98 protein-coding genes, 10 tRNA genes and 2 pseudogenes (1 of these 110 only partly in view) are annotated in these 115,343 nt (G+C 43.6%); 59 read left to right on the top strand and 51 right to left on the bottom strand.

All coding sequences use genetic code 11. From position 1 onward, the window contains the following. The first annotated feature begins 202 nt into the window (after positions 1 to 202). From epmB to FTV29_RS05545, 3 genes are read left to right on the top strand one after another with little or no spacing between them, the layout of a single operon-like run. Positions 203 to 1,225: an EF-P beta-lysylation protein EpmB gene (gene epmB, locus FTV29_RS05555; protein WP_180075215.1), complete on the top strand. Its 1,023-nt coding sequence runs from the start codon at positions 203 to 205 to the stop codon at positions 1,223 to 1,225. Positions 1,226 to 1,234: 9 nt separating this feature from the next. Beyond that, positions 1,235 to 2,980: a GTPase gene (locus tag FTV29_RS05550; protein WP_180000251.1), complete on the top strand. Its 1,746-nt coding sequence runs from the start codon at positions 1,235 to 1,237 to the stop codon at positions 2,978 to 2,980. After that, positions 2,962 to 5,127, top strand: coding sequence for an EAL domain-containing protein (locus FTV29_RS05545; protein ID WP_180075214.1), 2,166 nt, complete (start codon positions 2,962 to 2,964; stop codon positions 5,125 to 5,127). The genes FTV29_RS05550 and FTV29_RS05545 overlap by 19 nt, the downstream gene beginning before the upstream one ends. Before the next feature lie 84 nt (positions 5,128 to 5,211). Here the strand turns inward: FTV29_RS05545 and rpmE are convergent, their stop codons facing one another. From rpmE to FTV29_RS05525, 4 genes are all read right to left on the bottom strand, one after another. Next, positions 5,212 to 5,436 carry a 50S ribosomal protein L31 gene (gene rpmE, locus FTV29_RS05540; protein ID WP_005096496.1) on the bottom strand — a complete coding sequence of 75 codons (225 nt, stop codon included), beginning with the start codon at positions 5,434 to 5,436 and terminating at the stop codon, positions 5,212 to 5,214. A gap of 195 nt (positions 5,437 to 5,631) precedes the next feature. Continuing rightward, the gene (locus FTV29_RS05535) at positions 5,632 to 6,612 is read right to left on the bottom strand and encodes a bile acid:sodium symporter family protein (protein WP_005171651.1); all 981 of its coding nucleotides are present in this window, start codon (positions 6,610 to 6,612) and stop codon (positions 5,632 to 5,634) included. A gap of 145 nt (positions 6,613 to 6,757) precedes the next feature. Further along, positions 6,758 to 7,159: a lactoylglutathione lyase gene (gene gloA, locus FTV29_RS05530; protein ID WP_005096493.1), complete on the bottom strand. Its 402-nt coding sequence runs from the start codon at positions 7,157 to 7,159 to the stop codon at positions 6,758 to 6,760. Position 7,160: 1 nt separating this feature from the next. Beyond that, positions 7,161 to 9,329 (bottom strand): MFS transporter, encoded by a 2,169-nt coding sequence (locus FTV29_RS05525; RefSeq protein WP_180075213.1) that lies wholly within the window; start codon positions 9,327 to 9,329, stop codon positions 7,161 to 7,163. 197 nt (positions 9,330 to 9,526) lie between these two features. On the opposite strand from FTV29_RS05525, the gene FTV29_RS05520 reads away from it, so the two are divergent. Then, entirely contained in the window at positions 9,527 to 12,154 is a 2,628-nt protein-coding gene (locus tag FTV29_RS05520; protein ID WP_005096488.1) for a Lon protease family protein, read from the top strand. Between the two features lie 94 nt (positions 12,155 to 12,248). Here the strand turns inward: FTV29_RS05520 and grxD are convergent, their stop codons facing one another. Beyond that, positions 12,249 to 12,590 carry a Grx4 family monothiol glutaredoxin gene (gene grxD, locus FTV29_RS05515; protein WP_004279738.1) on the bottom strand — a complete coding sequence of 114 codons (342 nt, stop codon included), beginning with the start codon at positions 12,588 to 12,590 and terminating at the stop codon, positions 12,249 to 12,251. Positions 12,591 to 12,750: 160 nt separating this feature from the next. Here grxD and FTV29_RS05510 point away from each other — a divergent pair, with 160 nt between their 5' ends. Further along, on the top strand, positions 12,751 to 13,962 hold the full coding sequence (locus FTV29_RS05510; protein WP_005171669.1) for an aspartate aminotransferase family protein: 1,212 nt from the start codon (positions 12,751 to 12,753) through the stop codon (positions 13,960 to 13,962). Between the two features lie 57 nt (positions 13,963 to 14,019). Here FTV29_RS05510 and FTV29_RS05505 read toward each other — a convergent pair whose 3' ends face one another. The 3 genes from FTV29_RS05505 to surE form a co-directional block, all read right to left on the bottom strand. Next, complete coding sequence (locus tag FTV29_RS05505) at positions 14,020 to 14,949, bottom strand: LysR family transcriptional regulator (protein ID WP_005096486.1); 930 nt, start codon at positions 14,947 to 14,949, stop codon at positions 14,020 to 14,022. 91 nt (positions 14,950 to 15,040) lie between these two features. Continuing rightward, complete coding sequence (locus FTV29_RS05500) at positions 15,041 to 15,871, bottom strand: peptidoglycan DD-metalloendopeptidase family protein (protein WP_005096485.1); 831 nt, start codon at positions 15,869 to 15,871, stop codon at positions 15,041 to 15,043. A 95-nt stretch (positions 15,872 to 15,966) separates the two neighbouring features. Further along, complete coding sequence (gene surE / locus FTV29_RS05495) at positions 15,967 to 16,755, bottom strand: 5'/3'-nucleotidase SurE (protein ID WP_100329817.1); 789 nt, start codon at positions 16,753 to 16,755, stop codon at positions 15,967 to 15,969. Positions 16,756 to 16,866: 111 nt separating this feature from the next. On the opposite strand from surE, the gene FTV29_RS05490 reads away from it, so the two are divergent. The 9 genes from FTV29_RS05490 to FTV29_RS05450 all read left to right on the top strand — a co-directional run bounded on the left by FTV29_RS05490 (position 16,867) and on the right by FTV29_RS05450 (position 25,201). Further along, on the top strand, positions 16,867 to 17,238 hold the full coding sequence (locus FTV29_RS05490) for an MCR_0457 family protein (protein WP_005096482.1): 372 nt from the start codon (positions 16,867 to 16,869) through the stop codon (positions 17,236 to 17,238). A gap of 162 nt (positions 17,239 to 17,400) precedes the next feature. Further along, positions 17,401 to 17,781, top strand: coding sequence for an MCR_0457 family protein (locus FTV29_RS05485; protein ID WP_180075212.1), 381 nt, complete (start codon positions 17,401 to 17,403; stop codon positions 17,779 to 17,781). 128 nt (positions 17,782 to 17,909) lie between these two features. Continuing rightward, entirely contained in the window at positions 17,910 to 19,058 is a 1,149-nt protein-coding gene (dacC, locus tag FTV29_RS05480; RefSeq protein ID WP_005096478.1) for a D-alanyl-D-alanine carboxypeptidase PBP5/6, read from the top strand. 111 nt (positions 19,059 to 19,169) lie between these two features. Beyond that, a complete protein-coding gene (locus FTV29_RS05475) occupies positions 19,170 to 19,700 on the top strand; it encodes a gamma carbonic anhydrase family protein (RefSeq protein WP_180072117.1) in 531 nt (176 codons plus the stop codon). A 967-nt stretch (positions 19,701 to 20,667) separates the two neighbouring features. Continuing rightward, on the top strand, positions 20,668 to 21,153 hold the full coding sequence (locus tag FTV29_RS05470; RefSeq protein WP_074382996.1) for an NUDIX hydrolase: 486 nt from the start codon (positions 20,668 to 20,670) through the stop codon (positions 21,151 to 21,153). A gap of 4 nt (positions 21,154 to 21,157) precedes the next feature. Next, positions 21,158 to 22,297, top strand: coding sequence for a tRNA 2-thiouridine(34) synthase MnmA (gene mnmA, locus FTV29_RS05465; RefSeq protein ID WP_005096469.1), 1,140 nt, complete (start codon positions 21,158 to 21,160; stop codon positions 22,295 to 22,297). 7 nt (positions 22,298 to 22,304) lie between these two features. Further along, the gene (hflD, locus tag FTV29_RS05460; RefSeq protein ID WP_005096468.1) at positions 22,305 to 23,036 is read left to right on the top strand and encodes a high frequency lysogenization protein HflD; all 732 of its coding nucleotides are present in this window, start codon (positions 22,305 to 22,307) and stop codon (positions 23,034 to 23,036) included. 54 nt (positions 23,037 to 23,090) lie between these two features. Beyond that, the gene (gene purB, locus FTV29_RS05455; protein ID WP_004730090.1) at positions 23,091 to 24,479 is read left to right on the top strand and encodes an adenylosuccinate lyase; all 1,389 of its coding nucleotides are present in this window, start codon (positions 23,091 to 23,093) and stop codon (positions 24,477 to 24,479) included. An 89-nt stretch (positions 24,480 to 24,568) separates the two neighbouring features. Beyond that, positions 24,569 to 25,201: a DUF2238 domain-containing protein gene (locus tag FTV29_RS05450; RefSeq protein ID WP_180075211.1), complete on the top strand. Its 633-nt coding sequence runs from the start codon at positions 24,569 to 24,571 to the stop codon at positions 25,199 to 25,201. A 70-nt stretch (positions 25,202 to 25,271) separates the two neighbouring features. Here FTV29_RS05450 and FTV29_RS05445 read toward each other — a convergent pair whose 3' ends face one another. The 10 genes from FTV29_RS05445 to FTV29_RS05400 all read right to left on the bottom strand — a co-directional run bounded on the left by FTV29_RS05445 (position 25,272) and on the right by FTV29_RS05400 (position 36,055). Continuing rightward, entirely contained in the window at positions 25,272 to 25,508 is a 237-nt protein-coding gene (locus tag FTV29_RS05445; protein ID WP_005096465.1) for a hypothetical protein, read from the bottom strand. Between the two features lie 27 nt (positions 25,509 to 25,535). After that, positions 25,536 to 25,997: a hypothetical protein gene (locus tag FTV29_RS05440; protein WP_180075210.1), complete on the bottom strand. Its 462-nt coding sequence runs from the start codon at positions 25,995 to 25,997 to the stop codon at positions 25,536 to 25,538. Positions 25,998 to 26,106: 109 nt separating this feature from the next. Then, positions 26,107 to 27,069: a protease SohB gene (gene sohB / locus FTV29_RS05435; RefSeq protein WP_100328738.1), complete on the bottom strand. Its 963-nt coding sequence runs from the start codon at positions 27,067 to 27,069 to the stop codon at positions 26,107 to 26,109. Positions 27,070 to 27,140: 71 nt separating this feature from the next. Further along, positions 27,141 to 27,794 (bottom strand): hypothetical protein, encoded by a 654-nt coding sequence (locus FTV29_RS05430; RefSeq protein WP_257224478.1) that lies wholly within the window; start codon positions 27,792 to 27,794, stop codon positions 27,141 to 27,143. An 86-nt stretch (positions 27,795 to 27,880) separates the two neighbouring features. Then, positions 27,881 to 28,795, bottom strand: coding sequence for a phosphate ABC transporter ATP-binding protein PstB (gene pstB, locus FTV29_RS05425; protein ID WP_005171697.1), 915 nt, complete (start codon positions 28,793 to 28,795; stop codon positions 27,881 to 27,883). Positions 28,796 to 28,808: 13 nt separating this feature from the next. Continuing rightward, positions 28,809 to 30,200: a phosphate ABC transporter permease PstA gene (gene pstA / locus FTV29_RS05420; RefSeq protein ID WP_005096458.1), complete on the bottom strand. Its 1,392-nt coding sequence runs from the start codon at positions 30,198 to 30,200 to the stop codon at positions 28,809 to 28,811. Beyond that, positions 30,200 to 31,579 (bottom strand): phosphate ABC transporter permease subunit PstC, encoded by a 1,380-nt coding sequence (gene pstC, locus FTV29_RS05415; RefSeq protein WP_074383000.1) that lies wholly within the window; start codon positions 31,577 to 31,579, stop codon positions 30,200 to 30,202. The genes pstA and pstC overlap by 1 nt, the downstream gene beginning before the upstream one ends. A 104-nt stretch (positions 31,580 to 31,683) precedes the next feature. After that, positions 31,684 to 32,715 (bottom strand): substrate-binding domain-containing protein, encoded by a 1,032-nt coding sequence (locus FTV29_RS05410; RefSeq protein ID WP_005171700.1) that lies wholly within the window; start codon positions 32,713 to 32,715, stop codon positions 31,684 to 31,686. A 430-nt stretch (positions 32,716 to 33,145) separates the two neighbouring features. Next, on the bottom strand, positions 33,146 to 34,678 hold the full coding sequence (locus FTV29_RS05405) for an aspartate aminotransferase family protein (protein ID WP_180075209.1): 1,533 nt from the start codon (positions 34,676 to 34,678) through the stop codon (positions 33,146 to 33,148). Positions 34,679 to 34,681: 3 nt separating this feature from the next. Continuing rightward, positions 34,682 to 36,055 (bottom strand): diaminobutyrate--2-oxoglutarate transaminase, encoded by a 1,374-nt coding sequence (locus tag FTV29_RS05400; RefSeq protein WP_005096454.1) that lies wholly within the window; start codon positions 36,053 to 36,055, stop codon positions 34,682 to 34,684. 476 nt (positions 36,056 to 36,531) lie between these two features. Here FTV29_RS05400 and FTV29_RS05395 point away from each other — a divergent pair, with 476 nt between their 5' ends. Both FTV29_RS05395 and FTV29_RS05390 read left to right on the top strand, forming a co-directional pair. Further along, the gene (locus FTV29_RS05395) at positions 36,532 to 37,236 is read left to right on the top strand and encodes an SIMPL domain-containing protein (protein ID WP_005096452.1); all 705 of its coding nucleotides are present in this window, start codon (positions 36,532 to 36,534) and stop codon (positions 37,234 to 37,236) included. Positions 37,237 to 37,400: 164 nt separating this feature from the next. Beyond that, entirely contained in the window at positions 37,401 to 37,997 is a 597-nt protein-coding gene (locus FTV29_RS05390) for a phosphatase PAP2 family protein (RefSeq protein ID WP_005096450.1), read from the top strand. 74 nt (positions 37,998 to 38,071) lie between these two features. On the opposite strand, the gene proB is transcribed toward FTV29_RS05390, so the two are convergent. Both proB and cgtA read right to left on the bottom strand, forming a co-directional pair. Continuing rightward, entirely contained in the window at positions 38,072 to 39,205 is a 1,134-nt protein-coding gene (proB, locus tag FTV29_RS05385; RefSeq protein ID WP_074383013.1) for a glutamate 5-kinase, read from the bottom strand. 27 nt (positions 39,206 to 39,232) lie between these two features. Beyond that, on the bottom strand, positions 39,233 to 40,450 hold the full coding sequence (gene cgtA / locus FTV29_RS05380) for an Obg family GTPase CgtA (RefSeq protein WP_180000441.1): 1,218 nt from the start codon (positions 40,448 to 40,450) through the stop codon (positions 39,233 to 39,235). Positions 40,451 to 40,715: 265 nt separating this feature from the next. Between cgtA and FTV29_RS05375 the strand changes: the two genes are divergently transcribed. Beyond that, positions 40,716 to 41,909, top strand: a complete 1,194-nt coding sequence (locus tag FTV29_RS05375) for an MFS transporter (protein ID WP_180075208.1) — start codon at positions 40,716 to 40,718, stop codon at positions 41,907 to 41,909. A 25-nt stretch (positions 41,910 to 41,934) separates the two neighbouring features. Here the strand turns inward: FTV29_RS05375 and FTV29_RS15110 are convergent, their stop codons facing one another. From FTV29_RS15110 to uvrB, 6 genes are all read right to left on the bottom strand, one after another. After that, positions 41,935 to 42,528, bottom strand: a complete 594-nt coding sequence (locus FTV29_RS15110) for a hypothetical protein (RefSeq protein WP_005096445.1) — start codon at positions 42,526 to 42,528, stop codon at positions 41,935 to 41,937. Between the two features lie 29 nt (positions 42,529 to 42,557). Next, positions 42,558 to 42,932: a helix-turn-helix domain-containing protein gene (locus tag FTV29_RS05365; RefSeq protein ID WP_005171768.1), complete on the bottom strand. Its 375-nt coding sequence runs from the start codon at positions 42,930 to 42,932 to the stop codon at positions 42,558 to 42,560. 187 nt (positions 42,933 to 43,119) lie between these two features. Next, positions 43,120 to 44,577, bottom strand: coding sequence for a glyceraldehyde-3-phosphate dehydrogenase (locus FTV29_RS05360; RefSeq protein ID WP_005096443.1), 1,458 nt, complete (start codon positions 44,575 to 44,577; stop codon positions 43,120 to 43,122). Between the two features lie 251 nt (positions 44,578 to 44,828). Beyond that, complete coding sequence (gene rarD / locus FTV29_RS05355) at positions 44,829 to 45,761, bottom strand: EamA family transporter RarD (protein WP_074383018.1); 933 nt, start codon at positions 45,759 to 45,761, stop codon at positions 44,829 to 44,831. Between the two features lie 163 nt (positions 45,762 to 45,924). Beyond that, entirely contained in the window at positions 45,925 to 46,512 is a 588-nt protein-coding gene (locus tag FTV29_RS05350) for a lipocalin family protein (RefSeq protein WP_100355227.1), read from the bottom strand. A 145-nt stretch (positions 46,513 to 46,657) separates the two neighbouring features. Continuing rightward, complete coding sequence (gene uvrB / locus FTV29_RS05345; RefSeq protein ID WP_005096439.1) at positions 46,658 to 48,679, bottom strand: excinuclease ABC subunit UvrB; 2,022 nt, start codon at positions 48,677 to 48,679, stop codon at positions 46,658 to 46,660. A gap of 233 nt (positions 48,680 to 48,912) precedes the next feature. Here uvrB and FTV29_RS05340 point away from each other — a divergent pair, with 233 nt between their 5' ends. Beyond that, entirely contained in the window at positions 48,913 to 49,701 is a 789-nt protein-coding gene (locus FTV29_RS05340; RefSeq protein WP_005171774.1) for a hypothetical protein, read from the top strand. A gap of 302 nt (positions 49,702 to 50,003) precedes the next feature. Here FTV29_RS05340 and FTV29_RS05335 read toward each other — a convergent pair whose 3' ends face one another. Next, the gene (locus FTV29_RS05335) at positions 50,004 to 50,183 is read right to left on the bottom strand and encodes a hypothetical protein (protein WP_004646507.1); all 180 of its coding nucleotides are present in this window, start codon (positions 50,181 to 50,183) and stop codon (positions 50,004 to 50,006) included. 447 nt (positions 50,184 to 50,630) lie between these two features. Here FTV29_RS05335 and FTV29_RS05330 point away from each other — a divergent pair, with 447 nt between their 5' ends. The 5 genes and pseudogenes from FTV29_RS05330 (at position 50,631) to FTV29_RS05320 (ending at position 54,067) form a co-directional block, all read left to right on the top strand. Next, positions 50,631 to 51,683 (top strand): OmpW family protein, encoded by a 1,053-nt coding sequence (locus FTV29_RS05330; protein ID WP_159138013.1) that lies wholly within the window; start codon positions 50,631 to 50,633, stop codon positions 51,681 to 51,683. A gap of 154 nt (positions 51,684 to 51,837) precedes the next feature. Further along, positions 51,838 to 53,052 (top strand): MFS transporter, encoded by a 1,215-nt coding sequence (locus FTV29_RS05325; RefSeq protein WP_100357208.1) that lies wholly within the window; start codon positions 51,838 to 51,840, stop codon positions 53,050 to 53,052. Next, positions 53,045 to 53,179 (top strand): hypothetical protein, encoded by a 135-nt coding sequence (locus FTV29_RS15105; RefSeq protein ID WP_005096435.1) that lies wholly within the window; start codon positions 53,045 to 53,047, stop codon positions 53,177 to 53,179. The genes FTV29_RS05325 and FTV29_RS15105 overlap by 8 nt, the downstream gene beginning before the upstream one ends. 162 nt (positions 53,180 to 53,341) lie before the next feature. Beyond that, a pseudogene (locus tag FTV29_RS15280) lies at positions 53,342 to 53,437 on the top strand (TauD/TfdA family dioxygenase); the annotation flags it as partial. A gap of 300 nt (positions 53,438 to 53,737) precedes the next feature. Next, positions 53,738 to 54,067 (top strand): four-helix bundle copper-binding protein, encoded by a 330-nt coding sequence (locus FTV29_RS05320; protein WP_100534368.1) that lies wholly within the window; start codon positions 53,738 to 53,740, stop codon positions 54,065 to 54,067. 138 nt (positions 54,068 to 54,205) lie between these two features. Here FTV29_RS05320 and sthA read toward each other — a convergent pair whose 3' ends face one another. After that, positions 54,206 to 55,621 carry a Si-specific NAD(P)(+) transhydrogenase gene (gene sthA / locus FTV29_RS05315; protein WP_005096431.1) on the bottom strand — a complete coding sequence of 472 codons (1,416 nt, stop codon included), beginning with the start codon at positions 55,619 to 55,621 and terminating at the stop codon, positions 54,206 to 54,208. 213 nt (positions 55,622 to 55,834) lie between these two features. On the opposite strand from sthA, the gene lipA reads away from it, so the two are divergent. From lipA to FTV29_RS05300, 3 genes are all read left to right on the top strand, one after another. Then, positions 55,835 to 56,848: a lipoyl synthase gene (gene lipA / locus FTV29_RS05310; RefSeq protein WP_005096430.1), complete on the top strand. Its 1,014-nt coding sequence runs from the start codon at positions 55,835 to 55,837 to the stop codon at positions 56,846 to 56,848. Positions 56,849 to 57,556: 708 nt separating this feature from the next. After that, positions 57,557 to 60,061: an acyl-CoA dehydrogenase gene (locus tag FTV29_RS05305; protein WP_159138014.1), complete on the top strand. Its 2,505-nt coding sequence runs from the start codon at positions 57,557 to 57,559 to the stop codon at positions 60,059 to 60,061. A gap of 168 nt (positions 60,062 to 60,229) precedes the next feature. Then, positions 60,230 to 60,619 carry a carboxymuconolactone decarboxylase family protein gene (locus tag FTV29_RS05300; protein ID WP_100357211.1) on the top strand — a complete coding sequence of 130 codons (390 nt, stop codon included), beginning with the start codon at positions 60,230 to 60,232 and terminating at the stop codon, positions 60,617 to 60,619. A gap of 340 nt (positions 60,620 to 60,959) precedes the next feature. On the opposite strand, the gene FTV29_RS05295 is transcribed toward FTV29_RS05300, so the two are convergent. Both FTV29_RS05295 and FTV29_RS05290 read right to left on the bottom strand, forming a co-directional pair. Next, complete coding sequence (locus tag FTV29_RS05295) at positions 60,960 to 61,217, bottom strand: hypothetical protein (protein WP_005096427.1); 258 nt, start codon at positions 61,215 to 61,217, stop codon at positions 60,960 to 60,962. 137 nt (positions 61,218 to 61,354) lie between these two features. Next, complete coding sequence (locus tag FTV29_RS05290; RefSeq protein WP_005096426.1) at positions 61,355 to 62,536, bottom strand: trypsin-like peptidase domain-containing protein; 1,182 nt, start codon at positions 62,534 to 62,536, stop codon at positions 61,355 to 61,357. Positions 62,537 to 62,706: 170 nt separating this feature from the next. On the opposite strand from FTV29_RS05290, the gene FTV29_RS05285 reads away from it, so the two are divergent. From FTV29_RS05285 to FTV29_RS05255, 7 genes are all read left to right on the top strand, one after another. Then, positions 62,707 to 63,465, top strand: a complete 759-nt coding sequence (locus FTV29_RS05285; protein WP_159138015.1) for a Nif3-like dinuclear metal center hexameric protein — start codon at positions 62,707 to 62,709, stop codon at positions 63,463 to 63,465. A gap of 153 nt (positions 63,466 to 63,618) precedes the next feature. Continuing rightward, complete coding sequence (locus tag FTV29_RS05280; protein WP_159138016.1) at positions 63,619 to 64,245, top strand: superoxide dismutase; 627 nt, start codon at positions 63,619 to 63,621, stop codon at positions 64,243 to 64,245. Positions 64,246 to 64,392: 147 nt separating this feature from the next. Next, positions 64,393 to 64,468 (top strand) — tRNA-Asn (locus FTV29_RS05275). A 5-nt stretch (positions 64,469 to 64,473) separates the two neighbouring features. Then, a tRNA-Asn gene (locus FTV29_RS05270) sits at positions 64,474 to 64,549 on the top strand. A 292-nt stretch (positions 64,550 to 64,841) separates the two neighbouring features. Continuing rightward, positions 64,842 to 64,917 (top strand) — tRNA-Asn (locus FTV29_RS05265). Positions 64,918 to 64,923: 6 nt separating this feature from the next. Continuing rightward, a tRNA-Asn gene (locus FTV29_RS05260) sits at positions 64,924 to 64,999 on the top strand. Positions 65,000 to 65,061: 62 nt separating this feature from the next. Further along, entirely contained in the window at positions 65,062 to 65,505 is a 444-nt protein-coding gene (locus FTV29_RS05255; protein WP_034608591.1) for a DUF2726 domain-containing protein, read from the top strand. A gap of 1 nt (position 65,506) precedes the next feature. Here FTV29_RS05255 and FTV29_RS05250 read toward each other — a convergent pair whose 3' ends face one another. From FTV29_RS05250 to glnA, 6 genes are all read right to left on the bottom strand, one after another. Next, a complete protein-coding gene (locus FTV29_RS05250; RefSeq protein ID WP_005171794.1) occupies positions 65,507 to 65,764 on the bottom strand; it encodes a hypothetical protein in 258 nt (85 codons plus the stop codon). A gap of 132 nt (positions 65,765 to 65,896) precedes the next feature. Continuing rightward, entirely contained in the window at positions 65,897 to 67,102 is a 1,206-nt protein-coding gene (locus tag FTV29_RS05245; protein WP_005171797.1) for a S9 family peptidase, read from the bottom strand. Positions 67,103 to 67,213: 111 nt separating this feature from the next. Continuing rightward, positions 67,214 to 68,092, bottom strand: coding sequence for a 4-hydroxybenzoate octaprenyltransferase (gene ubiA / locus FTV29_RS05240; RefSeq protein ID WP_159138017.1), 879 nt, complete (start codon positions 68,090 to 68,092; stop codon positions 67,214 to 67,216). Between the two features lie 6 nt (positions 68,093 to 68,098). Beyond that, entirely contained in the window at positions 68,099 to 68,566 is a 468-nt protein-coding gene (locus FTV29_RS05235) for a chorismate lyase (protein WP_034609065.1), read from the bottom strand. A gap of 35 nt (positions 68,567 to 68,601) precedes the next feature. Continuing rightward, the gene (locus tag FTV29_RS05230; protein ID WP_100328765.1) at positions 68,602 to 68,880 is read right to left on the bottom strand and encodes a hypothetical protein; all 279 of its coding nucleotides are present in this window, start codon (positions 68,878 to 68,880) and stop codon (positions 68,602 to 68,604) included. A gap of 95 nt (positions 68,881 to 68,975) precedes the next feature. Further along, complete coding sequence (gene glnA, locus FTV29_RS05225; protein ID WP_171063330.1) at positions 68,976 to 70,391, bottom strand: type I glutamate--ammonia ligase; 1,416 nt, start codon at positions 70,389 to 70,391, stop codon at positions 68,976 to 68,978. Between the two features lie 811 nt (positions 70,392 to 71,202). Between glnA and FTV29_RS05220 the strand changes: the two genes are divergently transcribed. From FTV29_RS05220 to FTV29_RS05190, 7 genes are all read left to right on the top strand, one after another. Continuing rightward, positions 71,203 to 71,787, top strand: coding sequence for an aminodeoxychorismate/anthranilate synthase component II (locus tag FTV29_RS05220; RefSeq protein ID WP_100355236.1), 585 nt, complete (start codon positions 71,203 to 71,205; stop codon positions 71,785 to 71,787). A 9-nt stretch (positions 71,788 to 71,796) separates the two neighbouring features. Next, positions 71,797 to 72,843 (top strand): anthranilate phosphoribosyltransferase, encoded by a 1,047-nt coding sequence (trpD, locus tag FTV29_RS05215; RefSeq protein WP_005096410.1) that lies wholly within the window; start codon positions 71,797 to 71,799, stop codon positions 72,841 to 72,843. Positions 72,844 to 72,863: 20 nt separating this feature from the next. Further along, positions 72,864 to 73,670, top strand: a complete 807-nt coding sequence (gene trpC / locus FTV29_RS05210) for an indole-3-glycerol phosphate synthase TrpC (protein WP_159138018.1) — start codon at positions 72,864 to 72,866, stop codon at positions 73,668 to 73,670. Between the two features lie 195 nt (positions 73,671 to 73,865). Beyond that, positions 73,866 to 74,549: a Smr/MutS family protein gene (locus tag FTV29_RS05205; protein ID WP_005096408.1), complete on the top strand. Its 684-nt coding sequence runs from the start codon at positions 73,866 to 73,868 to the stop codon at positions 74,547 to 74,549. A 93-nt stretch (positions 74,550 to 74,642) separates the two neighbouring features. Further along, on the top strand, positions 74,643 to 75,191 hold the full coding sequence (folE, locus tag FTV29_RS05200; protein WP_005096407.1) for a GTP cyclohydrolase I FolE: 549 nt from the start codon (positions 74,643 to 74,645) through the stop codon (positions 75,189 to 75,191). 283 nt (positions 75,192 to 75,474) lie between these two features. Then, positions 75,475 to 75,912: a hypothetical protein gene (locus tag FTV29_RS05195; protein ID WP_159138019.1), complete on the top strand. Its 438-nt coding sequence runs from the start codon at positions 75,475 to 75,477 to the stop codon at positions 75,910 to 75,912. Between the two features lie 129 nt (positions 75,913 to 76,041). Next, entirely contained in the window at positions 76,042 to 76,602 is a 561-nt protein-coding gene (locus tag FTV29_RS05190; protein ID WP_100357216.1) for a DUF4385 domain-containing protein, read from the top strand. A 19-nt stretch (positions 76,603 to 76,621) separates the two neighbouring features. On the opposite strand, the gene FTV29_RS05185 is transcribed toward FTV29_RS05190, so the two are convergent. From FTV29_RS05185 to hemE, 5 genes are all read right to left on the bottom strand, one after another. Next, a complete protein-coding gene (locus FTV29_RS05185) occupies positions 76,622 to 78,010 on the bottom strand; it encodes a diguanylate cyclase (RefSeq protein WP_034609070.1) in 1,389 nt (462 codons plus the stop codon). A gap of 163 nt (positions 78,011 to 78,173) precedes the next feature. After that, entirely contained in the window at positions 78,174 to 80,060 is a 1,887-nt protein-coding gene (locus FTV29_RS05180) for a DUF4105 domain-containing protein (RefSeq protein ID WP_180075207.1), read from the bottom strand. Between the two features lie 78 nt (positions 80,061 to 80,138). Then, on the bottom strand, positions 80,139 to 80,609 hold the full coding sequence (locus FTV29_RS05175; RefSeq protein ID WP_005096400.1) for a DUF3015 family protein: 471 nt from the start codon (positions 80,607 to 80,609) through the stop codon (positions 80,139 to 80,141). Between the two features lie 146 nt (positions 80,610 to 80,755). Then, positions 80,756 to 81,556 carry a DUF817 family protein gene (locus FTV29_RS05170; protein WP_005096399.1) on the bottom strand — a complete coding sequence of 267 codons (801 nt, stop codon included), beginning with the start codon at positions 81,554 to 81,556 and terminating at the stop codon, positions 80,756 to 80,758. 10 nt (positions 81,557 to 81,566) lie between these two features. Then, the gene (gene hemE / locus FTV29_RS05165; protein ID WP_005096398.1) at positions 81,567 to 82,637 is read right to left on the bottom strand and encodes a uroporphyrinogen decarboxylase; all 1,071 of its coding nucleotides are present in this window, start codon (positions 82,635 to 82,637) and stop codon (positions 81,567 to 81,569) included. A gap of 206 nt (positions 82,638 to 82,843) precedes the next feature. On the opposite strand from hemE, the gene FTV29_RS05160 reads away from it, so the two are divergent. The 3 genes from FTV29_RS05160 (at position 82,844) to FTV29_RS05150 (ending at position 86,213) form a co-directional block, all read left to right on the top strand. Continuing rightward, entirely contained in the window at positions 82,844 to 84,064 is a 1,221-nt protein-coding gene (locus FTV29_RS05160; protein ID WP_005171817.1) for a L,D-transpeptidase family protein, read from the top strand. A gap of 177 nt (positions 84,065 to 84,241) precedes the next feature. Beyond that, entirely contained in the window at positions 84,242 to 84,940 is a 699-nt protein-coding gene (locus FTV29_RS05155) for a pirin-like bicupin family protein (protein WP_159138023.1), read from the top strand. A gap of 301 nt (positions 84,941 to 85,241) precedes the next feature. Further along, positions 85,242 to 86,213 (top strand): class I SAM-dependent methyltransferase, encoded by a 972-nt coding sequence (locus tag FTV29_RS05150; protein ID WP_005096395.1) that lies wholly within the window; start codon positions 85,242 to 85,244, stop codon positions 86,211 to 86,213. A 130-nt stretch (positions 86,214 to 86,343) separates the two neighbouring features. Here FTV29_RS05150 and FTV29_RS05145 read toward each other — a convergent pair. The 3 genes from FTV29_RS05145 to FTV29_RS05135 form a co-directional block, all read right to left on the bottom strand. Then, a tRNA-Ser gene (locus FTV29_RS05145) sits at positions 86,344 to 86,433 on the bottom strand. An 87-nt stretch (positions 86,434 to 86,520) separates the two neighbouring features. After that, positions 86,521 to 88,557, bottom strand: a complete 2,037-nt coding sequence (locus FTV29_RS05140) for an NADPH-dependent 2,4-dienoyl-CoA reductase (protein WP_180075206.1) — start codon at positions 88,555 to 88,557, stop codon at positions 86,521 to 86,523. Positions 88,558 to 88,697: 140 nt separating this feature from the next. Further along, complete coding sequence (locus tag FTV29_RS05135) at positions 88,698 to 89,051, bottom strand: hypothetical protein (protein WP_100534377.1); 354 nt, start codon at positions 89,049 to 89,051, stop codon at positions 88,698 to 88,700. 248 nt (positions 89,052 to 89,299) lie between these two features. Between FTV29_RS05135 and argG the strand changes: the two genes are divergently transcribed. After that, on the top strand, positions 89,300 to 90,640 hold the full coding sequence (gene argG / locus FTV29_RS05130) for an argininosuccinate synthase (RefSeq protein WP_100328771.1): 1,341 nt from the start codon (positions 89,300 to 89,302) through the stop codon (positions 90,638 to 90,640). Positions 90,641 to 90,705: 65 nt separating this feature from the next. Here the strand turns inward: argG and FTV29_RS05125 are convergent, their stop codons facing one another. Then, a complete protein-coding gene (locus FTV29_RS05125) occupies positions 90,706 to 91,986 on the bottom strand; it encodes a diguanylate cyclase (protein ID WP_100328772.1) in 1,281 nt (426 codons plus the stop codon). A 151-nt stretch (positions 91,987 to 92,137) separates the two neighbouring features. On the opposite strand from FTV29_RS05125, the gene pyrC reads away from it, so the two are divergent. The 12 genes and pseudogenes from pyrC to FTV29_RS05065 all read left to right on the top strand — a co-directional run bounded on the left by pyrC (position 92,138) and on the right by FTV29_RS05065 (position 101,761). Continuing rightward, positions 92,138 to 93,172, top strand: coding sequence for a dihydroorotase (pyrC, locus tag FTV29_RS05120; RefSeq protein WP_034608601.1), 1,035 nt, complete (start codon positions 92,138 to 92,140; stop codon positions 93,170 to 93,172). After that, a complete protein-coding gene (rnt, locus tag FTV29_RS05115) occupies positions 93,157 to 93,816 on the top strand; it encodes a ribonuclease T (RefSeq protein WP_034608604.1) in 660 nt (219 codons plus the stop codon). The genes pyrC and rnt overlap by 16 nt, the downstream gene beginning before the upstream one ends. 20 nt (positions 93,817 to 93,836) lie before the next feature. Further along, positions 93,837 to 93,912: transfer RNA gene (locus FTV29_RS05110), tRNA-Glu, on the top strand. Positions 93,913 to 94,075: 163 nt separating this feature from the next. Further along, complete coding sequence (locus FTV29_RS05105) at positions 94,076 to 96,604, top strand: TonB-dependent siderophore receptor (RefSeq protein WP_159138025.1); 2,529 nt, start codon at positions 94,076 to 94,078, stop codon at positions 96,602 to 96,604. A gap of 80 nt (positions 96,605 to 96,684) precedes the next feature. Beyond that, entirely contained in the window at positions 96,685 to 96,834 is a 150-nt protein-coding gene (locus FTV29_RS05100; RefSeq protein ID WP_167381251.1) for a hypothetical protein, read from the top strand. A 209-nt stretch (positions 96,835 to 97,043) separates the two neighbouring features. Beyond that, a tRNA-Glu gene (locus FTV29_RS05095) sits at positions 97,044 to 97,119 on the top strand. Positions 97,120 to 97,231: 112 nt separating this feature from the next. Then, on the top strand, positions 97,232 to 98,644 hold the full coding sequence (locus tag FTV29_RS05090) for an amino acid permease (RefSeq protein WP_005096383.1): 1,413 nt from the start codon (positions 97,232 to 97,234) through the stop codon (positions 98,642 to 98,644). An 81-nt stretch (positions 98,645 to 98,725) separates the two neighbouring features. Further along, positions 98,726 to 99,617: pseudogene (locus FTV29_RS05085) on the top strand (alpha/beta hydrolase). A 131-nt stretch (positions 99,618 to 99,748) separates the two neighbouring features. Beyond that, positions 99,749 to 99,824 (top strand) — tRNA-Glu (locus FTV29_RS05080). Between the two features lie 24 nt (positions 99,825 to 99,848). Next, a tRNA-Glu gene (locus FTV29_RS05075) sits at positions 99,849 to 99,924 on the top strand. A gap of 46 nt (positions 99,925 to 99,970) precedes the next feature. Next, positions 99,971 to 100,046: transfer RNA gene (locus FTV29_RS05070), tRNA-Glu, on the top strand. A gap of 293 nt (positions 100,047 to 100,339) precedes the next feature. Further along, positions 100,340 to 101,761 carry an iron-containing redox enzyme family protein gene (locus FTV29_RS05065; protein WP_179999424.1) on the top strand — a complete coding sequence of 474 codons (1,422 nt, stop codon included), beginning with the start codon at positions 100,340 to 100,342 and terminating at the stop codon, positions 101,759 to 101,761. A gap of 63 nt (positions 101,762 to 101,824) precedes the next feature. On the opposite strand, the gene FTV29_RS05060 is transcribed toward FTV29_RS05065, so the two are convergent. From FTV29_RS05060 to FTV29_RS05040, 5 genes are all read right to left on the bottom strand, one after another. Continuing rightward, complete coding sequence (locus FTV29_RS05060; protein WP_005171838.1) at positions 101,825 to 103,069, bottom strand: NADH:flavin oxidoreductase/NADH oxidase family protein; 1,245 nt, start codon at positions 103,067 to 103,069, stop codon at positions 101,825 to 101,827. A 129-nt stretch (positions 103,070 to 103,198) separates the two neighbouring features. After that, positions 103,199 to 104,209: an ABC transporter permease gene (locus tag FTV29_RS05055; protein ID WP_074383046.1), complete on the bottom strand. Its 1,011-nt coding sequence runs from the start codon at positions 104,207 to 104,209 to the stop codon at positions 103,199 to 103,201. Then, entirely contained in the window at positions 104,209 to 105,255 is a 1,047-nt protein-coding gene (locus FTV29_RS05050; protein WP_100328779.1) for an ABC transporter permease subunit, read from the bottom strand. The genes FTV29_RS05055 and FTV29_RS05050 overlap by 1 nt, the downstream gene beginning before the upstream one ends. A 24-nt stretch (positions 105,256 to 105,279) precedes the next feature. Continuing rightward, the gene (locus FTV29_RS05045) at positions 105,280 to 107,082 is read right to left on the bottom strand and encodes an extracellular solute-binding protein (protein WP_159138028.1); all 1,803 of its coding nucleotides are present in this window, start codon (positions 107,080 to 107,082) and stop codon (positions 105,280 to 105,282) included. 40 nt (positions 107,083 to 107,122) lie between these two features. Continuing rightward, positions 107,123 to 110,356, bottom strand: a complete 3,234-nt coding sequence (locus tag FTV29_RS05040; protein WP_159138029.1) for a LysM peptidoglycan-binding domain-containing protein — start codon at positions 110,354 to 110,356, stop codon at positions 107,123 to 107,125. Between the two features lie 208 nt (positions 110,357 to 110,564). On the opposite strand from FTV29_RS05040, the gene dnaQ reads away from it, so the two are divergent. From dnaQ to nudC, 3 genes are all read left to right on the top strand, one after another. Continuing rightward, entirely contained in the window at positions 110,565 to 111,941 is a 1,377-nt protein-coding gene (gene dnaQ / locus FTV29_RS05035; protein WP_159138030.1) for a DNA polymerase III subunit epsilon, read from the top strand. Positions 111,942 to 112,067: 126 nt separating this feature from the next. After that, on the top strand, positions 112,068 to 113,711 hold the full coding sequence (locus FTV29_RS05030) for a hypothetical protein (RefSeq protein ID WP_005096371.1): 1,644 nt from the start codon (positions 112,068 to 112,070) through the stop codon (positions 113,709 to 113,711). Next, positions 113,711 to 114,487: an NAD(+) diphosphatase gene (gene nudC / locus FTV29_RS05025; protein WP_159138031.1), complete on the top strand. Its 777-nt coding sequence runs from the start codon at positions 113,711 to 113,713 to the stop codon at positions 114,485 to 114,487. Before FTV29_RS05030 ends, nudC begins: the two co-directional genes overlap by 1 nt. A 103-nt stretch (positions 114,488 to 114,590) precedes the next feature. Here nudC and FTV29_RS05020 read toward each other — a convergent pair whose 3' ends face one another. Continuing rightward, a protein-coding gene (locus FTV29_RS05020; protein ID WP_100328783.1) for an alpha/beta hydrolase crosses the window boundary here: on the bottom strand, positions 114,591 to 115,343 show its 3' portion. It continues 135 nt past the right edge of the window; only the last 753 of its 888 coding nucleotides appear in the window; its start codon lies beyond the right edge, outside the window; the stop codon is at positions 114,591 to 114,593.

Raw genomic sequence — 115,343 nt, 5'->3', positions numbered from 1 at the left:
TGCCTAAGTTAGCATCAGGCATGAAAATCCTTTGTTTATTCATGTCTTGCTGGACGCTAAAATGCCATCCGGCTGTCATCATTTTTGACATATAGTCATGACGACAAATTTTATCGCACAGCAGATTATTCTGGTTCTCGACAAACTGTTAAACTGCAACCCTCTGGCCTTGCCCTCCCACTTCTACTGTTAATCTTCCAGCATGACGAATTATTTATATCAAGAACAAAACTGGCAATCACAGCTTAGCGACCTGATTACCGATCCGCACGAACTGCTTGAACTGCTGCAACTCGCACCGGCGCAGCTGCTCTCAGGTGCCATTTTGGCCAGTGAACAGTTCAAATTACGCGTGCCACGTGCTTTTGTCGGCAAAATGCAGCCAGGCAATCCTTTAGACCCGCTACTGTTACAAGTCCTGCCGCATCATCTGGAGCTGGAAGATCATCCGGGATTTGTTACCGATCCCTTGGGCGAAGAGCAGGCCAATCAGCAGCCCGGCGTATTACATAAATATAAATCGCGTTTCTTGCTGACGCTGACCGGTGCCTGTGCCGTGCATTGTCGTTACTGTTTCCGCCGGCATTTTCCTTATCAGGACAACCTGCCTAAAAATGAAGACTGGATCAATATCAAGCAATATCTGGAAAGCCAGCCTGATATTAATGAAGTGATTCTGAGCGGTGGTGATCCACTGACCTTATCCAACCGGAAATTGCAACTCTGGATCGAGCGGCTAGAATCTCTACCACAGCTCAAATTTTTAAGAATACATTCACGAGTTCCCATTGTGATCCCTAACCGGGTGGACGAAGAGCTACTTAGCATGTTAAAAAACAGTAGGCTACGTATTATTCTGGTGGTACACTCCAACCATGCATCGGAGCTGGATGACTTCACCTGCAAGCGTTTGAACCAGTTGGTTCAAGAACAGATTACTGTGCTGAATCAGACAGTTTTATTAAAAGGTGTGAATGATTCTGCTCAGGTTTTGACAGATTTAAGCTATCGCTTGTTTGATGCCGGGGTGATGCCGTATTATTTACATGTACTTGATAAAGTAAAAGGTGCACATCATTTTGATTTACCACCTGATGACATTTATGAGATTTATACTGAAGTTTTAGCGAACCTTCCGGGGTATTTGGTTCCTAAACTGGTTCGAGAAATAGCGGGCGAGAACAATAAGACACCGCTTTTTGGGGTTTCAACATTTTTGAGTTAAATAATAAAGATGAGCAAGCATACGTCCGACATTTTTCAGACACCGACGGAACTCACACGGGATCAGCTGAGCTTTTGCCCGACGACTGCCAAAGCTTTGCAAGAGTGGGTTTCCGGTATTTCAATTTTGCAACTGGGAAATTCATCCAAATCCCTGTTTAATGCCTTATTAGAAATTTCTGAGCTGAAATGCACAGAAACCCTGCGCTTTGACCTGATTCAGGTCTTGCATCCGACCCTTGAAAATGTTCTGACCAGTCTGGAAAAGCATTTTGTCAATCAGGGGCTGATTACTTCAGATCGTAACGACCAAATCATTGAACTGGCCATGCTGCTGCGTAGCCATTTTGCCAAAATTTATATTGATATCGTCAAACGCTGTAATCATCAACTGACCCATCAAAAATTTTCCCTGTTTTCTCTGGGTAAAAAGAAAAGCATTCAAACCGCGCGTATGGTGTCGATTTATTATGCTTTGCAACAGCTCAGCCTGCTGTTATATCAACAGCATATGTTATACAGCACACCGGATATGGGGCAATGGTTGGCTGCACATCAACTGCTTGAATGTGCAATCGAAAATAATTTCTACCAAAGCAATATCAATCAGGTTTTAGGCACCCAGCACGAGATCCAGAATATTGCACATGCTTATGCTCAACTAATTTTACTGGATATTTTTAATACCCATCAGATTCGCCCTGCAGAAATTCAGGGGCTGTACCTATGCAGTTTTGACTGGGCCAAACTGGTGCAGATTCTACCGAAAGAAACCACACTGTCCCGCTATGTGGTGGATGCCAGCAAAGATCACCCCCCGATCTTTAATTCGCATCAGGGTGAAAATTTTCAGCCAAGCTTCTATATTTCCACCCAGAATCTGATGGAACATTTGACCCATACTCAAAGCAAAAATGCCCAGTATCTGTCGCGTAATGAAAAACTGTTCCTGACCCCTGCACTACATTTTCATATCTATAATCTGCTCTCGAATAATATCGAACGCCGTCACGAACGTTATGAATATTCAGCCCAGATCAATATCTGCTTTGGCTTGACGGTGGCACATTTTTATCTATCCAAAGGTAAAAACTTTAACGAGACCCTGGAACTTGAGGCCAATTATAATTTCCAGAGTGAAAGCAGTTTTGTCAGCTCAATGGAAAATGCCATTCCAAGTGGTTTTAGCAGCATCAAGGCCCTCGATCGCGAAACCAAACAGATTCATAGTGCTGAAGTTCTGGATATTAGTGTCAATGGTTACCGGATTAAATGGACTGGTATTACCCCTGCCAATCTAAAAACCGGTGAATTTATTCTGGTTCAGGAAAAATCACAGCGTCAGTGGCGTGGTGGTGTGATTCGCTGGATCAAGCAATCGACCGACAAGAGTCTGGAAATTGGTCTGGAAGTTCTGGCTCAGGAATTATTCCCTTGCGCGGCTTATAGCCGTACCGAACGCCATCATGTCAATTATCAGCCTGCACTGCTGGTAAAAATGACGCAACTGGATCAGGTCACGACCAGTGTGATTGTATCTGGTTCACAGATGTTTAGGGAAAAACAAACCATTCATTTACGCCTCGGTCAGAAAGAATTAAAAATCTATCTGACCAAAGCACAACTGATTACGCAGAGTTTTATCCGTTTTGATTATGAATTATTGAATGATCAAGAAGAAGAAATGATAGAAAACTTTATCGGTCAGCACATGAATGAAAGCAGAAATCATGATTTATGGGAAGCATTGAAGTGAGAAATCCATTATTGTCTAAAAAGTTAAAACGTACCGAAACACGTTTACTGATTATTGATGATAATCAAATTAGATATAATCAAATCCGTGATCTTCTGACCAGCAATGACTATCAGGTCGATGCTGTCCTGCTTGATGATTTGCAATCTTTTGAAAAACAGTTAAATTTTAACTGGGATCTGATTATCTTTGGCCGTGCTTATGATCTGAAATATGAACAGGCCTTAAGTCTGGTGCGTCTTTCCCAGCAGTCTCATCTGCCGATGATTTTGCTTAAACCGGATGACTATCAGGCTGAACACTATGCCCAGTATATTCATAAAGGAATTTATGACATTCTCAATTTTGACTACCTGGAACGCTTTTATGTGGGACTGGTTCGGGCATTGTCATTTAGCCGTGTATCGCAGACCCAGCAACATTTGCTCAATGAACTGGAAGCAGCACAAAGTCAGACACAATCCTTAGTCGAAGATAGTAATCGTGCCATCGCAACCATTCAAGAAGGGATTCATATTCAGGCCAATGCAGACTATCTGAAACTGTTTGGCTTACAAAGTGAAGACGAGATTATTGGCCTGCCACTGCTAGATCTATTACAACCTTCTGATCTAAACGACTTTAAAACACGTTTCAAAAAGATTTCTCAAGGCCAGGTCGATTTAGGCCGGGTTGAAATCTACTCTCTTAATCCGCGTGTTGCCGCATCTAAGCCATTAAAACTGGAATTCTTGCCATCCAGCGCTGAAGAAGATGCACTACAAATTACTATTGATACTCAGGCTCAAGCAGGCAATACCGAGAAGCCAGCCGGAAAACCGAGTACTTTCCAGCTCCTTAAACGTGAAATAACCAAACAGTCCGCACCTGTAAATGCCATGGTAACTTTCTCTTTAAGTTCCTATGAACCAGAAGTTCTACAGTCTGAGTGGACGACGTTTAGTGGATATTTCAAAGCTGTTAAAGAATTCCTCAAAGAACAAACCCATGTTCCATTATTCAAGCTGGAATATGACGTCCTTGTCGGTCTGTTCCAGGCAGATTCCAAAGCAATTCTTGAATCCAAACTGATCGGATTAAATGCACTCAGCAAGCCACAATTAGTGACAGTGGGACAAAATTCGTTCCCGCTCAATTTACGCATGGGTTATGTGGTTCTGGAACAGGGTTTAAATGATGAAGCGCACTGCAATGAACTGATTGCACGAGCCTTCTCTACGTCTTTACCTCAAGCAGAAGTAGCACCTGAATTTGTACTGGATATTCCTGCTTCACTGAGCAACCAGCCATCTCTAGAAATGCCGCAGATCGATTTTAGTGTGGCTGAAACACCAATCGAAAGCCCAACAGTTACGGCGATCAGTCCAGCAGTCAGCTCTATTCCTGCGGCGACACCTCATATCCTGAAAGCTTTGAGTGAATGTCTGGATCGTGGTGAAATCCATTTAAAATATCAGCAGTTGTATGATAAAGAAGATACCCGTCTTTATACTTATGAAGTGACCAGCGGCTTCATTTATGAGAATAAATGGCAGGATATTTCTACACTGCTTGAACTGCATGAAGATGATGAGCTGTCGATTAAACTGGATCGCTGGATTCTGGTTGAAGCCAGTAAACAGTTGCACAACTTTATTACCCAGTATCCGGATGCGACCTTAATCGTGAATTTGAACCGTGCGGTACTCTTTAAAGACCGTAGCTTCCCGGAATTTATTTCCAAGCTGATTACGATTATTCGCAGCAAAGTCCGACATCCGCTGATCCTGCAATTCTCTGAAGAAGATATTCTGCTGAATCAACAGGATGCGCAGAAATATCTACGTGTTCTGCATGAACATGGCGCGCTGATTGCGCTGCGTGATTTTGGTCAATCGATGTATGGTCCGAATTTGCTGCGTGAGCTGGAAATAGATGGTGTCAGCTTGCATTCCAGCTTGACCCAGATGCTGAATAACGAGACTGGAGTCGAGCAGCTGCAGGAAAAAATCACCAGCTATAATGATATCAAACCGCTGAATATTCTGGTCCGCGAATTAAATGATATGACCCTGTTCGCCAATGCCTGGAATGTTGATGCCCGCTTTATTCAAGGGGATTATTTCCAGAAAAAACTCGATCACCTGATTGATGTACAAGAGCATTAAATAGTTATATGCCTGCCATGCGGTTATTTTCCAAATGGCAGGCACAAAAAAACGGGCTTGAGGCCCGTTTTTTCATTTTGGGTATTAACGTTTAACAGAACGTGACATACCAGCAAAACGTTGTTTGAACTTGTCGATACGACCGCCAGTGTCAACGTTCTTTTGCTTACCAGTGTAGAATGGGTGGCAAGCTGAACATACGTCTAGGTAAAGTGTTTCTTTACCAGCAGCTGAACGAGTTTCGATTACGTTACCACATGAACAAGTCGCAACTAAAGTTTCATATTTTGGGTGAATATCGGCGCGCATGGTCGATTACTCCATTAGATTCAAGAAGGTTTAGCTGTCATCGCTATTGATCACTCTCAAATGAGGAAGCAGGAACAAAGTTCATGCAGATCAACACCACAACAGACCATTCTTTTGGCCCACCGAGACGGATACCGTCAGAGCTAAGCACAACAAGTGGGCATTATTATACGTGAAATGAATTTAATATGCGAATTATTCTTCTGCTTCTGACTCAGCCTCTTTGGCCCACACATTGGCAATAATCCCGCAAACCATCAATTGAATCTGATGAAAAATCATGATCGGCAAGACAATCATGCCCAGTGGCTGGCCAATAAATAGAATTTGTGCCATCGGCACGCCACTGGCCAGGGTTTTTTTAGAACCGCAGAAAAATACCGTTTTCTGGTCAGCGCGACTAAAACCCAGCCAGCGTGGGATATACAGCGACAACAGCATCACCAGGGTCAAAAGCACCGAACAGGCTAGCAATAACAGCAATAATGTACTGAGACTGACTTCATTCCAAAGTCCCGCTACTACGGCGCTACTAAAAGCACCATAAACCACCAGTAAAATTGAGCCTTGATCAAAGACCTTGACGATTTTTGGCATTTTCATCATTTTTGGATAAATCCAGGGACGTAAAATTTGCCCCAAGATAAAAGGTACCAATAACAACAGCGTAATCTGGATAATCGAAGCGGTTGGGTCAAACCCGTGCTCAGATTGACCTAAAATAAAAAATGCCACCAATACCGGGGTGATAAACATGCCGATAATATTGGAAAAAGAAGCACTACAGACAGCACCGGCCACATTCCCATGTGCGACGGAAGTAAAAGCAATCGAAGACTGAACGGTGGATGGCAGGAAGCACATAAACAGGAAGCCCCAGTACAGCTCCTGCCCGAGCATTGGCAATAAAATCGGCTTGGCCAGCAAACCTAGAATAGGAAACAAGGCAAAAGTCAGTGCAAAGACCAAAGTATGTAATTTCCAGTGCATGATCCCCTCCACCACCGCTTCGCGGGACAGCTTGGCACCGTGTAGGAAAAATAGAATGGCAATCGCGCCTGTCGTGATCCAGCCAAAAACTTCAGCGGCCTGTCCGGAGACAGGCACTACACTGGCCAACAGCACCATGACAAATAGCAATATCGTAAAGCGGTCCAATGCCAACAATTTAAGCATCTGCTGTTCTTCCCTTAAAGTTTTATTGTTCGATAAAAAAATGCCCGGCTATCTTAACAGATGCCGGGCCCATGCTATGCACTCAGGTTGATGTAATATTTTCATCTATACGTGAATACATTTCATCTATCACGCTACATCCCACTTAGTTATTACGTGCATCTTGATCTTGCTGGATCAGCTCGATTTTATAGCCATCTGGGTCTTCTACAAATGCAATGACAGTCACACCGCCTTTCATTGGACCAGCTTCACGCACGACATTACCACCACGTGCCTTGATCTCTTCACACGCCTTATAAGCATCATCGACTGCAATCGCGATATGACCATAGGCATTGCCCAGCTCATAGCTGTCTGTATCCCAGTTATGCGTCAATTCAAGTACGGTGTGATTTTCTTCATCGCCATAACCGACAAAAGCCAGGGTAAAACGGCCCTCTTCGTAATCACGTTTACGAAGCAAAGTCATGCCAAGTACTTCAGTATAGAACTTGAGCGATTGTTCTAAATTGCCTACACGTAACATGGTATGCAGCATGCGCATATTAATCATCCTTCTGTACAGATTGTTGTTGGTGTTCACCGAGCAGTTTTGCGACCCAAACCACCAGAATCAGGATCGGAATCCCAATTAACGTGGTCATGAGGAAGAATTTCGGATAACCAATATTGGTCACTATAGTACCCGAATATCCGCCTAAAATCTTGGGAGTCAGGGTCATGAGTGAGCTAAAAATCGCATATTGAACTGCGGTAAATGACACACTGGTCAGGCTCGACAAGAATGCAATAAATGCAGCACCCGCAAGTCCGGCAGCCAGATTATCGACAATAATGGCAAAATAAAGCCACTTGTCGCTATAAGGTTTGATGACCTTACCACTGACTTCGATCATGTCGGAACTACTGCCATCTATCACCGCCAAAGGCTGAATATCGACATCCAGATTCTGGCCAGGGATGAGCTGATCATTGACCTGATAAACATGTGTGGTTTGCTGAAGCGCCTGGCCATCTTGCATCAAGACTGCACTGACAATATGTGCGGGTGAGTGAATCAGTTGCTGCGCAGGAATCGCGGCAGTAAATATGCCCTCACTTTCCAGTTTCGCATCAATATTCTGGTCGTTAATCTGCAACACGATCTTTTGATTTTCTGGCAGTGCTTTACCGACATACTGGCCACGCACCACAATGGTCTTGTCCTGTTCAGCAGCTGTAAGCGTATTATCACTCGTAATCGGCAGGATCTGTAACTGGGTGCTGCCCGGTTTTTCAGTTAAATACGGCATACTGACTTGTACCGGGGCCTGATCAGTAACATCTCCATCCAGATAAGCAGCCGATACTTGTAACTGCTTGCTTTGCGCCAGCACGGCACTCGGTAGCTCCAGCTTCCAGTAACCAACTTCATCTGTATCTGCCTGATAAACCTGATTAGCCACCCTAACTTCAACAGCGGCCAGTTGTTCACCTGACTTGACCAGCCCAATAAAAATGAGATTGGTCAAACAGGCCAGCACGGCACCGACAAACATCAGTTTCATGATATTCATTTTCTGGGCCAACAACCCACCCAGAAATCCACCGATCAAAGAGAAAATAACGCCATAAACTTTGACCGCCTCAGCGATTTGCTCTTTACTGAAATTCAGGTCCTGATAAAAGACATTGGAAATCACCCCGGCGATGATATCGGAAACCCGATAAAAACCGATCAATAACAACAGCACCAATGCCAGTTTTAAGCCATAGCGCCTAAAGAAGTCTGCAACCGGATTAACCCAGGTTTCATAGGCCATCTGCTTGTTGACTGCACCCATTTTCACCAAGCTTGCACCAATGGCAAAGGCAATCGCACCAGAACCAATAAAGCGTAAGGCTTCAAAGCAGAACAAGGCAAAAGTATCTTGAATGGTGAACTGTTCGGTAATACTGGCGACCAGATTGCCTGAATAGATATAGCTCAGTACAAAGCTGATCACTGCGACAAAAAACACTGCGACTAAACGGAAATAATCACTGCGCAGATAATGTTTAGGCACACGGTCAACCTGCGGTTCCCGAATGCAAAGCGTGGTGACAATTCCGACCAGCATTACCGCGGCCATGGCCAGATAGGTCCATTTCCAGGCATCATAGATATAGTTGCCTTTGGCTGTGCCCAAATAAGCGGCCAGAAACAAGGCGCCAGCACCCGCCACGATCATCCCGATCCGATAACCGGCATTATAGGTCGCGGCCAAGACGGTCTGCATCTGGGTTTCCGCCAGTTCAATCCGGTAGGCATCAATCACAATATCCTGCGTTGCAGCAGAAAAGCCTAACAGGACTGCACCCAGCGCCATTTGCTGTAAATGAGTTACGCCCAAAGCCGGATCAGAAAAAGCCATAATGGAAATGGCGCAGACAATCAGAATCTGTGCAATCAGCAACCAGGCTCGACGGCGTCCCAGAGCCTTGGTCAGAAAAGGCACTGGCAGTTCATCAATGAGCGGCGCCCAGACGAATTTAAACGAGTAGCCCAATGCTGCCCAGCTAAAAAAAGTGACTGCACTTTTGCTGATTCCGGCCTCACCTAACCATAAAGACAGACTGGAAAAAATCAGAAGAATCGGGACACCGGCCGAAAATCCCAAGAACAGCATGATCAAGGCACGTCGATCTAAAAATGCTGTAAATGCGGATTTCCAACCCGTCGTTTGTGTTGTCATTGCTTTATTATTTTCCGCGGAAAAACCAATTGCTGCTATTCAATCCTGTAATAGCGCATCTTTCAACAAGATTTATATATTTATCACATTTCTGGTTTTTTATTTTCTGGAAAAAGCCACATGTTCGCTTGAATTTTCCAAGCAAATCTGTATACCTTAACGCTTATCAACGTAATATTTCGTTTTGGATTTCAACAGTGACCCAGAGACTCGATCAAATTAATTCTTCTATCGCCAGCAACAATACGACAACACCAGAAAATATCCGCTCAGATTTACTTATCTCGGCATTTGAACAAAGCGAAATTCACAACACCCTTGAGCATACCCGCTTAAAATCCACCCAACTGACGCACATTCCAAACCTAGAAAAAATTCCGGCGTCGACCAAACGGATCAAGCCCCTGAATAATTTCTTGGGGCAAGACCGCGCACGGGCTTCGGTAGAGGCCGGGATTGCCTTACCTTATTCAGGCTATAATATTTTTGCCGTGGGTACGGCTGGCCTGGGCAAACGCACTATGGTGAAGCGCCTGCTGCAACAGCATGCCAAAACCATGGAAACACCCAATGATTGGGTTTATGTCAACAACTTTCAAAACCAGCGCCAGCCAATAGCTTTGGAGCTGCCTGCCGGTCAGGGTCCAAAATTTCAGGCCATGCTAAATCAAAGCTGGCAAACCATTCTGAAACAGCTCGAACGCCGTTTTACTGCGGAAACCTATCACAACCGCATTGAAATGATTCGCCAGGAAACTGGCGATGAACAGCAACAGGCGCTGATCGAACTCACCAAAGAAGGTGCAGAACTCGATCTGAAACTGATCTCGCGACACGATGAACACTGTTTTGTTCCCGTACATCTGATTGATGACAAATTACAGGAAATGACTCAGGAAGATCTGAATGCGCTGAACAATCAGGATCGGGCCGAATTGGCGACCAATATGCGCTATATGGACAAAAAACTGGAGCGTCTGGGTTTGCATCTGGGTGATCTGGAAGATGATGCACGCGACCGAGTTCAGATTCTGAATCGTGATATTGCCAAACAGGTGGTGGTGCCACGTGTAGAACAGATTTTATCCAAGTTCAAACATGTGCAAGGCTTGGAACATTATCTAAAATATTATGCCGAAGATATTATCAATAATGTCGAAATCGTGCTGGAACAGGAAGAGGATGATTTCACCCCGGCACTATTCAGCCGCGTACCGGCACGTTATCAGGCCAACGTGATTATTACCCACAAGCCGAATAGCGGTGCGCCAGTCATCTTTGAAGATTTTCCAACACATTACAATTTACTTGGTCATGTGGAACAGCTAACCCAAAATGGCACGATCACCACGGACTTCACCCTGATTCGTCCCGGAACGTTGCATAAAGCCAATGGCGGCTTTCTGATGCTGGAAGCGGAACAATTGCTGGAACAGCCTTATGCATGGCAAGGCTTGAAGCGTGCGCTTAAATCCGGGCATTTAAAACTGTCTTCGCTTGAGCATATGATCACGCTGACCGGCAGTATTTCAATTGAACCGGCATCGATTCCATTGAACATTAAAGTGATCTTGCTGGCCGAGCCTGAAATTTATTATGAAATTTTAGAGCTTGAACCGGAGCTGGGCAGCATCTTTAAAATCCGTGCTGATTTTACCGATACATTACAACGTAATGACGACAACGAGCAGGCCTATATGCAGCTGATTGCCGACTATGTGCAATCGGATAAATTATTGCCTTTTGACCGTTCTGCTTTGGCTGCACTGCTCACAGATTCCAGCCGTCAGGCCGAAGACCAAAGCTCACTATCATTACATGCCCTGACCTTGGGTGACCTGATTCGTGAAGCGCATCATCATGCCTTTCAGGCCGGTGACAAGATGGTCTCGGAAAAACATATCAATACCGCACTCGATCATCGCAAATATCGCTTAGGCTATTTACGTGAGTTGTACTGGCAGGATCTGACCCGTGGTACACAGCTAATCGAAACCCGTGGCCATCGTCTGGGACAGATTAATGCTTTGTCGGTAATTCATTATGCCGATGTCGAATTTGGCCTTCCTTCACGCCTGACTGCTTCGGTGTATCAAGGGGGTGGTGACATTCTCGACATTGAGCGCAGTGTGGAACTCGGTGGCTCCTTGCATGCCAAAGGCGTGTTATTGATGTCGTCTTTCCTGAAAGCACATTTTGGTCGTGAACAGACCCTGCACTTCTCTGCTGCGCTGGCCTTTGAACAAAGCTATGGTCAGGTCGATGGTGACAGTGCCACAGTCGCAGAACTGTCTGCCCTGCTCTCTGCGATTAGCCAGTTACCGATTGATCAATCCTGGGCCATTACCGGCTCTATGAACCAGTTGGGACAAGTACAGCCAGTGGGCGGTGTCAATGCCAAAATTGAAGGTTTCTTTGATGCCTGCAAGCTGCAAGGTCTGACCGGCAAACAAGGCGTGATTATTCCACGTCAGAATATGCAGCATCTGATGCTGCGTAAAGATGTCACCATTGCTGTCGAAGAAGGTCAGTTCCATATTCATGCGATTGATACCATTGATCAGGCGCTGGAAATCCTGATGGCGCGTCCGGTCGGCACCTTGGATAAAAAAGGTCGCTATAGCAAAAATTCAATCTATGCCGCGGTGATGGCACAGCTGGATTACTGGCAAGCGATTGAAGATGGTGGTGAGCTGGTCGAATTACCGAAGAAAAAGAAAAAAAAGAAGAAGAAAAAAGACAAGAAGCAAATTGTTGAGCCACACACTGAACTTGAAGCAGGTCATGCAATAGCTCAAAAGCCAAATGCAGCAACAGAAGATTAATCCGGTCGTTGCTCTATCTTTAAAATAGCAATAAAAAAGCGCTTCTCAATGAAGCGCTTTTTTAACATCTGGCTTGATTTAAATCTTAATTTAATTAAGCATCAGCCGCCGGGCTGTACTGTTCAACCAAAGGCTTTAATTCGCCTTTTTGGAACATGTCGAGCATGATATCGCTCCCACCGATCAATTCACCATTGATCCAAAGCTGTGGAAATGTCGGCCAGTTGGCGATTTGTGGTAACATCGCACGAATGTCCTGATTTTCCAGAATGTTTACATAAGCAAACGGACGACCAATCTGACTGAGTGCTTCTACTGCACGTGCAGAAAAACCACATTGTGGAAATTGCGGTGTGCCTTTCATATAAAGAAGTACTGCATGTTTAGCAATTTGGTCACGAATTAACGCTTCGGTATCGCGTGCTTGTTCAGTCATTGATAAATCCTCAACTCATCTGTCTGGCATTATACCCAAATCCAGACAAAACAGTATGTCTAAAGCAATAATTCCAATTTTATTTACAATTACCCTTTAAATCTGAGCGGGTTTTTGCTTATATAAGTTTTTCTTTCCACCTAACAGTTAAGAGTTAGTCATGAATAATATTACCCTCGCACCGGTACAAACTGATCAACCTTCTCACTTGATGCCTGTATTTGGCCGTCAACCGATCAGCTTTGTCCGAGGACGAGGTGCATATCTTTATACCGAAGATGGTACAGAGTATTTAGATGCATTAACCGGAATTGCAGTATGTGGTCTGGGTCATGCGCATCCAGTCATTGCCGAAGCAATTGCTGATCAGGCTGCGACCTTGATTCATACCAGCAACCTGTTTGAAGTGCCTTGGCAAACTGCGGCAGCACAAAAACTGGCCGAAGTCGCGGGTATGGAAGAAGTATTCTTCTCCAACAGTGGCGCAGAATCAAATGAAGGTGCAATCAAAATTGCACGTAAATTCGGTCATATGCAAGGCATTGCTTCACCCAAAATTATTGTGGCGGATCGTTCTTTCCATGGCCGTACCATGGCCACCCTTTCTGCAACAGGCAATAAAAAAGTTCAGGAAGGCTTTGGCCCGCTGGTCGAAGGTTTTATTCGTGTACCTTTTGGTGATCTCGAAGCGATTGAAGAGGCAGCGCTTCATCATCCGGATATCGTAGCCATTTTAGTTGAGCCCATTCAGGGTGAAGGTGGTGTAAATACCGCACCTCAAGGTTTCAGCTATCTTGAAGAGATTCGTCAAATCTGTAACCAGCACAACTGGTTGATGATGCTAGACGAAGTGCAAACCGGGAATGGCCGTACGGGCAAATATTTTGCTTATCAGCACACCAGCATTATTCCTGATGTACTGACCACAGCCAAAGGCTTGGGTAATGGTTTCCCGATTGGCGCCGTCATGACTCAAGGTCGTGGTGTAGGTGTATTAACTGCCGGTAATCATGGTTCGACTTATAGTGGTACAGCTTTGGGTTCACGTGTGGTCTACACCATTCTCGATATTATGCAAAAAGAAAATATCGTCGCCAATGCTGCGGAAAAAGGCGCTTATATCGTGGATCAGCTACGCAACAAACTGGCCGATCAAAATGTGAGCGTGCGTGGTTTCGGTCTGATGATCGGAATTGAATTACCGAAAGAATGTACTGAGCTGGTCGCAATTGCACGTGATGAATACAAAACCATCATCAATGTGACTGCCGGTAATGTGGTTCGCCTGTTGCCTACCCTGAACATTACTCAGGAACAGGCTGATCAGCTGATTGAGCGTTTAGTGAAAATGATCAACGCTTTTTTGGCCTAAACCCTGCGCTTAAAAACAAAAAAGCCGCTTGAAAGCGGCTTTTTTATATTCTGTATCTTATGATGCGGCTTGTAAAATACGCCCACCAGAAATCTGGTCAAAATATTGTTTCAATGTATCTAGGCAACGAAGAATTTTTGTCGGTTGTTGCTCACGTTTCGGCATGACTGCATATAGTGTAATCGGTGGAAGTCGCCATTCAGGCAAAACTTCAACCAAAGTGCCATTCAGTAAGTCTTTTTTCGCATCGAGATATAAAATCTTGGCAATCCCATTGCCCTGCAAGCACATCGATTTTGCCACCAGACCATTATTGGTACTGAAACGGGATTTCAATTCAAAATCGGCTTTTTCTGCAGTATTGACATTTTGAAACTGGAAATACTGATGATTTTTGATATGGGTCAAAGGCAGCACATCATGATTTTTAAGATCATCAGGACGTGAAATAATGGTGCTCTGATTAATATAACTCGGTGTCGCCACCAGAATTTGCTCAATCTGCATCAATGGCACCACCTGAAGATTGTGCTCATCATTTTTCTGTTCAAATCTTAAGGCGATATCGATACGCCCATCGAACAAATCAACCTCATGATTATTGGTTTCCAGATGTACTGCCAGGCCACGATGTGCGGACATCCAGTGAGAAAGTGCAGGAATCACATGATTCGCGCACAATTCTGGCAAAGCGACAATGCGCAGTTCACCCACAAGATCATCGCGTAATTCATTGATTCGGACTTTACCGCGCTCTGCAGCAGATAGCATTTCCTGGCAACTGTAGAAAAAAGCTTGTCCCGCTTCCGTCAAACTTAACTTTCTCGTTGAACGATTTAAAAGTACCACTTCCATATCATGTTCTAATGAGCGAATTTGTTGACTCACGGCGCTGGTCGTAATCCCTAATTCACGGGCAGCACCGCTAAACGAGTTTTTTTCTACAACACAAGCAAAAACACCCATTGCTCGAAGTTGATCTAACATAAATTTCCCTCTAAACTTATGAGATGCCTCATCATTTGATAAAAGCAACTTATTGTATTATACGGCGAAATTCACGTTTTGCATTATTTATTTAATTGTTTGGTAAAACTGTAGTTGGATTAATCGGTTTGCCGTCTAAGCGCACCTGAAATTCAAGCATGGTTCGCGTTGTACCAGTTGAACCCATTTCTGCAATTTTTTGCCCCGCTTTTACATTCTGTCCGCTTTTTACATCCAGTTTGCTGTTATGGGCATAAGCCGTAATATAGCCATTAATATGCTTCACCAACACCAGATTGCCATATTCTTTCAGGCCATCTGCAGCATAAACAACCTGCCCGTCTGCTGCTGCAAACACCGGATCACCGACATTGCCACTATAGCGTGTGCCTTTGATATTAGATGCCAGATTATACTGCTGCAAAACTGGGCCATTAGACGGTTTTACCCAACCTAAACCCGCGGCAGTAGAGACGGGTGTCATTGGCGCCGGCGTGCTCACACGCGGTGTAGTCTGCACGGTGGTCGCTGGTGTAACTGGTGCCGGTGTTGGTACTGCAATCGTTTGACGCTGGATAGGGGCTGCCTGAGTCACTGCCTGCGTGCTGGTACTGCGACGTACGGTATTATTTTTCAGGCGGATCGACTGTCCCACATAAATCCGGTAAGGTGCAGCAATATCATTCATCTCGGCAACACTGATATAGTTCAGTCCATAACGTGCTGCGATCCCACTCAATGTATCTCCTGAACGTACCGTATAGAAATCAGGAGCTGTCGCATAACGCGTCGCATTATTTACTTGAGGTTTGGTTGCACAACCGGTGATTACTCCTGTAGAAATAACAACGGTTGATAAAACTAGGGTTTTAATCAGGGCTGCAGGCGAAGCAACAACACATTTCGGTAACACCAAGAACATTATCTTCCTCTCTAAGATCTATACGGTTGCAAAATCCCGTTAAGATTAGCAAAGTTTTACTGCAATATACTTGCAATCGCGAGTTTTTCACAAAGTTATAACACTGAGAACGCATTTTCTGCCAATTGTGTTTGAAGATTCCGCAAAACCTCATAGTTGGTGGCATCCATCTGAATCGGAGTAATGCTGACATAGCCATTGGCCACAGCAAAGAAGTCCGAGTCAATCTCGCTCAACCCTTGCTTGGGTTCTGCTACTGCTTCTCCAGACAGTCCAATCCAGTACACCTGACGACCACGTGGGTCAACATGACTGGTGATGGGCTTCGACTGACGGCGGCGGCCTTGATAAGTCACTTTTTCACCCTGTAATTCAGCCATATCCGGAATATTGATATTAAAAATATGACGCTCAGGAAGAACCGGCAAACCGCGTGCAATAAAATCATGTACCCAGTTGGCAGCCAGCTGATAATCCTGAGGGTGTTGATAGCTGCGTACATTCGGCCCACTCAATGACACCGCAATAGCAGGATGTTTACTTAAGCGACCTTCAAAGGCTGCCCCGACTGTACCGGAATACAAGACATCATCCCCCAGATTGGCACCACTATTAATACCGCTGACCACCAGATCAAATTCAAAGTCAAACAGGCCGTTCATAGCCAGATAAACACAATCTGCCGGAGTACCATTGACAGCCCAGACATCGGGAGAAGTCTGAATCGGGCGTAAAGGTCGGTCCAGAGTCAAAGCACTGGAGTAACCACTGCGCTCACTTTCTGGCGCTACAATAACAATCCTCCCCAAAGGTTTTAGAGCCTGTGCCAATGCTTGAATACCCGGTGCAAACACACCATCATCATTTGAAACTAAAATATTCACTGAAAAATCTCGTCGCGCTAAAAAATGACTGGTTAGGACATTTAATTGTATTAGTGCTGGAATTATATATATTTACTGCTCGATATCCATCTTTAAAATATGTGGCTCAAGATGATTAAAAAATTCTCTTTATTTAGTGCTTTCGCTTTAAGCCTGGCAGTATCTGTTTCTCCTTCAGTTATGGCGAGCGAGCTGACTGTTGACGAAAACAATACCATTGTGAAAGAAGACATCGCATCGGCACAAGTCATGGCTGAGGTTTGCCCGGCTATGATTGGCCAAAATGCAAAATTAGACAGCATTATTCAGACTCTCATCCAGTCTTATCTTGCAGACTACTCAGATAAAGGCATGAGCTATCAAAAACTACAGGCAGATAGCGAATATAAATCTTTACTGGAAGAAGCCCGTCAGGGTGCCAAACAAACCAGTACTGACGAACAAAAAACCGTATGCGAAGAGATTCTGGATTACCAGGGCTAAGCTAGATAAATCTTCAAATAAGACGGTGTAAACATCGTCTTATTTTCTCTTACAGATTTCTTCATAATTCTACAGCTTCGCTACATTTTCCCACTTTTCAATTTCAAAAATAAGTTTAAGCTAGGCAAATTATTGTTCTAAATCTATTTTTTGAGTTTTTTAATGAAATATCCATTACTTCAAGCCATGACACTTTGTGCAGCTTCTGCCGCGACTCTTTTAGGCACCTCTGCATTTGCAGCCAATGAAAATATCAATGTCACACCAACCCAGCAAGTGACCAAGCAGGAACTGGCTGCGATTTATGTTCTTTCAGAAATCTGCCCGAGCATGGTTAAAGACAAGTCACAGTTCAATCAGGGCTATACCAAGCTGGTGACTGAATATATGCCAGGTCAGCGCAATCCGGTTGCAAGCTTAAACCAGATGGTTCAACAGAACGATTTCCGCAGTATTCTGACTGAAGCACAATCTGATGCCAAGAAAGCTGGCAAGAAAAAAAATCAGGTGATTTGTAATGAATTAACCACCTATAACAATTAACCTGCTTTTCTGCCGATTACTTACAATACTTTTGAAATAAGACCGGGTTTCCCATAGAAGTCCGCCTAGCTTTATCCTAAAATGCTAGGCTCTTCGTGCTTACATCAAGATATAGGAACCCACTAGAAATGACCCAAAAAACTGCCCTTGCTGCATTATTATTAGTTCCTAGTTTTAGCTTTGCAGCAACTGTCCTATCTGCACCACCAGAATTGAATAATAAATCCTACGTGCTAATGGACTATGAGACAGGGCAACTTCTCGCTTCAAAAAATGAAAATGAAAAATTAGCCCCTGCTTCAATGACCAAGATGATGACCAGCTACATCATCGAACAAAAACTATTGAGCGGTGAACTCACTGAAGATGAACAGGTTCGCATGAATGAGTCAGCATGGTGTCGCGGTAGTAGCGCGGAATCATGTATGTATGTGCCTTTAAATGGTACGGCCACTGCACTTGAAATGCTGCGCGGAATTATTATTCAATCGGGTAATGATGCATCTAAGGCCATGGCTGAACATATTGCAGGGAACGAGGGTACCTTTGCACATATGATGAATCAGGAAGCCAAACGTATTGGCATGACCAATACCAGCTTTATCAATTCAACCGGTATGCCTGCTGAAGGTCATTATTCGACTGCCAAAGATATGGCAACGCTGGCACAGCACATCATTAAAGACAGTTCCAAGTATTATCCGATTTATGCTGAAAAAGAATTTACCTTTAATGGCATCAAGCAAGGTAACCGTAATGCCCTGCTGTATACCGACCCAAGTGTAGATGGCTTAAAAACAGGTCATACCAATGAAGCAGGGTATTGCTTGACCACGTCGTCTAAACGTGGCCCTACTCGCTTGATTTCAGTTATTTTTGGTGCACCTACCATGCAGGAACGTGCAACGCAGACACGTGAATTGCTGGCTTGGGGTTATGCGAACTTCGAAACCAAAAATGTTCAACCAGCTAAACAGGTACTTGCTAAAGCCAAAGTCTGGTTTGGTAAGGAAGATGAAGTTCAAATCGGACTTGCTGAAAACTTTAATGTGACCATGCCTAAAGGTCAGGCCAATGCGATTAAAACCCAGCTGGTGGTTCAACCGAAACTGACTGCACCATTACAACCGGGGCAAGTTGTCGGTAAATATGTTGCGACTCTGGATGGTAAAGTCATTTCAGAAAAACCTCTTGTGGCTTTGAATGCAGTGGAAGAAGCGGGTTTCTTCGCGCGTATGCTCGACCATATCAAACAGTTCTTTAGCAACTTGTTCTAAGTCTAAATAGACCATTTCAGTCTTGGACTAAGACCAAAGCACTCATTCAGATGGGTGCTTTTTATTTTATACTATGCACATGATCCTTCATCATTTATCGGACAGATCGTTATGAGCCAAAATATTCGTTCTTATTTAGATATGACCCCACAGATTGATGCTTCCTGTTATGTCGATCCGATGGGAATTGTGGTCGGCGATGTGGTTTTGGCTGAAAATGTTTCGGTATGGCCTTTTGCCGTAATTCGGGGTGATGTGAATCATATTCGGATTGGTAAAAACTCAAATGTACAAGATCACTCGATGTTGCATGTCAGCCATAAGAAAGCCGATAAGCCTGAAGGTTCGCCTTTAATTATTGGTGAAGATGTCACCATTGGCCATCATGTCAAACTACATGGTTGTACCATTGGCAATCGTGTTTTGGTCGGTATTGGTACGATTATTCTGGATGATGTGATTGTTGAAGATGATGTAATGATTGGCGCGGGTTCGCTTGTTCCACCCAATAAGGTTCTAGAAAGCGGTTATTTGTATGTAGGTAGCCCGGTAAAGAAAGTACGTCCACTCACGGATAAAGAAAAAGAATTTTTACCGTATTCGGCACAAAATTATGTGAAGGTTTCGGGGAATTACAAATAAAATATAAAGTCAGATACAGAGTTTCTGTTTAAGCCGATGCTTTTATTCAATGTATCGACTTAAACAGAACAGAATTGATCAAATAGTCTGTTTAAAACTTTCTAAATGGATCAATATTTTTATTCTTGTACTCAAGAAAAGTAAGGGCTGCTGCTATAAAAAATAAACAAGCCACTCCCAAGAAAAAATTATCATGAACACTAACCCCCAAACCTACAAGCCCAACACCTATAAGTATAAGTAAACAAATTAAAAAGCGATAGAAATTTAACAGCATAAAAGTCTCGAATGAATATATTCAAAGCCGCTTATTAGGTAGCCACAAATCCCAATGTAAATCAGGAGAAAACAAATTACCTCAACATCACAAAAATTATACAATAAATATTAATTAATTAATATTTTTTATTAAAATCTCCGAAAAATAAGTATAATTTAAAAAAAATGTGTCCTAGTCGTTGTTTTTGTTTTTATATTATACTCAATAATATATTATTAAGTTTACATTCATAACGCTTAAAAAATATTCTATAATTTCATGGATTTGTTTTATGTTGAATTGTCTGAAATTATGCTTGATCAAAACAATCATTAGATACCCTAAAACAATAAAGATGTTAAGCTTTTCCTGTTTTTTACTTAAATCCGTTAAGAGCAACCTCTTTACATCTCTTGATCTTATGCGTTGATGTAGTGATTTTGAGCTAGATATTGCCCTGAAAACAGGCTTTTTATTGATAAATTTTTGCTTTAAATTCTCTGCTTTATAGTACACTTTTCAAGCTCATTCACTTTTTGATAAAAGAAAATCAAAACCTATCAATAGGACTTTTTCACATAGCAGGATTTGATTAAGCTTAAAACCTCCAATCCCGATGATTTAAACAATCAAAGAAATCCCCGCCCCTCATAGCCACACACCGCAAAATTTTATACAATAGTGCATCATTTTCCATGGTGCTGCTTTATGACCGCTTGGACTGCTCACGTCACTGTCGCGACCGTCATTGAAAAAGACGGAAAATTCCTGTTTGTAGAAGAACATACAGAAGGTGTGACACACACAGTATTTAATCAGCCAGCAGGTCATGTAGAATGCGGTGAAAGCATTGTCGAGGCTGCAATTCGCGAAACCATGGAAGAAACCGGACATACGGTTGAAGTAACCCATCTATTAGGGATGTATACCTACACCCCGCCGATGTTCCCGGATCGTACTTATTTCCGCTTCTGCTTTTTAGCCAAATCGATTGACTACGACCCAAATGCCACTTTAGATACAGACATTGTCGGTGCAGTCTGGATGAGCTTAGATGAACTGCAAGAGTCGGCTCGTGCGCGCAGCCCCTTGGTGATTAAAGCCATTCAAGATGCCCTGTCAGGTCAAAAATATCCTTTATCGCTCATTTACGAGCACCAAAACTCTCCCTTAATTTCAAATTTGGATGCCTAATCCTATGCAACAACGTGTCATCGTCGGAATGTCAGGTGGTGTAGATTCATCTGTTTCTGCTGCGCTTTTACTTCAACAAGGTTATCAGGTTGAAGGCCTTTTCATGAAAAACTGGGAAGAAGATGACGGCACAGAATATTGCACGGCGATGGATGACCTTGCCGATGCTCAGGCCGTCTGCGACAAAATCGGGATTAAACTGCATACCGCAAACTTTGCCATGGAATATTGGGATCGTGTATTCGAGCATTTTTTAGCAGAATATGCGGCTGGCCGTACCCCAAACCCAGACATTTTATGTAATAAAGAAATTAAATTCCGCGCTTTTCTAGATCATGCGGTGAACTTGGGTGCAGACTTTATTGCCACAGGTCATTACTGTCGTCGCGGTGCAACCATGACCAATTCACGCGGTGAAGAATACGCACCACTCTTACGTGGTGTTGATCAGAATAAGGATCAAACCTATTTCCTGCATGCCGTACATGGTCGTGAAATTAACAAGACATTATTCCCTGTCGGTGAAATTGAAAAGCCGCAAGTCCGCAAAATCGCTGAAGAATTAGATCTTGCTACGGCGAAGAAAAAAGACTCGACCGGGATCTGCTTTATTGGTGAGCGCCGATTTAATGACTTCTTGAAGCAATATTTACCGGCACAACCCGGAAAAATCGTGCTGGAAGACGGTAAAGAGGTTGGTGATCATCACGGCTTAATGTACTATACGCTCGGTCAACGCGGCGGCATCGGTATTGGCGGAATGAAAGGCGTCGCGGAAGGTGCCTGGTTCGTATTACATAAAGATATCGAAGGCAATCGTCTGGTGGTGGGTCAAGGCCATGAGCACCCACTGATGCAAAGCACCATGCTTTGGAGTGAAGCAATTGACTGGGTGGCCGGCGAGCAGGATATTCCTGAAACAGGTTTCCGTTGCACGGCCAAAACCCGTTACCGTCAGACTGATCAAGCCTGTACGGTGTACCAAGATTCAGAATCACCCAATGGTGTACGTGTGGAGTTTGATGAACCACAACGTGCAGTGACCCCAGGTCAAAGTGTGGTGTTTTATTCAGGTGAAGTTTGTTTAGGCGGTGGTGTGATTCATCATACCAATGCACCTAAACCTGATTTTATAAAAGGATGAATTCGGCATGACGGAGTTACCATTTCAACCAGCCACAACGTTGAATACTCGTCAAAATCGCGCTTTGGCGTTAGCGGGTGTGTTTCAGGCCACCCAGCTGACCCATATGACCGCATTGAGTGGTCAGCAAAGTATTGGTGAAAACGGTAACTTTTATTTTGAACAGTTGATTAAAGCCAGTCTCAATATTCGTCCCGGCAATAACGAAAATGCCCAGACCCTAGACTTTTTTAATCAACTGGCCGATATTTCCTTAGGCTTAAAAACATTAGAAAGCAGCATTATTCAACCCTTCAATACTTCACCAAAATCCAGAATTCCAAAACTTTCCAGCACCAAACTTCCAATGAGCTATGCCATGGCACTTCTTCAATTAGAAAAGAAGGTCTATAGCAATCCCAAATTTGTTGAAATTATTGAACAGTCCCAACAGAAAATTCTCAGACAGCTTTCCTTCTTCGATAACAATTACCTGCACCCCAGCATCATTGCCAATCTGGCTCAAACCTATGTCGATACTGCGGGATCAATCAATCCGCGCATCATGGTTCGTGGCAATGCCGAAGCCTTTAAAGATGCCGGACATACCAACCGCATCCGTGCTTCCCTCTTTACCGGTTTGCAAATGGCGCACCTGTGGCGTCAGCTTGGTGGCAGCTCCTGGGGCATGGTATTTGGCAAACGCAAGTTGCTAAAAGATATTCAGAATCTGGCGCGTTTACAGTTTCAGGTGGTTTAACTGATACTGCACGTGTTTCGTTTTACGTTTAATTCCAAAATCTAAGGAATCGATATGAACGCTTTAACTGCACTTTCTCCACTAGATGGACGTTACGCGAGCAAATGTGATGCTCTACGTCCCTTTCTTTCTGAGTTTGGTTTAATCCATGCTCGTGTGACTGTTGAAGTGCGTTGGTTACAGGCGCTTGCGAACCACCCGGAAATTACTGAAGTTCCGGCGTTTTCAGGCGAAACTAATGCAGCGCTTGATGCGATTGTAAGCAATTTCTCTGAAGATGATGCCAATCGCATCAAAGAGATCGAACGCACCACCAACCACGACGTTAAAGCGGTTGAATATTTCCTGAAAGAAAAAATTGCCAATATCGATGAATTGAAAAATGCCGGTGAATTCATTCACTTTGCATGTACTTCTGAAGATATTAACAACCTGTCACATGCCTTGATGCTGAAAAGCGGTCGTGATGTACTGGTTGCATCTATGCAGCAAATCATTGATTCAGTTGTTGCACTTTCTGAAAAGCATGCTGACCAGCCAATGTTGTCTCGTACGCATGGTCAAACTGCAAGCCCAACGACGTTGGGTAAAGAAATGGCGAACGTGGCTTACCGCCTTGCACGTCAAATCAAACAGTTCAAAAATGTTGAACTTCTAGGCAAAATCAATGGTGCAGTAGGTAACTACAATGCGCACTATTCTGCTTACCCAGACATCAACTGGCCGGCACATTCACAAGCATTTGTAGAATCTTTGGGTCTAGATTTCAACCCGTACACCACGCAAATCGAGCCACATGACTACATGGCTGAACTGTTTGATGCCCTGCGTCGTTTCAACACTATTCTGATCGATTTTAACCGTGATGTTTGGGGTTATATCTCGCTTGGTTTCTTCAAGCAAAAGCTAAAAGATGGCGAAGTCGGTTCTTCAACCATGCCGCATAAAGTAAACCCGATTGACTTCGAAAACTCTGAAGGTAACTTGGGTCTTGCCAATGCTGTACTTGCACACCTTGGGGAAAAACTGCCAATTTCTCGCTGGCAGCGTGACCTGACTGACTCTACTGTGCTGCGTAACATGGGTGTTGGTTTTGCACAAAGTTTAATTGCTTTCGAAGCATGTGCTAAAGGGATCGGCAAACTTGAACTCAATGCTGCACGTATCAATGAAGACCTGGACAATGCGCAAGAAGTATTGGCTGAACCAATTCAAACAGTAATGCGTCGTTACAACGTTGAAAAACCATACGAAAAATTAAAAGCCCTGACTCGTGGTCAGGCCATGACTCGCGACATGATGGTTGATTTCGTAAACGGTAACGAGTTAGAAGCGGTTCCAGCTGCTGATCGTGCACGTTTAGCTGAAATGACACCTGCATCTTATACAGGTAATGCTGCTGAACAGGCCAAACAAGTGGCTGAGTTGATTGCTAAAATCTAATTTAAAATAAGACCAAAAGGCGAAGCTCAGGCTTCGCCTTTTTATTTATAATGTATTTTATTCTAAAAACGATATTTCATCATAACGACATGATTGAGCAGCGACTTTCCGCCAAGCATTATGTAAGCCTGGGTATTTTAATTCTGGCGATTCTGCTTGCCAGTATTCGTCCTTTAGAAATGGAAGCTTATCTCTTGCATCAGGCCGGCACGGTTTTCATGATCAGCATGCTGCTGGTCTGTCTGTATAAAATTGGGCTGAATTTTTTAAGTTTTAATTTATATATCCTTTTCCTGTTTGTTCATGTGATTGCTGCACACTATCTGTATTCCTATGTGCCTTATAACCAGTGGATTGAGCAGATTTTTGGCTTTCATCTGAATGAAGTCATGCATTGGTCACGCAATATGTTTGACCGTTTTGTTCATCTGGCCTACGGATTACTCCTTTACCCCATTTTCTATCGCCTGTTTCACGTCTGGTTGCCGCAGCAAAAACCTGTGGTCATTTTCCTGCTGGTGATTCAGTTTGTGGTGGCCAGTAGCATGATCTATGAATGGCTGGAATGGTTGATCGCGATTGGCTTATCTCCCGAAGAAGCGGAGAACTATAATGGACAGCAAGGTGATAGCTGGGATGCGCATAAAGACATCTTGCTTGCCACATTAGGCGCGATATTTACGGGTAGTCTCATGCTCTTACAAAAAAGCCCACCGAAATGAGCTTTTAAAATCAAAATTTTATTGAATTAAGGTTTGTGATCAACTATTTCATTACATTCATATTTTTCACTTATGAAAGTGGGCAATATTGCATCCAGTCATCTTTCATTTTTTGCAATTCATTACCCGTCAACATTTCGCTGTAATAAATAAAATAGCTTGCATCAGGATATTGAATTTCATGTCTATACATCATCCCACGTAGAGAAATAGAAAATTCTTCTGGGAAATCATCCAAGTTCAATTCTTCAAACTCGTAATTAAAATAACAGTTTTGTGTTGCAAGATATGCTTCAGCTATAGCCATGTTTCTGCTCTAACAATAAAATATGCTTTATTTTATCCGATTAGCTGTAGGGATGTTTTGCATTTCAGTCGGTTCAATCCATTGAACAAACTTAGATTCTGACAAATGTGGATATTTGAACTTATCTAAATATTCAAAGCAGACCTTTTGAGCTTTCGGCATTTTCTCTAGATGCTGATCGAAGAGTAAATGGCGACTATATTGAGCACCATCAAAGCGAATAATCACACCTTCAAACTCCTTACCACCTCGAGTTTTATGCACCTGATAAGACTGCACCACACCACATGCCTTCGATGGAATAACAGGCGGATCATCTGGCTTTAACACAGCATATAGAATAAAGAGACATGTGCCCGGAATAAAACCCAGCCAAAATAAAATTTTTTTTCGATCTTCATTTTGTAACTTTGCTTCAGCGTACAATGCACATGCTATCGGACAGATCGCAATAGTCAGAAAACCTAAAACAAGAATAAGGGTGAGCATGCCAGTAAAAGACGCATTGAATTAGATCTTTTATAGCATACTAACAATAACTTAAGGCATAAAAAAGCTCACCGGAGTGAGCTTTAATACATATTCAATTTTAACTGAATTAGAGTTTAGGATCGCGCATTTGTACCAGATTTGCATTGGCTTTGCTTAAGCCTTCCATGACCTTATTCATTACGGTTGGAATCAATGAATCCGCAATTTGCGCTGCCTGTAAACCCAGCTTTTCACCCAAGGTTGGTTTCTTGCGGGTCTGGATCGAATAAACATCATGTTGCGTCAGCAAGTGCAGTAAATATTCATCTGAAGTTTGCAGTTTATCTACCAGATTTAAATCCAGTGCATCACGACCATACCAATGCTCACCGGTTGCCACTTTTTCCACATTCAGCTGCGGACGGTATTTTTCTACAAAATGTTTGAACAAGGCATGCGTTTGCTGTAACTCTTCTTCAAACTTGGCCTTCCCTTCTTCGGTGTTTTCACCAAACATGGTCACGGTACGTTTGTACTGACCTGCGGTATAGAGTTCAAAGTCGATTTTATTGTCTTTCAGCAGACGGTTAAAGTTAGGCACTTGAGCCACCACCCCAATCGAACCGACAATCGCAAATGGTGCAGACACAACTTCATTTGCGATACACGCCATCATATAACCGCCACTGGCCGCTACTTTATCGACACAGATGGTCAAGTGAAAACCGGCATCACGTAAACGTACCAGTTGAGCAGCGGCCAGACCATAGCCATGCACCATACCACCCGGGCTTTCTAAACGCACCACAACACGGTCACGGCCCGCTTTAGCCGTGGATAAAATCAGGGTAATTTCTTCACGTAAACTTTCGACCGCAGAAGCGGCCATATCGCCTTTAAAGTCCAAGACATAGATTTTTTGATTGGTTTTCTTGCGTGCACGTGCTTCTTTTGACAGCTGTTGTGACAACTGCAAAAGCTCCAGTTTAGAGCCAGTCGTTTGCGCTATTTTTTTTCGTTGTTCATTGATACGCGCATTTAAATGACTGACACGGATTTCAGCGGGCAGTTTCGGACTATGAAATAACATAAAAAATCTATTCTCTATTTAATTCGGCTTATATCCTTAGATTAGGTCAATTCTGATTTTTTCAACAGCATTTATTGATCTTGTTGCCAAGCATGTCCACGACGGATCAATAATTTATATTGATTCATAATTTCATGGATCGCGAACAAACGAAAATACCAAATAAATAAAAGTGTATAGATTACAGCTATAATCAAAGCATTCATTGGCCACCAGGTTAATATAATAAAACCTCGATGACTTGTCCCCGAAGGGGTCATCAATGAATATACCGCAATAAAAAAAATGATCGTAATAAGCACAAAGAAGTATTCACCAAAACGCGTATGCATTAATGGTTTCTTGCCCTTCTCTTGTACTTTTAGATAACGATGAAATTTAAATTGAGCATGTGCTGTAATATAAACACGCCATTTTTGTTTAACTTCAATATTATATTTTTGATGCTTTAACATATAAAAAATCACAAAGCCCAAGAAAGTATTCACGATCACAAACACGTCATAGAGCCAACGATGATAGTTGGTCATTCCCTGACTTTGTGAAGTAATGAACAAGCCTTCATAAGGGACAATCAAGGCTAATATGATACTGAACAGCACCATCACTAAATCAAAATATTGATGCATATAAGCCGTTCCAAAAAGCACATAGAACATATCTTTCATCGCGATTTGCGTCAGTTTAGCTTTTTCTTTAAATTCAAGGGTCTGTTGCATTGTCATTATAAATTTTAAAAAACTTATAGAACATAACAAAAAAAAACAGAATCCTAAGATTCTGTTTTAAAAGATTTATTTTTAAAATCGTATTAACCAAAACGCCCTGTAATATAAGCTTCAGTCAATTGATGATCTGGTTGGGTAAAGACTTTTTCGGTCGCATTCACCTCAATTAAATCACCCAGATGGAAATACGCAGTACGGTCAGATACACGCGCTGCCTGTTGCATGGAGTGGGTTACAATCGCAATGGTATATTGAGTTGAAAGCTCAGAAATCAGCTCTTCTACTTTTGCTGTTGCAATTGGATCCAGCGCAGAACATGGTTCATCCATCAGAATCACTTCAGGCGAAACTGCGATGGTACGCGCGATACATAAACGTTGCTGCTGACCACCTGACAAACCTGTTCCCGGCTGATTCAAACGGTCTTTTACTTCTTCCCACAAACCGGCTTTACGCAAACTGCCTTCGACAATTTCTTCAAGATCGTATTTATCACGTGCAAGACCATGTAATTTCGGGCCGTAAGAAACGTTGTCAAAAATAGACTTTGGAAATGGGTTGGGCTTCTGAAATACCATACCGACTTGAGCACGTAGCAAGACCACATCCAGGTTTGGATCATAAATGTCCTGATTGTCCAGCATGACTTTACCGGTCACACGACAACTGTCAATGGTGTCATTCATGCGGTTTAGGGTACGCAGAAAGGTTGACTTACCACAGCCTGATGGCCCAATAAAAGCAATCACTTCATTTTCATAAATGTTCAGGTCAATGCCTTTAATCGCTTCCGCTTCACCATAGTACACATGCACATCAGATGTACTCAGTTTCACATTTGTCGACTTTTCATCTTTTTTGCTGCTACTTTGCGTATCGAATTGGGAGACAAACGATGTTGCTGGCTTTTGTGTAGCCTCATCATTAGTGAATTGTGTCTGTTGTGGATTCACGGATTGATCCTTTTTTAAGGAGTTTTGAATAACAGTTGTGTTCATGATTCTGCCCCTATTACCAACGGACTTCAAACTTTTTACGTAACCAGATGGCCAGACTGTTCAAGCTGATCATCATGGCCAGAAGTACAATAATTGCTGCTGCGGTACGTCCTTCAAAGAAGTTACGTAACTCATTGCCCTGCCATAAGAAAATCTGCACAGGTAACGCTGTAGACTGATCAAATGGTGTGGCTGGAACGCTGGCAACGAAAGCACTCATCCCGATTAATAACAATGGTGCAGTTTCCCCTAATGCTTGCGCGACCCCGATAATGGCACCGGTTAAAATACCCGGCAAAGCCAATGGCAAGACATGATGGAAAACCGTTTGCAGTCGTGAAGCACCCAAGCCCAACGCTGCCTGACGAATCGAAGGTGGAACCGCTTTAAGCGATGCACGTGTAGTGATGATGACAGTTGGCAAAGTCATCAGACTCAGCACCAGACCACCGACCAGAGGGGCCGATAGCGGTAAATGCATCCAGCCAATAAAGATCGCGGCACCCAGCAAACCAAACACAATCGATGGCACTGCTGCCAGGTTGTTGATGTTGACTTCGACAATATCGGTAATCCAGTTTTTCGGCGCAAACTCTTCCAGATAGATCGCAGATGCCACCCCAATTGGAATCGAGATAAAGATCACGATCATCATCATGAACAGTGAGCCCATGAAAGCGCCTGCCAGACCTGACGTTGCCGGTGAACTACGCGAGTCAGGGCTGGTAAAAATATTAGTATTGAAACTGTTTTCGATTACACCTGAGGCTTTCATCTCGTCCGCCACCTGGCGTACTTCAGGACTGAGTTGTTGCTGTTCTGCTGGTAACGAACGATCAATATTACCCGCCAGCCAGACATCGACATTGGCATCTGCCAGAATTTTAACCTCTGTGCTTTGACCGACCAGACTTGGATCATTCATGACCATGTCACGTAAGCGATAAGCCTCAGAACTGGTATATAAATAACCCAGTTCATCACGCTGACTTTCCAGCTTGCTGTCTCTGGCGATCATGCCGTTGATGATCAGTGCATCCCAGTCCACCATGCCGACATCCATTTGCCAGGCAATCATACGCTCTTCAAACTGCGCCGGAGACTCTCCCGCAGCTGGCTTGGGTTTTGGACCAATCTCTACAATGGCCGGATCGAAATGAATCGGCAAACTCATGCTGCTTTGCCAGAAGGCAGGCAAACCTTTGGATAAAATACTGCCGAAGAGCAATACCACAAAGAACAGACCGGCCAATACCGCAGAGAAACCAAATAGACGGAATGTTTTTTCTTTACGATGACGTCGCCCCAAAGAGCTTTGAATGGTCTTCTTACGCTTTTCACGCAGCTCGGCAGCGACGGATGGATCAACACGCTGATCCACAGGCGTTGTATTTGAAGTACTCATTAGTCGTATTGCTCACGATATTTACGCACGATGATCAGTGCAACAATGTTCAAACCTAGGGTAATCACAAATAAGGTCAGTCCCAGGGCAAAGGCCACCAGTGCTTGCGGACTGGCAAAGTCGGTATCACCTGTTAATTGATTGACGATGGTAATGGTGACCGTAGATACGGCTTCAAGTGGATTGGCATGCAGCTGCGGACTGTTCCCCGCTGCAAGTACCACGATCATGGTTTCACCAATCGCACGGGATGCTGCCAACAGGAAAGCACCAATAATACCCGGCAAAGCTGCAGGTAAAACCACCTGACGGATCGTTTCAGATTTGGTTGCACCTAGCCCCAGAGAACCATCACGTAAGGCACGTGGCACCTGGGTAATAATGTCATCGGATAGAGAAGATACGAATGGAATAATCATGATGCCCATCACCAGACCCGCGGTCAGCGCACTGGTGGCATTAATTTCGAGTCCGACCATGGCACCCATGGCTTTAAGAAATGGACCGATGATCATCAAGGCAAAGACACCATAAACAATCGTAGGAATACCCGCCAACACTTCAATGGTCGGTTTTGCCCAAGAGCGGAAGCGCGGTGATGCATATTCTGCCAGATAGATCGCAATCATCAGACCGACCGGTACCGCGACCAAAAGTGCGATCGCACTGACCATGAGCGTACCCCACAGCAGTGGCAATAAACCGTAACTGCCCTCGGCACTGCCAGAAGTGCTAAACCCCGGGTTCCATTCGGTACCAAAGAAGAAATCCAGTGGACTGACGAAGCTGAAGAAGCGCATCGCCTCACCAAACATCGACATGACAATCCCGAGCGTGGTCAGAATTGCCACGCCCGAACACAATGCCAAGCCGATATTCATCATTTTCTCGACTTGGTTACGTGCGCGGAATTCCTGGCTAATACGTTTTTTGGCCCAGACCAGACCTGCCAGTGCAGCCGAAATCACCACTGCCAATTTGGCAAAAGTCCCAATGGTCGAAAATTTAGCTAACTGTTCTGCTGCGGCCAGTTCATAGGCTGCAGGTGTATCACTGACACCGAAACCTGAGGCAAGTGCCTGAACACGATCAACAACAACGCCCAGACTCGCCGGATCCAGATTGGCCGAAATATCCTGCGGCAAATGGTTGAGTACCACTTGCTCCAGAAAACTTGGCTCAACCATATTCCAAACAATCAAAATTAAAAACGCAGGGATACCACACCACAGTGCCACCAGTGCACCATAATATCCGGGACGCGAGTGTAAGTTTGCAGAATTGCTTCCCTTACCTGCTAAGTTACGGCTTTTACTTAATCCGATTTGATAGGCTATGGCCATAATGGCCAATAACACACCTATAAGTAGCAGATTCATGTATTCTCCACTGTTTTCTCAATTTTCATGGTTTGAAAAAACTTGTTTATCGCAAAAAGCCGATGGTAGGTTGACCCTACCACCAGCGATTTCAAAATCATCGATTATTTTACAATGACCGCTTTACCAGCCTTGAAATTTGCCAGGACTGCTGCGCGTTCTTTATCAGACATTGAAATCAGACCTGCTTTTTCCAGCTTAGAGCCCTTACCTGATACCTTCTTGTTCAGGAAGTATTCAGTGAACTGTGGTAAGCCTTTGATCGATTTCAAGTGTTCGCCTTTCACGTAGAAGAACAATGGACGTGATACCGGATAAGCACCATTCAAAATCGTTTTTTCAGAAGGTGCTACATTGTTCACAGTTGCAACACGTAAGCGGTCACGGTTCTGGTCATAGAAGCCCAGACCAAACACCCCGACTGCACTTGGAGAAGTTTTCAAACGTGCCAGTGTTTCGGTATAGTCGCCTGCAATTTCAACTACACGGCCATCTTTACGGAATGTGGTACAGGCTTTTTTCTTGGCATCTTTGTCTAGAGACTTAATTGCAGCATACGATTCACAACCTGCATCCACCATTTTCTCCTGGAACACTTCGCGCGTGCCATGATTCGAAGCAGGAATCACCAGCGTGATCGGCTCATTCGGAAGTGCTTTGTCAATTTGGTTCCAGCGTGTATACGGATTGGCGACCATTTTGCCATTTGATGGAAGTTGTGCAGCAAGTGCAGCAAAGACATGCTGTGGACGCAACTTATAAGCCGCTTTATTGGCATTTGAAGCAAATACGATACCGTCATAACCGATTTTGATTTCTAATACTTGGTTAACGCCGTTCTTTTTACATTCAGCCAGCTCGGTAGATTTGATTTGACGCGAAGAATTCGCGATATCAATGGTGTTATCACCCACGCCATTACAGAACTGCTTCAAACCGCCTGACGAACCGCCAGAACCGACAACTGGTGTTTTAAACTGTGGAAAAGTATTACCGAATTCTTCCGCCACGATACTGGCATATGGAAGTACAGTTGAAGAACCTGCAATTTGAATCGTGTCACGAGCTGCATGTGCAGTCGTTACAGCAGCTGCCCCTGTTAATGCTAATGCTAAAGCTATATTTGTAAAGCGCATTCTAGTATCTCTCTCATTTATACAATTTGGAGTACGCCACTTTTTATTCAGTTTTGTACTTCTTTCGATACCTGCATTTTGATTTTAGAATATGACAGATAAGTTACAGCTTTATTACGATTTAGTGATTTTTAATCTAGCAGTTTTTTCTTGATTAAATTTTTATGGATTTCAATGATTAAGTTCTTTTTGTCATTCACTTCAATAAAAAATTTTAGACCAATGACATGTAACAATTTTTATAAACCTGAACTCAGGATAAATCCTGCTCCCTAGCGTTACATAATTAGATGACGATTTTATAACAGCTTAAAATAAGTACATATACTCGGTATTTTTCTGATGAATCTACCTATAGAATTGATCATTCTATGACTCAAAAATAAAAAAAGGAGATCATTTCGATCTCCTTTTTTCACACCACCATCACTTATGCAATGGGTGGCGTATAAGTACCATCAGCAATTGAATCTTTGATACGATCCGCTTCTGCAAGCACCAGTGCCAGCAAGTTCTTCACGTTATCCAGCGTTGCAACCGGGCTTAAAGTCGTCATTTTCAAGGATTGAACCTGAGCGACTTTCGTCACACCAATATTCGCTTCACCACGTGCAAACAGCTCATCTGCCACGTTCTGGTTCAGTGTATCTAAAAGTTCAACCGGATAGCCCGCTGGAACCACACGGAACAGCACAGAAGCGAATTGTGGCTCAAGCAGAAGCTCCAGACCGTCAGTCACTTTAATATAATCTGCCACATCACGCGTCAAACCAACACCGTGATCGATCATCGAACCATAAAGCTCTTCACCTAATGCTTCCACCGTCATCCACAATTTCAAGGCATCAAAACGACGCGTGGTTTGTAGTGACTTCGATACCAGGTTCGGCACACCATGTTCTTCATCATAGGCAGAGTTCAAGTACTCCGCTTCATAATGCATGAAACGATAGTTTGCTTCGTCTTTCAGCAAGAACGCGCCACACGAAATGGTCTGGAAATAATGCTTATGGAAATCGAGCGTAATCGAATCAGACAGCTCGATACCATCTAACATATCGCGATGATCGTTAGACAGAATTAAAGCACCACCCCAAGCTGCATCGATGTGCATCCACGCGCCATATTGGTTGGTGATTTCACGGACTTTCTTCAGTGGATCGATTGCACCTGCATCGGTTGTACCCGCAGTTGCCACCACACATGCCACGATTTTGCCTTCGTTTTGAAGGTGCGCCATGGTTTTTTCCAGTGCGTCCATGTCCATGCGCGCATTTTCGTCCACAGGAACAGTCACCACTGACTGGAAACCCATGCCCATCATCGCCATGTTCTTTTGCACAGAGAAATGTGCATTTTCAGAACAGATGACTTTGACATTACGCATCGCATCCGCAGGAATACCATCACGCTGAACCGACCACGGCTTACCGTTTTCGTCTTTCCAGTTTTTCGCGATGCAAGCATCACGTGCCAGCAGTACGCCCATCAGGTTAGACTGTGTACCACCAGAGGTGAATACGCCTGCCTGACCTGCACCATAACCTACTTTTTGACGTAACCAGTCGATTAACTGAACTTCCATCAGTGAACCGGCCGGGCTTTGATCCCATGAGTCCATTGACTGGTTGGTTGCGTTAATCAGCACTTCCGCAATCTGACTGGTCACCATGGTTGGGCAGTGAAGATGCGCAAGTGAATGCGGATGATGTACTTTTAAGCTCTTGTTGAGGAATAACTCAACCATACGCTCTAAAGATTTCTCTACACCCAACCCCTGTTTAGAAGGATTAAACGTAATCGCGCTGCGCAGCTCGTTAATGCTGCCACCCGTGTACATTTTGTCATTTTGCAACCATGCTGCAACCGCTTTGGTCGCTTGATCCATGGCTGACTGGTAGTCAGCGATGGATGCAGCATCATTACAAAGTAAAGCTTTACGATGTTCTGCAAAATCTACCATGAATTATGCGCCTCGAACTGCAACAAGAGCTTCAGCAACTGCTTTCTTAAAGCGAGCAATCACTTCAACACATTCGTCATGCGTGATGATCAATGGGCAAAGTAAACGAATTACCGTACCGTTACGACCACCTTTCTCAAGCAATAATTTATTGTTGAAACACGCCGTCTGGATCGCTGCTGCCAATTGACCATCAGCAGGTAAAGAACCCATGTGATCTGCCTTTTGGCGCTCGTCCACAATTTCAACACCAATCATCAAACCGCGACCGCGCACGTTACCAATACATGGGAATTCGGCAGCTAATTTTTTAATCTCAGCTTGCAGGAAATCACCGCGTTCTTGGGCATTTTGCGCCAGGTTTTGTTCTTTAATGGTATTGATCGTTGCAAGACCTGTACCCATTGCCAACTGGTTACCACGGAACGTACCGGTATGACCTGCTGGCTGCCAAGCATCAAACTTACGTTTAATACCGAGTACTGCGAGCGGCAAGCTACCACCAACAGCTTTAGACATCACCACCACATCAGGTTCGATGCCCGCATGTTCAAAGGCAAACATTTTACCTGAACGTGCAAAGCCCGCTTGAACTTCATCAAGAATCAACACGATGTTGTGCTTTTCAGTCACTTCACGGATTTTCTTCAACCATTTCACAGGTGCAGTTACCACACCGCCTTCCCCTTGAATTGCTTCAAGAATCACAGCTGCCGGTTTAGTCACGCCGCTTTCTACATCTTCAATGAAGTTTTCAAAGAAATACGTTAAAGCGTCAACACCCGCTTCACCACCAAGACCCAATGGGCAACGGTATTCATGCGGATACGGCATGAATTGAACGCCTGGCATCAAACCGTTAACTGCGTTTTTCGCAGACAGGTTACCGGTCATGGCCAATGCACCATGCGTCATACCGTGATAGCCACCAGAGAAGCTGATCACCGAGCTACGACCGGTAAAGGTTTTCGCAAGTTTGATGGCTGCTTCTGTTGCATCTGCACCGGATGGGCCACAGAACTGCAAGCAGTATTCTTCTTGACCACCTGGAAGATAAGAAAGAAGTGCTTCAGTAAAAGCATCTTTTAAAGGCGTAGTTAAATCCAGTGTATGCAATGGCAAGCCGCTTGCAATTGTATCCTGGATACTTTGAATGACTGCAGGATGATTATGGCCCAATGCCAACGTCCCTGCCCCAGCTAAACAATCAAGGTACTCAGTACCTTCAACATCGGTAACCCAGCAACCTTGTGCTTTCGCTATCGCTAACGGTAATTTACGTGGATAACTACGCACATTCGATTCCATCTGACTTTGGCGAGTCAAGTAGTATTCGTTTGTGGAATTGGTGGCAGGGTTTACAGAAGTAACGCTCATATCGAATTACCATCTCTGATATGGGTGAAAGAAATAAGTCTGGTGACGTTTGGTCCTTTGACTCGGCGCTTTATAAAGAGGTTCTAGCTAGCAGTTTGTATTTAAATAACTAGGAGGCGGATGATACCGAATTTTTCAGGAAAATAAACAACTTTCAGTTGCATTTTGTCCTAATCTTTATCGAAAAAAAACATCACACCAACCTATAACCTGAATGATCATCTTACAGTGTGACAGCAGAAAGAAAAGCGGGTTCTTTTATGCTTTTTTGTAGCACAGCTAACATTCAGGCAAAAAAGCTTAAAATCCACCATTAAGCACTTAATTATTAACGATAAACATAAATCAAGTAAGAGTGTAAAATGAAAGAAAATTTAACACTCTTACCACAAATATTTCGTAAAAAGATCACAATTGAGATTTAATATTTTAACAACGGCTTAGATGGCCAATTTTAAGAAAAACAGGACAATTTCATGCGTCTCTTAGCACTTACCAGTTTTATCCTTGCATCTACCTTGGCCACAGGCGCATTTGCAGCTCCGGCTGAATCGCTGAATTACAATGTTGTGAATCTTTCAGCAGAGGCCAGTCGTGAAATCTCAAATGATGAAATGCATGCCGTGCTTTATATTGAAAAATCCAACAAACAGCCAGCTGAATTGGCTACACAAATTAACCAGCTAATGAATCAGGCCATTACCACAGCGCGCAAATATCCAACTGTGAAAATCGAGACGGGCGCACAAAGCACTTACCCTATTTATGACAATGATAACCGCAAATTGAAAGAATGGCGTGGACGTGCCCAGATTCGTCTGGAATCGAAAGATTTTAAAGCAGCGTCTCAACTGATTGCTGAATTACAACAGCACTTCCAGACCCAGTCGATTAACTTCAAAGTTTCAGACGAAAAGCGCAAAAAAGTCGAAAATGAGCTGATGATTGAAGCCTCTAAAAACTTCCAGCAACGCGCACAGGCACTGACTCAAGCCTGGAACAAACCGAGTTATCAACTGGTAAACTTAAATCTGAATACCAATAACTATTCACCACAACCTGTACCGCGTATGGCCATGATGAAAGCTGCATCGGCGGATATGGCTGTTCCAGAGCAGGAAGTTGCTGCGGGTGAATCGCAAATGACGGTGAGTGCCAATGGTGCGATTCAGTTTAAATAAGATTTCATCATATTATTCGGATTTTTAAGAACCACCCTTTTGGGTGGTTTTCTATCATTTGAATATTCTTTAATAATCAAGGCTACAAATTCATACAAACTCAGGTAGGAATTGAGGTTTGACCGGTTTAGAGTAACGGACATTTGTACCAATCCTCTCTGCTCATGTCTCTTGACCAACTGAATCTTTACCTGTTTCATATCCTAAATGTACCTGAACACGCCTCGATCTGGATGATCCAATATGCCTCCCTGATTGCGCATGATCTGGTTTATCTCTTTCTGCTGATTTTTGCTATTGCCTGGTTCCGTGGCAGTTATGAAGTAAAAACTGGCATTATCAAGGCATTTATTTTTACAGCAATTACCTTGTCGATCAGCGAGGTATTGTCCGCGATCCTGAATACCCCACGTCCGTTTGTAATAGATATTGGTCGCACCCTGATCGAACATGCACCTACAGGTTCTTTTCCCAGCAATCATATGAGTATTTTTAGTGGGATTGCCCTATCTTGTTATTTTTCATCACAACGTGATTTGGGAAGAATTCTAATCTGGACAGCTTGGCTAGTAGCTTGGTCACGTGTTTATGTCGGTGTGCATTTTCCGATGGATATGCTGGGTGCATTCCTGATTGCAATAACAGTAAATTTAGCTGGATTACCATTGTGGTGGAAATATCAGGATAAACTCATGCAGTTTATTTTAACTATTCATCAGTCACTGTTTGCGCCATTAATCCGGATGGGCTGGATTAAATAAATCGCATTAAGATGTCATAAAAAATCCCGCTCGAAAGCGGGATTTTTTATGATTGAAATTTAAATCTGAATGACTTAGTAAATCGCCATATGATTGCGGTGAATCATCTCGAGTGAACGTGCTTCACCTAGAACCTGATGCACTTTATCAGAAGCCAGACCACGTACAATATCTGCCGAACGCGAACTAAAGTTAACACGACCGACTGCAATTCGGTGACCTTGTGTATCCACACATTCCACCACATCACCGCGCTCAAAATGTCCTTCAACCGCTTTGACGCCGACAGGCAACAAGCTACGATGATTGTCTTTAATGGCCTTTACCGCACCATCATCAATCACCAAACGACCTGCCGTTTGCAGGTGTGCTGCCAACCATTGCTGATGCGCGGTCATCCGATCTTTGTCAGTCACAAACAAGGTTCCTAACAATTCACCAGACATCAGACGAGATAGCACAGCATCACTATCACCGCTTGCAATTAAGGTCGGACAACCGGACTTTGCCGCCAGTCGTGCAGCACGAACTTTGGTCAGCATGCCGCCGCGACCAAATTTACCACCACCACCGGCCATATCAAACAGGCTCTCATCCATCGCACGTACCGTATGGAATAGTTTGGCATCTGGATTCGAGCGTGGATCTGAGTCAAACATACCTTCCTGATCCGTTAAGATAATCAGAAGATCTGCATGCACCTGACCTGCCACCATGGCAGCCAGCGTGTCGTTATCACCAAAGCGGATTTCATCGGTAGAAACGGTATCATTTTCATTAATCACTGGAATCACGCGCCAGTCAATCAGGTTCTGCAAAGCATCACATGAATTGAGATAGCGGCGACGATCTGCCAGATCATCATGGGTCAACAATACCTGCGCCGTTCGAATCTGGTGTTTCTCCAGTACGCTTGACCAGGTATGAATCAGGCCCATCTGACCAATGGCAGCACAAGCCTGAAGACTGGGTAGATCGGTGGGTCGATTCTCAAGTTTCATTCGCACCATACCTTCAGCCACAGCACCGGAAGACACCAGAATAATCTCGTGTCCTGCATTGTGTAGATCTGCGATTTGTCCCGCCCAGTGCGAGATGGCATCTAAATCTAAACCTTGTCCGTTTGCTGTGAGTAAAGATGATCCGATTTTAACAACGATTCGTTTACAACCCTTGAGCTGACGCTGCCCATCTACCACTTCTATCATCTTGTCCTCAGACTCTTCTCTCAGAGATTAGCGTACGTAGTACACTTCCACATCACTATCATCATCGCCATCTTCATCATCTTCGTCGTCGCCCAGAATACCGGCAAGACGTTGCTGACGACGCATCTCACGATACGCTTCTTTTGCAGCGATGGTTTGTTCACGTGTTTCAGCTTCAAGCTGATCACGGAATGCTTTCATTTCTGCTGCATATTCTTGATCTTCAGCTTCGCGTTCACGCTGCTCTTCAATCTGATCCATCAGGTAGTAAACCACGTCTTTGGTACCTTCAGCGGTTAAGCCAGAAGTTTCAAAAACCGGGCCTTCCCACTGCAATTCTTCAAGAATATGAGTACACCATTCTTCACGTGTTTCTTCAGCCAATTGGTCGACTTTATTCAGCACCAATACGATCGGCAGTTTTGAAAGTGTTGGGGAGAAATTTTCTAACTCTTTCAAAATTGCTTTGGCATTATGCGCCGGATCTGAACCATCAATCGGTTGTACATCAACGATGTGTAACAAGATACGGGTACGTGCCAGATGCTTCAGGAAGCGAATCCCTAGACCTGCACCTTCAGATGCGCCTTCAATCAGACCCGGAATATCGGCCATCACGAATGAACGGTGACTGTCGGCATCGACCACACCCAGGTTTGGCACCATGGTGGTAAATGGATAATCTGCCACTTTTGGTTTTGCCGCCGATACTGCACGAATGAAGGTTGATTTACCCGCATTTGGCATACCCAGCAAGCCCACATCTGCCAGAACTTTAAGCTCCAGACGGATTTCACGGAATTCGCCTTTTTGACCATGCGTACACTTACGTGGTGAACGGTTGGTCGATGATTTAAAGTGAGTATTTCCTAGACCACCGTCACCGCCTGCTGCCACTTTCACGCGTTGACCATCTTCGATCAAGTCACCAATAATGTCGCCAGACTCGACGTCTACAATTGTTGTTCCAACTGGAACTTTTAATACGGTGTCTTCACCGCCACGACCAGCACAGTTCGCCCCACGGCCATTTTTTGCTCGTTCTGCACGGAATTTACGTGTATAACGATAATCAACTAGCGTACTGGTGTTGTCGTCAGCCTGTATATAAATACTGCCACCACGACCACCATCACCACCATCTGGACCACCAAATGGCACGAATTTTTCACGGCGAAAACTGGCTACGCCATTGCCACCGTCGCCAGCCTCTACGGTAATGACTGCTTCATCAACAAAGCGCATATTGCCAATCCTCTAAAAACTTTAAAACCCCATATTCTGCCATATTTTAAAGAATTTCTCGACTATATTTATATGCTATTCCATGAAGATCGCTTATTTAATCCTGTCATGTTATTGAGCAGCCATTAATTTTTGATAAGTTTCAAAACTAAGCTCTATGCTTTTGTTTTAATATACTTTTTAATGATCACTTGATTGTTTTTAATTATTTCTGCTTTGTCGTGCAACTACCTATAGTGCAGGCAATGTTAAAAGAGTTGGGCCTATGAGCAATTCAGAAAGGAAATCTGTCAGTCCATTGTCATCACAATTTGTATTATTGATGGCAATGGCATGTGGCTTATGTGCAGGCTCTGCCTATTTTAACCAGCCTCTGATCTATTCAATCGAGAAAAGTCTGGGCATTAGTACCAGTCAGGCCGGTTTTTCCGTGGTGATTGCACAGATTGGTTATGTTCTCGGCTTAATGCTTTTGGTTCCTTTGGGAGACTTTCTGAATAAACGCAAACTGATCGTTAGCTTAATGGTCTTTGCAGCCATTTCGCAGATATTGCTTTCATTCAGTACAACTTTATCAATGCTGTATCTGTTTACCTTGTGTGCCACCTTTGGCGCAATCTCGGCGCAGGTCTTAATTCCTTTTGCATCGACCATTAGCCCACCTGAATCCAGCGCTGCTACAGTGGGTAAGCTGATGAGTGGGTTGGTGATGGGAATTATTCTATCACGTACCTTTGCCGGCTTTGTTTCCACTTACTGGTCTTGGGAAGGTGTGTATTTATCCAGCGGTGTGATCACCTTGCTCTTTGCAGCACTCATGTGGAAAAAACTACCCGATACTCAAGCTCAGGCAGGCTTAACTATTGGTGACATTTACCGCTCTTTGTTTAGCCTTGCAGGTCAGAATCCACATTTAATCCGGCGTGCCTGTGCGGGTGCCTTGGGTTTTGGAATTTTATCGATGATCTTTACCTCGATGACTTTTGTATTAGGCAATGCACCTTATTATTTCACCGATTTCGAAATTGGGTTATTTGGCTTACTGGGCGTGATCGGGATTTATTCATCAAGCTGGTCAGGCAAAACCGTAGGACAAGGTAGAGAAAATCTGGTCGCCAAGCTATGCATTGTCCTGATGTTCGGCTCTACACTGCCCTTATATTTTGCCCAGCACAATATTGTAATCTATGCGATTGGTGTGCTGATGGCCTACTTTGGTCTGACAGCCTTCCATGTTTTGAATCAGAATCTGGTTTATCGGATTGATCTTAAATCGCGTTCACGTATTAATGCAGTCTATATGACGATTTACTTTAGTGGTGCCGCTTTAGGTTCGCTTGGTGCAGTCTATGCCTGGGAGCAGTTTGAATGGATCGGTTGCGTGATCCTTGGCTTTATTTTCTCGATTGGAATTTTACTGATTGATCGCTTGGATTTTAAGAAAATGCAAAATGCTTGATTCACAAAGGAATAAATCGATCGGTTTATTCCTTTTGGTAAAGTACATACTTCATTAACTCTGTTCTAAGATTAGAATTTTGTTCTCGATGAATACTACCTAATTGAGGTGTAATATTCGCGATATGTTCCAAATTTTCACTACCAACCAGTGCGTTATATCTTACATAGTTAAGCAAACATTGATTTTGAAATCTCCTAATTTGGTCTTTTAATTCTCCATCAGATATTGCTTTACCTAAAAATTTAAAAGCATCTTCTTGCTCATTAAATATAGATATAAATTTTTTATTCAATATTTTTATACTTTCATTTCGATCAGGTTTATAAATTAAATAATTACATATTTGATTACTAAGATGCTCAAGCTCAACAAGTTGAATAACTAGTCCTTTACAATAATTAGCAATTACTTCTACCCCTTTCTGCTCTCGCCAACTGGTATAGGTCATTAATATTGCAAGCGGTGCAAAGATCGTTGCTGACCAAAGCAAGAGATTGGTCGCTAAAGCAATATCAACATCTAAAAGTTTGAAGATTGCATAAATCGCAATGCATAAAACTAAAATGATTGCATACACTGCCAGTAAAGTAGCCAACAGATTTTCTGACTTTTTCATCTCTTGCTACCCCAAAAGCAATTTAGCTTCTATTTGGCAACACGTTGTTTATTTTCTAAAATTTCTGGTAAACCACGTTCAATCCAGTGAATCATTTGCATCACTTTATCTGCAGCTTGTGAACCGGTAATGGTCAACTGATATTCCACTTTTGGTGGCACAACCGGATAAACCGTTCTGAGCACAAAACCATCTTGTTCCAGCACTTTTAAAGTCTGGGAGAGCATCTTTTCACTCACCCCTTCAATCCGTTGTTTCAGTTCACTAAAACGATGCACACCTTCACTCAGGCAACGCAACACCAAGACCGACCATTTATTGGCAAGATGTTCCAATATTTCACGTGATGGACATTCAGTTGATAAAACCTGCCCTAGTAACGGACTAATTGCATAATTTGTCATAAATCTATCTCGGGATTTTATTACTTACTGATTTTAATATACTTACTCTTTGTAAGCTAACAGATTAATATTTCGTCAGCAAGCTGATTTACATTTCGTGATTGAATCGAATCCACCCGACTTCAATAAAAAATAAGTATAAAAAAAGAGCCTCCATAGAGACTCTTTTTTAAACTACATCAACAAATTATGCATTTGTTTCTGCAGGAACTTTAGGATAGCTTACGCCGCCCATTTGTTCAGCAATACGTAATACCTGGCAGCTATAACCCACTTCGTTATCGTACCAAACATAAGCAGTTAAACGGTTGCCTGAAGTGATTGTTGCTTGCGCGTCAAATACACCTGCAGTGCGTGAACCAATAAAGTCAGAAGAGACCACTTCAGTCGAGTTGGTATAACCGATTTGACCTTGAAGGATCGAACCGATTGAAATCTGACGAATATATTCGTTTACTTCATCACGATCAACGTCTTGACCTAAAGTCAGGTTAAGAATTGCAAGTGATACGTTTGGCGTAGGAACACGTACAGAATTACCTGTCAATTTACCTTGAAGTGCTGGCAGCGCTTTAGCAACTGCTTTCGCTGCGCCAGTTTCAGTAATAACCATGTTCAATGTTGCAGCACGGCCACGACGGTCCGCTTTATGGTAGTTATCGATCAAGTTCTGGTCGTTTGTGAACGAGTGAACTGTTTCAACATGACCATTTAACACGGTGTATTTATCATGCAATACTTTCAGTGTTGGAGTAATTGCGTTAGTCGTACAGCTTGCAGCAGAGATGATGCTATCTTCAGCAAGGATGTCCGCCTGGTTCACACCGTAAACCACATTCTTCATGTCACCTTTACCAGGTGCAGTCAAAATAACACGAGCAGCGCCCGGGCATTTCAGGTGTTGAGCAAGACCTTCAGCATCACGCCATTTACCAGTGTTGTCGATTACAAGTGCATTGTTAATACCATATGCTGTGTAATCCACTTCAGAAGGATTAGACGCATAGATCACTTTAATGAAGTTACCGTTTGCAATAATTGCTTCGTTTTCTTCATCTACAGAAATCGTGCCTGCAAATGGGCCATGAATCGAGTCACGACGCAGTAGAGATGCACGTTTTTCCAAATCACCATCAGATGATTTACGAACCACGATTGCTTTCAGGCTAAGACCGCGACCCAGACCTGATTGACCAATCATCAAACGTGCCAGGATACGACCGATACGACCGAAACCATAAAGAACTACGTCTTTATGTTCTACAGCAGCAGCATTACCTTCTAGAGATTTAACAGCGTCTGCAACAAATGCATCGATGTCGCCGCCTTTTTCTTTAAATTCAACAGCAAGTTTACCTAGATCAACTTCAGCAGAACCGATGTTCTCAACTTTCGCCAATGCTTCAAGAATTGGGAATGTATTTACAACCGAAAGTTCAACATCGAGTACGCGAGTACGGCGGTGTGCTTTCAAGATCTGAATCACAGAACGGTTAATTAAAGAGCGACCATAAACTGTAGCTACAATATTTTTTTCACGATATAACTGACCAACAAGGGCAATCATGCGTTCCGCAAGTTCTTCACGGTTTTTCCAGCGACCTTGGTGCTCTGCATGTAGGGCAACGATAGTGTCTTTGCTCACAGATACGTCCTCTAATTAATTGTAAATCTAGGCATAAATTTCAAAACCCGATAATTGTAATGGAATTGGAGGCAACTTTGAATCAAAAGCTCACCGAGACGAGTGGTTTTTAACGTATATTCACTATAAATCTGGGAAATAGTTGCAATTAGCTAAATGATTTTGCATTCAAAAATTTTAAAAGCATGCGTTTTCCCGTACGGAGCAGAAATTTGTTAAATGTTGTTTATTCATTCGATCTCTTTTTAATTTTAAGAGTCTAGTCGATCCTGATAGTTTGCCAGATTTTTTTTAAGCGCTAATTGCTGTTTACGCTGCTTAAATAGATGCAGAATTCCTTCAATCACCAGCACCAATACGGCAAGCCAAATTGGAATATAAGTCAGCCACTCGCCAGCTTCCACACGCTCCCCCAAAGCCATCGAGGCAAAGGCCAACAGCACAGGTTCCAGATAACTCAACAATCCAAAGATCACAAAGGGTAAATATCGGCTGGCGAGAATATAGCTACCGAGTCCCAGTGCGCTCAAAAAACCCAATACCAATACTGCCCAGATTAAATGAGAATGATTTAACATGAGCTGCATCGAGTCGCTATAAATAAAACCCAGATAAAATGCAGCGGGCAAAATCAGAAATAGATCCCACCAGAAGCCCCCCAGATGATCCGTAGCAAATTTACGCCGCATGAAGAAATACAAAGGATAGGCCAAAGCCACATAGACCGTTTCCCATGCAATTGAACCAATTCGCCAGATCTCATGCCCCACACCCAATACCGCCAAAGCGACAGCGACCATCTGGAATGATGACAATTTTTCTTTATAGAGCATACAGCCGACCAGCACCATCACCAGAGGCAACAAAAAATAGCCGAGTGAGACTTCTAGGCCACGACCATTGATAGGGCCCCACAAGAACAGCCATAATTGTGTGGTACATAACAGGGAGCTGATCAGCAGCCAGATCAACAAGGCAGGTTGCTGCAAAACCCGCTTAAAGATACTGCTGATATGTTGCAGATCACCCGACCACCACATAAAGGCAGTTAAAAACGGAATCGTGGCCAGCATGCGCCAGGCAAAGGTCTGTTCACTATCTAAAGGCTGCAAGAAAGGCGTAAATACATAGAGCACCCCGAAAACCACCGAGGCCAATACAGATAACGCAATGCCTTTATACATAGTCAAACTCTACTTTCATTCGCCGGCATTATAACGATTAGTACACTAGAAAGCTTGATGCTTCATCTATTTAAAGTGAAATCACTACCCTACTTTGAAATATATTTTTGCTCATAAAAATAAAAAACCATGCCTAAGCATGGTTTCGATTAAGAAGATATTTCTATCTTTGCGTTTGTTTGGTATGAATCACATCACTCAGGTCATAACCCACAGACTGTGCATATTGCAAATATTCGTTTACAACATTTTTATCTAATTGCGGATTACGTGACAGTATCCACATGTATTTACGTTTAGGCTCACCGACCAGAACGGTTTGATAATTCTCATCCAGTTTTAAGACCCAATAATCGCCACGCCCGACCGGAATCCAGCGAATAAATTCGGGCAGGAAACTGACTTTTAATTTGGTATTTTGCGGTGGATCTTGCACAAATGCCTCACCCAAGGATTGGGTGGGCTGACCATCTTTTTTCATACAGCGGTTATCGACCACAATATTGCCATTTTCATTTAAGGTATAGGTTGCAGTGACATCACGATCGCATTTATTTTGAAAAGACAAAGGCTTGCGCGCCACTTCATACCAAGTCCCCAAATAACGGTCCAGTTCTACTTTTTCAACAGTGGCTAATGGCTCATTTTGCGCATAGGCCATCGTCGCCGCGCCCAAACCAAGAAGAACCGCACTACCCACAGCAATTTTTGCCAGCTTCAATCCATTACCTGAAGAATTTTGAGTTGTCATAAAAATACCTATTATATGTTCACAAAATATTTATTTAAAAATTTTCTGTTCTTACAATAGCCTTATCCAAGCACTTGATTTGTTACATTATGTTTGGTTTATGATTGACTTTAGGTCATCGAAATAAAACTTCATGTAAAAAAAATCAATCAAACATCTGGGCTTTTAAGCGCAAAATTTCATCACGCAGACGTGCAGCCTGCTCAAACTGTAACTCTTTAGAGGCTTTCAGCATTTCCTTTTCAAGCTTGTTAATATGCTTCGCAAACATTTTCGGGTCTGCCATGATATGTCGTTCATCTGCACTGATCGCGCGCGCCTGATCAGAAGCTTTCAATTCAATTGAATCATCATCCAATATTTCACCGGTATCAATTTCCTTGATTACCTGACGGACTGCGCTACGCGGAGTAATACCATGCTCTTCATTAAACTGAATCTGCTTGGCGCGACGTCGATCTGTCTCATCAATGGCTTTTTGCATTGAGTCAGTTATTCGATCTGCATACAAAATCGCCCTCCCTTTCAGGTTACGCGCAGCACGCCCGATAGTCTGAATGAGAGAACGCTCAGAACGCAGGAAACCTTCTTTATCGGCATCCAGAATCGCAACCAGCGACACTTCCGGCATGTCCAGACCTTCACGCAGCAGATTAATTCCGACCAGTACATCGTGTACACCAGTACGCAGTTCATGAATAATCTTGACGCGCTCAACAGTATCGATATCCGAGTGTAAATAAGCGACCTTAATCCCGTACTCTTTCAAATAAGAGGTCAGGTCTTCGGCCATGCGCTTGGTCAAGGTGGTGACCAATACCCGCTCGTTGATATCTTTGCGCAGATTAATTTCTGAAAGTACATCATCGACTTGCGTCAGTACCGGACGAATTTCAATTTCAGGATCGATCAGACCGGTCGGACGTACCACCTGCTCGACAATCTGCTGCGATTTTTCCAGTTCATAGCGAGCTGGCGTGGCGCTGACATAAACGGTGGTCGGAACAATGCGTTCCCATTCTTCAAATTTCATCGGGCGGTTATCTAGCGCGCTTGGCAAACGGAAGCCGTAATTCACCAGATTTTCCTTACGCGAACGGTCGCCCTTGTACATCGCGCCGATCTGCGGCACAGTCACATGCGATTCATCAATAATCAGCAAGGCATCATCGGGAATATAATCGAACAAGGTGGGTGGCGCCTCACCTGAAGGACGTCCAGACAAATGACGCGAGTAGTTTTCGATGCCATTGGTATAGCCCAACTGCTGCATCATTTCCAGATCATAACGGGTACGCTGTTCAATCCGCTGCGCTTCCAGCAATTTGTCATTTTCACGAAAGAACACCAGTCGTTCTTTGAGTTCTTCCCGAATGGTTTCAATCGCGCGGGATAAATTGTCTTTGGGCGTGACATAGTGACTTTTGGGATAAATCGTCACCCGCGGGACTTTGCGAACCATTTTCCCAGTCAAGGGATCAAACCAGCGAATGGAGTCAACTTCATCATCAAACAGTTCAATCCGGATGGCATCCTGATCCGATTCTGCCGGGAAAATATCGATAATTTCGCCACGAATACGATAAGTACCGCGCAGGAATTCCAGTTCATTGCGCGAATACTGCATTTCGACCAGACGGCGAATAATGTCATCACGACCAATGCGATCGCCTTCCACCACATGCAGCAACATGCTCATGTAGGCATTCGGATCACCCAAACCATAAATTGCAGAAACTGATGCGACAATAATTGCATCACGACGTTCTAATAATGATCGGGTCGCGGAAAGACGCATCTGGTCAATATGGTCATTAATTGCGGCATCTTTCTCGATAAAAGTATCTGAAGATGGCACATAAGCTTCCGGCTGATAATAATCATAATAACTGACAAAATACTCGACGGCGTTATTCGGGAAAAATGCTTTAAATTCGCCATAAAGCTGTGCAGCCAGCGTTTTGTTATGTGCCATGACAATAGTCGGACGCTGGGTCTGTGCAATCACATTGGCCATGGTATAAGTCTTACCCGACCCGGTAACGCCCAGTAAAAGCTGATCATGAAAGCCCTGTTCAATACCCTTGACCAGCTTTTCAATGGCCTGTGGCTGATCACCTGCGGGTTGATAACTGGTTACTAATTCAAAGGGTTGCTTATCAGTCACAGCTACATGTCTCAACTCGAATGCGGATCAGGAATTTTAGCAGATTTCAGACTTTCCGGAGCAGATTCCATAGCCAAAATACCGAAATCCAACAGATGATGACAGTCGAGAAATATGTTGAGAATTCTCATATTTAGTCAGTCTTTCAACATTCAGGCCATCCCTGCTTTTTACTTGACCCCAACCCCGATCAAAGGCAACATGAAGATCAGGATGGCCTCGAATAGACAATTATGACTTACCACTATCACGATGAAAGTATTGTTAAATCCCTTCCGGAAAATACCGTGTTTGTTTTTGGCAGCAATCTGGCGGGACAGCATGGTGCAGGTGCAGCAAGAACAGCGCTTGAGCATTTTGGTGCAGTGATGGGCGTCGGTCGTGGCTGGTCGGGTCAAAGCTATGCGATTCCCACCATGAACGAGCATTTGCAGCAAATGCCGTTGTCACAAATCCAGCACTATATTGATGACTTCAAGATTTACACCAAAAACCATTCTAAAAATAAATATTTTATTACGTCTTTAGGATGCGGGATCGCAGGTTATAAAGTCGAAGAAATTGCACCGATGTTTAAAGGCATTTCACGCAATGTCATTTTCCCGCAATCTTTCCGCCCTTTTGTGGAAAAGCCTCTACCCAAATTAAGCGCAAACTTCCTACATACGATTTTTCGCGATTCAGTCATTTTAAATCCTGCGACTGATGAGCTGATTGAAGAATTGCCATTGACCGAAAATGAAAAAAGTCTGGCGAGGATTATTTTAAATACCCAGATCTATCCGACCGACAGCAATGGGCGGGAACGGGTCTTCGAAATTGAAGATATCCTGCATAATCTAAATACCAAACTGGTCGATTTTCAGAGTCATTCGGAAGGTGCCATGCTGTTTGGGGGTGTAATTTTAGCGCTACTTGAGCTGTATAATATTAATGAAAAAGACTTTATTGATGTCTGGCAAGAACAGCGAGAAATTGCCCCACCAAAACCGGAAAATAAAGCACGTAAAAGCATTCGCTAATAACTTATCTCTCTAAAAGCCAATTTCTGAATTGGCTTTTTTTATGGACATAAGATATGCAAGATCAATAGATCAACTAATTATTTTATTCTGCTTAGCGATGAGCTTTTTGAGATGCTGCATGTATTCGATCAAGATCATGCAAATGAGAAATGAGAAATGAGAAATGAGAAATGAGAAAAATCTGGCCAGGGTTTTATCTGCTCGAGAAATAAGGAAATAGATGAAATATTAATTGCTGAATATCTAAAAATTTACACAAAAAAAGCCATGACTCATCATAGCTTTTTGAGTTCGACCAATTAACGTTTACCCATTGAACGACGCGTACCGCGTGGCGGCATCCAGGTACGGTCAGCATAACGCTGCGGTCTTGGTCTTAAATCTTCCAGAACTTCTTCCGCAGCATTTTGCTCCGCTTGTTTGATCGGGAAAGGTAAATTAACCAGAGGCTTTTTTTTGGGAGGTGTTTGGGTGCTCATATGATTCACTCAATAATATATGCGCCTATTGTACAAAAAAACTCAAGCAACTGGGTAGCAGGATCTTGGATAAATTCTGTTAGTGCTATTTGGAGCTCAAGCACGGAAAGCAAAAAATCAATTCATTCCTAAACGACTTGCTGCAAAAATCGGCCTCATTCAGGAACAAAAACCTATATTGAGGACTTAAAAAATCAAAATTTTGCTGAGATAAAAACCAGATTTTTCTCTACTTAAACTAACTGTCTACATTTTAAAAGACTTATTTTACAGATGTTTCTTTGTTAACAGCTCAAACCTTGAATACAAAAAACACACAAAAGCTACCAATCTTAACCGATGGTTAACCTTTGATCTATTGTTCTATAACTGAATTTTTTAATGAAGTTCACATAATTAGTGAACTAGAAAAACGAATAAATACACTGGACATGGAGTTCCAAATCAATGAAAACAATGCTGGCATGTATGGCAGGCCTTGTCACTTTACCTATGGTCGCCCACGCAGATTCGCCTTATTTTAGTCTACAGGATGGAGATGGCTTTAAACGCTTTTCTGTGTCTGTGGGTGCACTACATGTGATGCCACAAGGTAAGGCCCAAGCTTTTGCAGTCAATACTGCGGTCAAAAATGGTGAAGTAAGTGATGTCGGGGCAGTCAAGTCAAGTACTGTACGCGACAATATTCGTGAAGGTTATAAAATCCCGCCTTTACTCGATTTAGCTTTAAACCTACCCGAAATCTCGGCTCCCCTCAGTGGGCAAGCCACCATTCAAGGTTTAGAGCAATGGAATAATCCAGGGACTGGTCTGGAAGCCGATGATGTCACGACTTTAGGCATCATGACCAATTACTATTTTACTGATCATATTTCCTTTGAAGTGAAAGCTGGTATTCCACCCAAAGTGGATTTACAAGGCAGTGGTAAAATCTATGCCCCATTTTCGGCCATCGCAACCCCCCTGGGGGGTGCCTTAGGCAACCTTGAATTGGCCAATGATCTTCTGATTACAGACTTGGAAGCCTATGGCCCTGCTGCCTCGGCCCGTGCCTGGACACCTGCCGTTGAATTCCAGTATCACTTTGGTAAAACCGGAGTGAATAAATTTCGTCCTTATGTCGGCTTAGGTGTGATGTATGCCTATTTTAATGAACTGGAAATCAACTCGCGTACCGAGCAGGACCTGATTGCTGCTGGACATATGATTGCCAATATTAAACAAGGCAATGCTGGTGCTTCCCTTGAAGGTAAGCTAAGTGAAGCCGATCCTAAAGTAAAACTTGAAGCCTCAGATGTCTTTGCCCCTGTCGCTACGGTTGGCTTCAGTTATGACTTTAATGATACCTGGTTTGCGGTCGGCTCAGTCTCCTACGCACATCTGAAAAATGATACAACCATTACCGTCACTGATAGTACGTTGGGTGAACTGATTCGTTCCAAGGCAGATATTGAGATTAATCCGATTCTGGCCTATGCCGGTATTGGCATGCGTTTCTAAGTTCAATATCAGGTTTCAGAAAAACGGCTTCGGCCGTTTTTTTAGGCTTAAAATATTGATAAAAAAAATTTATCTTTCGATCAATTTTTATTTTATCGCCTCCTTTACCTGAATCGAATACTATAAGCGCTGACTTTATCTGCCTGCCTGCCCTATGTCCGATACTCCATTTTCCAAAGCGCTTATTTTTATGCTGATTGGCTCCGCTATCATTCTGGCATTGTCATTGGGCGTACGTCATGCATTTGGTCTTTATCTGGTGCCGATGAGTGATGAATTTGGTTGGGGACATAATGTTTTTAGCTTGGCGATTGCCATGCAAAACCTGATCTGGGGAGCAGTACAACCCATTACTGGAGCCTTCGCAGATAAATATGGCAGCAAGATTGTCGTTGCCTTAGGTGGGGCACTCTATGCCGTGGGCTTGCTACTCATGGCGGTCAGTTCTACTGGACTGCTGTTAAATCTGAGTGTGGGCCTGATTTTAGGTCTGGCCCTGTCTGCAACATCTTTTCCGGTTTTACTGTCTGCTGTAGGACGTGCTGCACCACCAGAAAAACGCAGTCTGGCGATGGGTATTGCCAGTGCGGCCGGATCTTTTGGCCAGTTTATCATGCTGCCTTCGACCCTGTTGCTGTTACAGAATGTCGGTTGGTCAGGAGCATTGGTGGTCAGTGCGATTTTGATTGCCCTGATTGTACCACTGGCCTGGATGCTGAAAGCACCAATGTATATTCATCCAAATGCAGCATCTACACCCAATAAAGTGTCCCTCAGTTTTAAACAGATTCTGCTGGTGGTGAAAAATCATAAACCCTTCTGGTTTCTGTCTATGGGCTTTTTTGTCTGCGGTTTCCAGGTGGTATTTATTGGCATTCACCTGCCGGGTTATCTGATTGATCACGGTTTTAATGCCACCACAGGGACTATTTTTCTGGCATTGGTGGGTCTATTTAATGTGGTCGGCACCTATACTGCAGGCTGGCTCGGGGGTAAATATTCCAAACCGCATTTGTTGATGGGTCTCTATGGCTTACGCGGGATCGCAATTACTGCCTTTCTCATGCTGCCACTGAGCACATGGACAGTCTATGCCTTTGGTGTCATTATGGGATTACTCTGGCTATCGACCGTTCCGCTCACCAACGGCATTGTGGCGAATATGTTCGGGGTGAAATACCTGACCATGCTCAGCGGTATCGTGTTTTTTACCCATCAGGTCGGCTCGTTTTTCGGTGGTTATCTTGGTGGAGTCAATCATGACTTGAGTGGTAATTATAATGCTGTCTGGATGCTGTCGATTGCCTTAAGCATTTTTGGCGTATTGGTACATTTCTGGGTCAATGAGGAGCAAATTGTGCATGACTGATTCTATGCTCATACTCAAAATCTCGATTGCTGTGGCGCTCTTGCTTTTATTTGCTCTGTCGGTGGCATTATGGATCCAGACACCGCAGCTGTTTGAATACTTTAATCAGGCCTTTTGTGCGCATTAAACTGCTGAAATTTACTCAGCTAAATAAACACAATTCACAGCACAATACCTTAAATGATTCATAATCAATAGAATAATAAAAATACAAGGTTATTTATAAACTTTCGATCATTATTTTTTAATTTTGTTTCAATCGGCAATTTTCTTAGATGCTCATGAACAAGAAAATTCCGAGACTTTACATTCCAGTCGTCCTTTTCCAGCCGATCAGCACCATTTACTCAAACGGATCAGTCTTGCCGGTAGTCGCCTGTATTAATGAGAAACATCATAATAAAAAAAGGACGATCCAGCCTTCCAGAATAATTAGATCAGCGAGGTATACACTTTCACCATTGAGGAACTAACCACCTCAATGGTGTTTTATTTTTGGGATATTGCCAGTTCTGCTCGAGTGAATTTTATTTTTCAAGCTTGATGAATATAAGATTCTTTCGTATATCCTTTTACATAACCAAGTTATTCTTTACTTTTTCTCACCTAATTAACCTAGTGTGTTTTCCTTTTTCTGCTTAGCGTATTCAGTCATGAATATGTTTATCGCCTTAAGGAGAAAAAGATGAATACCAGTCATTTGTCAGATTGTGTTCAAACCTGTATGAGCTGCTCCCTCACCTGTACTGCTTGTGCAGCTGCCTGCTTAAAAGAAGAACATGTAGAAATGATGCGTGAATGCATCCAGCGTTGTCTGGATTGTGCCGATATTTGTCAGCTCTGCGCGCGTATGGAGCAGAAGCAATCGCCTTTTATGCAGGAAATCTGCGAGCTGTGTGCCAAGGCTTGTGATTATTGCGCAGAGGAATGCAGTCAGCACCAACATGAACATTGTCAGCAATGTGCAGAAGCCTGTCGCCGTTGTGCAGAAGAATGCCGAAAAATGGCTGCTTAAAAACCAAGTTAATCAACTTTATCTTCATCCGAATTGAATTGGTCAATGCTTCATCTTCTAGCTGATTTAAAGCATTTAAAACAAAAAACCCGCAAGCCTTCACTTACGGGTTTTTTAAATCCAAGGCAAACATCTCGCTTAGAATAAACGATTCATACCATTGAGTGTCGCTACACGGTAGGCTTCCGCCATGGTCGGATAGTTAAACGTGGTTTCCACAAAATACTTGATCGTATTGTTTGGACTGTTCATCACCGCCTGACCAATGTGGATAATTTCAGATGCATTATTACCGAAGCAATGTACACCCAAAACTTCCAGCGTTTCACGATGGAACAAAATCTTTAATTCGCCCATAGTGTCACCGGTAATTTGCGCACGCGCCAAATGACGGAACGAGGCCTGACCGACTTCATACGGAATTTTTTCTTCAGTCAACTGCTGCTCAGTTTTACCAATCGAAGAAATCTCGGGAATGGTATAAATTCCGGTTGGAATATCAGTAACGGGGGCAACGTCTGGCTCACCGCTCATATTGGCACCCGCGCAACGACCTTGGTCATAAGCAGCAGATGCAAGCGACGGCCAACCGATTACATCACCGGCAGCATAAATATTTTCAACTTCAGTCTGGTATTGATCATTTACCGTCAACTGACCACGGCTGTTTGGTTTCAGGCCAACATTTTCCAGCCCTAAACCATCGGTATTACCTGAACGGCCGTTACACCACAAAATTGCATCGGCTTTAATTTTTTTGCCGCTTTGCGTGTGCATCACCACATGATCATCAAATGTTTCTAAAAAGTCGATCTGTTCATTGTGACGAATCAGCACACCTTGTTCACGCAAATGATAAGACAGCGCATCGGAAATTTCATCATCCAGATAACTTAACAGTTTGTGCTGGGTATTGATCAAATCAACTTTATGCCCAAGACCAATGAAAATCGATGCATATTCACAGCCAATTACACCTGCGCCATAAATGATGATTTTCTGGATAGAAAAGTCCAGATCCAGAATTTTATCTGAATCAAATACCCGTGGATGATTAAAATCAAGAATTTCTGGGCGATACGGACGTGAACCGCTGGCAATGACCAGTTGCTTAAACATCAAGGTTTCTTTAATGCCGTCTGGACTAAATACAAAAATAGTATTTTGATCCTGAACATAGGCTCGACCATGATAGATATCGATCTTGTTACGGTCATAGAACCGTGAATGTGTATCTACTTGTTGTTGAATCACTTTATGCGCATGACGCAATACTTGCTTCATGGTGAACTGTTTCCAGTCCCCAACTTTCTGAAACAGTGGATCACGTTGATAACGGATAATACTGGATACCGTTTGACGCAATGCTTTACTTGGAATAGTACCTACATGGGTACAGTTACCACCTAGCTGTTCACGCATCTCAACGATTGCAACACGCTTACCAGATTTGGCAAGTTTCATTGCCGCGCCTTCGCCCGCAGGGCCCGAACCTAGAACTACCGCATCATATTTAACGAAAGTCCCACTAACGACCTCTTTTTTACGTGGCATTCAACGCTCCTCAAAATTAAAAAATTCACTTTAATCTACCTGCTTATTATGACGTAAATCCTGTTGATTTTGTGTATTTAACTCACATATATTGGTTGATGAGAACATTTTTTAAATGAATACCCCTTTTTGCCCTATTTATAGCTAAGTTCGTTATAATAAACGCGCTATCTTTGATCATCTCCCCCTTCAAAAACAGTGGAAAAGTTGAATATGTCTGAAAACCGTAAACCTGAACAGGGTGTCAAACTTCGTGGCGCAGAGAAAGTCGCTCGTATTCCTGTAAAAGTGATCCCTACGGTTGAAACACCACGTAAGCCGGACTGGATTCGCGTAAAGATGGCAGCGCCGGAAGAAGTACAACGGATTAAAACAACGCTTCGCGAGCAAAAACTACATACTGTCTGTGAAGAGGCAGCCTGTCCAAACCTGCCTGAATGTTTTGGTGGCGGTACCGCAACCTTTATGATTATGGGTGATATCTGTACCCGTCGCTGTCCATTTTGCGATGTAGCACATGGTCGACCAAATGCATTGGATGCAGATGAACCGCGCCACATGGCCGAAACCATTGCTAATCTTGGGTTGAAATATGCCGTGATTACCTCTGTAGACCGTGATGACTTACTCGATGGTGGTGCGCAGCATTTTGTCGATTGTATTAAAGAAGCACGTGCTTTAAGTCCAAAAACTTTACTTGAAATTCTGGTACCGGACTTCCGTGGCCGTATGGATATTGCACTGCGCATCATGACCGAATGTCCACCCGATGTGTTTAATCATAATATTGAAACAGTGCCGCGTTTATATAAGGCGATGCGTCCAGGTTCTGATTATCAGCACTCTTTAAACCTGTTAAAAATGTTTAAAGAATATTGCCCGGATATTCCAACCAAATGTGGCCTGATGGTCGGTATTGGTGAGACTGAAGAAGAAGTGCTTGCCTTACTTGACGATTTGCATGCACACGGCGTGGACTATGTGACGATTGGTCAGTATCTACAGCCTTCTAAAGAACATGCAGCGATTGATCGCTTTGTGACCCCTGAAGAATTCGAACGTTATACCGAACATGGCCAAAAACTGGGCTTCCGCAATATCTGGGCAGCACCCATGGTTCGTTCAAGCTACTTTGCCGATCGTCAATACTACGGCGAACCGGTTCCAGCAGTGCGTCGTAAAACTGACCCTGCCAAGAAAATTGCTGTTCAGGCCATTGAAGCTTAGTCCTGTTTAAACCAATGAAATAAAAGCCCTCTCAAGTAGAGTAATGCCAGTCAGTTAAGCAATTGACTGGCATTTTCTTTTTTAAATTCAGTATTATATTTGATAGATAGCAAAGTCATCCGCAACTATTTGAGGCATCAGGTGTATTGCACCGCAAGATTAAAAAAATGATGGTTTCCATGACAAATTGACGAGTCGATAGTGGCTGACGAGTTTTGCAGTGAGGGATCACAAGATGCCTTCCTTGCGAAGTTTCGCTTCTCATTTGGGCAAAACCAAAGTAACAAATGTTTTACAAATATTTGATTTAAAAAGTTAAGACTCCATCGTGAACGACTAAAAAGTTAAAGAGTCTATTTCTAAATTCTTTAACTGATCAGCATTACTCTCCAGTAGAGGGCTTTTTAATATCCATTATTAAAATTTTACTGAGCGTTAAACCCCATTTTTTATTTGAGATAAAGATTAAGTCATTACTTATCTTCACATTTCTTTGCGCGTTCTCACTTGAAGATTGATTATTTTTCCAACAACCTCAAAATAGATGCAAGACTTAAACATATCGTTGCCATACTTAAAAAGATCATTCTCACAAATCCAATGCTAAACCTGTCTGATTCTCGAACGACTAAAAATGAATGAACGGTGGTGAAATATCCGAGAAATCCAGACAAAGCCGGTGTTGTATAAATCTGGAGAAATATAACAATGTCATTTATTTTCGCTGTGCTACTGCTATTACTGAGTTTATGGGCAGTTTTCTATTTTCAGCTCTCGCGTAGTGCGGGTGCAATCGTGCTGATGGTCGTGTCAGTGGTCTGTGCCTTTCTTAGTCCGTGGTCACTGATTCTTGGTATCCCACTCATCCTGATCAGCCTCGTGGTGATAATCGACCCTCTGCGCATGTCGTTTATTTCCAGACCGGCCTATAAAGCACTGGCCAATGCCATGCCGAGCATCAGTCCGACAGAGCGTGAAGCACTGGACTCCGGAACCAGCTGGTGGGAAAAAGAACTGTTTATGGGTGCGCCGAACTGGGAAACCTTTAATAGCTATCCTTATCCAAAACTCTCGCTAGAAGAACAGGCTTTTCTGGACAATGAAGTTGAAACCTTGTGCAGCATGCTGGATGAATGGGAAATTCACGAGCAGAAAGCGCTGCCTGATCATGTCTGGCAATATATTAAGGAGCATGGTTTTTTGGGCCTGATTATTCCCAAAGAATATGGTGGTCGCGCATTTAGTTCTTTTGCTCAAAGCCGGGTGATGAGCAAGATTTCCTCTCGCTCCCTCACCACGGCCGTGAGTTGCATGGTACCGAACTCTCTCGGCCCGGGTGAACTATTGCTGCATTATGGTACTGAGGAACAGAAAAACCGTTACCTGCCGGGCCTGGCGCGAGGTGAAGAAATTCCCTGTTTCGGCCTGACCAGTCCGGAAGCGGGCTCTGATGCAGGCGCTATTCCCGATACTGGCGTGGTCTGCTACGGCCAGTTTGAAGGTCAGGAAGTCCTAGGCTTGCGAATGAATTTTTCCAAACGCTGGATTACGCTGGCACCCATTGCAACAGTGGTAGGTCTGGCCTTTAAAATGTATGACCCGGATCATCTTTTGGGCGAACAGACTGAATATGGTATTACCTGTGCCCTGCTGCCTGCCAGTCACGAAGGGGTCCAAGTAGGTCCTCGTCATAATCCCGGCCCACCATTCATGAATGGTACAGTTGAAGGTAAAGATGTATTTATTCCTCTGGACTGGATTATTGGTGGCGTAAAAAATGCCGGTAAGGGCTGGCGCATGCTGATGGAATGTCTGGCTGTGGGTCGTGGCATTTCCCTACCGGCACTGTCTACTTCTGCGGCAGAAATGACTTATTTAAATGTCGGGGCTTTTTCCCGAATCCGTCAACAATTTAAAATTTCAGTCGGCAAGTTTGAAGGTGTTCAGGAAGCCAATAGTGAAATTGCCAGTGATACCTATATGCTGGAAGCTTTCCGTTATCTGGTGACTTGTGGCCTTAATCAGGGCGGCAAGCCTGCTGTAATGACAGCGATTGCCAAATACTATGCCACAGAGGGAATGCGTAAGGTGGTGAATCACGGGATGGATGTGGTCGGTGGCCGCGCCATTCAGATGGGGCCACGTAATTTTCTGGCACCTTATTATCAGGCGATTCCAGTCTCCATTACCGTTGAAGGTGCAAATATTCTCAGTCGTTCCCTGATGATTTTCGGTCAGGGTTCAATGCGTTGCCATCCTTATCTCTATGAAGAATTACAACTCTTACAGGCTGAAGACCCGGCAGCCGCACTCAAGCCTTTTGATCATTTATTGTTTAAACATCTGGGATATACCTTTAACCGTACCGCCCGTTCCTTTGCCTACGCATTTACGGGTGGTTCAAGTACAGCACCTCAAAGTGCGGTTGAGTTTACCCGACCTTATTACAAGGTCATTAACCGGCTGAGCGCCAACTTTGCCTTAACTGCAGACATGTGTCTGGGTTTACTGGCAGGCGATATCAAACGCAAAGAAATGCTGTCCGGACGTCTCGCCGATATTCATGCTCACCTGTTTATTGCCTCCTCTATTCTGAAGTATTTTGAGCATAGCAAAAAGACTGAAGCTGAACGTTTGCATGCACAGCTTGCAATAGAAAAGTCACTCTATACAGCGCAGGAAGCATTTTATGATCTGTTTGCTAACTTCCCGGCCGGTGCAGCAGCAGGCATGATCAAACTGTTATGTTTCCCATTTGGCCGTCCCGTACACAAACCCTCAGACCAGCTTAAACAGCAGGTTGCAAATAGCATGATGGAAGATAACGCATTCCGTCAGGTATTGAAGAAGCATGTCTATTATAATACCCATAAAACTGATGTCACTGGACGCATGGAATCGACTTTCGCTTTACTACTGGATATTGAACAGCTTTGGGATCGCTTTAAAAAAGCTGAAAACAAAGGTCAGTTTAAAGGTCTAAGCTTTGCCGAGCATGTGACAGATGCACAGCAACATGGCTTTATTAATGATGAAGAAGCAGAAAAGCTGCTTCACTATAATGCACGTCGTTATGACAGCATGCTCACAGATGTCTTTGATCTGCATTTACAGGAAGTATTGGAGCTGGAGAACCCCCATATTCGTAAAGCAGATGCGACAGGAACCGATACTTCTGTTCAAACCGATCCTTCACACTCAACTTCGCCTTAAATCAAACTTTGACCAAAGGTGTCATAAATTCCAAAGTGGGATGTAGTTGAATATTTCACTTTAGAACCTTTCCAAGTGGCTTTTTAGCCACTTTTTTACGACTATGGCACGATGGTATTTCGCATAAAAAGCACTAAGCTAGAGCTATAAGAAAATTGAGGGTAAACCATGTCACAACAAGATTATGAAAATGGCCTGAAAGTGCGTACTGATGTCATGGGCGAAAGCTTTGTCAAACGTGCACAGGAAAATACCGTGCCTTTTACCCAGCCTCTACAAGACTGGATTAATGAACATGCCTGGGGTTCAACCTGGCAACGTGAAGGTGTATTGCCACGTAAATATCGTTCTTTAATTACCATTGCTTTCCTTACGGCTCAAAAAAGCCCCACTGAACTAAAAGGCCATGTTCGGGGCGCTCTTAACAACGGTGCGACGGTTGAGGAAATTCAGGAAGTGTTACTCCATAGCCTGCCATATTGCGGTGCACCAGCAACTCAGGAAGCATTTCGGGCGGCACTTGAAGTGATCCAGGAATATCAGGTGAATCAGGAATAATTTGGTTGCAGATGAAATTGAGCCGTTTTAGAAATAAGCTCACAATTTAATTTTGCAGATGATTCATAAGTTACTTAGGCTAAATAAAGCTCAGCTGATTTTAGTTGCTTACCCTGATCTCAGCCTATCCGTCAAATGAATATGTACCGAGAAGTTGTAGATTCTCGGTACATTACAATAATGATTCTAAAATAAAACTGATGGATTTTTTAGAGTTGAGCACCTACTTATAAAAACTCGCGTCTTTGATCACATACAGCCCGATCACTCATAAGATCAAATCAGACAGATCCAGTAAAATAGTGGCTCAAAATAAGCCTTAGTTCAATGAAGATTCACACTAGAGCCAGTACACATTAAAGCTATAATAAAACTCCAGCACTTCAAAACGTACGTTATAGCCCAGTTCAGTCAACTCGGCTGATAAAGCCCGAATATCTTCCAAAGGCAAATGTTTGGGAAATACAGTAATGACTGCGGTATTGCCCTGTTTCGCATTTTCTTCAATTAACTTGGCTAGACGCGGCTTATAGACCTCAATATTCAAATTGGCCACATCTGATAAAACCTTGGCCTGATCCGCCGTCATAAAAGTCATTTTTTATTTTCTCTTTTGATGTAATTTCATCAAGTTAAATGATTTAAACCAAAAGCCGTATTTCATTTTTGTATCAGGTAACTAAAAAATAACAGGCAAAAAAAATCCCTCTGCAGAGGGATTTTTTAAATAGAAACTTACTGACCGGGCAGTGGAATATATTGGGAAGAACTGTTTTGTGCTTTACGCTCAGTCACTACTACATCCAGCATCATGGTTTTTCCAGCACGCTCTACTTCAATCTGAATGGTACTATTCGGCTTTTGCAGGGCAACAAAATTAATCAAATGCGAAGCTGAACTAATCTCTTCCTCATTCACTTTCATAATTTTGTCGCCACGCTGGATGCCCGCTTTCGCTGCCGGTCCATCTGCCAGCACTTCTGCGACAGTCACCCCTTTCTCTTTAGGTTGCAGTACATCATCACGTTCTGTCGGTAATAAACTGATTCCTAACCAGCCACGAACGACACGGCCATCTTTCAGAATAGCATTCATCACCTGCTGGCAGATTTTGGCTGGAATGGCGAAACCAATCCCCAGTGAACCACCAGTTTGCGAGAAAATTGCCGTATTCACCCCAATCAGGTTACCTGCGACATCGATCAAGGCTCCGCCTGAATTTCCCGGGTTAATTGCAGCGTCGGTTTGCACAAAGTCTTCATAGGTATTAATGCCCAGATCTGAACGCCCTGTTGCTGAAATAATCCCTTGCGTTACGGTTTGACCCACACCAAATGGGTTACCAATGGCCAAAACGACGTCACCGACTTCATTGCCACTCAATTTAAAAGGCAACACGGGTAATTGATCCAGTTCAATTTTAATCACTGCCAGATCGGTATCTGGATCCATTCCCACAACTTTTGCTTCAGCACGTCGTCCATCCTGCAATGCCACCACAATCTGGTCTGCCTGTGCAATCACATGATTATTGGTCAGGATATAACCATCAGGACGTACAATCACCCCGGAACCTAAACTGTTCTCATTCGGACTTTGTCCATACTGGTCAGGCAACTGATCGCCAAAAAACTCACGAAAGACCGGATCGGTCAGCAAAGGATGAGCCTGCTGTTTGACTTTTTGAGTGGTAAAGATATTGACTACAGCCGGCGCTGCCACTCTTACCGCAGCACTATAGGAGACCACGCCTCCTGAGCGCGACGTATCAATCAACGGCTCTACTTTTTCAGCAGGCATCTTGACACCATCTGGTGCAACCGGTGCTTTTGGTTTTTGTAGTTGTTGCCACCCCAAAAAACCGATAATGACCAAAATCAGTAACACCCAGGGTAACCATGTAAAGGTGCGGCGCACGTTGTTATCCTCTAAAATATTTTAATTCGTTGATGACTAAGTAATTTGTGTTCTATTGTAATGCGAAATACATAACTAAACACAAAAAATTCCACAGAGTTTTGTGCAGCTTTAGTTACAATTAAATATAAAGATAAATATTGGCAAGTTTTTAAACGAACAGGAATTTTATGGCGAATTTAAACGATATTATTCAGTGGTGTGAACAGACTTTGGCAGCACGTGAATTTAAGGACTATGCACCGAATGGCTTGCAGATTGAAGGTAAATCTGAGGTCAATAAAATCCTGTGTGCCGTGAGTGCTTCGCAAAGTGCGATCGAAGCGGCAATTGAGCAAGGCGCAGATTTACTGCTGGTTCATCATGGCTATTTCTGGAAAGGTGAAGCCTATCCGATCACTGGTATGCGCGGTAAACGGATTAGAGCCTTAATTCAAAATGATATCTCTCTAGTTGGCTATCATCTGCCTTTAGACAGTCATCCAACTTTAGGCAATAATGCGGCGATTGCAGATTTATTAGAACTGGAAAATATCGAACAGTTGGATCTGAGTGAACGCCATCCGATTGGCAATATTGGCTATTTAAAACAACCGATGAGCCCTGAATATTTTAAAAACCATGTTTCAGAAAAACTTGGCTTTGATGCAATTCATCTTCCTGCGGACAAAACTCAAATCCATAAAGTCGGTTTCTGTACCGGTGGTGCGCAGGATTATATTCATAAAGCAGCGCTACAAGAGTGTGATGCTTACATTTCTGGTGAAGTGAGCGAACGCACCTTCTATGAAGCTCAGGAACTGAATGTACATTATTATGCCTGTGGCCATCATGCCACTGAAAAATATGGTGTACAGCGCCTGGCCAAAGCGATTTCAGAACAGTTTAATATTGAGTATGCTTATTACGAATTAGACAATCCGATTTAATTCTCGCTGACAGCATTTTCCACGAGCTTTATTTATATATTTTCAGGATTTATTGTGTATTGTTATTTATACGCAATGCCCATTTTGTCCGATTATCTATTACAATAAAGCCACTTATTGTTAAAACCCAGCTAAATGCAAGGAATTGAGAACATGACAACCATTACTTTACCAGCATTACCTTATGGCTACGAAGATCTTGCTCCACACATCAGCAAAGAAACTTTAGAATACCATCACGACAAACACCACAATACTTATGTGGTTAACCTGAACAACCTGATCGCTGGTACTGAGCTTGAAGGCAAAACTCTAGAAGAAATCATTACAGCAACTGCTGGTGATGCGTCTAAAGCAGGTGTTTTCAATAACGCTGCCCAAGTTTGGAACCACACGTTCTACTGGAACTGTATGGCTAAAAACGGTGGCGGTAAAGCAACGGGCACTTTGGCTGCAAAAATTGATGAAGCTTTCGGTTCTTACGAAAAATTTGCTGAAGAATTTGCTGCTGCTGCAACCACTCAGTTCGGTTCAGGTTGGGCTTGGTTAGTGGCTGACCAAGTAAACGGTCAACTGTCAATCATGAAAACTTCAAATGCTGATACGCCAATGGCGCATGGTAAAGTTGCAGTATTGACGATTGACGTTTGGGAACATGCTTATTACATCGACTTCCGTAATGCACGTCCTAAATACATCTCTACTTTCCTGGAAAGCCTAGTAAACTGGGATTATGCAAATGCGAAATATGCAGGTCAGCCTGCAGGTGTTGAGAAATAATTCTTTATTTCTTTGCTAAAAAATCACCCATTTCGGGTGATTTTTTTATTTTTAAGCCCCAAATGAATATTTATAAAGCAAACAATTCATTTCTTTACATTAATTGATTGACGACCTTGGGTTTCCTGCCTAAAATGCCGATCAGATTCTCCAATAGCTCAGTCGGTAGAGCGACGGACTGTTAATCCGCAGGTCCCTGGTTCGAGCCCAGGTTGGAGAGCCATCTATTCTTCCATAGCTCAGTCGGTAGAGCGACGGACTGTTAATCCGCAGGTCCCTGGTTCGAACCCAGGTGGAAGAGCCAAAATTCTAAAAAACCCACTCATTGCGAAGTGGGTTTTTTTATATCTGCTTTTTTAAATTGAGATCGGTAGTGATATCTGTATATACAATTAGCTACCTTATATTCTCTGAGCCAGATCACTTATAAAAATTAAGGCTGATAACAATCTGACTGCTCCGACTGTTTACATAAACATAACAGTTTGAACTCCAAGCCTTTTCGACTATTTTTAAAACACTTGATTCAATTTCTTCGGCTTTTTTCTAAAAGTGCCTTGACCCCTTTTTAAATCTCTCTATAATCGCTGTCAGATTCTCCAATAGCTCAGTCGGTAGAGCGACGGACTGTTAATCCGCAGGTCCCTGGTTCGAGCCCAGGTTGGAGAGCCAATCTATTCTCCCATAGCTCAGTCGGTAGAGCGACGGACTGTTAATCCGCAGGTCCCTGGTTCGAGCCCAGGTGGGAGAGCCAAGATTCTGAAAAAACCCACTCATTGCGAAGTGGGTTTTTTTATTCGTCCCTATTTGTGATCTGTGTTTAATTTGAGTCAGTTTATATTTTTTGTGATTGGCTGCCTGGCAACTTTTGCGTTAGTTTGCCTGCTCTTCCCGCATCTGTTCACCCGTCAAAAAAAATTCTATCCGAAGCGTGTGATTACTGCTTTTGAAAGCAGGATGTTTATACGCCTAAAAGAAGCCTTTCCTCATCATCATATTCTGGCTCAGGTTGCCTTTAGCGCCTTGATTACCCATGACCAGATGAACATGCGTAATCAGTTCAATCGTAAAGTTACAGATTTTGTGGTGCTTGATCGTGACTATAATGTACTGACCATTATTGAACTGGATGATCCCAGCCACATTGGCAAAGAGCAGGAAGATGCTGAACGGGATGCCATGCTGATTGCAGCAGGCTATACCGTGATTCGATACACTCAGATTCCAAGCATCAGACAACTGCAAAGAGATTTGAGATAGTTTAAGGTAAGGTTACTGCGCTTTCGGATGCAGCTTGGGTTGAATTTGCATCTTGCTCTGCTTTGAGCTTTTCCGCAGCTTCTCGCGCTTCGATGCGCGCAATCATTTCTGCCTGCTGCTGTTTATATTTTTCCTGATTTTTAGCATCACTATTTACCGCAAGAAAAGCCATACTCACCAAAAATATCGGTATACATAATACCAGCGCACCTAAAATTACCAGCTTTTTAACACTGCGGGGCTGCGGCTGCTCAGACATAACAAACCTACTTTAATTTCGTCATTTAATTGCACTGCTCAATATAACAAAATAAAGTCATAGCTCAAGGCCGAAAAACATTTAAATCCACGCCGACCTCAAGCCAACATGGATTTATTATTCTTGTTTTAATTAAGACACTGGGGTATTCATGACCGCTTCTACCGTATTGAGTAATGCTGGAATATTTTCAGTGACCACTGTGGCATGCGTTGCATTCAGTATTGGAATTAACTCTACATCAGTTCCATCTGCCAGCATATCTTTATATAATATCTCGGTAATAGTATAAGGTACGGTGGTATCTGCTGTGCCTTGAAAAATATAAACTGGGCGATCAAGTCTAGTTTGTGCAGGCTGATTATCGATCAGATAATCCATAATATCAGGATCACTCAGAAAGTTTCTCTGCAACGCTTGGTATTGCGAGAAATTCACACCACTTTGTAATGTCGTTTGAATATCTGCACCAAAACGTTGTGCAAGCTCAGGGGAACATAAACTTTCAGCCTGCCTGGCCAGATCAACCTTGGCATTGACAAAGGCCTGATTGTAATTAAAGCTGGTTTTTTCTGCCTTAATTCCTGAACTGACGATGGCTGCATACGTATACAAAGTCGCAGCAATTGGAACTGCTTGTGCCACATTCCCTGACTCAGCCAGATCTTGAGCAAATAAAAGTCCCTCTTCTAAGGTATCGTTAAGATAGGAAGCCGGGGCAATCGCCACTGCTCCACGATAGGTATTATTTGGTAAAGCCTTATAAAACTCTGCAGCAGCCAAGGCAGCATGACCACCCTGAGACCAACCAATCACTCCCCAATCTTTAGCCAGCAGTCCACCATACTGTTTTTGGGCTTCACTAATCGCTGACAATATTGACTTGGCAGCACTCTCCAGATGTAAATATGGATGAGGCACATTGTCATTACCCAAACCCTCATAATCCGGTGCAATCACGGCATAACCACGTTCTACTAATCCCATAACCAAGGCCTTTTCAGGCCCATCCAGAGCAAGGCGTGAAGGAGCACATTTATCTGCTGCACCTGTAGTACCATGCGCCCAGACGACGATCGGCCAACCACCTACAGGTGGAGTACCTTTCGGGGTAAATACCAATGTGGTCGCACGAATTTCTCGACCTTGTACACCTTCCATTCTATAAGTAAAAATATCATGACGTTCGACCACTGTTTTTACTTGCTCATCGACTGCATAAGTTCGAACCGGATTAAACCCTATAAAATTGTCGTCATCATCATCGTTACACGCAGATAAAAATAGTACCGAGGAACACAGCACACCTAACATCAATTTCTTATAACTGTTCTGCATATTTCTATCCTTTTATTGTTATTCCCTATCTCTTAATCGAGATCACTCAAAATTAATCATAAAAAAAGCATACTTTATAGGATGCTTTTGTTGTTATCCGACATACGGTAATTATCTTAGAGCAAACAATATTCCCACAAAAATAATGAGGCCAATCCAACGGTTATGACGGAATGCCCAAAAACATAGCTGTGGATTTTTATCGCGAGTTTTAAACCATTGGTAAATAAAATCAGCAGCAACCAGCAAAAGTGCTAACAAGCCAAATGGAATCAATAAATTTTCCAGCCAAAATGCAGCACCTATCAATAAAATACTGCTCGCCTGCAAGGTGCTAATGATTGGAATATCATAGCGACCAAACAGAATTGCGGTTGATTTCACCCCTATCTTTAAATCATATTCACGGTCTGCAATCGCATATTGAGTATCGTAGGCCACAGTCCAGGCCAGATTACCAAAATACAATAACCAGCAGGTCAGATCAGGTGTTTGCCCAACAGCGGTATAGGCCATGGGTATCGCCCAAGAAAATGCTGCACCCAAAAATACCTGAGGCAAATGGGTATAACGTTTCATAAAAGGATAAATAAACGCTAACAGCAAAGCCCCAAATGACCAGTAAAAAGTTTCGATCGGCAAGAAAAATAGCAGACAGGCGCTGGCAGCCACCAAAACCAGAAATACCATCACCGCTTCTTTGGCGCTGATGACTCCGGTCGCTAGTGGTCGGTTTTTAGTACGCTCCACATACGCATCGACTTTACGGTCAGCAAAATCATTGATGGCACAACCCGCCGCCCGCATAAAAATCACACCCAAAATCATGGGAATTAAAATTTCAATGCGTGGCATCCCCTGAGCAGCAATCCATAACGCCCACAAGGTTGGCCAAAAGACCAGTTCAGTACCAATCGGTTTATCAAAACGACAAAGATAATAATAGGCGCCAAGACGCTCACGCCAGGTTATTGCTTGTGCAGTTGCCATATAAAGTCAAGCCCTTGAATTTTGTATAAAGTGTTCAAATGCCGGTAAAAATGTTTCTTGTACGATAAATTTACAGCCGTGCCAAGTATAGCAGCTCTGACGCGTCCAACCCTCTTCTAAAAGAATGACCCGACGCTGGCAAAGTGGATTCGTCCGTTGAAACAGGAACCAGCCAATTGGCTTAGTCCCAATATGCTGAAAGATTCGGGCTTTTTTTTGCAGGCTTAAAATTGGAAAAATACTCTTTGCTTTCACCCAGGGCGACTGTTCTGAACCATAGAGATAGCTTTCCCGCACCCAGGAAGTATGCTGATGTGACATCTGCATCCATTTGGCATTGGCGAAGCTTAAACGCTGAAAATGCTCTTGAATAGGCTCAACATGAAATTGTCCCTGCGCCAAACCGGTCAATTGCTGTGTCAGAGAACCTGATGCATACAGCCATGGTTTTAGCTCAGCAGACATAGTAGGCATCAAGGCATGCTGATTTTTAGAAAAATACGTCATGTTTAATAGTTATCTGCTTTAGCAATCACTTCAAATTTGCCTTGGGGTGTTTTAATTAAAATTAAGCCTTCAGCGCTTAAATAAAACTCTTTTGGGTAGTCAAATGTAAGTGCCAATTCAGGATTTTTCAGTTCAACAAACTGTGCTTGTTTATAACCTTCAATGGTACGCCCTACTTCCAAATACGTAACTTCAGAAAAATTTAACTTAAAACCTTGCGCATGGTCTTTAGGATCATTCCAAGGAAAAAATCCGGTATGTTTTTTACGTGGTTTAGCCATAACAATCTAATTCAACATTCTTTGCTTTATATTAACCCAGTATAGAAAAAACCCGCGACATGCGCGGGTTTTTTACAGTGAAATTCTTGAAAGAATTACAGGCTGTAGTACATCTCGAATTCAACTGGGTGAGTGGTGGTGTTTAAACGACGCACTTCTTCAGTTTTAAGTTCGATATAGGCATCAAGCATGTCTTTCGTGAACACGCCACCTTTCAGCAGGTAATCATGATCTGCTTCAAGTGCTTCAAGCGCCATATCCAGGCTATGCGCCACTGTCGGGATTTTCGCTTCTTCTTCAGGAGGAAGATCGTACAGGTTTTTGTCAGCCGCTTCACCTGGGTGAATCTTGTTTTGGATACCGTCGATACCTGCCATCAACAATGCTGCGAAACCGAGGTAGGGGTTCATCATCGGATCTGGGAAGCGAGCTTCAATACGCTTGCCTTTCGGGCTTGACACGTAAGGAATACGGATAGATGCAGAACGGTTACGCGCTGAGTAAGCCAGCATAATCGGTGCTTCAAAATGCGGAACCAGACGCTTGTACGAGTTTGTAGAAGGGTTGGTTAATGCATTCAATGAACGCGCATGTTTGATAATACCGCCAATGAAGTACAATGCCATTTCTGAAAGGCCTGCATATTCATCACCAGCAAACAGGTTCTTGCCATCTTTAGAGATCGACATGTGAACGTGCATACCAGAACCGTTATCGCCAACCATTGGTTTAGGCATAAAGGTTGCTGTTTTCGCATATTGATGCGCAACGTTCCAAACCGCATATTTAAACTGTTGAACTTCGTCCGCTTTACGAACCATGGTGTTGAAGCTTACACCAATTTCCAACTGGCAAGATGCAACTTCATGATGATGTACTTCTACACGACCTGGGCCCATGATGTCTTCAATTTTGGCACACATATCTGCACGCATATCATGTGAAGAATCAACTGGAGGAACCGGGAAGTAACCGCCTTTTACGCGTGGACGGTGACCAGAGTTACCACCTTCGTAGTCATTGTTGGTTGACCAGGCAGCTTCTTCAGCGATCAATGTATGGCGCGCGCCAGACATATCGATTTCCCATTTTACTTCGTCAAATACGAAGAATTCTGGTTCTGGGCCAAAGAATGCTGTATCACCAATACCTGTTGATTTTAGGTATTCTTCAGCACGGCGAGCAATCGACCGTGGATCACGGTCATAACCCTGACCTGTAGAAGGCTCAATCACATCACAAGTCACAACAACTGTAGGCTCGGCAAAGAACGGGTCGATGAAACCGGTTTCTGCATCTGGGCGTAAAATCATGTCAGATGCTTCGATGCCCTTCCAACCAGCAATTGAAGAACCGTCGAACATTTTACCGTCTTCAAAAGTATCTTCGTCGATTGTATCTGCTGGGTAAGTCACATGTTGCTCTTTACCTTTAGTATCCGTAAAACGGAAATCGACCCATTTCGCGCCACTTTCTTGGATGAGTTGAAGGACTTTGTTCGCCATGCTCATTTTGCTCCGATGAATTTTTGTTGCACTCGTTACGTGCGTGTTAGTAGTTGGTAGTCATTAAGCAATTACCGTACCAACTATTCAAAGTATAGATAAAATCTTGAAATCTATATAAGAAATCATGAAGTGACAAAAATACTTTGCGACTATTATACTAGTTGAGAAACTAAATGCACTATATTCAGGCATTCTTCATTTATTTTATTTCGGCTTTATTTTTTAGCGCACCTAAATAGTGCAATCACCTATAGAAGTGTATTAAAAACATAGTTTTTTATATAAAATTTGCTACTTTTTCGTGTATTTGTTTAAAAAAACACCCATATGTTGCTAAAAATTGACTCTTTTCTCATGGTCTGAGGCAAACAGAAATCTGCAACATGCAGTTGCTCAGTGAATATTTTGATGCATTTTCTTTAAATATACTTTCTATACCATAGTCTATATAAATTTCTATTATTCAAGTGATGCTTTTTTCAACAGATTTTAGATCAATATTGCTGATTATTTTTAACTTATCAATTTTTCCCTAAAAAATATAAATTCTAAAGTTTCCTTAAGTAAGTCTATTACTTTAAATCATGATTAAAATTTTATTCCAGTTGATACAGATGCTTTTAAAGCAAATAAATTGAGCAAAATTGTTGCGCCGAATACGGCTATTTTTTGCTATGATGAATAGTGCTTTATTTTCACACAATGAAATCAATGATTTAGTCGTGTCACACCTGTGCTTGCAATAAGCGCAAATAAAGTACGATCTGGACAACTTTAGCACAGTTAAGTGCATTAATTTCAATAGGTTAAGCTCATGCTTTTAATGGTCGACAACTATGACTCCTTTACTTACAACATCGTTCAATATTTTGGCGAACTGAATCAAGAAGTAAAAGTAGTCCGTAATGATGCCGTGACATTGGAAGATATAGAGCGATGGCAACCCAAGTATTTAGTGATTGGCCCCGGCCCATGCTCGCCGAGTGAAGCAGGCATTTCGATTCCTGCGATTCAGCATTTTGCTGGAAAAATTCCGTTATTGGGCGTTTGTCTCGGCCATCAGAGTATTGGTCAGGCATTTGGTGGCAACATCATACGTGCCAAACGTGTCATGCACGGCCGTCTGTCGGATATGTACCACAGCGATACCGGGATTTTCAGTAATCTTCCGTCGCCATTTCCTGCAACGCGCTATCACTCCCTGGTGATTGATCAAGCCACCTTGCCTGAATGTCTGGAAGTGACCTGCTGGACCAATGAAGCCGATGGTTCTATGGAAGAAATTATGGGGGTAAAACATAAGACATTGCCGGTCGAAGGCGTGCAGTTCCATCCTGAATCGATCCTGAGCCAGCATGGCCATCAAATCTTTAAAAACTTTCTCGAAATTTATGCCTAAGAACATCTTATGAATATTCAACAAGCTTTAAACAATATTACCAAAAACATTCACCTGACTCAGGATCAAATGCAAGACGTGATGCGTGCCATCATGTCAGGTGAAACCACTGATGCCCAGATTGGTGCCCTGCTGATGGGTTTGCGCCTTAAAGGCGAAAGCATTGATGAAATTACCGCAGCCGCACGGGTCATGCGTGAACTGGCTACCAAAATTGATGTCAGCGATATTCCCTATTTAGTCGATATTGTCGGTACAGGCGGTGATGGTCAAAACCTGTTTAACGTCTCTACCGCGTCTGCATTTGTGATCGCAGCAGCAGGCGCAACCATTGCTAAACATGGCAACCGTGGCGTTTCAACCAAATCAGGCTCGTCAGATTTACTGGAACAGGCTGGGATTAATCTTGACCTGAATATGCAGCAAACCGAGCGTTGTATCCGTGATGTGGGGGTCGGATTTCTGTTCGCACCGAATCATCATACAGCCATGAAATATGCAATCGGCCCGCGTAAAGAATTGGGTATTCGCAGCATTTTCAATTTACTTGGCCCGCTGACCAATCCGGCCGGCGTCAATCGCTTAGTCATTGGCGTGTTTTCCAATGAACTGTGTCGTCCGATTGCAGAAGTGATGAAACAGCTCGGTGCTGAACATGTGATGGTGGTGCATTCTCGCGACGGGCTGGATGAGATCAGTCTTGCATCTGCAACGTATGTGGCTGAGCTAAAAAATGGCGAAGTGACTGAATGGGAAATTACCCCTGAATTGGTTAATATCGAATCTCAAACCTTGACTGGTTTAATTGTAGAAGATTCTGCACAGAGTCTGGCATTAATCAAGGATGCATTGGGCAAGAAAAAATCAGAGATCGGTGATAAAGCGGCCAATATGATTGCCCTGAATGCCGGTGCAGGTATTTATGTTTCCGGTTTGACCAGCAGCTATAAACATGGTGTTGCATTGGCACATGACATTATTTATGGCGGCCAGGCTCTGGAGAAAATGAGTGTGCTGTCTGAATTTACCAAAACCATTAAACAATACGAAGCTTAATTCGGTCAGGAATTTTGATCATGGTGGATATCGCAAATACAATTTTAGGCAAGATTGTTGACCGTAAAACGGAAGAATTTGCTCTACGTTTAAAGCAGAAAAGCTATAAAGATCTGGAAGAGCTGGCTCAAGTTGCATCAGCTGTGCGTGGTTTTGCCCAGTCTTTAATGTCAAAACGTCCGGGTGTAATTGCTGAAATCAAGAAAGCCTCACCATCTAAGGGGATTATTCGTGAGAATTTTAATCCTGCAGAAATTGCAGCACAGTATCAAGATGCGGGTGCCGCATGTTTATCTGTCCTGACCGATGTGGACTTTTTTCAGGGTGCAGATGAAAATATTCAGATTGCCCGTTCGCATTGTGACCTGCCGGCGCTGCGCAAAGATTTCCTGATCGATCCTTATGGAGTCATTGAAGCACGTGCCTTAGATGCAGATTGTATTTTACTGATTGTGGCATGTCTGTCAGATCAGCAACTGGAAGAAATGTCGAAGACTGCTTTTGAGCATAATTTAGATGTTTTAGTTGAAGTACATGATGAAGCTGAACTGGAACGTGCGCTGAAACTTTCAGATCGCTGCTTGCTGGGTGTGAATAACCGTAATTTAAAAACCTTCGATGTCGATTTAGATACCTCGATTCGTTTAAAGAACTTACTCGATCCCTCTCGCCTGTTAGTCACTGAAAGTGGTATTGCTACCCCTGCCGATGTGGCGATGATGCAACAGCATGATATTCATGCCTTTCTGGTCGGTGAAAGTTTTATGAAACAGCCTCGACCTGATCATGCATTCCGTAACCTGTTTGGTGAGCCTGAATCGGTTTAACTATTGACTAGTTTAATACTTAGACCAAGCCCAATCTCAGGATTGGGCTTTTTTATTTTCAGGATTGATAAGAAAAGAAATAGCATCATGTGAATTCATAAATACCGAGACATGCCATGCAAGCAATTCATTTCTCCTTTATCTATTTTCAGACTATAATTCTGTTAAATTCCGCATCTTCCTTGTTTTTACATTATGAGTAAACACGATTCTTCATTATCTAAAGATCAGTACAACCTGCTGAAATCTTTTAAGAAGCAAATTACACAGCCGCATAGCCCTGCGGTTGTTGCTGCACCCGTTGAAAAGACTGTCGAGCAAGAAGCTTTAGAAGAACTGGAATTATTCCGCAAACAAATGCAGGGCGTGCAAAAAATTGAATCGGGAAATACCGTTCAATTGGACAAACCGCGCAAGAAAAAACCGGATGCACAAGTCCTGGCAAAGCGTGCAGCGGCGACTGGCCCGATGGAAACAGATGCCATGGCATTATCGGACACGCAGGCCATGCTCAATCCTGTCGGGAGTCAGGCCAACTTGAGCTATCGCATTGCCACCTTGCAGCATAAAGTGTTTGAAGACTTAAAAGCCGGCAATTTACGCTGGTTTGAAGCTGTGGATCTGCATGGCTGTACCGTGGAAGAAGCGCGTCAGGCGGTGCTACAAATTATCCAGATCGCCAAAGATGAAAACCAGAACGTGATTAAGATCGTACACGGTAAAGGCCCGGAAGCGATTTTAAAAACCTATGTGAATGGTTGGCTGCGTCAGCATCGCGATGTTTTGGCCTTTGTCAGTGCCCCTGAAAAACAAGGCGGTACTGGTGCAGTTCTGGTTCTGCTAAAACGTGCAGAAAAGAATCCAAAGTTTAAACAGTAACCGGTTTTCGCCTCAAAACAAGGCATTGTAAAAGTTTTCTGCTACAATGCCGTCCTTGTTCATTCTCAGTTTAAGTGAATACGTCATATGACTATGCAGCAATCCTACGCAAACATTCTTACTGCCGTTGGCGAAGATCTCAATCGCCCTGGTCTCAAAGATACGCCTGTGCGTGCTGCCAAAGCATTTTCATATTTAACCTCGGGTTATAGTCAGACACTTGAAGAAGTCACCAACAAAGCGGTCTTTCCTTCCGACAACCGTGAAATGGTGCTGGTCAAAAACATCGAATTCTATTCCTTATGTGAACATCATTTATTACCATTTTATGGCCGTGTCCATATCGCCTATTTACCAGAAGGTCATGTCTTGGGCCTGTCCAAATTTGCCCGTATTACTGAAATGTTTGCGCGTCGTTTGCAAATCCAGGAAAACTTGACCCAGCAAATTGCAGAAGCAGTGGCGGAAATCACCAAAGCACGTGGTGTCGCCGTGATGATTGATTCTGCACATATGTGCATGATGATGCGTGGTGTGGGCAAACAGGAATCGACCACACGTACAGTCTCTTTTATTGGTGATTTTAAAACTGATAAAGAAACCCGCCGTGAGTTTTTAAGTGCAGTGCCAGAAAGCTACTAAGCCTTAAAAGCCAATTATTTAAAGCCTCGATCATTCGGGGTTTTTTTAATTTCTTATAAACTGCTCTGGTCAGAGAATATCGATATCACAGCTGCTGTTGACCAAATTTGCATTCGTTATACTTGCAGCTAAACAATTGCTGCTTATCTTTGCAACAAGCCTACATTTAGATACATGATAAAGTTTTAATCCAGTTAGTCCTCGCTTAAAGTAAATTGACGTTGATATACAGCAAACAGCTTTATATCTTTCTGCTTGATTTTTAATGACAAGGAAAATGACCATGGCGAATAGCAAAAACAATCAGGACAAAGACAGCAAGAAATCTGCAAAAACTGCTAAAAAGACGCAAGATGAAAAACTGAAGAAGTCGAACAAAAGCAGTGACAAGGACAGCGATCGCAAAGTCAGCAAAAAAGCTGAAAGTACTAAATCTAAAGCAGCATCTTCTAAAAAAGAGAATGCCAGTAAAGATGAAAAAGTAAAGGCGAAGAAAAGTGCGAGTTCTAAAGGCAGCGATAAAGCCAAAGACCTGAAAACATCTTCAGCGAAAAAACCGGCTAAAGCGAAAAGCAGCAATAAGAGCAAAGATGAAGACAGCAAGACGAAAAAATCTTCTTCAAAAAAATCAGCACCGGCCAAAAAGCAGTCAAGCACTTCGTCCAAGAGCAAGTCTGATAAAGCCAAAACCTCGAGGACCAGTTCGAAAAAGTCAAAGTAAAATCCAAGCCCCATGACTGGGGCTTTTCTTGATCCTGATCTCGGGTGAGTAGATCAGTAGAATTATTTTATATTTTTTAGTGTGTTCTTTATTGAGTGATACCGACCCTTCTAAATATAAGGCAAAGATATGAGTCCAGCAGCCAAAAATCCGCCGCCAAAACGTCAGTCACGGGTGGTGTCGAATAGTTTTGATTATTCTCTGGACTTCGAAAAGATTAATTTTCGCAAACGGCCCGAGTTGTACCGAATTGGCCGAGGAGAACAAGGCGTATTATTGGTGGAGCCTTATAAATCTGAAATTCTGCCGCACTGGCGCTTTGCGGATGAAGAAAAAGCCCAAGCCAGCAGTGACAAAATTTATCAGCTATTCCTAGCTTATTTAAAACAAGATGATTTTATCGGTGCGGACATGGCACGCAAGTTTTTACAGATGGGTTATACCCGTGCCCGCCGTTACGCCAACCATAAAGGTGGTAAAAAATATGATGGGCCAGTTCCGGAAGATAAGAAAGGCTTAAGCGGCGCACATGGCCGTTCAGAATTGCCACGCAGCCACGAAGATCCGGTCAAAGCAGCGGCCGCCAACATTTTTAAACAAAAATGGAATGATGCGAAAAACCATCCAGACTATATTCAGCAAAAGCGAAAATTTCAGGAATTTATCCAGCAACATACGGCAGAGGAATAAAACTTTTAAGCTAGCTGGATCATTGCTGCCCTACCGGATTTGAGGGCGACTGTGCCATATAGACCCGGTTACGACCGGTATTTTTCGCCATATACAGTGCGGCATCCGCAGCATCCAAAAATCGCTGATAATCCGGATGCCCGTCATAGAGCGTACATCCAATACTGATCGTGATTTTAAACTGTTGTCCTTGCGCGGTTTTAATCATGCCATTTTCAACATATTTACGAATACTTTCGGCAATACTTAAGGCACGTTGTTTATCTGTATCGACCAGCAACAATAAGAATTCTTCCCCACCGACCCGGAAGGCATAATCACTGCCCTGACTGTATTTTTGCAGCGCTTCGGCAATAAATTTAAGTGCCAGATCACCTGCGGCATGTCCAAATTTATCATTGATACTTTTAAAGAAATCGGCATCCATCGCAAGTAAAGACAAAGGTGTATGATTTTTACGGGAAAAAGTGATTTCACGGGAAATCACCGTATTTAAATAACGGCGATTTAACAACTGGGTCAATGAATCATTGCCTGATTCAATATATTCCGCAACCTGAAATAACTGATCGACCAGCAGTTGAATTTCACGGTTTAAGTCACGGATTTGTTGAATCAGTCCCAAGACATTATTTTTATCCGTACAATCCATGATGGTCTGATTAATTGCATCAATCTGATAAATCCGCTCAATGATTAAATCGACCTGGTCCGAACCGGTAAAAGCATAAGAGGCTTTATGGATAAACCATAAACCGAACTCGGATTTGGACAACATCGGATGCTTTAAATTGTCAGGGCTCGAAAAGACCTTAAACATCAGTTCATTTTCCCAGTCCAGCAATGAGCTGCGCTGTTTGTCTTTTTGTACCGCTACATCCTGCATGGCTGAAAAAACACGGTAACTGTGTTTGATTTCCTGATTCATGGCTGTTTTGGCTTCATAAGAACGGCACATGATTTCTGTGGCAAAGCCCATGATTTGCACAATATAACTGCAGGCGGTCAACATGCTGTTTTGAGAAGATGCTTGCAACAGTTCAAAAACCTTGCGTTCAATTTCGCGAACACCACGCATGATTAACCAGGAAGGTATACCGACCCGGGCATGTACATGTCCAACCATCGCCTGCTTTTGTACGGCTTGCACATAACTCTTGTTGATCGGTACGCTAAAACTTTCTGACAGCCATTGAATCAGGGTATTACGCAAACGCTGCTGAACCATCTGGTCGGTCAGGAACTGGGCCGATTCTTTTTCTAAGAGCATATTCTTATAGAATTCTTCGACCAGAATAACCGAATGTTCCTGAACAAAATGAAATGCATGCAATAGATCATCTGCTGAATAATTCTGACAGATCTGCTTCCATTGTTCGGCCAGCATTGCCATGCATTCATTATTCATACGACCCATTCCCCAAAACACTGCAATTTGCACTAACATTATGTGACAAATATAACAAAATTCGGGTACATTAACTAAAATATCGACAAGATTATTCCAATTATACTGATCGATGATTCACAGGAAAAGTTTCGTAAACTAGCCCTTAAAATATGTAAGCCGTTTAAAAATAACGGATCAGGCCCAAACTCCATTGATCCCAGTCTTTCGCCTGTTGTTGCTGATATTCCCAAGACAATCGAACTGCATTCTGTGCAGTAAAGGCATATTGCAATTGGGTATTTAGCTTCAGATGCCAGTGATGCGAATCTTCCCAATAAGGCAGTTCCACTTGCACCAGACTGTTGATCTGATCAGTCCAGATATTTTGACAGCCCAAAGTTGGCCCTGCTCCTACGCGCCAGCCCTGATCGAGTGCCTTTCCCGCCTGAAGGTGAGTTTGCATTTGTGCATAGCACAAATGTTCGCGGCTCGCATTTGCCCAACTATAGCCCGCTTGGGTCTTAAAACCGGCGATGCCATGCTGTTGCTCTTCGCTAAACTGGCCATGACGGTCTAAGGCTTCCTGTGTCCAGCCCAGATTAAAACCCCAAGATAAGGGCGTATTAAATGGATTAATCGGGTTATAGGAATTGACGGCCAGTAAATCCAGATGTTCCAGTTTGAGTTCACTATTACGATATTGTAATGCCCCATCCAGAAACAGCAGTTGTGTGCCGGTACGCAAACCACCCTGTGGATCGATTAAATCATGATAGGCATACCGATGCCCAAGCTGAACAAAGGATTCACCCTGAACCTGTCCGGCCTCAAAACTGATATTTCGTGCATGATGACTTTGTACTGGATCTGTTTTCGGACGCTCAGGTGCTTGACGCTGTTTCTCGATAGCCAGCTGACTTCTTAAGCCCAATAACTTGCGAAAACGTGGCTGGGCAAAGGACTCATCTACTTTCTGTCTGAGAAAATCCAGATATAGATGATCATAGGCCATTTCCAGCACTTTGGCCTGATCCTCTGCCGGATAAGTTTGCAACATTGAAGGCATGGTACCTGTTTCTGCATAAGCCAGCTGATGAGCCTTTTTTGCCAAAGCTTTGCCATGCTGTCTAGATTGAGCCAGCAACTGTGTTTCCAGGGCAGGACGATAAACTTTCTGTTTGATCAAGCCCTGCTGTTCTACCACTTTCAAGGTTTCGATCGGAATGGCAGTCGAATTAAACTGTTTTTGTAGATTCAACTCAGGACGCACCAGATCGAATAGCCCCAGCAGGCGATAAGCACAATTATCATTGATAAAATAATAAGGGAAACTCACCTTTTGCATTTCCCAAAGATGCTGCACCAGAAACCGGGTCTCTTGCGGCGTTAAATTTAATTCATATTCCCATAAATCCCGGCTTTCAAAGTCGCCATATTCTTTGACCTTGCGATAATATGGCATCAGGGAATATTCACCCGGATATTGTCCGGTCAGCCCTTTCCAGGCAAATGACCAATTGTCATTGCTATCGACGGTTGCGGCATAGTTGACGGCATAGGAAATCAGGTTGAGCTGCTGTTGATCTTTGGGATCTAGACGCAACAAGGTATGCCCGAACATCGAACTGGGATTACCCATAAAATCTGTGGCATAAATCAGCGTGGCCTGATAGGGCTTGACCTCAGCAATCCATTGATCAAAATCCGGACAACTCACTTCAGGCAATTGCTGTTCGGAAATATCCAGCTGCTGCATTAACCAGCTGCTTCGGGCCGGAAACTTACAACGGATGGACTGATTCGGTTCTGCACTGCCAAATAAGGCCTGAATATTATGCTGTATTTCTTTTTTGAGATCAGTCTTTCCCTGCTCTGTCAGAAAATAGCCTGAATAATCGACCTCGCTGTGGCCTTTAGAATTGGCATACATCAAACGCTGCCAGGTGGTGCTCTGATCCAGACGTTTGCTTTTGGCCTGATCGAGATAATGCTGGATATCCGGATTAATTTCGTTTGCAAAACTTAAGGGACTGAAGACCAGACCCAACATGAAGAACGCATATTTCATTCAGTTAACTTATTCTCGTCAATTTCTTTGAGTCATAAGAAAAACCCTGCCAGAGCAGCAGGGTTTTCAAAGTGCGGATCAGATATAAGATTTCAATACTTCATCTTTGGCCATCACTGTTTGTAATGAACTCAGAACTTGAAGGGTATTCTGGTTTTGTTCGGAATAGATTTCAGAAAAATTCTGCTTGGAAATGTTAAAAAAATGGCCTTTGTCTTCAGATTTTATATTCAGAAGTTCAGCCAGAACATTCAGGCTTTCACCTTCACCCACTGCCATATCACGCGCCAGTGCTTCAGCATTTTCATTGGTAAAAGTCACCACTTGAGCGGTGACTGTGCCACCCTGGCTACAACCTAAAGTACCAAACGTGATCCCGAGCCATTGATTCGTGAAAAGAACGTTGGTGGTACCTGCTAAAAGTTTAGGAATAATACCAGTCTGACCGGCCCACACCTGACTTCCGATACCACAGCCGACATCTCGGTCAGCCATTGCCATACTTGAACCAGTCGCTAATACTGCCGCCAGCATAATTTTTTTCAACATACTTATTCTCCAGTTATTCTCATGCAATCTTTGTTATTACTCTCATTATGTAATTTGACTTACACACTCAGCAGAGTAGCGATAAGTCAGGTTTGGCGCAATCGAAAAAATGCATGCTTTACATAAACATAACCTGAATAATTCCATTACTCTTTCAGCGTCCAGTCGCCATGTAAATTGCGCTGCCCTAAAATCTTCAGTACCAAGACCAGACTCAGCAATAACAACAAATACCAGGACCCGAGTTTGCCCCAGCCCACCATATGCCATTGTTCAATCTGACTTGGATAGAGCCAGATCTGATAAAAGGTACTGATGTTCTCGGCAATCCAGATGATAAAGGCCAGCAGCAGCAAGATCGGTAACATTGGCAACTGAAAAGCGTGCTGATTCAACTGAAAACGAATTTTAGTTTTCCAGAACATCAGCACGCTCCAGACAAATAAAAGCATGCGATAGTCAGGAATAAAAAACTTGCTCATAAAGTTGATATAAGACAACACCGCCAGCAGCAACATATGGCGAAAGCCTGGCAACTTTTCAAATGAGACCTGATATAAACGCAAGGAACGCGCAAAAAAACTGCCGACCGCAGAATACATAAAACCGGCAAATAAAGGCACGGTCATAATTTTAAAGATTGCCGGTTGTGGATAATACCAGGAGGCAATCGCAGGATGGGTCAGAAAGATTTCCATCACCATGGCCATGAGATGAAACAGCGCAATCACTTTGGCTTCGGCCCAGGATTCCAGTTTGGTATAAAGCAGCAGCACCTGAATGAGCAGGGCAAAAAATAACAGATAGTCATAACGGTAAAAACCGTAAAACAGATCACTGCCCATGGCAGCAGTGAGTGCAAACGCCAGCAGGAGTAGAATCCCAAATAAGGCAGCCGAAGCTGCCTTATAGGTAAATTCAAACCCTGATTTGAATAGATCGATCAAGGTTTAAATCCTAAAGATATTTAGCACTATACTCATGTACGGTATCAATAAAGGCTTTTGGATTGGCTGGATCGACCCACTGGGTAATGCCGTGGCCGAGGTTTGCTACATAACCGGTTTTTTCACCATTGGCATAAGCATCATCCAGCATGGCTTTGGTCGCCTTAATAATAGTTTCCGATGAACCATATAAGGTCGCAGGGTCGAGGTTACCCTGAAGCGCAGCACGACCCGCAACGGTTTGACGTGCTACATCCAGTGGTGTGGTCCAGTCCAGACCAAAGGCATCTGCGCCTGTAGCGATCATCGGTTCCAACCACTGACCGCCACCTTTGGTAAACAGAATTACTGGAATCTTGCGGCCATCTTTTTCACGGTGCAAGCCAGTAACAATCTTCTTCATATAGTTGAGCGAGAATTCAATATATTCACGATGTGCCAGTGCGCCGCCCCAACTATCAAAAATCTGTACCGCTTGTGCACCTGCATCAATCTGCGCATTCAGATAATCAATCACGGCATCGGCTAGACGTTCCAGCAAAGCATGCAGCACTTCAGGCTGTGCATACATCATATTTTTGGTGAAGCGGAAATCTTTGCTTGAACCGCCTTCTACCATATAAGTCGCCAAGGTCCACGGACTGCCAGAGAAACCGATCAGAGGAACCTGGCCACCCAAGGCTGAACGAATGGTCGACACTGCATTCATCACATAATCCAGATCCGATTTTGCATTAAAGGCTGGCAGATTTGCGACATCCTGCTCGGTACGGACTGTTTTATGAAATTTAGGCCCTTCACCCACTTCAAAATACAATCCTAAACCTAAAGCATCAGGCACTGTCAAAATGTCAGAGAACAAAATCGCGGCGTCCAGATCATAACGGCGTAAAGGCTGTAAGGTCACTTCACAGGCCAGTTCAGTATTTTTGCAAAGAGAAAGGAAATCTCCTGCCTGAGCACGCGTTGCGCGATATTCTGGTAAATAACGGCCCGCCTGACGCATCATCCATACCGGAGTGGCATCTACAGGTTCACGCAACAAGGCGCGCAGAAAACGATCATTTTTTAAGGTCGTCATTTACTTTCCTATCTATCTTTGATATTCGCCATATCATAACAAAAAGGTTGTATTTTTAATAACTTCTGCTGACTTTAAAAACCGATCAGCTTAAGCGGCCAAATGTGATGTTTTACACAAAACAACTACTGCATCTCCACATTTTTTCTGTAATACTTATAGTGTTTTTTCACATTTTTAAAGAAATAATTTTAAGGTTGATTTACATGTTCGTTCGCACAATGCTCGCTGTGAGTTTAGGTTGCATTTTCGCAGGTACTGTTTTTGCTGCGTCTACTGCTGAACAACCATTGAACCCGCAAGTTGTTACCGATGTTTCAGTCCAGGATCCTATTGATCCACTCGCGACTGAAGCTTCAGCCGCCCAAGCACCGGCTGAAGCCAAAATTACGGCGCAAGAACAACAAGACTTAAATCAGGCCTCTGAAGCACTGAATGAGCTACAAGATACCGAAGATCAATCTGCCGACATTGGTGCAGCACCAAATACCAAGGCCCCGACGAACTCTGCTGCGACCAAAGCTTCGTGGACTTTAGACGGCTTAAACAATGCCCAGTGGTATGAAAACATTGGTGCAGGTCAATTTCCGGTCTACGCACGTGCACATGTCATGCTCAACAATGCTCACGCTTCACCGGGTGCGATTGATGGTACCAGCGGCAAGAACACACTGAAAGCAATTGCGTCTTTCCAGCAAATGAATGGCATCAAGCCAAATGGCGTACTGACGCAGGAAACCTGGGACAAACTGGTGGCACGTCAGGGTTCCAAGCCGACCTTTGTAGAATACACCATCACTGAAAAAGATCTGGCCGGGCCATTTGCCAAATCGATTCCTTCAGATTATGCGCTACAGGCGAAAATGAAAGGTTTGTACTACACCAGCGCATCTGAAATGCTCAGTGAAAAGTTCCATATGGATGAAAACTTCCTGAAGAAGTTGAATCCAGGTGCTAATTTTAACAAAGTCGGCCAAAAGATTCTGGTGACCAATGTTCGTAATGAGCTACCAGAAGGTATTCACTTGATTGTTGCACATAAAGGTGCCAAACAACTGTACTTATTTAACAGTAAAAATCAAATGATCGGCTCATTCCCTGCCAGTATCGGCAATACCAGTACGCCTTCACCAACGGGCACTTATAAAATCACCGGCGTTGCACCAAATCCTTGGTATAGCTACTCGCCAAGTAACTTTGTTCAAGGTAAAAACACCAAACCACTGTCTCTACCACCAGGTCCAAACGGCCCGGTCGGTAATGTCTGGATTGGTCTCAACAAAAAATCATTTGGTATTCACGGCACACCGAATCCGTCCATGATTTCTAAATCCTATTCACACGGTTGTATCCGTCTGACCAACTGGGATGCCAATGATCTTGGCCGTAAAGTCAAATCTGGCGTAACTGTTCGTTTCTTAGAATAATGATCCGTAAAATGCTTTGAATAAAATGGCCCGCTTTTCAGTGGGCTTTTTTATGACTTGATTTTAAGCTGATATATCGTTGCAAAAATGCAATGATATGTCGCCTATTTGAGATTTTTTTGAGCTTAAAACAACAGTATGATGATCTCAAGTTGAAAATAAGATCGAGATGAAATCATGAAGGCTTTTCTACATCCTAGCGAAAATCGTGGTCATGTAAAAATGGGCTGGCTGGAGTCTAAGCACAGCTTCTCATTTGGTAACTGGTATGATCCCAAGTATATGGGGATCAGTGCCTTACGTGTTATTAATGATGATTTAATCGATGGGCATCAGGGTTTTGGAACCCATCCCCATGACAATATGGAAATCCTGACCTGCGTACTGAAAGGCACCATTACTCATCAGGACAGCATGGGCAATCATGGCGGTATTGCTGCCGGTGAATGGCAGCTCATGAGTGCCGGAACAGGTATTCGCCATAGTGAAATGAATCAGGGTGATGAACAGGTACATTTACTGCAAATCTGGATTATTCCCAATGAACAGGATGCCAAACCGAATTATCAGCAAATTCGCCTGGATCCGCATGAGCAGCCCAACCAGTGGCATTTGATTTGTGGACCGAATGGCAATGCGCCGATGCATATTCGTCAGAATGCTGAAGTCAAAACTGCGGTAATTCAGCAAGGTCAAAGTTTGCAAGTGCAGGCCACCCAGCAGATCAATTATATTCATGTAGTTTCTGGCACTGTGCAGATTGCAGAACATAGAGTTGAGGCGGGTGGTGCAATTGCTTTTCTGGATGACTCAGCGATTCAAGCCATCGATGATGCGCAAGTGATCTGGTTTGATTTACCAGAAGTGCCTCACTAAGTTTTAAGGCTCTCACCCATCATGGCTATTAATCACTTTGATGAATAGCCATTTTTTATGAATCGAGAATAAAAGCAGACAGAAGCTTTATCAGAAGATAATTTTTTAAAAACAGCTATAAAAATCACACCAATTCACATCAGTTTTTTACTTAAAATTCTGGCATTTCAGGCGAAGATGAAGCTGATTCATTTCTATTGAATGAACGCATCGCGAATGGCTGATCTGGTCATGGTCTTATATGGGATTCAACGTCTATCCAGCTTTGTATTGATTTTAAATAAACCAAAGAGCAACGCTTATGAACCAGATTTTAGAAATTCAGAATCACCAGCAACATGCTCTGCATTTTTTACTAGCGTTTTTAAAACAACAAAACTATCAGTTCACAGCCATTACCCCGTTGTCGCATCAACGGATTTTAGATCGTAAAAGAAACGAGAAAAATCAGGAAATAACCCTGCAGGATATATTTGGCTGGAATCTGGAATTTAGCAAAACCGATCTTGATCCGGTTCTTTTTTCCTTGCTGGCAAAACAGCAACTTCTACAGGTTCAGGATGAGCAATACACCAGTCTGGTCAGAGTCGCTTCACTGGAAGGTGAACTCTTTATTCACTCTTCCTTTCCGACCACACAACAGGATGCTGTTTTTTTTGGCCCCGATACTTATCGCTTTGTCTATCATCTCAAGCAATATCTAGCCACCGAACCTCGCCCTTTCAAACGGGCTGCTGAAATATGCTGTGGCACCTCTGCTGCTGCCATCAGTATCGCCAAATACTTTCCGGATCATGAGGAAATCTTTGTAGCAGATCTAAACCCCAAAGCCTTGCTCTATAGTCAGCTCAACATTGATTTTTCGGGTTTTGCTTCAATCTCTCCAGTGCAAAGCAATTTATTTTCCAATCTTGAAGGTCAGTTTGACCTAATTTTTGCCAATCCACCTTATTTAATTGATCCTGAGCAACGGCAATATCGACACGGAGGTAATGAGCTCGATGGCAATGAATTATCTTTTAAAATTATAAAACAAGGCCTGCAAAGGCTAAATTCAGGCGGCCGTTTATTTTTATATACCGGCGCTACCATCACACGAAATGGCAATCGATTTTTACAGTATCTGCAAGACCTGATGCAGCAGCATCAAAATATTCACTGGTCTTATGAGGAAATTGATCCGGATATTTTTGGTGAAGAATTAGAGCAACCTGCTTATCAGCATGTGGAAAGAATTGCTCTGGCTCTGATTAAGATTGAAGTATGCGATTGAAGAATATCTGTTTATAAATTATCGACTTTTTAAATATCGAACCTCTTTAAGATCCGTTTATTTTAAATCATTCTGTAAAATTCATCAGCAATAAAAAAACCCCAATCTTTCGATTGGGGTTTTTAAAATTTGGCGGAAGCGGTGAGATTCGAACTCACGGAGGACTCACACCCTCGTCGGTTTTCAAGACCGGTGCATTAAACCGCTCTGCCACGCTTCCATGGGCGCAATAATACGGCGCTTTTATGTAACTGACAAGTGAAAGTTACAGTGAATCTGATTAACTGCATATAGTTTCATCAAATCCCTACAATTTGGCGGCCAATTCGGCTCCTTCACGAATGGCACGCTTGGCATCCAGCTCGGCAGCCAGTTTAGCCCCACCAATAATATGATATTGTGCCAAGGTATTTTCCCCGGCAAGTGGTATCAAATCTTTTACCGACTCCTGTCCTGCACACACCACAATACTATCCACACGCAATAATTGAGCGTGGCCATCCACCTCAATCCATAAGCCTTCATCGGTAACAGATTTATATTGCACACCACGCAACATGCGCACCGCATGTTTTTTTAATTGGGCACGATGTACCCAGCCTGAAGTCTTGCCTAGGCCTGCGCCAAGCGGTGTCTTTTTACGTTGTAATAAATAAATTTCACGAATAGGTGCTTCAATTTCTGCACCTTGCATGCCGCCTTCACTGACATAATTTGGATTCGGGTCTACACCCCATTCACGTTTCCATTCATTCACAGGTTGCGGCTGTACCTGATGCGGCGGCTTTAACAAAAACTCGGACACATCAAAACCAATACCGCCTGCACCAATGACCGCAACACGATCTCCGACTGGCGCACCGCGTAGTACTTCTGCATAAGACAAGACTTGCGGTGCCTGACTGCCTTCGATCTTAAGCGCTCGCGGCACGACACCAGTCGCGACAATGACTTCATCAAAACCTTCACGTTCCAGCTGTTCACGGTTCACTTGGGTATTTAATCGCACATCAACGCCGGTTTTTTCCAATTGGACTTTAAAATAACGAATCGTTTCGTGAAACTCTTCTTTCCCCGGAATGACTTTAGCCAGATTAAACTGTCCACCCACTTCATGACTGGCCTCAAACAGCGTCACATCATGCCCGCGACTGGCTGCGACTGTGGCAGCAGACAGCCCTGCAACGCCACCACCGACCACTGCAATACTTTTGGCTTTTTTGGTTTTGACATAGACCAGTTCGGTTTCATAGCCGGCACGTGGATTGACCAGACAGGTTGCGCGCTGGTTTTTAAAGGTATGATCCAGACAGGCCTGATTACAGGCAATACAGGTATTGATTTCATCAACACGATTGGTCGCGGTTTTATTGACCCAGAAGGCATCTGCCAAGAATGGACGTGCCATCTGCACCATGTCTGCCTGGCCGGAAGCCAGAATTTCTTCAGCAGTATCTGGCATATTGATCCGGTTCGATGCAATGACCGGCACCGCCACGTGCTTTTTCACTTCAGCGGTATAATCGACAAAAGCTGCACGCGGTACAGAAGTCACAATGGTGGGAATACGTGCTTCATGCCAGCCAATACCGGTATTGAGTAAAGTAATCCCCGCCTTTTCCAAAGCTTTAGCCACGGTAATCACATCTTGCATGGTATTGCCATCATGTACCAGATCCAGAAGCGACAAGCGGAAACAGATAATAAATTTTTCGCCAATTTCCTCACGAATCGCTTTGACAATTTCTACGGCAAAACGCATCCGGTTTTCGATCGGGCCACCCCAACGGTCAGCACGCTGATTGACATGCCGGCTTAAAAACTGATTCAGCAAATAGCCTTCAGAACCCATGATTTCTACGCCATCATAGCCGGCTTTTTTGGCAATACTGGCCGTTTTCACATAATCCTGAATGGTATTCAGAATCTGTTTATCTGACATTTCACGTGGTTTAAAGGGAGAAATCGGCGACTTGATCGGGCTGGCCGAGACCACAAAAGGCTGATAGCCATAACGTCCGGCATGCAGAATCTGCAACAGAATTTTGGCACCATGCTTATGCACTGCATGCGTCACCAAACGATGCGGCGCAATGTCCCCCAAAGTATTCATGGTACCGCCCGCCGGTAACAACCAGCCTTGACGGTTGGGCGATATTCCACCCGTAATCAGCAGACCTACGCCACCCTTTGCACGCTCACCAAAATACGCAGCCAGTTTGGGATAATTATAAAAACGATCTTCTAGGCCAGTATGCATCGACCCCATCACCACCCGGTTCTTAATGGTGGTAAAACCCAAATGCAGTGGCTTTAAAATGTTGGCATAGCGCGTCGTAGTCATAACAAATCCCTGATTATATTTGGCTGAGCAAGTCATTCCCTTACTTTAACTGATTTTCAGTGGCTTTTTATGACCCGGAGTTCAGCATTTTCAGGCACAAATATCAATCTTTAGAAGAGGATCACTTTCTATTTGGCGGATTAATCCTGCCATTGTCGCGCGCTAGATTTCCATAATGCAATCACGCCCAATACTGTACCAATCGGAAAACTCAGGAGCATCAGGATGGCCATAATTCTGGATAAAGTCCGTCCTGAACCATTGCCCTGTTTGACCTTGATACTGGCCTGTATATTAAAAAATACCAGGCCGCCTAAAAGCAGCAGCACCATACCTAAACTCAGCGTAGAAATACTGGCTTGCTGATATTCCAGATATAAAAATACCAGTGTACTAAAACCAATCAGACCGGCATAAATCCCATGCAACAGTGCCAGCGTTTCATTCTTGGTTTTAGGATTTAAATTAGGTAAGGGTGGGATATGAGTCGCCATGCATTTATTCCTGTTTTATCTGAGTTTTTAACTTTATTCGGCTGAATATAGCGAATTTTTACTTTTTTAGCAGGATTCTGCTCAAAATCGTGCAATTTATGATTATTTAAGCCTATTGAATATAGATTTTAAAACGAGTTTTTCTTTTCTAAAGCAAACCTAAATAAATTAATGATACAATTGAGACAATATGTATTTTTTCAGGCCACCAATTCTGGCGTGCCTATTTCATATCATTAGGATGAACAATGTCTGATAATGCAACTATCTTGCAGAATGTCCCAGTAGGTAAAAAAGTTGGTATTGCCTTCTCTGGTGGTCTAGATACTTCTGCTGCTCTTTTGTGGATGAAACAAAAAGGCGCTGAACCTTATGCTTACACAGCGAACTTGGGTCAACCAGACGAAGACGATTACGATGCGATTCCAAAAAAAGCTGAAGCTTATGGCGCAGTAAAAGCACGCTTAATCGACTGCCGTTTACAGCTTGCATTAGAAGGCATTGCTGCAATTCAATGTGGCGCGTTCCACATTTCAACTGGCGGTGTTCCTTACTTTAATACGACTCCTCTTGGTCGTGCTGTTACAGGTACCATGCTTGTCACTGCCATGAAAGAAGATGACGTCAATATTTGGGGTGACGGTTCTACTTACAAAGGTAACGACATTGAACGTTTTTACCGTTATGGTTTGTTGACCAACCCTGCGCTTAAAATTTACAAGCCTTGGCTAGACCAAACCTTTATCGATGAGCTTGGCGGCCGTGCAGAAATGTCGCAGTTCCTGATCGACAACGGTTTTGACTATAAAATGTCAAAAGAAAAAGCCTACTCAACAGATTCAAACATGTTGGGTGCGACCCATGAAGCCAAAGATCTTGAATACCTGAATGCGGGCATCAAAATCGTGGATCCAATCATGGGCGTTGCCTTCTGGAAAGATGACGTAGAAGTTAAAGCTGAAGAAGTATCGATTACTTTTGAAGAAGGTTTCCCTGTTGCGATCAACGGTCAACGTATCGAAGATCCAGTTGAATTCATTCTTGAAGCAAACCGTATCGGTGGCCGTCATGGTCTAGGTATGTCGGATCAAATCGAAAACCGTATTATCGAAGCAAAATCTCGCGGTATTTATGAAGCTCCGGGTATGGCGCTGCTTCATATTGCTTACGAGCGTCTTGTGACCGGTATTCATAACGAAGATACCATCGAACAATACCGCATCAACGGTTTACGTTTAGGCCGTTTGTTGTACCAAGGCCGCTGGTTCGATTCTCAAGCGCTGATGTTGCGTGAAACTTCACAGCGTTGGGTGGCTAAAGCCGTGACCGGTACTGTGACTTTAGAACTGCGTCGTGGTAATGATTACACCATCATGAACACTGAATCTCCTAATCTCACTTATGAAGCTGAGCGCTTGACCATGGAGAAAGGTGATTCTATGTTCTCTCCAATGGATCGTATTGGTCAGTTGACCATGCGTAATCTGGACATTACCGATACCCGCGCAAAACTTGGCATCTATACAGAAACTGGTTTGCTTGCAGTGGGTACAGCATCTGCAGTGCCACAACTGAAAGACAAAAACTAAGTTTTGTTTTTGTTAAAAAACCGCTCTTGATGAGCGGTTTTTTTATGGATAGTTGTTCTTGATGTTTAAAGCATCGAGCCATTGGCGGTATCTGAGTTGACGGAACGAAGTGATTGATAATAAATCTGATTGCGCCCAAGCTGCTTGGCACGATACAACGCCTGATCTGCAATTCCCAATAATATATCTTTATCAGTATATGTTTCACCACGATAGACGGTAATGCCTAAACTGATGGTAATATGTTTCGCAACCAAAGATTTTTCATGGGGAATTTCCAGACGGTCAATCGCCTTGAAAATATTTGAAGCTACGGCATAAGCACCATGTGCATCTGTTTCTGGCAATAACACAACAAACTCTTCCCCGCCATAACGCGCCACAAAGTCCATATGACGGATCGCATTCTTGATGGTTCTGGCAATGGTTGAAATAACATCATCGCCTTTCTGATGCCCATAAAAATCATTATAGTTTTTAAAAAAGTCCACATCGATAAACAGAATCGCCAAGGCAGTGTCTTCACGACGGGCCCGTTCAAAATACACTTCAAGCGTTTCATCGAAGGTTCTCCGATTGGAAATCTTGGTCAGTTCATCATACTGGCTTAAATGTAATAATTCAGTGGTATGAATACGCTGGATCTGCTCACTGATTCTGGCCCGGATACTATATAAAAAAATCACACGCTCACGCGCGAAAATCATATGACTAATTACATAACCCAGTAAGCAACTCCCAATCAGAATTCGCCCAAAAACCAGCGGATTAAAGTCTATAGCCATGATTGATAATACAATAATGGTCGTTGCTGCAGCGACCAGTCCGGTGACCAGCATCTGTACAGGCTTAATACCGGTCAGGATATAACCCAGAATATAAATAATGGTGACGATTGCCATCGACTGGTGTTGTAACGCTGGGGTTTTAACCAACATCGTGATACAGGAAATCGACACCAGCATCCAGAATACCAGCAGCATTGAAGCTTGCGGAAAAAAGCGCTTGATCTTGGGTAAACAGGAAAACATATAAAAGAGAATTAATGACATACCGCCATTCAGTAGCCCGAACATAGACAGCACAAAATCATGCACGAAATATTCTTTACTGATAATCCAGTAATCTGTGGGGATCATCACCACCAGAAAAATAAAATAAGCCAATACCCCACCCCAAACATATTTTTCGACATGTTTGCGGGCACGTTCCAGATTTTTTGTCCAGAATTCCTGTTCCAGATGTTGAGGGAAGACCGGGCCTACACGCTGACTTTGGCGTGTAATTAATTCTTCTATGTTTTCCTTGTCATCTTGTAATTTCGCTAAACTGTACTTGTATTCCATTGCAAGTATTTATGTAATTTTTTTAGTAATTTTAAAATAACATACTTTTTCAAATTAATTTATAGATATCCCTTATTTTGTAGCGCTTTCTCGTTACCATTTTTGCTATAGATGGATTATCATTTGTTTTATTTGTTCGACTGAATTTGCCTTGAATACGATTACGATTCTCCAGCCAGATGATTGGCACGTTCACCTGCGTGATGGTTTAGCACTTCAACGTACTGTTCCCGATTTAGCCAGACAGTTTTCTCGCGCAATCTGTATGCCGAATCTGGTACCACCCGTTAAAACCGTTGAAGAGGCCAATGCCTATCGTGAACGCATCATGGCGCACGTACCTGAAGGGATAAATTTCGACCCGCGTATGGTGCTGTATTTCACAGACAACACCCCGGCAAGTGAAGTTAAAAAGATCAAAGAATCTGCGCATGTCAATGCCATCAAGCTCTATCCTGCGGGTGCAACCACCAATTCTGATAGTGGTGTCAGCGACATGAGCAAAGTGTATGGCGTAATTGAGCAGCTTGAAGAGCATCAGGTGCCTTTATTGCTGCACGGTGAAGTGACACATAATCATGTCGATATTTTTGACCGTGAAAAGCGCTTCCTGGACGAAGTCCTCGCACCCTTGCTCAGACAATTTCCCAAGCTGAAACTGGTGTTAGAACACATTACTACCAGCGAAGCAGCAAACTTTGTGCTTGAGCAAGACCGTAATGTCGCTGCAACCATTACGCCGCAACATTTATTGTTCAACCGCAATGACATGCTGGTGGGTGGCATCAAGCCGCATTTCTACTGCTTGCCAATATTAAAACGTCAAACCCATCAGCAAACCTTGCTGGAAGTGGCGACTAGTGGCAATCCTAAATTTTTCCTAGGCACCGACAGCGCACCACATTCAAAAAATGCAAAAGAAAATGCGTGTGGCTGTGCAGGATGTTATAGTGCGCCGACTGCCATTGAGCTGTATGCTCAGGCATTTGATCAGGTGGGTAAAATTGAACGTCTGGAAGGTTTTGCCAGCCACTTTGGTGCAGACTTCTATGGCCTGCCACGTAATACCAGCACCATTACACTGGTTAAAGAAGATCAAGTAATCCCTGAAAGTTTAGACTATTTGGATGGTGAACAGATTATTCCGCTCTATGCGGGTAAAACCATTCAATGGAGAAAAGTGTGACAAATGAAACCCTCCCAATCATTGGTCAACGTTTTCGTGGATTCTTACCTGTAGTTGTCGATGTCGAGACGGCAGGTTTTAATGCACAGACTGATGCATTGCTGGAAATTGCGGCCATTCCGATTGTTTATAATGAGGATGGCCAGTTTGTGCCGGGTCAAGCTTACCATGCACATATCAATCCTTTTGAAGGGGCCAACCTCGATCGCAGGTCACTGGAATTCATCGGCATTGATCCGTCAAATCCGATGCGAATTGCCATGGCTGAAGATGAAAAAACCGCATTAAAGCGTATTTTCAAATCGGTCAATGACGTGCGCCGTCAGCAAAACTGTACCCATGCGGTTTTGGTGGGTCACAATGCACATTTCGATTTAGGTTTTGTTCAGGCAGCAATTGCCCGTACCGGCACCAAAAACCAGAACCCGTTCCATAGTTTTTCTGTGTTTGACACGGTGACCTTGAGTGCGGTGATGTTTGGTCAGACCGTACTGGCGAAATCCTGTATTCAGGCCGGGATCGATTTTGATGGCAAAGAAGCTCACTCTGCGTTATATGACACACAGAAGACGGCTGAACTGTTTTGCTATATTTTAAACAAACTCGCGCCTCACCTGCTTGACACTCTGGTGGCGGATCAATAAGATACCGCCATCTTCTAAACGTTCCTATCGTCTAGAGGCCTAGGACATCGCCCTTTCACGGCGGTAACCGGGGTTCGAATCCCCGTAGGGACGCCATATATTTTCCTCCCTTTTCATATTTTTATTTTTCAGCGACTTAAGCTGCTTAAATCTTACACATTTAAAGCCCAATTAATGCAAATAATTCTCATTACTATTGATTATAGCAATCAAGTTAATGATAATCGCTTTCATTATCTTTCAAAGATTTAACCTTCTCATGCGTTTTGCCTACTCTTCACTTTCACTCGCTATATTGGCAGCTTTATCAACCTCTAGTTTTGCAGAAGAATCAAATTATCAAGAATCCATCCCTAATGAAGCTACGGTTAAGTTCAACACGATTATTATTGAAGCTCAGCAAGGAAATGAAGTTGGGAAAACGATTTATAGCAAAGAAGACTTAGAAAAGACGCCGAATAGCTCAAAGAATATAACTGATTTTTTAAAGGTGAATCCGAATGTGCAGTTTAGCCAATCACAGTTAGCAGCAGGCTCACAAGGTGAACTTAAACCCTCTGAAATTTCTATCAATGGTGCTCAAACCTTCCAAAATAATTTTATTGTGAATGGCGTATCCAATAACCTATTAATTAACCCTGCTGATGGTCCAAGTAACTACAATACATTTAGCACTGGCTCTCAAGCGATGGCTGTCAATACAGACTTACTGTGTGATTTGGAAGTACTCGACAGCAATGTTTCTGCTGAATATGGTCAGTTTACCGGTGGCGTGGTCAATGCAAAGACCTGTGCACCACAAACTGAAATTAGAAAAATTCATGGTACTGTCACATATGATTACACAGAAAGTGACTGGGCTCGCTTTAATGCTGTTAGCCCATTAGAAGAAGAGCTCTTTGAAGAGCCGACTGAAGCCTATCAAAAGGAATATACCAAACAAGGTTTAAGTGCCAATATTTATGGCAAGCTTTCAGAGCAATGGGGGTTTAATAGTTATGCATCAAAACGTAAATCTATTATTCCTGTAATGAGTGGTTTTGATGACCCGAAAAAAATCGATCAAGAACGCAGTAATACCAACATTGGTTCAACCTTCTTCTATAACCCAAGCGAGACAGTGAAAGCTAAATTTGGATTTGATTATGCTTTACTTGACAGCTTGAATTACGCTGAAAGCCGTCGCAACTCAGCCAGTACGCTTGACACAGAAACGACAACAATGTTTTCAGAGTTAGAACACCACATAGGATCTGTAACATTAACGCATAAACTCAACTTCCAAAGTGCTGATAATGTCCGAAACTCAGAAAACAACTATGGTTTTATTTGGCATTATGCTGAAGGCAGTAAAGATTGGACCGACTCAAAAACCGTATCTGAAGGTACGCTTTTTGGTCAGCTAGAACAAAATCAAACTGCGCTCAACTACGACTTAAAAGCAGCCTTTGATCCATTCAAAATTGGTACGACTCAGCATAAGATTACAGCGGGTACAGGATACACTCATGCAGAAGTGGATTGGAAACGTGCCTCTGATGTATATATGTCAAATGTTTCAGCTGTCAATATGAAAAATTTAGCTAACAATACCTGTTTAGCTGATGATGCTTTATGCGATGCGACACCCACGATTCAAGGTTGGACAGGACAATATGTCGCTGCAGGTTCATTGTATAAAGCTGGACAATTCTCTGCTCAACAAGACCGCTTCAATGCTTTCCTTGAAGACAACATTCAATGGAACGATCAATTATCGACCCGAGTAGGTGTCCGTGCCGACTACGACTCTTTAAGCGGTAATTTCAATATTTCTCCACGTAGTTCCGTGTCTTATAAGCCCTTTGCGAATGACAAACTGCAATTTTTAGCAGGCTGGAATCGTTACTATGGTCAGCAAACATTAGGCACCGAACTCAACGATGGTATTGGTGAGTTGATGTATAAATTCTCACGTGAGAATCCGCAGGCGGACTGGGTCACATCTGCAACGAACTCAGCAAATGCCACACGTCGCTCTGACCTAGACACACCATTTAGTGATGAAACTGTTTTGGGTATCAACACCCAATTACATTCTTGGGATTTAGGTCTTAAGTGGGTGAATCGCAAATACCAAGATGAAATTTCACGTACCCACACCGATATCCCAAAAGATGGTTTCAACTTCTCTTATGAATATAGCAATGATGGTCATGGTGAAGCCGACATCTACACACTCACATTAAAAAATCGTGAAGCTTTGAAATTCGCTAGTACACAGCATTTCATTGCTTTTGGTTTTGACTATAGCGATGTATTCCGCAGTTATACCGATTATACCGACAAATTCATAACCGCAGATCAAGATGAACTCGTGTCCTATAACGGTAAAATTATGCATTGGTCAGAGCGTCCTGCACAAAACTTCAACCAACCATGGACTGCCCGTGTAAATTGGGATATTGCTTTCGATCACGCACCAGTAAAACTTTCAAACTTCTTTAGCTATAAAGACAGTTACGACGATATGATCACAGTGACCAGTAAAGATGACAAAGTAGAATATGAAGGTAATCTTCTTGATACTTATATTGCTTCTGAAATTAAACCTAAATTTATCTGGGATATGCGTACAACTTATGATTGGAAACTTTCAAAAGATTTACATGCAATCTTTGGTTTAACTATTAACAATGTAACTAACCGCACCAACACGTATACCACCAAATCAACAATCGCAAGCAAACCAAGAGTTATGACTGAAATCGGCCGCCAGTTTATCGCCGATGTCACTTTCAAATTCTAAGTTTTATAGAGAGCACTCCGGTGCTCTTTTTAATTTGCTTAGGCTATAATTAATGCAATTTCGTACTTTGTCTATGTGCCATGTTAAAAAAGATCTTACTGGTTTTACTGATTTTAGCTCCTTCACTGCTTTATCTTTATATCGTGAACCGTGAAGAGAAAGTAGAAACACCTGTCGAGCAGACTGCTCCTGCGCATAACTCGACAGAATACCAAACACCCGATCATTAAAATCTGGCTGTTTTAAACTCCTGCCAGCCGCGGGAGTTTCATTTTCCGCCTAAATGACGAGCAAATAAGCCCAATCATTCGACTTATTTAAGCCCTCAATAAAATTAATGCATTACTCCTGTTTAATGTTTGAACTTTTAGCGCTTTTTTATATAAAAGCCTTTTGACAAAAACCAATTGAGTCCTTAATATACGCATCACCTCGCAACGTCCCTATCGTCTAGAGGCCTAGGACATCGCCCTTTCACGGCGGTAACCGGGGTTCGAATCCCCGTAGGGACGCCATCTATTGATCGCATACGATCAAGCCTTATTCAAAATCATTATTAATACATTGCAGATTTGTAGTTTTTCACTACAATAACTCGCTTCATTCTTCTGATTTTTTTCAACTCCTATGCACTCATCTCCGAATGATGCTACGCATCAGGGCAATTCTGCGCCTTTAAAACGCGCTATGAGTACTCGACATCTGGTCATGATTTCGCTTGGTGGCGCAATCGGAACAGGCCTATTTTTAGGGTCGGGTGAAGTCATTGCACAAACGGGGCCTGTAGGTGCCATTATTGCTTATCTCCTGGGCGGCATTATCGCTTACATGGTTATGCTCTGTCTGGGCGAACTTGCTGTTCATATGCCAGAATCTGGTTCATTTGGTGCTTATGCCAAACGTTATATTGGACCGGGTACAGGCTATACCATCACTTGGTTATACTGGCTGACCTGGTCTGTCACTCTGGGAACCGAATTTACTGCAGCCGCCTTGCTGATGCAGGAATGGTTCCCGGATATTTCCATGTGGTTATGGACCATTATTTTTGGTGTCTTTGTATTTAGCTTAAATATGATTTCGACCAAATGGTTTGCCGAATCCGAATTCTGGTTGGCACTGGTGAAAGTAGTCACTGTTGTTGCCTTTATTGTTTTGGGCTTACTGGCCATCTTTGGTGTTTTGGGCTATCAGGGCTACGAAGCTGCGCCTCTATTTACCAACCTGACGGCCCAGGGCTGGTTCCCTGAAGGTCTATTCCCGATTTTTGCGACCATGCTGATCGTGAACTTTGCCTTTTCGGGTACAGAGCTGATTGGTGTTGCGGCGGGTGAAACTGAAGATCCTGCGAAAAATGTCCCTAAAGCCATTAATACTGCAATTTTCCGCTTATTAATTTTCTTTGTGGGGACGATTATCGTGGTGACGGCCTTACTCCCACATCAGGAAGCTGGCTTGGCCGCTGAAGGTGTCAGTAGCAGTCCATTCGTAACGGTATTCCAGCACATCGGTATTCCTTATGCTGAAGACATCATCCGCTTTGTGATTATCACTGCGTTACTTTCTGCTGCCAACTCGGGCTTATTTGCCGCTTCTCGTATGATGTGGTCATTGTCCTACAGCAAACAGTTACCTGCCGTATTCTCAAGACTCAATGCTCGCGGTGTACCGTATATTGCAGTCATGGTGACCATGCTCGGTGCATTGCCAGGCCTGCTGTCTGAACAGTTTGCGCCAGAAACCATCTTTACCAACCTACTGGGCATTGCGGCGTTTACCATGGTGGTGGTCTGGATGAGTATTTGTTTAAGTCAGTTCAACTTCCGCCGGCAGTGGTATAAACAGGGTCGCACGGTCAAAGAACTGGGCTTTGCAGCACCATTGTTTCCGATTGTGCCGATTTTAGGCTTCGTGTTCTGTTTTATTACCTGTGTCAGTATGGTCTTTGATCCATCAATGCGCATCAGCTTCTTTGGCTGTCTGCTGTTTATTGCAGCCTGCTATGCCAGTTATTATACGTTCTACCATAACAAGTCTTAAGCATCAGCTTTAAAAGAGCGACTTCGGTCGCTCTTTTTTGTCTATACTAATTGTATATTGGGCAGCTTCAATGGTGCGTCGATGAAAATTGTATTTATTCACGGCATGAACAAGCAACAGTATACGGCGCCTTCATTACGCCAACATTGGCTGCATCTTCTCAAAAGAGGCCTCAGAAATAACCCGCAACAGCAAGCCCGTTTTAGCTATTTAAAACGGCATATCCGTATCCCTTTTTATGGTGATTTACTCTCTCGACATCATTTGCATAATCTACTTAATGCCGCAGCAATGGCCGCATTTCCCTTTTCTACATCCGGCACAGCGGCAAGCCGTACCACCAACCAATCAGTGCAAATATCAAGTTTGTGATGTGCCCCAGTTAAATCCAGATAAGACACTCAACTTTGATCAAAAGCTGAATTTTATTACAGCATTAAGCAAAGATATTGCCTTGCGGGATTTTGCGGTACTCATTAATTATTTCCCCAGTTTACACGCCAGTTTTTTGCATAAGTTCCTGCTGGAAACCTATCTTTATTTGGCCAATCCGACTTTTATGCAGGAAGTTCATCGGCGCATTCATCATCAACTGCATAGCAGCAAACCACAGATTCTGGTGGCACATTCGCTGGGCAGCGTGATCGCCTATAATTATTTGCTTCAACATCCAGAACTGAATATCCAGCGTTTTATTACCCTCGGATCACCACTGGCATTTCGTGTCATTCAGGCGCATCTTCCGCAACCAATGATAAGACCTGCTGCAATTTCAGGCGATTGGATAAATTTCTATTCACATGATGATTTTCTCACCGCATTTCCACTCTCAGCAGCTTCATTTAATTTTCAGCCTGCCATTATCAATCAGGAAATTCGTACCTTTGTACAACGTCCACATGATATTGCGGGCTATTTACAGCATCCCCAAGTGTTAGCTGCCATGCTGGAATTGCTTAAAAATTCAGCTTAATTTAAATCATTTTCCATTATTTCAACAATATTGTTTTAAATTTACGCACTCAATCCAGAAAATAAAAATTTTTATAGAAATGCGTTTGACACCCCCCTATTTTCACCCTATTATACGCCCACCTCTGAAACGTCCCTATCGTCTAGAGGCCTAGGACATCGCCCTTTCACGGCGGTAACCGGGGTTCGAATCCCCGTAGGGACGCCAATTTTCAGAAGTACATTTTATTAAGTCCCTATCGTCTAGAGGCCTAGGACATCGCCCTTTCACGGCGGTAACCGGGGTTCGAATCCCCGTAGGGACGCCATTACTTCAAGTTAAAAGTAAAGGTTTTAAAATTTATCTTCTGTACTGTCCCTATCGTCTAGAGGCCTAGGACATCGCCCTTTCACGGCGGTAACCGGGGTTCGAATCCCCGTAGGGACGCCATATTCGAGATGGCAACATCTCAACAAAAAAGCCCGGGCATTGCGACTTGGGCTTTTTTGCATTCTGAATATTTAAATATAATTTTTTACCACTCATTAAAATATGCTCTTCGTTACATAGGCTGCCATGTAATTCATATTTTACAATTTGCATTCTTTTAACATTTCTATTCATATAAATATCCGTTCATTTTCATTTAAAGCAATACACCAATAAATTAGAACAAAAATTCAACATCTAGACGTCAAGTCGCACGTTAAGGTAACTGAAGAGATATCTGCAAGGATCAGATTATGTTCGTCAGCACAGAGTTAAGTTTGCCTTTATCGCCAAATAATAATCATAATTATCAATTTAAAAGCTTTAAGGATTGGGTCGACTTTTTTCAAGATACTGAAATCTCGACGAATACCAAAACCGAACAAGCTGAATCTTATTTGAGTGATCTGATTAAAAAACTGAATATAGAAACACTTGAATGGCTGGATCAACCGGCACAAGTTGAACAGCATCTTTTAGAACAACATCATCAAATTTGTGCCAAGTTTCAGGCTTATCTGGGACGGCGTAAACAACATCAGGCCCGGGAGTATTTCCCAACGGTTTCACATGCTTTCGAATTTCTGTCCAAGGTTGCACCGGTTAAACTGGTCGATGGTTCTTGGTTATATTCCACCGTACATAACTGCAATCAACCCAAGCTGAAAGATTTGATCTATATCTATCTGGAAGAACTGGGTCTGGGACATCCACGTGCCAATCATGTCACCATGTATCAGCACCTGTTAAGTCACTATGAGCTGAACAGTTATGCCGAACAACTGGATGCCAGTTATTATGAGCAGGCCGCGGTACAGTTAGCACTGGCTTATGCGCCGGCCAAATACTTGCCTCTGGTGATTGGTTTTAATCTCGGCTATGAACAGTTGCCGCTGCATCTACTCATTACCAATTACGAATTGGCTGAACTCGGGATTGATCCCCATTATTTCAATGTGCATATTACGATTGATAATGCCCACAATGGCCATGCACAAAAATCCCTGCAAGCCTTTATCCAGCATTATGAGAATGCGGAAGATCCGGAGACTTATCTTGATTTGATCAAGCAAGGCTATCTGCTCAATGACATCGGTAAAAGTTCTTCCCAGATTGTGAAAGAGCTGGATATTGAGCGCATGGCCTTAAAAGTATTCCAGAACAAGGCACTGATTGGCCAATATATTCATAACCAGAAATGTCAGTTTAGTGGCAAAACCATCAATGACTGGTTATCAGATCCGGCGCAAATTTTCAAGTTCCTGAACGTGCTGATTGAGAAAGGCTGGATTATTAAAGATGCTCCTGTTGAACAGAGCCGTTTCTGGAAAATGATTGATCATCCTGAAGGTAAAATGTTTGGTGTGTTTAATGCGACTGAAAAACAGATCATTAAAGACTGGATTCAGGGGGCAACTTTAGCAACTCGGCTGTCTTCACGTAGCGCAGCGCCGTCTCAGGCGAAAGTTGAACCTGCTTTAAGCCGTATGGATCAACAACGTTTAAATCAGTTAAAAAATCGCTTTATGCGCTGTGAAGGTGCGGAACAGAAAATTGACTTGCTGATTCCCTATACTTCACCGCATATGCATCATACTGAAGTGGGTTTATGGGCCACTCGTCAACTGGGACAGTTATTATTTCCTTTCCAGACCCAGGCGATGCATTATTCTTAACTATGTGATGAATAAAAAACCGGGCATTCTAATTGCCCGGTTTTTTATGCTTAGATGATAAATTTAAGCCGATTTACGCGAATTCAACTGCCCTTTAATTACGGCTTTAACATTGCCTTTGAGGTAGTTCAAAAAGACTTTTAACGGTGACAGTTTTGGATTCGGCTGTTTGCCTTTGGCAATTTCCTTAAACTGCGCGGCATACCAGATAATTTCCATAATCGCCATTTTGTCAACCAGCGGAATACCGGTTTTAATTTTCTCAACCGCATAACGTACATCTTGCCCTGCAATCAAACGATCACCCAGATCCGGCTCTACCGCAAAAGGTCGGGCAATGCCGACAAAATCACATGCACCACTGTCGAGTGCAGCATTCATGCCGTCGACGGTTCTAAAGCCACCAGTCACCATGATATGGCAATTGACTTCCTGACGGATCTTTTCGGCAAAATCGAGGAAATAGGCTTCACGGGCAATGGTTGAAGCTTTGCGTTTGTCTTCTTTTACACCAGCCATGGCAGGCGCTTCATAGCTGCCACCAGACACTTCAATGATATCAATCCCGGCTGCATCCATCGCCTTAAAGACATAGATCACATCTTCTTCACTTATACCACCGCGCTGAAAGTCAGCAGAATTCAGTTTGACTGAAATAATGAAATTTTCTGAGCTTGCAGCACGGACAGCCTGATAGGTTTCCAACAGAAAACGGGTACGGTTTTCAATACTGCCACCCCATTGATCCTGACGCTTATTGGTCAGCGGTGACAGAAACTGGCTAATCAGATAACCATGCGCACCATGCAACTGGACGCCTTCAAAACCGGCCTTTTCACAAATTTGCGCTGAAGTGGCAAAACGCTGGATAATCTCCAGAATTTCAGTTTCAGTCAGCGCACGTGGTGTGCCGAAGCTGACGGCCAATGCCGGACTAAAAGGTACGGCCGACGGCGCAACTGTTTCTTTATTTAAGCCTTTGGGACACTGACGACCCGGATGTGATAACTGCACCAACTGTACCATACCCTGCTGCTTGCCCACTTCCGCCCAGACTTTAAGCTGCTCCAGATCACGCTCGGTTTCTACCACCACCACGCCCGGCTCATTTTTGGCACGAAAGTCCACCATGACATTGCCAGTAATGGCACAGCCCAGTCCACCTTTGGCCCAGGCTTCATACAACTTGAAATGTGCCTGATTGGGCTGGCCGGCATCATTGGCCAGCGCCTCACTCATAGCGCCTTTAATAATACGGTTTTTGAAATTGGTATGACGAATTTGAATGGAATCGGCCAATTGGGTCATGATCTGTCCTGATATTACTTTTATTTTGTATTCGTTTATAACGCAAGTCAGGATAATTGACAATTCAACTTGTCAAATTTACACAATTTTCATCTGCTTATTTTTACGATGATTAAAAAGTTTCGTGATTTATTGTCTTGGATCAAAAGCATCACGCACTGCTTCGCCAATATACATCAGCAAACTCAGCACAATGGCCAGACTAAAGAAAGCTGATAAAGCCAGCCACGGCGCATTTAAATTATTTTTGGCTTGCAGCAACAGCTCTCCTAAAGAGGCTGTTTCCGGTGGTAGCCCATAGCCTAAAAAATCCAGAGCCGTCAGTGCGGTAATATTGGCAGTCAGCATAAAGGGAAGTTGTGACAGACTTGAACCGATGACATTCGGCAATATATGCCTGAACATGATTCGCCCATCTCCTGCACCCATACTTCGTGCCGCCCAGACGTATTCCAGATTGCGTGCACGCAGAAATTCAGCCCGTACCATGCCCACCAGAGTGGTCCAGCCAAACAACAGCATGATCAGAAATAGCCAGTAAATATTGGGACTAAACAGACTGACCAGCACCATGACCATAAATAGCATCGGCAAACTGCTCCAGACTTCGAGCAGTCGTTGCCCGATCAGGTCGATCCAGCCGCCATAATAGCCCTGCACAGCCCCCAGCAAAACTCCAATCGCCGCCGACAATAAAGTCAGCGCAAAACCAAATAAGAGTGAAACCCTCAAGCCATACAGAATCCGCGCCAACACATCACGACCCTGATCATCTGTTCCGAGCCAGTTTTGTGCACTTGGTGGCGAAGGCACCGGAACAGCCAGTTCCAGATTCGGGCTTTGATATGAAAATGGAATAATTGGCCAGATCGCCCAGCCTTTTTCTGCAATCAACTGTTGAACGGCAGGATCTTTATACTCGGCTTCGGTTTCAAATACCCCACCAAAAACGGTTTCCGGATAAGATTTTAAGATAGGCAAATACACTGCATGATCATATTTCACCAGCAAGGGCTTATCATTGGCAATCAGTTCTGCGCCCAAGGACATGATAAAAATAAGGCCAAACATAATAAAACAGCCAAATCCCAGCTTGTGCTGCTTAAAGCGTTGCCAGCCTAATTGCATCAAGGACGACATTAGGAGGATCCCCGACGTGAACTGAAATGAATCCGTGGGTCGATCAGTTGATACAGCAAATCGCTTAATAATCGCAATATCAGACCAAGCAAAGTAAAGATAAACAGAGTACCGAAAATCACCGGATAGTCGCGCTGGATGATCGCCTCAAAACCCAAAACACCTAAACCATCGAGATTAAATATAATCTCAATAAACAGGTTGCCGACGAAAAACACCCCAATTAATACTTCTGGCAAACCTGCGATCAACACTAACATCGCATTTCGGAACACATGCCGATACAGCACTGCGTTTTCATTTAAACCTTTGGCCCGCGCAGCCAGAACATATTGCTTACTCAACTCTTCCACAAAGGAAAATTTCACCAGATAGGTCAAACTGGCAAATCCACCCAGCACCATGGCCAACAATGGCAATGCCATATGCCAGAAATAATCCTGAATTTTCCCGAAAAATGAGAGTTCGGCAAAATTTTCAGAGCTGAGTCCCTGTAAGGGAAACCATTGCAGAAAAGAGCCACCGGCAAAAAATACAATCAGTAAAATCGCAAAAATAAAGGCTGGAATGGCATAGCTCACCGCCAGCATTAAAGAGGTGATCTGATCAAAAACACTGCCATGTTTTCTGGCTTTGCCGATGCCTAAAGGGATAGACACCAGATAGATGATTAAGGTACTCCACAGACCTAAAGACAGCGATACCGGTAGTTTTTCCCAGATCAGATCAGTCACAGCCTTGTCTTTAAAAAAACTAGTGCCCAGATCAAACTGGGCATAGCGCCTTAACATGTCCCAAAAGCGGATATGGGCAGGCTGATCAAAACCATATTGAATATTGATCTGCTCGATCATCTCAGGGGTGAGGCCTTGCTGCCCCTGATACTGTAATCCGGTATGTGTCAAGCCATTGACCTGTTGTGCCTGATAAATCGCTTGTTCCACCGGCCCACCCGGTGCCAGCTGGATCACCATAAAGTTAATCAGCAAAATGATCAGCAAGGTTGGAATCATTAGCAACAGACGCTTGAGTATATAAGTGCTCATGGCACTCCCTGATAGGCTTGGAGCTTAATGCTGTTTGAAATAATTGGCCACACGTTGAGCCTTTGCCGCATCGACCCACCAGTAGTCAATGCCCGCGGAGAGCTTAGGTTTAAGCTTGGGCTGCTGATACATGTTCCAGTAAGCATACCAGTATTCACCCGTACCATAAGTCGGAATATGATAATAACCTGCCCGCAGCAAACGGTCTAAAGCTCGGGTACTGTCAATCACCTGCTCCCGGTTCTGCGCCTGAATTACTTGCTTAATCACCGCATCAATAGCAGGATTCTGAATACCGGCATAATTATAGTTACCGACCTGCTTGGCAGCCTGACTGCTCCAGAACTGTTTTTGTTCCTGCCCCGGTGTCAGGGACTGTGGCATGCTGTCGACAATCATATCAAACTGGTAATTTCGTAGCCGTTCATAATACTGCGCGGTTTCGACCATACGAATATTCGCCTGAATCCCCAAACGTTTTAAATGACGTAAATAAGGCATCAGATGACGCTGCTGTTCCACCTGATGCAGCAAAAATTCAATCTTGACCGCTTGACCGGAAGCATTGACCAACTGCCCCTGTTGATAACGATAACCGGCTTTTAACAGCAATTGACGGGCTTTTAATAAATTCTGCCGGTTAAACCCTGAGGCATCGGATTGAGGATATTGCCAGTCCTGAAGTACAGCCTGACGCTGAACCGGATGAAGCTTCTGCAAATGAGGCTTTAAAATTTGCAGCTCTTGGGCACTCGGCCGTCCACGAGAAGCCAGCTCGCTATTGGAAAAAAAGCTGTTCAGGCGTTGATATTCACCATAGAACATGGCTTTATTCAGCCATTCAAAATCGTAAGCAAAACTTAAGGCCTGACGGAAGCGAATATCGGCAAAGGGCTGACGCCGGGTATTAAAGACCAGACTCTGGGTCGGGACCGGATTTTGATGCCGAAAACGATAACGTTTGACTTGTCCTTGCCGAACCGCAGGAAATTGATAATCCCTGATCCAGCGATTGACCTGTTTTTCCTCATGCAAAGTAAACTGGCCCGATTTAAAGGCTTCGAACTTGATTTCCGGACTACGATAATAACGATACTGGATCCGGTCAAAATTATAACGACCGCGATTCACCAATAAATTTTTGCCCCAGTATTGAGGATTGCGCTGATACGAAATACTGCGGCCGGGATCTATGCGTTCAATCACATAGGGCCCTGAACCCAGAATCGGTTTCAGCGTCAGGTCTTTAAAATCACGCCCTTGCCATTGCCGTTTAGAATAAATGGGCATCTGCGCGACAATCATGGCCATTTCCGGATTATGCCCGGATTTAAAATGCATTTTGACTTGTAAAGCTGATAATACTTCCAGCTTGTTTAAATCTGCCAGATACATTTGCAGACCGAAATTAGACTGGGTCTGATAAAGCTCAAAGCTATATTTGACATCTTCCGCAGTTACGGGCTGACCATTGCTAAAGCGCGCTTTCGGATTTAAATGGAAAATGATAAAGGTGGTTTTCTTGGGGTCAAAACTGACTTTTTCCGCCAGCAAGGGATAATACACCCCGGGCTCATCCAGTGATTTCGACAGCAAACTGTCAAAAATATAGTTGATCCCTTCAGTGACATTGCCTTTGCCATTCATGCTATTTAAATTATCAAAGCTGCCATCGGCCGCCAAAATCAGTGCACCACCTTTGGGGGCTTGCGAATTGGCATAAGGTAAGGATTGCAGATGGCTATATTTCGGTGGGCTATGTAGCGCAATATAAGGTGTGGTGATCAGGGCTGCCCAACTGGTATTCATTACCAGCGGGACAACCATGCTTAAAACAAATAAACTAAAAAATCTCACGATGAATGAATTAGTTTGGCACTTTAATCACATCCCCAATACGTAATTGTGTATTCGGTTTGAGATCATTCATTTCCGCCAGTTGATTGCTGTTCATGCCGTAACGTGAGGCCAGACCGATCAAGGTATCGCCGCGTTTGACTTTATAATCAGTCACCAGTTTTGGAATCTGGATGGTTTGACTGACACGCAATCCGGCACGTGGACTGAGATTATTTAACTCGGCCAGTTCGGTGACCGTAATTCCTAAACGGCTGGCAATCGCATTCAGGGATTCGCCTGACTTGACGGTATAAGATTCAGTTGCTCTAGAAGACACAGGCTTAGCTGCCACTTTCACGTCTTCTGCTTTTTTATCCGTCGGAATATCACCCACAATTTTTAAACGCTGACCAATACGGACGTTGCCATTGGCATTCAGGCCATTTAAATCGGCCAGATACTTGACCTGAAGATGATACTGACGCGCAATAGAACTTAAAGTTTCCCCGGATTTCACCACATGCGAATCGGATTTCACATGTTTCGATACCGTTTCCGCCACAGACTCACGCACGGGTTCAGCTGCCTCACCCGTCAGCTTTAAACGCTGACCGACGCGCAGGCCGGCATGACGAGAAATAGCATTTAGACTCGCCACCTGATCCATCGACAGATTGTATTTTGCGGCAATGCCGGTCAAGGTATCGCCCGATTGAACTGTATAAGTTTCAGGCACCTGACTGCCGGCCGGAATCTTGATGGTCTGGCCTATACGTAAACCACTATTGGCAGCAAAACCATTTAAAGCTGCCAGCTCAGACACACTGAGCTTGCTTTGACTGGCAATGCTATACAGGGTTTCACCACGTTTGACCTGATAATTTTCAGTGGCTGTCTGATCAACTTTAACATTTTCAAATGTCTGTTCAGTCTTTTGGGTCGATGCGGTCAGTGCTTCAACTTCCTGAAGTGGCACATTGATTTTCTGTCCCACCATCAAACTGCTACCCGCAGTTAAACCTGAGGTGAATGACGCCAGTTCAGCATTTGACAGTCCATAACGATCGGCAATCAGTTTCAGATATTCACCGCGCTTGACGGTATAGGATTTGGTTTGAACTTTGGCAGCTTCAGCTTTTTTAGCATCTTCTACTTTGGCTTTAGCTGCAGCCGTTTCTTTCAGCGACAGCTTCTGACCGACAAATAAACCACTGTTGGTACTTAAACCATTAAAATCAGCCAGCTGTTTGAGACTTAAACCAAACTGGCTTGCCACACTGGTTAGAGAATCATTGGCCTGAACCACATAAGATTCCGGCTTTTCTTTGGCTTTGGTTTGTTCCTGCACCGGCTTGGCATCATACAAATAAATCGTGGTGCCTACATATAGCGTAGAATTTGGATCGATCTGGTTCCATTTCGCCACATCACGCCAGTTCACCCCATTTTTTGCTGCAATCAGTGCCAGATTATCCCCCGGTAAAACCTTATAGGTACTACGCTTGCCCTTAGGCGCGACCACCACCACTTCAGAATCAGTCTTGACGTAATTTTTACCCTGGTTCAACTGGGCTTCGACCGAAGTCGCTGTGGTATTGTCAGCAACTTCTTTCGGATAAGAGAAGCCTTTGGTAAGTTCCTTGCCTTGCTGCTCAGCCACAGACAGGCTGGTTTGAATAGCCGTCAGCTTGATTTTACCATCATAAGGATCGACAATTTCTGTGCCTGCCGGCGCCAATGCTTTCAGCTCTTCAACTACCTGAGCCTGCTCTGCCGGTGTTGCAACAGGCTGCAGAACGTCATCCACAGTTTTGTTAGTTTCCTGCGCGGTGACGACCTGCTGAACTTGCTGACGCTCGGCTGCAGAAATCGGTGGTTCGACCTGAATCTGTTTCGCTGGCGCTGCCGGTGTCACTGCGACCGGAATACGTGGCGCACTTGGAATCGGCAAATCACTTTGGGCAGCAAAACTGGCCAAGGCAGATGAGCCTCTAGGCGTTGAAATCTTTTTCGTGGTCTGTGCCACTGTATTTGCCGTTGTCACCACAGGTGCAGTCGTTGCAGGCCGAGTACTGGCAAGAACGGGTGGAGTCTGTTTTGCCGGTGTAATCGTTTTCGCATTTAATACGGGAGGCGCAGCTTTGGTCGGCACCACTGGGGTGGTGTTTTTCGGCAGATTGCTGGCACTACTCGCAGATAATCCGCCGGAACCAGATAGTTTTTTCAGCTTTTCATCAACTGAAGGACTGAGGTCAGCAGGAATCAAAATACGACGCGGACTGGTAGGGTCAATATGATCACCACGATGCCCCGGGTTCAATTGATACAGCTCCGCACGGCTCAAACCGGTGATGGCTGCAATTTCATTTAAATTGGCCACGCCTACAGGCACTTCACGGAAATGCGGACGGTTGGCAATTGGTGGCAGGCTCACCCCATACTGACCTGGAGTTTTAATAATTTGTGCAACTGCCAGGAAACGTGGCACATAGCTCATGGTTTCTTGTGGCAATTTGAGTGACCAATAGTCGGTCGGCAGACCTGCTGCTTTATTGCGGTTAATCGCCTGCTGAATACGTCCCGGGCCGGCATTATAAGACGCCAGCGCCAGCTCCCAAGAACCAAACTGGTTATATAAACTGCCTAAAAACTCATAGGCTGCACGAGTCGATTCCACCACATCACGACGACCGTCGTATAAAGGGGTCTGTTTTAAACCATAAATACGGCCTGTGCTTGGAATAAACTGCCATAAACCTGCCGCTGCCGCACTACTGGTCGCTGCCGGGTCATAGGAACTTTCAATAATCGGTAATAGCGCCAGCTCGGTCGGCATACCACGGCGTTCTGCTTCTTTTACCGTGTAATATAAATAACGTGAGGCACGCGCACTTAAACGGTCCAGATAAGGCTGACGTGAAATAAACCAGCCGCGCTGCGCATCAATCCGCGGATTCCACACACTTAAATCCATCTTGAAGCCCACAGTCATGCGCTTCCAGACATCACCATGTTTCAGAACCAGTAAACGGTCGCCTTCGACTGCACGCATATCGGTTGCAGAAAGCAGATCTTCCAGTCCATCCAGACCGCTTGCATCCAGATATTGCGATCCAACTTGCTTGCTTGCTGCTGTTTGGGATGTACTTTGCGTAGATGAACAGCCCGTCAATCCCAGAGAAGCAAGTGCAGTTCCCAGTACAGAAAATTTTAAAAATGTTGGTAATGTCGGCTGCCACAAGATTGCGGTTGGTTTATACATAAAGAAATCCAAACAACTCGTATATAAATTTATTTTTTAGATCTGCCATTGTAGTGAAGCATGTTGCAGACACAAGGCAATAATTTACCGTGATTTCACGTTAAATGTTACAAGAAATTAAAAAATCCGGGACATAGAGATTGATCGACTGCATTTGCGCTATACAATAAGCCTTCCAGCGTGTTCTCTTTTGATCGGATTTTAATTTATGTCACACACTATCACACTTTATGTTGATGGCGCTTGTCGCGGCAACCCGGGTTTAGGCGGTTGGGGTGCGTACATTATTAACGGCCAGCAAGAACACAAAATCTGTGGCGGTGAAGACCATACCACCAATAACCGCATGGAATTGACAGCTGCCATCGAAGGCATTCTATTCTGTGACAAACAGGATAAGCTGGTGATCTATACCGATTCCAATTATGTCAAACAAGGCATTACCGAATGGATTCACGGCTGGAAAAAGAAAAACTGGAAAGACGTCAAAAACCCTGACCTGTGGCAAAAACTGGATGCAGTCTGTCAGGGACGAGAGATTGAATGGCACTGGATCAAGGGTCACGCCGGGCATGCCGGCAATGAAATGGCCGATCAGCTGGCCAATCAGGGCGCCGATGAAACCCTGAAAAAATCCAAGCAAAGCCCTTCAATATCTGAAGATAAAAAAAAATCTGAACCCGACTGGCTGCTAGATGATCCTTTTGGTCTGGATCTGGCCGAGAGCGAAGAAGAGCTGGACGATATGCAGGAAGAAGAAATCATTGAATTGAATGAAGTTGCCGACACCGAGCAAAGTGATCCAGCGCTTCAAGAGGTGGATGCAACCGTTGCCAATAGTTCGCAACTACATCCCCAGATTGTGATTACCCCCGCAACCTTACAATTGCATGGCCCGCGACAATTGATTCTGGATACCGAAACCACCGGTTTTTATTATCAGGATGGTGACCGGATTATTGAAGTTGGCGCGCTGGAAATGATCAACCGCAAACTGACCGGCAGCTCGATTCATATCTATATCAATCCGAAAACACCGGTCGGCGACTCGGTCAATGTCCACGGCATTACCGATGAGTTCCTGCAAGACAAACCGTTATTTGAGGAAATCTCTCAAGTATTGTTTGACTATTTGCACGGTGCCGAAATTATCGCGCATAACGCCAGCTTCGATATGAACTTCCTGGATATGGAATTCAAACGGGCAAGTTTTAAAGCCCTGTCCGAAGTTTGTGAAGTAACCGATACCCTGGCAATGGCCAAGTCCAAGCATCCGGGGCAGAAAAACTCGCTGGATGCCTTAGTGCGCCGCTACGAGATTCCAAAGCGTGACCGTACGTTCCACGGTGCCTTGCTCGATGCGGAAATCCTGTCTGATGTTTATCTGGCGATGACCGGTGGACAGGTATCTTTTGATATCGATGCTTTGTCTCATTCTGACGATCAGAACAACCGTTCAGGCATGGCCAGAGTTGAAATTGAACTGCCGGTGATTCTCCCCTCAGAACAAGAATTGCAGGAACATGAGAAATGGATCAAACAATTCGAAGAAAAACATGGAACTGCTTGCCTTTTCTCGAAATAAAATCTACATTTCCGAGCATGCTTTAGGTTAAAAACTACAGTTCTTCAGTTATAGTAAATACAAAGAGGTTCCGCAGCTTTAAGCGGGGCTCATATATAGATAATACTTCAGGAAAGGTGCAGATCCATGTCTTACCAAACCTCTATACATTTTGATCCAACAGCCTTACTGATAATAAAAAATGAGGTTGATAACTCGATCAAGTTAGTCGAATCAGCAGTAAGCACCTTGGTAGAAGATCAGACTTTACCTTTTGGCATTGATGATGCATTAAATCAGTTCGAACAATGTGCCCAAGTTCTGGCACTCATCGACATGTCCAGCCTGGCAAAAGTCGCTCATTATTCAGCAGAACTGATGCGCAAGATTATGGGGAACCCGGCACAGGTCAATACGCAGGACGTCATTGCCTTGAGTGAAGGCACCACCATGCTGAAACGCTATATCGAATTTATCTGCCTGCGTGAAGTAAAAATTCCACAGTTCCTGCTCGACACCCTGAACCGTCTGGAAATTGCGCTGGGTAAACCGCTCACCAGTGAAGGTCAGCATATTGAATCCCTGCTCGATCTGATCACGCCTGACTTTCAGTTACCACAAGCACCCGGTCTGGAAAAATCCAAATATGTTCAGCGCCTGTACAAGCTGTCCCTGAACAAGCTGCTTAAGCAGGAAGAAAGTGAACTGGATCTGCAGGCGATTAAACTGGTGGGGGCTTATCTGGCTGGGCTCGCTCAATCGCACACCAGCAAACAGTACTGGAATCTGGTTTTCGTTGCATTCAGCAATATTGATCACTTGCTGATTAATGAGCCACGTCTGCGCACTCTGGTGAGTATCGAGCGCAACATGGCACAATATTTTGGCTCGCCGGACAGCTTCAAGGCTTCACTTGCAGACCTGGCCAATGTCCTGAGTCTGTGTATTAGCCAGGAAGATGATACTGCACAACATATCCGCAGTCAGCTCAATATTGGTGAAGACCTGCTGACCGATATGCAGTTACAGGTCTTTAGTCGCCACCTGTATGGTCCAGACTTTGAAACCATGCATACCATTAGCGAACTGGTGACCACAGAAATGGCGCAGATTCGTAATGACATCGAGTTTAACTATCAGAACATGAGTCCTGAAAAAACTCAGGAATTGCAGGCACAGCTCAATAATCTGGCCAACATCTTCAAGGTATTGAACCTGAATGAAGCCTATCATGACCTGAACCGTCAAGCTACTTCACTGAGCCAGACTGAAATCCTGAAAGATCCGGGTTTTGCCCAGCAGTTGATGAATGTGATTCTGTCTGCCATGAACTCGATTGGGGTACTGGAACGTCATCACACCTCGAGCCGTTTGCAGCTGCGCGTCAACAACATGAATATTTCTCTGGACCGCCTGGATGAAGCACATGCGGCTTTACTCACTGAAACCAAGGCCCTGATCGAGCTTTCCAGCCAGATTCTGAGCAACTATCTGCAAGATCAGGACTTGGCTGCACTCGAACCTGTGCCAGTACAATTCTGTGAAATTGGCGGGGCGATGCTGTTCCTGAATGCAGAACATGTTCGTACTGCATTCACCACCACTGCAGCATTCATCAAGAACCGTATTGATCTATCAATGGCATTAACGCCGGAAGAGATTCATCGTGCTCTGGATACGCTGGCGAGTGCTGACATGATGATTGATAACTTAAAGAACAAACAGCCTGTTTTACAGGCTATGTTTAAGGTAGCATTGGACAGTAGTGAAAAACTCAAAATAGTTGCCTAATGTCCAAATTATCACTTGCTTATATTTTTCAGCAGCAGCAACTGCTGGTCGATCAACATTTTCAGCTTCCACAGGTTGAAGCCCTCGCAAGTGATTTGTTACTCCACACGGGTGATCAAGTGATTGCCCGTGACCTGCTTCCCGATGAGCCGATTCCTACAGGCTTGCAACTGGTACCCATCCGCCAGTTATTACAGTTCTGGAATACCCAGCAATTCGAACAGGCCAGCCGTGCGGTACAGCTTTTAGAATGGCGCCGGAATCACAAATTTTGTAGTCATTGCGGTACGGCCACCGAAGCACATCCGCTTGAACATGCGATGCTCTGTCCATCCTGCAATTATCGTCAGTATCCACGGGTTCAGCCTTGTGTCATTACCGTCATTACCAAAAACGAAGACGAAATTTTGCTGGCCAAAAACGCGCGCAACACCAAAAGCCAGATGTATGGCCTGATTGCCGGTTTTGTTGAGGTAGGCGAAACGCTGGAAGAGGCAGTACGTCGTGAAACGCTGGAAGAAGTCGGTTTAGAACTCAAGAATATCCAGTATCTGGCCAGCCAGCCCTGGCCGTTTCCAAGCAATCTGATGATTGCCTTCAAGGCTGAATATGCCGCGGGTGAAATCGAATTACAGCAAGAAGAAATTAGCGATGCGCGATTCTTTAAATTCGATCAGCTGCCTGAAATTCCGTTCAAGGGCAGTATTGCCCATGCCATGATTATGCATGTGACTCAAGGTACGGCTGTCGCAGACGATACCAAGACCTGGCTCTAGCTCTTATTGAGCTCAAGTTTGGCTGAACCAATAAAAAAAGAATCCAAGGGAGATAATCTCCTGGATTCTTTTTTATGCCTTACTACTGGGTTAAATCCCGCTATCAGTCTCGAGATCTAAATGCATCCTCGAGTGCCCAAAGCACCTGCGCTTTGGTCTGGAAATAGCGACTGAACAAACTAGATAATGAACCTACGATTGTAATATGGCCAAGTTTCGGAATATGAATCAAATGGCTATGATTGCCCTTTTCTCGCAATACCCGATCTAGATCCTGACTATTAAAATGGCCAACGATGTTGTCCTTTTCGGCAATAAACAGATAATGTCGGGTTGGGCTATTTTTAACAAAATAATAAGGCATGACCTGCTGATATGGCACCGTCTGATCAAAAGCATCAGCACAAATCGGATCATTTTTATAATCAAAATGATAAGGCCCCGCCAGACCAATAATCGCACGGATTAGACTGTGGTCAATGCTGGCAGATTGCGGATGATACAGTGCAGACATGACATTGAATGCCCCAGCCGAATGTCCCATCAAAACCAGGTTTTCAGCACAGATATCTAACCGGCCGGCAGACTGCTGCAAGTGGTTCAATAATAAATGCAGATCATGAATATAGGCTGGGAAAATATGTTGTGGTGCCAGATGATAATTCATCACCACCACATCATAGCCTTCTTTGGCAAAGGCCTCACCAATGAACTGATAATCCTTTTTATCCCCATGCAACCACGCGCCGCCATGTACAAAAACAATCAGGGGGCGATGGGGCAAAGGCTGCTGGCTACGGAACAGATCAAAGCGTTGCCGTGATTTTAGACCATAAGCCAGCTGAGTTTCGATCGT

This window comes from Acinetobacter sp. YH12254 (assembly GCF_013417415.1).
GTDB classification, from domain to species: domain Bacteria; phylum Pseudomonadota; class Gammaproteobacteria; order Pseudomonadales; family Moraxellaceae; genus Acinetobacter; species Acinetobacter pseudolwoffii.
The sequence above is the reverse complement of the archived record's forward strand: the minus strand, read 5'-3'. Positions and strand labels throughout refer to the sequence as shown.

What these genes read in the sequence shown, in the direction of transcription:
- FTV29_RS05150 (WP_005096395.1), top strand. Translation starts at nt 85,242, where the DNA reads ATGAACCAGATTTTAGAAATTCAGAATCACCAGCAACATGCTCTGCAT.
- dnaQ (WP_159138030.1), top strand. Translation starts at nt 110,565, where the DNA reads ATGTCACACACTATCACACTTTATGTTGATGGCGCTTGTCGCGGCAAC.
- FTV29_RS05470 (WP_074382996.1), top strand. Translation starts at nt 20,668, where the DNA reads ATGACCGCTTGGACTGCTCACGTCACTGTCGCGACCGTCATTGAAAAA.
- FTV29_RS05350 (WP_100355227.1), bottom strand. Translation starts at nt 46,512, where the DNA reads ATGACAACTCAAAATTCTTCAGGTAATGGATTGAAGCTGGCAAAAATT.
- FTV29_RS05105 (WP_159138025.1), top strand. Translation starts at nt 94,076, where the DNA reads ATGCGTTTTGCCTACTCTTCACTTTCACTCGCTATATTGGCAGCTTTA.
- sohB (WP_100328738.1), bottom strand. Translation starts at nt 27,069, where the DNA reads ATGTTATTTCATAGTCCGAAACTGCCCGCTGAAATCCGTGTCAGTCAT.
- FTV29_RS05045 (WP_159138028.1), bottom strand. Translation starts at nt 107,082, where the DNA reads ATGGTTGTCCCGCTGGTAATGAATACCAGTTGGGCAGCCCTGATCACC.
- ubiA (WP_159138017.1), bottom strand. Translation starts at nt 68,092, where the DNA reads ATGGCAACTGCACAAGCAATAACCTGGCGTGAGCGTCTTGGCGCCTAT.
- hemE (WP_005096398.1), bottom strand. Translation starts at nt 82,637, where the DNA reads ATGACGACCTTAAAAAATGATCGTTTTCTGCGCGCCTTGTTGCGTGAA.
- FTV29_RS05450 (WP_180075211.1), top strand. Translation starts at nt 24,569, where the DNA reads ATGATTGAGCAGCGACTTTCCGCCAAGCATTATGTAAGCCTGGGTATT.
- pstB (WP_005171697.1), bottom strand. Translation starts at nt 28,795, where the DNA reads ATGAACACAACTGTTATTCAAAACTCCTTAAAAAAGGATCAATCCGTG.
- hflD (WP_005096468.1), top strand. Translation starts at nt 22,305, where the DNA reads ATGACGGAGTTACCATTTCAACCAGCCACAACGTTGAATACTCGTCAA.
- FTV29_RS05135 (WP_100534377.1), bottom strand. Translation starts at nt 89,051, where the DNA reads ATGGCGACTCATATCCCACCCTTACCTAATTTAAATCCTAAAACCAAG.
- rarD (WP_074383018.1), bottom strand. Translation starts at nt 45,761, where the DNA reads ATGTATAAAGGCATTGCGTTATCTGTATTGGCCTCGGTGGTTTTCGGG.
- FTV29_RS05375 (WP_180075208.1), top strand. Translation starts at nt 40,716, where the DNA reads ATGAGCAATTCAGAAAGGAAATCTGTCAGTCCATTGTCATCACAATTT.
- lipA (WP_005096430.1), top strand. Translation starts at nt 55,835, where the DNA reads ATGTCTGAAAACCGTAAACCTGAACAGGGTGTCAAACTTCGTGGCGCA.
- FTV29_RS05295 (WP_005096427.1), bottom strand. Translation starts at nt 61,217, where the DNA reads ATGACTTTTATGACGGCGGATCAGGCCAAGGTTTTATCAGATGTGGCC.
- FTV29_RS05060 (WP_005171838.1), bottom strand. Translation starts at nt 103,069, where the DNA reads ATGACCCAATTGGCCGATTCCATTCAAATTCGTCATACCAATTTCAAA.
- FTV29_RS05525 (WP_180075213.1), bottom strand. Translation starts at nt 9,329, where the DNA reads ATGACAACACAAACGACGGGTTGGAAATCCGCATTTACAGCATTTTTA.
- FTV29_RS15105 (WP_005096435.1), top strand. Translation starts at nt 53,045, where the DNA reads ATGACTGATTCTATGCTCATACTCAAAATCTCGATTGCTGTGGCGCTC.
- FTV29_RS05510 (WP_005171669.1), top strand. Translation starts at nt 12,751, where the DNA reads ATGAATAATATTACCCTCGCACCGGTACAAACTGATCAACCTTCTCAC.
- FTV29_RS05185 (WP_034609070.1), bottom strand. Translation starts at nt 78,010, where the DNA reads ATGAATAATGAATGCATGGCAATGCTGGCCGAACAATGGAAGCAGATC.
- FTV29_RS05445 (WP_005096465.1), bottom strand. Translation starts at nt 25,508, where the DNA reads ATGGCTATAGCTGAAGCATATCTTGCAACACAAAACTGTTATTTTAAT.
- FTV29_RS05040 (WP_159138029.1), bottom strand. Translation starts at nt 110,356, where the DNA reads ATGTATAAACCAACCGCAATCTTGTGGCAGCCGACATTACCAACATTT.
- purB (WP_004730090.1), top strand. Translation starts at nt 23,091, where the DNA reads ATGAACGCTTTAACTGCACTTTCTCCACTAGATGGACGTTACGCGAGC.
- FTV29_RS05140 (WP_180075206.1), bottom strand. Translation starts at nt 88,557, where the DNA reads ATGACTACGACGCGCTATGCCAACATTTTAAAGCCACTGCATTTGGGT.
- proB (WP_074383013.1), bottom strand. Translation starts at nt 39,205, where the DNA reads ATGATAGAAGTGGTAGATGGGCAGCGTCAGCTCAAGGGTTGTAAACGA.
- FTV29_RS05475 (WP_180072117.1), top strand. Translation starts at nt 19,170, where the DNA reads ATGAGCCAAAATATTCGTTCTTATTTAGATATGACCCCACAGATTGAT.
- FTV29_RS05220 (WP_100355236.1), top strand. Translation starts at nt 71,203, where the DNA reads ATGCTTTTAATGGTCGACAACTATGACTCCTTTACTTACAACATCGTT.
- FTV29_RS05365 (WP_005171768.1), bottom strand. Translation starts at nt 42,932, where the DNA reads ATGACAAATTATGCAATTAGTCCGTTACTAGGGCAGGTTTTATCAACT.
- FTV29_RS05330 (WP_159138013.1), top strand. Translation starts at nt 50,631, where the DNA reads ATGAAAACAATGCTGGCATGTATGGCAGGCCTTGTCACTTTACCTATG.
- FTV29_RS05395 (WP_005096452.1), top strand. Translation starts at nt 36,532, where the DNA reads ATGCGTCTCTTAGCACTTACCAGTTTTATCCTTGCATCTACCTTGGCC.
- FTV29_RS05050 (WP_100328779.1), bottom strand. Translation starts at nt 105,255, where the DNA reads ATGAGCACTTATATACTCAAGCGTCTGTTGCTAATGATTCCAACCTTG.
- FTV29_RS05550 (WP_180000251.1), top strand. Translation starts at nt 1,235, where the DNA reads ATGAGCAAGCATACGTCCGACATTTTTCAGACACCGACGGAACTCACA.
- FTV29_RS05545 (WP_180075214.1), top strand. Translation starts at nt 2,962, where the DNA reads ATGGGAAGCATTGAAGTGAGAAATCCATTATTGTCTAAAAAGTTAAAA.
- FTV29_RS15110 (WP_005096445.1), bottom strand. Translation starts at nt 42,528, where the DNA reads ATGAAAAAGTCAGAAAATCTGTTGGCTACTTTACTGGCAGTGTATGCA.
- FTV29_RS05405 (WP_180075209.1), bottom strand. Translation starts at nt 34,678, where the DNA reads ATGGTAGATTTTGCAGAACATCGTAAAGCTTTACTTTGTAATGATGCT.
- FTV29_RS05235 (WP_034609065.1), bottom strand. Translation starts at nt 68,566, where the DNA reads ATGCCTACTATGTCTGCTGAGCTAAAACCATGGCTGTATGCATCAGGT.
- FTV29_RS05500 (WP_005096485.1), bottom strand. Translation starts at nt 15,871, where the DNA reads ATGTTCTTGGTGTTACCGAAATGTGTTGTTGCTTCGCCTGCAGCCCTG.
- mnmA (WP_005096469.1), top strand. Translation starts at nt 21,158, where the DNA reads ATGCAACAACGTGTCATCGTCGGAATGTCAGGTGGTGTAGATTCATCT.
- FTV29_RS05325 (WP_100357208.1), top strand. Translation starts at nt 51,838, where the DNA reads ATGTCCGATACTCCATTTTCCAAAGCGCTTATTTTTATGCTGATTGGC.
- nudC (WP_159138031.1), top strand. Translation starts at nt 113,711, where the DNA reads ATGTCCAAATTATCACTTGCTTATATTTTTCAGCAGCAGCAACTGCTG.
- FTV29_RS05090 (WP_005096383.1), top strand. Translation starts at nt 97,232, where the DNA reads ATGCACTCATCTCCGAATGATGCTACGCATCAGGGCAATTCTGCGCCT.
- FTV29_RS05230 (WP_100328765.1), bottom strand. Translation starts at nt 68,880, where the DNA reads ATGGCTAAACCACGTAAAAAACATACCGGATTTTTTCCTTGGAATGAT.
- FTV29_RS05030 (WP_005096371.1), top strand. Translation starts at nt 112,068, where the DNA reads ATGTCTTACCAAACCTCTATACATTTTGATCCAACAGCCTTACTGATA.
- FTV29_RS05250 (WP_005171794.1), bottom strand. Translation starts at nt 65,764, where the DNA reads ATGTCTGAGCAGCCGCAGCCCCGCAGTGTTAAAAAGCTGGTAATTTTA.
- FTV29_RS05205 (WP_005096408.1), top strand. Translation starts at nt 73,866, where the DNA reads ATGAGTAAACACGATTCTTCATTATCTAAAGATCAGTACAACCTGCTG.
- FTV29_RS05410 (WP_005171700.1), bottom strand. Translation starts at nt 32,715, where the DNA reads ATGCGCTTTACAAATATAGCTTTAGCATTAGCATTAACAGGGGCAGCT.
- epmB (WP_180075215.1), top strand. Translation starts at nt 203, where the DNA reads ATGACGAATTATTTATATCAAGAACAAAACTGGCAATCACAGCTTAGC.
- FTV29_RS05505 (WP_005096486.1), bottom strand. Translation starts at nt 14,949, where the DNA reads ATGTTAGATCAACTTCGAGCAATGGGTGTTTTTGCTTGTGTTGTAGAA.
- FTV29_RS05440 (WP_180075210.1), bottom strand. Translation starts at nt 25,997, where the DNA reads ATGCTCACCCTTATTCTTGTTTTAGGTTTTCTGACTATTGCGATCTGT.
- trpC (WP_159138018.1), top strand. Translation starts at nt 72,864, where the DNA reads ATGGTGGATATCGCAAATACAATTTTAGGCAAGATTGTTGACCGTAAA.
- trpD (WP_005096410.1), top strand. Translation starts at nt 71,797, where the DNA reads ATGAATATTCAACAAGCTTTAAACAATATTACCAAAAACATTCACCTG.
- FTV29_RS05065 (WP_179999424.1), top strand. Translation starts at nt 100,340, where the DNA reads ATGTTCGTCAGCACAGAGTTAAGTTTGCCTTTATCGCCAAATAATAAT.
- cgtA (WP_180000441.1), bottom strand. Translation starts at nt 40,450, where the DNA reads ATGCGCTTTGTTGATGAAGCAGTCATTACCGTAGAGGCTGGCGACGGT.
- grxD (WP_004279738.1), bottom strand. Translation starts at nt 12,590, where the DNA reads ATGACTGAACAAGCACGCGATACCGAAGCGTTAATTCGTGACCAAATT.
- FTV29_RS05190 (WP_100357216.1), top strand. Translation starts at nt 76,042, where the DNA reads ATGAGTCCAGCAGCCAAAAATCCGCCGCCAAAACGTCAGTCACGGGTG.
- sthA (WP_005096431.1), bottom strand. Translation starts at nt 55,621, where the DNA reads ATGCCACGTAAAAAAGAGGTCGTTAGTGGGACTTTCGTTAAATATGAT.
- FTV29_RS05535 (WP_005171651.1), bottom strand. Translation starts at nt 6,612, where the DNA reads ATGCTTAAATTGTTGGCATTGGACCGCTTTACGATATTGCTATTTGTC.
- argG (WP_100328771.1), top strand. Translation starts at nt 89,300, where the DNA reads ATGTCTGATAATGCAACTATCTTGCAGAATGTCCCAGTAGGTAAAAAA.
- FTV29_RS05100 (WP_167381251.1), top strand. Translation starts at nt 96,685, where the DNA reads ATGTTAAAAAAGATCTTACTGGTTTTACTGATTTTAGCTCCTTCACTG.
- FTV29_RS05320 (WP_100534368.1), top strand. Translation starts at nt 53,738, where the DNA reads ATGAATACCAGTCATTTGTCAGATTGTGTTCAAACCTGTATGAGCTGC.
- FTV29_RS05195 (WP_159138019.1), top strand. Translation starts at nt 75,475, where the DNA reads ATGGCGAATAGCAAAAACAATCAGGACAAAGACAGCAAGAAATCTGCA.
- FTV29_RS05245 (WP_005171797.1), bottom strand. Translation starts at nt 67,102, where the DNA reads ATGCAGAACAGTTATAAGAAATTGATGTTAGGTGTGCTGTGTTCCTCG.
- folE (WP_005096407.1), top strand. Translation starts at nt 74,643, where the DNA reads ATGCAGCAATCCTACGCAAACATTCTTACTGCCGTTGGCGAAGATCTC.
- rnt (WP_034608604.1), top strand. Translation starts at nt 93,157, where the DNA reads ATGGAGAAAAGTGTGACAAATGAAACCCTCCCAATCATTGGTCAACGT.
- FTV29_RS05180 (WP_180075207.1), bottom strand. Translation starts at nt 80,060, where the DNA reads ATGAAATATGCGTTCTTCATGTTGGGTCTGGTCTTCAGTCCCTTAAGT.
- FTV29_RS05175 (WP_005096400.1), bottom strand. Translation starts at nt 80,609, where the DNA reads ATGTTGAAAAAAATTATGCTGGCGGCAGTATTAGCGACTGGTTCAAGT.
- pstA (WP_005096458.1), bottom strand. Translation starts at nt 30,200, where the DNA reads ATGAGTACTTCAAATACAACGCCTGTGGATCAGCGTGTTGATCCATCC.
- FTV29_RS05125 (WP_100328772.1), bottom strand. Translation starts at nt 91,986, where the DNA reads ATGGAATACAAGTACAGTTTAGCGAAATTACAAGATGACAAGGAAAAC.
- FTV29_RS05390 (WP_005096450.1), top strand. Translation starts at nt 37,401, where the DNA reads ATGTCTCTTGACCAACTGAATCTTTACCTGTTTCATATCCTAAATGTA.
- FTV29_RS05285 (WP_159138015.1), top strand. Translation starts at nt 62,707, where the DNA reads ATGGCGAATTTAAACGATATTATTCAGTGGTGTGAACAGACTTTGGCA.
- FTV29_RS05160 (WP_005171817.1), top strand. Translation starts at nt 82,844, where the DNA reads ATGTTCGTTCGCACAATGCTCGCTGTGAGTTTAGGTTGCATTTTCGCA.
- FTV29_RS05490 (WP_005096482.1), top strand. Translation starts at nt 16,867, where the DNA reads ATGATTAAAAAATTCTCTTTATTTAGTGCTTTCGCTTTAAGCCTGGCA.
- FTV29_RS05400 (WP_005096454.1), bottom strand. Translation starts at nt 36,055, where the DNA reads ATGAGCGTTACTTCTGTAAACCCTGCCACCAATTCCACAAACGAATAC.
- FTV29_RS05300 (WP_100357211.1), top strand. Translation starts at nt 60,230, where the DNA reads ATGTCACAACAAGATTATGAAAATGGCCTGAAAGTGCGTACTGATGTC.
- FTV29_RS05430 (WP_257224478.1), bottom strand. Translation starts at nt 27,794, where the DNA reads ATGACAATGCAACAGACCCTTGAATTTAAAGAAAAAGCTAAACTGACG.
- FTV29_RS05055 (WP_074383046.1), bottom strand. Translation starts at nt 104,209, where the DNA reads ATGTCGTCCTTGATGCAATTAGGCTGGCAACGCTTTAAGCAGCACAAG.
- FTV29_RS05280 (WP_159138016.1), top strand. Translation starts at nt 63,619, where the DNA reads ATGACAACCATTACTTTACCAGCATTACCTTATGGCTACGAAGATCTT.
- glnA (WP_171063330.1), bottom strand. Translation starts at nt 70,391, where the DNA reads ATGAGCATGGCGAACAAAGTCCTTCAACTCATCCAAGAAAGTGGCGCG.
- gloA (WP_005096493.1), bottom strand. Translation starts at nt 7,159, where the DNA reads ATGCGCATGCTGCATACCATGTTACGTGTAGGCAATTTAGAACAATCG.
- pstC (WP_074383000.1), bottom strand. Translation starts at nt 31,579, where the DNA reads ATGAATCTGCTACTTATAGGTGTGTTATTGGCCATTATGGCCATAGCC.
- FTV29_RS05485 (WP_180075212.1), top strand. Translation starts at nt 17,401, where the DNA reads ATGAAATATCCATTACTTCAAGCCATGACACTTTGTGCAGCTTCTGCC.
- rpmE (WP_005096496.1), bottom strand. Translation starts at nt 5,436, where the DNA reads ATGCGCGCCGATATTCACCCAAAATATGAAACTTTAGTTGCGACTTGT.
- dacC (WP_005096478.1), top strand. Translation starts at nt 17,910, where the DNA reads ATGACCCAAAAAACTGCCCTTGCTGCATTATTATTAGTTCCTAGTTTT.
- FTV29_RS05335 (WP_004646507.1), bottom strand. Translation starts at nt 50,183, where the DNA reads ATGAGCACCCAAACACCTCCCAAAAAAAAGCCTCTGGTTAATTTACCT.
- FTV29_RS05340 (WP_005171774.1), top strand. Translation starts at nt 48,913, where the DNA reads ATGACTTACCACTATCACGATGAAAGTATTGTTAAATCCCTTCCGGAA.
- FTV29_RS05305 (WP_159138014.1), top strand. Translation starts at nt 57,557, where the DNA reads ATGTCATTTATTTTCGCTGTGCTACTGCTATTACTGAGTTTATGGGCA.
- FTV29_RS05155 (WP_159138023.1), top strand. Translation starts at nt 84,242, where the DNA reads ATGAAGGCTTTTCTACATCCTAGCGAAAATCGTGGTCATGTAAAAATG.